Source organism: Geomicrobium halophilum, from assembly GCF_014207655.1.
Classification (GTDB): Bacteria; Bacillota; Bacilli; order Bacillales; family Marinococcaceae; genus Geomicrobium; species Geomicrobium halophilum.
On sequence record NZ_JACHHJ010000005.1, the window covers coordinates 34,511 to 149,853 of the forward strand.

The following is a 115,343-nucleotide window of genomic DNA, read 5'->3' on the forward strand; positions in this document are numbered from 1 at the left end:
GAGGAAGATTCGGCGCAAGCAGGAGAAGATTCGGCGCAAGCAGGAGAAGATTCGGCGCAAGCAGGAGAAGATTCGGCGCAAGCAGGAGAAGATTCGGCGCAAGCAGGAGAAGATTCGGCGAACCACAAGAAGTACGGTGTAACCTTTCTTTTGGCCCCACGTCTAAGAGGGTAAAAGGAGGTGGTCATGGTGCATAGGTGGTACAAAATTTTAGTGCCCTCGGTTCTTGCGCTCGGGCTTTCTGGGTGCGGAACCGGTGAGGGAGATAACGGTGACGCTGCAGTGGACGTTCCTGAGGATGCTGAACCTTCAGCGGATGTGCTTGATGCTCAGCGTTCGTTTGGGGTGGAGCTTTTCCAAAAAGCTTGGGAGGAGGATCGCAATACGCTTCTTTCCCCGGTTAGTGCTTATATGGCGCTTGCCATGACGTTGAATGGCGCCGATGGAGATACACATGCGGAAATGGCTGAAACGCTTGGGGTTACAGAGAATGAGATGGGGGAATTAAATGAAACGATGCAGGTTATGCTCGCTGAAATGACTTCTTCTGAGGATGTAACGTTTGAACTTGCAAACTCCATTTGGGCAGAGGAGGGCCGAGCTGTTGACGAAGATTTTCATCAAGTGATGGAGGAATACTATGATGCTTCTTTTCATGAGGTTGATTTTTCGGATCCAGCCACTGAAGACACAATGAACGATTGGGTGAGCGACGAGACGAATGGCATGATTGATGATCTCGTTGATGGTCTGGACCCTGATATGGTGATGATGTTGGTGAATGCACTATATTTTCAAGGTGATTGGACGCTGCCATTTGATGAAGAAGCCACGTATGAAGAAACGTTTACGACCGCTTCCGGAGAGGAGGAAACGGTTAATATGATGACAGAAACCGAGGATTATGCTTACGGGACCTTTGATGGCTATGAAGCTGTTGAGCTTCCCTATGGTGAAAATGAAGATTTTTCTATGATCGCAGCTTTGCCAGATGAAGATGCAGATCCTGGCGATGTGTTGAACTCGTGGCAAGATCCGGAGTGGTTGGAAGAGCTGGATGAGCAAGAGGTTCAAGTAAATTTTCCATCTTTTGAAATTGAAGAAGACAATGTTCTTCATCCAATTTTACAAGAAATGAGCATGATCGAAGCGTTTGATTCGGAAGCAGCGGAGTTTCCGCATTTATTTGCAGAAGGTGGGGGTGGTTTCTTCATAAGTGGAGTTCAGCAAATGACGAAAATGGAAGTGACTGAGGAAGGGACAGAAGCGGCAGCTGCCACAGGTGTCGGGGTTACTTCTGTATCGAGCTCGACTTCGATGACGTTTGACCGTCCGTTCTTTTTGCTGCTTATGGAAAATGAAACGAAGACGCCACTGTTTATGGGGTATGTAGAGAACCCAGCTGATTGACGTCAGCGGGTGGATCGTTTACGCTGTAAGTAATTAAAAAGGTCAGGAGGTTCACATTTATCCAATGAAGTAATCACGCGTGTTTATCCCATATTTTTAACGAACGGGATACGTGTGTGCTTTTTTGGATATAGAATGTGGACACCTATATCCATATCCTCGTATTCCGTCGCGGGCACAGCTCGGGACTTTTTTTAATGGTACTGGAGGGATGGGGTATGAAGATGTTTATTTTTCAGGCGACGAATCTAGCAAAAGAGTGGAACGGGAATGTTTTGTTTCGAGATGTTGACCTTGAGTTAAAGCAAGGTGAGCATGTGGCTCTTTTTGGGAAAAATGGGACTGGAAAAACAACGTTATTGAATGGCTTATTAGGAAGGATCGCCTTTGATGAAGGGAACATCCATCGATTGGTTCCTTTGTCTCAATGGGTAATATTGGATCAAGAATTGGAATCAAAATTAACTGTACGGGAGTTTGTGGAGACAGGAGCAGTTGAACGTTCTACGTTAAAGAAGGAACTTAAAAAGATAGAGCTTCGCATGGCTGATCCTGAGCAAGCAATGGATGAAGCAGTGATGGAAGAATATAGCGAGCTACATGATCGGTTTCTACAAGCCGATGGTTATCAACTAGAAACTGATGTTGAAAAATGTTTGCAAGAAGTTACACTTTCTCCCGATATTTGGGACAGTCCAGTCGATCAATTGAGTGGAGGGCAAAAAACACGAACCCAGTTAGCAAGAATTCTTATCCACCATCCAGCATGCTTGATGATGGATGAACCTACGAATCACTTGGATCAAGAAACCATTGAGTGGCTGGAAGAGTGGCTGCAGCGTTATGAGGGAGCGGTGTTATTTGTTTCCCATGATCGTTATTTTTTAGACCGTACTGCAGATGCCATCTTAGAGTTGGGCACAGATGGCTGCAAACGCTATACCGGAGGTTACACAGAATATAAAAAACAGAAAGATCTTGAATGGCAGACACAGGAAACATTGTACCGCAAACAGGAACAGAAACGTCAGGATTTGTTGGAAACCATTCGCAATTATCAGGAATGGTACCAACAGGCGCATCAATCAGCGGGGAAAAATGATTTTGCGAGAGCAAAAGCTAAGAAAAATGTCTCTCGTTTTAAAGCAAAGGAAAGGGAACTTGAACGCCTGGAAAATGATCAGGTTCAAAAACCGCAGAAAGCTCAACGGATGAATATGCAATTAGGCCCGCATTCGTTTTCCGCGAGGACGTTATTACGGTTAGAGGATGTTTCTTTTTCCTATCCTCATTTCCATTTGTTCGAGGAATTAAATGTAACTGTCAATCGTGGAGACCGAATCGCGGTGATTGGCCCCAATGGATCTGGAAAAACCACACTTTTAAAACTTATGATCGGATCGCTTTCGCCGTCTTCAGGGGCAGTCAAAATGAATCCGCAAACAAAGGTTGGGTATTTCGCACAGGAACTGGATCATTTACAAGAAGAGCAAACCATTCTTGATTATTTTTTATCCATTCCAGATGTCGTTCAATCAGAGATTCGAACGCTTCTCGGAAGTTTTCTTTTTTCGAAAGATGCGGTTTATAAAAAGATTGGCGATTTGAGTATGGGGGAGAAATGTCGGATCGCGTTTTTAAAACTGTATTTAAGTGAAGCAAACTTGCTCGTCCTCGATGAACCGACGAATTTCCTTGATATTGATACACGAGAAGTGATGGAAGCAGTTTTGGAAAGCTACAGCGGTGCGTTTGTTCTCGTCTCCCATGATCGCTATTTACTCGAAAATATGGCAAATCGTATTTGGCGTTTGGACGGAGTCGACGTAGAAGATTATCAAGGAAATTACACTGAATATCAGGAGTATCAGGAACAACCTAAATTAAATGCTGAAGATCAGGGGAGGGAAAATGAGCTTCGACAGCTCCAACTAGAGCTGACAGCTTTAATCACCACGGATATGGAAGGTGAAGCAGAGGAAGAAAAGGAAGAAAAGCTCAATCGTATAAAAGAAGTCAGAAGACAGATTCAGAAAATTGAGGGGAGCTTTGAGTAAGTGGAAAGTTGGTTCGCGCGTGAAAAGGACAGCAGCATGTCATGGAATGGCTTTTGAGCTGTCCTTTATAGGCAGGTAAGAAGTATAAATCAACTTTCTTATCTGCATGAGTGCAACTCAGACTTTCACCATAAAGCCAAGTTTTCTAATAGGATCGGGGGACATCCTTCATAATAATTATAATGTTGCTAAAATTTAACGGATATATTAGTATATTAACAATATCAAAGATTTTTAATGAGGTGGGTACATATGAAAAAGTTACTGCCGATCATAGGGGCTAGCTTGTTTCTTGGGGCAACGGCATGTACGGATGACGATGATGTTAGTACAGATACGGATGGAACAGAAGATGCGGCAGGGGAGGAAGAAGCCTCTGACTCTGTTGATGGGGGCAATATGATTTTTGCTATGCCTTCGGATGCGGTTACGCTTGATCCGCAAGCCTCCACTGATCTACCTTCCAATATTATCGCGGATAATGTATATGAGTCATTACTGTATTACGATGAGAATACAGAGATTCAGCCGCGGCTGGCGGAAAGTTATGAGCAATTAGATGAACATACGTGGGAGTTTAATCTTGAAGAGAATGTGACGTTCCATGATGGAGAACCTTTCAACGCATATGCTGTCGTGGCGACTTTTGATCGTCTTCTGGATCCTGAAATGGCCTCCCCGCGTGCCTTGCTTTTTGAACTAGTAGAGGATGTAGAAGCTGTTGGTGAATATACTGTGGAAATCACAACGAGTGACCCGTATGCTCCCTTACCTGCTCATATGGCTCATGTTTCGGCTGGTATTTTAAGTCCGGCAGCGATTGAAGCGGATGCCGAAGGGGAACAAAGTCTAGATACTAATCCTGTAGGGACAGGCCCTTTTGAATTTGAGAGCTGGGAACAAGGCAATGAAGTCGTGCTCAATAACAATACAGATTATTGGGGAGATCCTGCGAATCTCGACTCACTCACCTTTAGCGTTGTCCCTGAACAAGGCACACGGATTGGGATGCTAGAAAACGGAGAAGCACATTTTGTTCAACAAGTTGAGCCGGCAAATATCCCCCAAGTGGAGGCCATAGACGGGGCTCACCTAGTGAGTGAGGAAGGTTTTGGTTTTGATTATATCGGATTCAATACAGAGAATGAACCCTTTGATGATCCTCAGGTAAGGCGGGCTTTATCCATGGCCCTTGATAAAGAAGTCATTGTGGAAGGTCTATATGAAGGTTATGGCACGGTCGCCGATGGGCCGCTGCCTGACATGACGTTCGGGTCCAGTGATAATGTCGATCCTTTACCTTATGATCCTGAACAGGCGCAAGAGTTGTTGGGTGAAGCAGGATATGGAGATGGTTTTTCGGCTACTCTTATGACCAACGATGCTAATCCGATGCGGCTGCAGATTGCTGAGTTAGTCCAAGACGAACTATCTCAACTCGGTGTAGATGTATCCATTGAGCAGATGGAATGGGGAGCTTACCTTGATGCTGTAACGGAAGGCGAAGCGGGAGATATGTATATTCTCGGCTGGTCGGCCCAGACGGGTGACGCGGATTTTGCGCTTCAGCCCAATTTTCACTCGGATAACATCGGCCCTCCGGGAAATCATACTCGTTATGAAAACGAAGAAGTCGATGAACTGTTAGTCGAAGCCAGCCAAGAGATGGACGAAGAGGCTCGTCTTCAGTTATACGAAGAAGTGGAACAAATTCTGATTGATGAGGCACCGATGATTTATACCTTGCATACGGATTATGTGGTTGGTATTTCAGATAGCGTTGAAGGTTTTGTTCAACAGCCGAGCGGTCTTTTCATTCTGGAAAACGTAACGATTTCAGAAGAAGCTGAGGGAACTGGGTACTAAGCACTTATTTCTTTATTATTCACATTCAATCCATTATCCTTGAAACAAACTAGCTGAAAAAAGAAGGTCATATTTCAATGAAGCACATCTATAGTAACATCATTCAGTTTCGAGGAAATCATTATGATTTTGGCTATATGCAAGGAAAAAAACTCAAAGATTCACTTATGGTAAAAAATAGGGAAAATCAATGGAAGGTTCGAAAACCGAGGTTTATCATCGATGCAGCCGAAGTAAAACAGGCAATCCTGCCCTTTGCCCCTGGAGTTTGGGATGAACTGCTTGGCTTGCAGGATGCATTGGAATGGCCGATAGAACGGGTGTTGCAAGAGTTTGGGGGATATCGCTTGAATATTAACCGTTCCGGTTGTTCGATCCTTGCAGGAGAAAATTATTTTATCCGTAATTATGATTATCATCCCAAGACTTACGATGGGCGGTACCTCTTGTACCAACCCACGGATCAAGGTTATGCCATGATTGGTCCGAGTCAACGGATCACTGGACGGATGGATGGTATGAATGAAAAAGGGCTGGTGATGGGTTATAACCTCACCAATCGTAGAAAGCCGGGGGATGGTTTCATTTGCAGTATGATTGGCCGACTGATATTAGAGTCGTGTGCAAATGTAACGGAAGCGGTAGAGATGGTGCGAGAAATTCCCCATCGTCACTCCTTTAGCTACGCTGTATATGATTCCGTTGATGAGATGGTGGTCATTGAATCTTCCCCGCGGGGTGTTGAGGCACGTGCTGCGACCGCTTGTACGAATCATTTTGAAAGATTGAAGCAGGAAAATCGATTTAACCTTGATGATTCAATGCTCCGCTTGGCATTGATGGAGGCGTCTGATGCCGGCAATGCTTACGACGCCTTTCGATTGCTCAACGATACGGATAATGACATTTTTTCTACAAAATATAAGAGCTGGGCAGGGACCATTCATACATCTGCATACATTCCTTCGGAAATGAAAGCCTGGATCGGCTTAGGCGGGGATCAGGACCCGATTGAATTTGATTTTACGAAATGGCTTGAAGGAGAAGATGTTGACAAAGACAGGATTACAGGTGAAGTAGATACGGATCTGCCGTTTGTTCATATGGATGAAAAGGCGGATTGGTTTCAGAGAAGGTAGGTCTTTGGAGGCAAGGACCTATCGTTTTTTATGGTTAGAGCAAACACATACGTTGACAGAATGGGACTCTATATTAAAATAGTACTAGGTTTAAAAAGGAGTGAGCCGGGTTTGATAGACGTTCAAAACTTAAAAAAATCCTATAAATCATTTCAGGCTGTTAACAACAGCAACTTTCATGTTAAAGAAGGAGAAATTTTTGGCTTCCTTGGTCCCAATGGAGCAGGGAAAAGTACGACGATTAACATATTATCCACGATGCTTAAGCCAACGAGCGGTGAGGTGACCATTAATGGATACGATGTGACAAAACACCGAAACCGCGTGCGCGAGAGCATAGGTATTATTTTTCAGGAAAACACGCTAGATGAGAAATTAACAGCAAAAGAAAATTTAATGCTTCATTGTAAATTTTACGGGGTTCCACGGTTGAAACGAAAAGCCCGGATTAATGAAGTGCTGGAAATCGTTGATCTTAAAGATAGCGTCAATAGTCTTGTGGAGAAATTCTCCGGTGGTATGCAACGGCGGTTGGAAATTGCCCGCGGACTGCTCCATTATCCGAAAGTCCTCTTTCTCGATGAGCCATCCGTTGGACTTGATCCGCAAACGAGGGCTCACATCTGGGAATATATTTTAAGGCTAAAAGAAAAAGAGAACATTACGATGTTTTTAACAACCCATTATTTGGATGAAGCTGAGATCAGTGACCGTGTGGCGATTATGGATCACGGGGACATTATCGCGATTGACAAACCGAAAAAATTAAAACAGCAGCTCGGCGGCGATATTATTGAAATGACAACGACGGATAATGAAGCCGCGATCCAAGAGATCAAGGCTAATTTCGATGTCGTCGACGTATCGTTAAAGGACGACGTGATTTACTGTAAAGTAGAAAATAGTGATGCGTTTGTATCGAATTTCATTAAAACACTTCAGACCCCGCTTACTGGGTTGGATATTCGAAAGCCTACGCTGAATGACGTCTTTCTATCGTTTACAGGACGAGAAATCAGGGATTGAGGAGGATGGAATCGTGGAAGGTATTATCGCCATTTGGCAGCGCGATATTATTAAATTTTTTAGAGATCGTGCACGGATGATCGGCTCTTTTTCCATGCCGATTTTATTTTTGGTCGTTTTTGGCGTAGGCATGGGTGGGTCAATGGAATCATTAGTGGCTGCCGGGGTAGGTCCAGAAGAAGATTTTAATTATGTAGAGTTTATCTTTCCGGGTATTGTATCGATGACGTTGCTGATGACTTCGGTTTTTTCTTCCCTCTCAGTGATTCAAGATCGTGATTTTGGCTATATGCGTGAAATTCTTGTTTCACCAGTTTCCCGGGTGAATATCGCCATTGGTAAAATGCTTGGCTCAGCGTCAGTAGCGTTTATACAAGGGGTCATGATGTTTGTGCTTATGCCTTTTCTAGGTATTACCATTGATTTTGTATCATTTTTGCAAGTACTTCCAGTTATGTTTATGATCGCTTGTGCATTTTCCTCACTCGGTCTTTTCGTAGCGAGTTTACTGAATTCGATGCAAGGGTTCCAGCTTGTGGTTAACATTCTAGTAATGCCGATGGTTTTCTTGTCCGGTGCCTTGTTTCCTTTGAACAATATGCCGGGCTGGGTTGATTTTCTTGTGACGCTCAACCCTGTTACTTATGGTGTTGATCTCATGAAACATATTATGATTGATGTGGAGAACTTGAGTGCGATGGTGCAAGAAGAAATGGGACTGAACCTTACATTCTTTGGACAACCCGTGACCATGATGGGTGAAATCATCTTTTTGTTAGGATTTACAACGCTATTAATCCTGCTTGCGACCCTTAGTTTTAGACGGGCAAACGACTAGATAAGGTATGAAACTAGCTTTTTAGCTGGATCAGAACCGTGATGAATCATGGCAATCAGCACAATTGTTATTAAGCTAAAGGACGCTCTTCTCGAATAAGAAGACGTCCTTTTTGAATTGGTTCAGATTAAGTCATAGGTTTATCTGTTCTCGATAGGGTGAGATATGTGAAAGGACTGTTTTTCCCATTCGTAGATACACGCTCCCTCTTATATCCCTTCATATACAAGACGCTCATTTTTGCTTGTCCCCTTTTTATACTAACTCTAACGATAGGCTCCAGTTGTTGAATATTCTCTGTTTTGGTTAAATTGACATTCCTTATTTTGATCTTTCCCTGCATGGATGGTATAATTTCCACGTATCATGATAATGATTCTCATTTTCACAAAGGGGGTATTCGATGCGTTATGCAGTTGATAAATGGAACAACCGTACTTTTCTATTTCCGGGTTTGTTTATACTTATGATTCTTGCTGGCTGTGGGGAGGAAGAAGCAGCTAACGAAGAAGGAACTCAGGAAAATAACGAATCCGGCGAAGAGGATAATGTTATCGAAGTAGAACATGCCTTGGGAACTGCTGAAATAGAAGGTGAGCCTGAGCGGATCGTGACTTTATATCAAGGGGCTACTGATACGGCTGCTGCGCTTGATATTGAGCCAGTCGGAGCTGTGGAATCCTGGTTAGAGCAGCCGATGTATGAATACTTACGAGATGATCTTGAAGACGTTGAGATTGTCGGGGATGAAATTCAGCCGAATCTGGAAGAAATTGCAGCATTGGAACCGGATCTCATAGTTGGTACTTTATCACGGCATGAAGAGGTCTATGATCAGCTTGATGAAATTGCTCCCACTGTCATGACTGATCCTATTAATGATTTTAAGCACACCCTTGATATTATGGGAGAAGCAACTGATCAGGAGGATACCGCAAAACAGCTGCTCCAGGATTGGGATGAAAGGGTTGCTGATTTTCAATCACAAGTTGAGGATGAAGTCGGTGAGGAATGGCCGTTGTCTACTTCTGTATTGAACATTCGCTCGGACGAGGTTCGTATGTTCATGGGAGGATTTCCAGGAAGTATCCTTGATGAAGCCGGATTTGCCCATACGGATGTTCAACAGGAAGCGATTAATGATGAGGAAGATTTTTTAGCATTTACCAATAGGGAGTCCATTCCAGAAATGGATGCTGAGGTCTTCTTTATCTTTACGCAGGGCAACCAAGAAGAGGATGAACTCGAGGAAGCAATGGAAAACTGGACCAGTCATCCATTATGGGATGAGTTGGATGCCGTTGAGAATGATGAAGTGTACATGGTCAATGAAGTGACCTGGAATATGGGTGGGGGCTATATTGCTGCCAATCATATGCTCGATGATTTATATGAAGTGTTCGACCTTGAGCCAGAGGAACCTGGAGAGTAACCAGGTGGATAGGAAACCAGAATTTTAATTTTGTCGGAAAGAGGGGAGAGGGGTGACACATTTATTTTCATCTTCACAAGGGAAAGCCCTTGGACTCGTCATCAGCTGCTGCCTTCTCCTCGTCTCGTTTTTTCTAAGCGTGCGCTTGGGGCAGGTTTCTGTGCCGGGAACCATGATGATCGATGCCATGTTTCGCTTTGATGAAAATTCAGCAGATCATGTTATCATCTATGAACGGTTTTCGCGGGCGGTCACGGCTGCTCTCATCGGTAGCAGCCTTGCTGTTTCCGGTGGGCTTTTGCAGTCTCTAACAAGAAATCCACTCGCTTCTCCCGGGATTTTCGGGATTAATGCCGGCGCATTGTTTTTTGTCGTTTTTTCAGTGGTATTTTTGTCGCTTTCTTCATTGCCGACACTTATATGGATTGCCTTTGGGGGGGCAGGAATTGCAGCTGCTCTCGTTCTTTTTTTAGGATTGATGGGAGCAGACGGCCTTTCACCCATTCGGGTGGTCCTTGCAGGAACGGCTGTTACGGCTCTTTTTACTTCGTTGACCCAGGGAATGCTTGTCGTTAATGAAGCTAATCTGGATCAAATGCTATTGTGGATGGCGGGAACGGTGTCTGGCCGTACGATTGATGTGCTGTTGCCGGTATTGCCTCTAATGATTGGTGCGCTATTCTGTTCTTTTTTATTAGCGAAGCCAGTGAATATTCTTGTATCCGGAGATGACATTGCTAAAGGTCTGGGTCAGAAGACAGTGGTGGTTAAACTTATCCTTGTACTCATTGCCGTATTGCTGGCTGGCGGTTCGGTGGCGATCGGGGGAATGATTGGTTTTATTGGGTTAATTGTCCCTCATATTGCGCGGACACTTGTCGGAAATGATCATTACTGGCTTCTTCCTTATTGTGTCTCTCTTGGAGCAGGCTTACTGATATTGGCGGACATCATCGCCCGGTTCATTATCAGCCCCCAGGAAATGCCGATCGGGATAATGACAGCACTGATAGGCGCTCCTTTCTTTATTTATATTGCGAGAAAGGGGTTTCGAGGAGAATGAGCAAGTATATAACCATTCGCAATCGTTTTGCTTCGTTTAGGGTAGAAAAAAAGCCTCTAGCCGTTATCGCTGTTCTTTGCATTATTCTTTTCCTGTCGATGGTGCTCGGTTTATCGATCGGGAGTACTTGGGTTTCTCCATTTGCTGTTCTTCAACACTTGTTTGGAGCAGGAAGCGGGGCCGATGCCTTTATTATAGATGTCCTTCGTCTTCCCCGAATGGTACTTGCACTGTTGGTCGGGGCCTCGTTAGGCATCGCGGGATTGATTTTGCAGGAAATGGTTCGTAATCCCCTGGCTTCCCCAGATATTATTGGGATCACCAGTGGGGCTTCTGTAGCCGCCGTCGCGTTTATTGCCTTATTCACCGGTATCATTTCTATCAGTGTTTTGCCGTTGGTAGCGATGATGGGGGCAGGGTTGGTTTCACTCCTGATTTATCTTTTGGCATGGAAGAAAGGCGTGACCCCGATTCGTCTTGTCTTAATCGGCATCGGGATGGCTGCGGCGATGGACGCGCTTACCACAATGATGATTGTGTTTAGTCCTATTCGCACAGCCAGCCAGGCATACACGTGGTTAACCGGCAGTGTTTATGGAACCACCTGGGAAGATGTGGCTGCGATGGCACCGTGGGTACTTTTGCTCATGCCTTTGGCTTTCTTATGTATGCGCGCCATCCATGTTCAGCAATTGGGAGATGGAATTGCCGTCGGTTTGGGTGCAAAGATCCAGTGGCAGCGATTTCTTATGATTTTGATCAGCGTTGGGCTGGCAGGTGTGGCTGTCGCTTTTGCTGGCGGTGTCGGATTTGTCGGATTAATGGCTCCCCATATCGGAAGGTTTTTCGTTGGGCGTTCATTCGCTGCTCTTGTTCCTGTGTCTGCCTTAATTGGAGGGTGGATGGTAGTGGTGGCGGATGTTATTGCCCGTACAGCGTTTCTTCCTTTGGACTTGCCGGTAGGAGTTCTAATTTCCGGTATCGGCGCGCCATTCTTTCTCTACTTGCTTTACCGGAATCGTCATTTATAAAAAAGGAGCTTGATGAAGATGACTTTTTTGCAAGCGCATGATCTTACGCTGGGATACCAGGACGCGGTCGTTATCGATGATCTTGACCTTACACTGCCGACAGGGGAAATTACAGTCTTTGTTGGGGCGAACGGGTGTGGAAAGTCGACTTTGCTTCGTTCCCTGGCACGGTTATTAAAGCCAAAAGCCGGAGAGGTCATGCTGGAAAATCAATCGATGAATGAGATGGCAACGAAGGACATTGCCAAGCAATTGGCGATCCTTCCCCAAGGTCCGGTAGCTCCTGAAGGCTTGACGGTATGGCAGCTGGTGAAGCAAGGAAGGTATCCTCACCAAAGCCTGTTGCAGCAATGGAGTAAGCAAGATGAGGCATTCGTGAAACAGGCGCTTAAAGCAACTCAGACGGAACAATTGGCTGATCGAACCGTCCATTCTCTTTCGGGAGGTCAGCGTCAGCGTGTATGGATTGCCATGACATTGGCCCAGAATACCGATATTCTGCTATTGGATGAACCGACCACCTATCTGGATATGGCTCATCAGATCGAGATCTTAGACTTATGTTTTGACCTTAATGAAACTGAAGGGCGTACGGTTGTCATGGTCCTTCATGACTTGAATATGGCCGCCCGCTACGCGCATAAAATCGTAGCAGTCAAAGATAAAACCATTTATACTGAAGGTCGGCCTGAAGACGTCATCACATCCGATATGGTGAAATACGTTTTCGGTATGGAAAGCAAAATCATCGACGACCCTTTATTTGGATCTCCTATGTGCGTTCCTTATGGCAAAGGCCGGAAAAAGAAAAAACCGGCAGCAGAAAAAGAAATCGCTTACGTCAACTGAAAGCATATAAGCGCAGCTCCCGTCTCTCTAAAAAGGACGGGAGCTTTTTAACGGAAAAGCGAAAAGCGGGAGGTGCCGCTCCGAAAAATACGGTACCGTAAATATCAGTGGTCACGCCGCTCAAATAACTCTCCCATCACTGTTCGCCAATCTCCTCCCACCAAAGTTGGGCTTCTCTTTTCGTAACCAGTTCTCATTCCATATATCCATTACACTCCTGATGAAGGGGTTTTGGCCCAGGATTATAGGCATTTGGAAGGAAAAATAGATATTGAAAAGATAAACAATTGACATTGATAATCATTATCAATTAAATTGGAGGTGACACAGCGGATACGAAAAATATTAGATGAAGCGTCATCTTAGTTTGTATGCTTCGCTGTGCTTGGGGGTGTTGGGCTAATGCGAGGGATTGATATGCATGAAAAAAAGGTAAATGAGCGTTCACCTCGTGTTTTCGCTGTCATGGCGGGGAGCTTTTCCTGGTAATGACCAATAGTGCTTTTTAATGCCTTGCTACCATCGCTTGGTGCTTTTTATTAGAACTCTACAGCCAGGGCAAGTTTGTTGAGTACGTTGTATCTTTTGTGACCGCTTGGGAAGAAAAAAGTTGATCTGAATCGGTGGCCGATGCTTCAAGGTGTAAGGAATGGCACTACAGAAGCACAATGGCAGACGATCCAGGAACTATGGGTTTTGCTAGGTGTATTTATGTTGAAAACACTTCCGCTCGCTTTAATGTTAACAAGACGACGATTAAATATGGGTGGTAAACATGCAGGAATTGAAAATTAGAAGCAAAGAAGAAGCGGATCACCATACTTGTAAAACATTATTAAATTGTTATCTAAGAGAATGTGGAGGGGCTAGGGCACTAGCGGTTGACCATGTGGACAACCGTTATCGAGTAGATTTTCCAGCCAGCCATTCTGAAGTTTTTGGCCAGCTTGCATATTATTCAGCGATCGGAGAGCACGAATACGTCAACTATTTTATAGGAGGGGAAGATGTTGGTTACAAGGATATCCTTTCTCTCATTATTCGGGAGTTGTGCGTGATTAAACCTGCCGCTTCCCCGGATCAAAAAATGAGATTCATGGAGAAAGTAAGTAACAGCTTCCATAAATTGTCATTGTTTATTGAGGAAGCGGAACCGCTTCCGGTGAAGGATTATATCAGCTCTGAGCAGTCGCTGATTTACGGACATCCGTTTCACCCATTTCCAAAAAACCGGGAAGGACTTCAGGACAAAGAAATTTATCGATACAGCCCGGAATGCCGTTCGTTTTTCCAGCTTGGTTACGTAGCTGTCCGACACGATTTCTTTCTGGAAGATTGGATCAGTGGGGGAGAGGTTTCCTGGGGCGAAGAAATTGATCGTGAAGCGAAGAAACAGTTAGGTTCGCGATATCAAGAATATCGAATTTTGCCGATGCATCCATGGCAATATCAGCATGTAAAAACGCTCAAACCTATCCGGCAGTATCAAGAAAAACAGGCGCTTGTTTTTCTGGGAATTCTCGGTCCACAAGCTTTTCCTACATCTTCTGTCCGCACGGTTTATCTTCCAGAAAAAAAATGCAATTTGAAACTTCCGCTAAATTTACAAATTACCAACATTAAGAGAAATAATACGTCTATTCAAATGCAACGAACCCTGGAAGCGAGTCGTTACTTAATCGACAGCCAATGTTTTAGCAATGAATCAAATACTGAGGTTTCTTATGAGACAGGGACAATGTCATGCGCGTTTGATGAGCATCTCTCAGAGTTGTTCACTCTGGCCTATCGTCCGGTCGGTTTTGATCCCTCGTCTACGTTTGTGGTTTCAAGCCTTGTGGAGAAAGATCCTATCAGTCGTCTCCCCCGTTTGCAGCATCTGGTTCCGGTCCAGCGGCTGAAAGAGTGGTTGTATCGCTATCTGGACATCTCATTATTGCCGCTAATGCGGGAGGCAAATGCTAAAGGAATTCATTTTGAATCCCACTTACAAAACAGTTTAGTGACGCTTAACGAGGGGATGCCGGAGAAGTTTATCATGAGAGATTTGGAAGGCGTGAGTGTGGAGAGGGAAAAAGCGCCAGTTGGAACCGAAAGAGCAGATACGCTCTTTTACACTAAAGAAGAGGCAAAGCAGCGGACCTGTTATTACTTTTTAATCAACCATCTGGGAACGTTGATTCATACGGTCGCAAGAGTCATGGAAGTGCAAGAAGAGAACGTTTGGAAGATCGTAGATGAAGTGTTGGGCCGGGAAGGCCGACGTACAGGGAATACGTTTATCGAAGAAATACGATCTGTAAAGACTTTTTTGGCAAAAAAGAATATGGTCAGCTGTTTCTTTGAAAATGGGGACACCCCTCAATATGTACCTGTCGCAAATCTTATGAACCAAAAAAGGGGGCAGTAGGATGCCGAGCCAAATCCCTATATTTGCACCGAAACGATCAACTATTGCTGAAGTGAAAGATCGGATCATGCGCCAGACGGTGGAAGCATTCATGTTTGAGGGTATTTTGGAAACCGAACAAAAAGGGGCCAACTGGGAAATCAAAGGAAAAACGAAAACTGGAAACGATGTGATCTACACATTTAACGCAGAACGAAAGTGGTCCTTCAATCGCGTGAAAGTTAAGCCTTATTCATTTTTACGTGAAGCATCGTCTTGTACCGATCTCCATCTTTTTTTGGAAGAAGTCGTGCAAAATAACATCGAAGGAGCCCAAGTTGATTCATTTATTCAAGAAGTGCTTGAAACTTTTGCTAAAGATGCTCAGTCCAAGCAACAACAGAGGGAACCCCTTCCTTTTTACGAAGTCACTTATGATGAACTGGAAAGCGAACTGATCGAGGGCCATTCCTACCACCCTTCCTATAAATCGAGAATGGGATTTTCATTAGCGGATAATGCCAGCTACGGTCCGGAATTTAACAGGCCTCTATCTATATGCTGGCTTGCTATTGAGCCCAATCAGGCTGCGATCGCTCAATCGGCAGAAAATGAAATAGCCAGGGTGATCCATGAACACCTTTCATTGGAAGAACAGGAACGTTTTCGGCAGGTACTGCTTAACAAAGAAGCAGAAAAGAGATCGATGATATGGATGCCGGTACATCCGTGGCAGTGGGAACATCATCTTCAAAATAAATTGACAGAGCCACTGGCTGAAGGAAAGGTTATTTTTTTGGGGTACTCGAAACCAGTGTATCGGGCGCAGCAGTCGATTCGGTCGCTGGGTCATCGAACTAATCCCAAAGCGGCTTATGTAAAGCTTCCCCTTAGTATTACAAATACTTCTTCGAGCCGGATTTTGGCAAGCCATACGATTCAGAATGCGCCGAAGATCAGCGATTGGCTACAAGCACTCGTGGACGAGGATGAATTTTTGCAGAAGAAGTCATTTGCTCTTCTTCGGGAAACCGTCGGGGCTTCCTATCAAGGAGAAGAGGGATCTGACATTCCGTCTGAGCGACTGTACGGCACGTTAGGGGTCATCTATCGAGAGAATATCTCGAATTATGTGAACAAAGAGGAAACTGCTTTTCCCCTCAATGCCGTTACGCACATGCAAAAAAACCAAATACCCATGATCCAGCCAATTATTGACCACTATGGAGCAGAGGCATGGTGTGAAGCGCTCGTTGAAACGGTCCTTACTCCCTTGATCCATTTGCTCCTGATACATGGGGTTGCCCTTGAAGCTCACGCGCAAAACATTATTCTTGTTCTTGAAAAAGGATGGCCGAGGCGGATCCTCGTGAAAGACTTGCATGACGGAGTGCGCTTTGTGCCCGAGGAGCTTCTTGAACCAGAGCGGATGCCTTTCCTTTGCTCCGAGCCGGAAGCCCATCGCTCTGTTAACCGTTATTCATTTATCAAAGCAGAAACGAGTGCGGAAGTCCGAGATTATTTATACGATGCCTTGTTTTTTATTTGCATGACCGAGCTTGCTTTCTTCTTTGAACGTTATAGCATCAGTGAAGAACGATTTTGGCAGCTATGCAGGCGTGTTATCCTCCTTCATCAACGTGAGTTTCCGGAATATCAAGGGCGCTTTGAACAGTTTGATTTGTTCGCCGCTGACATTAATATTGAGGAAATGACAAAACGTCGCCTCTATGGGGATGGGGCATTACATTTTCGAATCGTAAGCAATCCTCTTCGGGAAGCAGGGGAAGTACATGATGAGATCTAATCGCTTGAAGCAAAAGATCGAAAGCGGGCAGGACGTCTACGGTTTGTTTATCTCCACTCCCCATCCGATGATGGTAGAGCTGGTAGGGCATGCCGATTTTGACTTTGTCATCATTGATGATGAGCATGCCCCTCTAAGCAAAGAAATGATAGAACAAATGATTCGGGCGGCTGAAATTACAGGAATCACTTCACTCGTGCGGATTTCGGACATTCATCGTCATGATATTTTGAAAGTGCTGGATGCCGGAGCTCAGGGGATTGTTATTCCTCATGTGGAAAGCCGCGAACAAATGGATCTTGCGGTCATGCACGCTTTTTATCATCCGATTGGACAACGAAGCCTGAATAGCGGAAGAGCAGGCACATTTGCCAAGTATTCATTAACAGAATACATCAAAAAAGCGAACGAAGAAATCCTCCTTGTTCCTATGATTGAAAGCAAAAAAGGGATCGAGGCCAGGGAAGATATCCTTTCATGCCCTCGTACAAGCTTTGTTCTGGAAGGGGCCGCTGATCTTTCCCAGTCCCTTTCTGTCCCTTGGGAAGTTGATCACCCTATCATCCAGACACAACTCCAATCGTTGTTGCAGACCGCCTGCCAACTTCGGGTCCCCTATGCGGTCGTTTCCCGGAACCAGGAGCAGCACTTAGAGTGGGCTGAGAAAGGAGCCAAGATTTTTGTTCTCGGAGATGAAAGAGGAACAGCCTTTCGTGCCTATCAAGAAAAATTGGCTAACTATCGGAGTTTAACAAGGAGTTGATGGGTTTGCAGGTGAATATCAGAAGATGGGTCAAAGAACTTAAAAAACAAAAGGATGAACCAGTATGTGCCTATATGCATGACCTCCCCTCCTTAGAATCACACATCAAATCGATGGCAAGCATTCTTCCGCAGAAAACTCGGTTGTTTTATGCCATCAAAGCCAATCCAGATCCCAAAATACTCGAAACGTTATTGCCGCACGTCGATGGATTTGAGGTTGCTTCGCTGGGAGAGTTGCAAAGGGTTCGTCATGTATCGGCGGAAATTCCTGTGCTGTTTGGAGGACCGGGAAAAAAAGAGTATGAACTGGAACAGGCGCTCCAGACAGGCATTTCCTATATTCACGTTGAGAGTCTGCTGGAGCTGCAAAAGTTAATTCACGTAGCCACCCGTATGGATATTGATACTAACATCCTTTTGCGTGTCAATCTTCACGATCATACATTGCCGGTCACGAACGTTACGATGGCTGGGAAACCGAGCCCTTTTGGGATGGATGAATGGAACATTGAAGAGGCGTTAGCAATTCTACAGGACTCTGAAAATACACATGTACATTTTCAGGGGTTTCACTTTCACTCTCTCTCCAATAACATGCATGCTGACCGGCATATGGAAATGATCCTTCTGTATATGGAAAAGGTGGAAGAATGGAAGCAAAAATTCAATGTAGAAGTTCGTGTGGTCAATGTCGGCGGAGGGTTTGGTGTTTCTTATGATGACAAGCCAAGCTTTGATTGGGAACGGTTTACAACCTTGTTTAAACGGAGCGGTATGCATCATAGGTTAGGAAAAACCAAATTGTTCTTTGAACCTGGACGTTATATTGTTGCTGATTGTGCGTACTATGCGGCTGAAGTGATAGACCTTAAACCATCGATGAACCAAAACTTTGCGATTTTGCGTGGGGGAACCCATCATCAGCGCCTCCCAGCTTCCTGGGGGCATGATCATCCGTTTTCGATTATCTCGATCGACGATCAGCAATGGAAATACGATTTTGAGCGTCCTGGCATCAACAATGGTTCTGTCACCCTTGTGGGGGAGCTGTGTTCTCCGAAAGACCGGTTCCATTCCGAGGCCAAAATCAAACAATTACGTGTTGGTGATATTGTTGTGTTTGAAAAATCAGGGGCTTACAGCTGGACCATCTCCCATCATGATTTTCTCGGCCACCCCTATCCAGATTTTTTGTATAAGGAAGAAGGGATGAAAGATGAACCAAGTACTGTATCACTCACCAGCAATGAGCGCTGAAAGAATCGTGTTCAAAGATCTGGTGAATGCCTTCATTGCAGAGGAGATCATTCCCGTCAACGCCGAAAATCTCCTTTCATTTCGAAATGCTTCGAAAGAAATTCAAGTGTTGTTTTGCCCGGAGGAAGATGCTCTGATTTATACAGGAGCATTATGTCTGCAGCTGGAAAAAAGCAAACGTCAAGGTGTGCAATGGAAAGCTGGGACCCCTGTCTATGGAAGGCAGAAGGATCAGTGGGTGTGGCTTGAAACGGCTGTTGAACTTGCGAATTTTGTGCTACGACCGAGTGGGGGAACAGGAGTTGAAAACTTTATTAGGAGCGTGGAAACATCGGTTGAGCAGTTAGCCCTTAGTTTACAGCAATTGGAGAGAGAACAATCACTTCCGCCACGTACGGCCTACGAATGGTTTATGGAAAGTGAGAAAATCGCTTCGCTCAGAGACCGACCCTTTCATCCAGTCTCCAAGGCAAAAGTGGGTTTTGATATAGAGAATTATCAGCGATACATGGCTGAATTCAAAGAGGCCATTCCCCTTTGCTGGATAGGCATTGCCAATGATTGTGTGGTTAACGGTGACGTTGAGGGAAAGCCGACGTGTCTTGATCTGTTACCTGAACAGGAACGGTCGGTAATTGAAGAGGAAATTACGAACAGGGGTGTGGATCGTGAGCAATATACGATTATCCCTGTTCATCCATGGCAGATGAGTCAAGTAATCGAACCTTATTTTCAAGAGGAAATGGCCAAGCAAACGATTCTTCCGTTAATGACACGAGGGGGAAATTATCTGGCCACCTCTTCTGTTCGTTCGATGGCTCCATCTGAGCGTTCACGGAACATGTTGAAACTCCCTATTGGCGTGGCTTCATTGGGAGCTGCCCGATACTTGCCGGTTGTCAAACTGATGAACGGCATTTCGGGAGAACAGTTGCTACGCCAGGCGATCGCTTGTGACGATCGATTAAAAGAAATCGTGTACGTATGTAAAGAAAACGCATGGTGGGGATACCTTCCCCCCTCGTTGGGTCTCTTTGATGATCATCCGCGTCACTTGGCCGCACAACTACGTGAGTATCCCCAAGAATTGCTCACGGATGATTACAAGATCATTGCTATGTCATCGCTAGGTGCTGGGGAAGCGAGCTTCGCCTTTGTTCAACAATTACTAGGGAAGCAGTGCTCGAAGGCCACCATTCTTCAGTTTTATCAAGATATTGCTGCGTTGTTCTATGAAGTTGCTATGCGCCTGTTTAAAGTCGGAGTGGTGCCGGAGATTCACGGTCAAAATTGTTGTCTGGTGTTCGATGGCATTCGACCGGTGGCCATTCTTTTTAGGGATCATGATTCGGTTCGGCTCCATCCCCCCTATACACAACAGCATGAACTTGACAATCCCGAATACCTCATTCGGCCAGGGTATTCTAACAGTTTATATAACGACACGATAGAAGAACTGCTATTTTATGTGCAAACCTTGGGCACCCAGGTGAATATGGCTTCTATTATGGAGACCCTTTCGGAGAATTTTCATATACCTGAAAAGCAATTCTGGGAGATCACAGAACAAGAATGGAAGCAGGCGCTTCAGGCTATTGATCTTTCAAATTCGGAGAAGAAACAGATTCACCACCTTTTGTTTACATCTGAAAAATGGCCGGTGAAGATGGTCGTGCGCCCATTACTGGATATAGGGAGTGTACCTGGAGCGATGCCATCTGGAAAAAGCGAAGGCGTTAACCCGTTTTGTATAAAGGAGAGATCTTTTTATGGTAGCGGTTCTTGAACGGAAGCGTAAAGATTCTAGTGAGGAGATGGAATTGCTGCGGTTTACAGATTTCGGTTTTGTAAGAAACTATACTTGTACACTCTCCAAGGTAAAAAAACGGCTGGGGAGGTTATGTCCATAAAATTGTCCAATGGGGGTGGGTGAGCGTTGAATATAGCGTTGCAAGAGGCAAATGATATCTCTGGTAATAAAAACCATGCTTGTTGGGGGTTTCGGGTCCACCAAGCCGAAGAGGCAGGTTTGGCGGGAGTGATGGTTACGGGAGCCGTTACAGATATGGACGAGTTGAAAAAAAGCAACGTGCCTGTATTTTACGAATCTGTTTCCCCCATTACGGCAAGTCCCTTGGGTCTGGAAGCAGAAATTCATGGGCCGGTCAGTGCTGGAGGGGTTATATTTGATTGCTGATCAGGATGGTATTTATCGTCATCATCCGTTAAACTATAAATAGGTAATTGAGAAAGCTTATCAAAAAGAAAAGAGTGGAGAAAGGCATAGAAACCAGATCAGCTTATAGAGGTGGAGGGTAGGTTCTTGTACCTCTAATCTTCAATTTAGGAATGATAGCATTGAATATCGAACAACTCGAATCGTTTGGTGTAAAGCGTAAGAACCAGCACACGTCAGGGATACCGATCGTTGACCTGCTGACGGAAGAAGTCTGTCATTCGTTTCTCCAGCAATACATGGAGGATATCAAAGCCCCGAATAAAAAGGTGGCTGCGTCTTTATTTATGAAGCAGTATGCTCGGTTTACTGTGGCCTCCACCTTGTACAGCATGGGAGCCTATAATTGCGCGCTTTCACTTCCTATGCAAGCCTGTATGTTCAGCAGTGAACGAAAGCTGTGTGTTCAGGAAGAGGCCTGTCCCTTTAAGCAATGGGAACAGTGGGACAGGGAAGCCTGGAGGGAAAACTTGCTGCGTGAGTTGTTTTCCTACCATATTACACCTATGGTCTCTGTATTTAAAGATACCACCCGGGTATCTAGCAATATCCTTTGGGAAAATGTAGCCGTTCGTGTGAACTCCGTGTATCGAAAAGCATTGGCAAACGAGCCTAGTCCAGAAAAACAGTGGCAACTTACCAGCGATTTTTATTATCTTAAGCAGGCAGACGGCAGCCTCTTCCAATGGGAGCGCAACCCCATCCGTTCCTATTTAAAAATTGATCCAGATAGCACCAATACTCATTATCGGCAAACTTGTTGCTTATATCATCGTCTGGAAGAGGATCCAGAAGGCATTGGCTATTGTAATAATTGCCCGATTGGAAAAAAATCCGGCAAGCGTTAATAACTCCACGCTAAAATTGTAGAGAAAGAAAAGGGTGCTGTTATATTGGGGTTGCTGAATAACTTCTCTATTTTGAATGAATAGGGGAACCTCTTAACGAGTGAAAATTGGGAATGGAATGCATCTATCGGAATTTCCTAACCATACTGCATTTGCCATGTTTGATGTAGACGTATACTACTTATGAAAAAGTAGGGTCAGTGTTCGTGGTTAAGCGTTAGTTTGTATATGGATTTCTCCCTTTTGTAACACTCGTTGATACATGGACTTTAGCTTGACATCTATAACATGCACCTTTACAGTAGTAAGGTACTAAAAAGAGGGAGGGTTTTTAAAAATGTATTCAATCAGACTACGTTTTCGCACTTTGAACTCGTAATTAAATACGTTCAAAGGCTCTGTTTTACACTTTCAGAGTAAACGGGATTGGTCTGTCCATTTTTAAAACTCATGAACCAATATAGAATGAGGTTTAAAGAAAGGTGGATTTTCTACCTTTCTTTAGTTATGTTTAAACACAATCATAAGTTCAATGATCTGATGTTTAAAGGTTCTTTAGAAGGGCTCGCCAGAAATATGCCAAAGGATCGTTTACTTCAAGCTGCAGACAAGCCTCTGCAGCTTTTTTGCGCTGAAAAAGTCTTGCGTAGAATTTACTGAAAGTTAGGTTCCAAATGAATTGGACAAGATAAGGCAGAGGGATGAGTATGCAAGACAAACAAAATAAAACGATCGGAGGAGTATTCTCATGAATAAACAAGATATAAAAAAACTTGCAAAAGATAAAGGATTAGATGTTGTTGAAGAAACGATGAAAATAAATGAATCAGGGCTTGATTTTCTTGTGTCTCATGCAAAAGACGAAGAAGGAGTGAAATGGATCTTACGTATTCCACGTCGGCCAGATTCGATGGCGAAAGCAAATCAAGAGAAATATGTGTTAGATGCCGTGAATGGGAATACGCATATCCAAGCTCCTGACTGGAGTATTTTCACAAATGAACTGATCGCATATAAGCAGCTAGATGGTGTACCTGCCGGTACAGTTGATCCTGAAATACAAAATTATGTGTGGAGTTTTGATTTCGAAAGCAGTCCAGCTGCCTATCATCAATCATTAGGTCGTTTATTGGCTCAACTCCATCAAGTTCCTACCAGCTATGTAAAAGGTGCTGGAATTGCAATGTATAACAGTGACGAAGCAAGAAAGTCTATGAAATCTAGAATGGAAAATGTGAAAGATACCTATGGTGTAAATCAGGAACTTTGGAATCGTTGGCAAGCGTGGATTTCTAATGATGCGCTTTGGCCAAAGCACACAGGGTTAAGCCATGGTGATGTGCACCCTGGACATATTCTTATCAATACAGGATGTGAAGTAACAGGATTAATCGATTGGACTGAAGTGGCTGTTACTGATGTATCTCGTGATTTTACTGCTCACTATTTAGTCTTTGGGGAGGCAGGTTTAGAGAAAGTAATAGATGCCTACGAGAATGCAGGCGGTAAAACTTGGTCACACATGAAAGAACACATCATTGAATTACATGCCGCAGGTGCCATTGTTGTTGCTGAATTTGCTCAGTCATCTGGACTAAAAGAGATGGAAGATATGGCAAAACAAATGCTTGGAGTAAGTGATCATCAATAAAAATAGAGATCAGCGAGGAAGCTTGGGAACCGCGCTTCCTTTGTTTACATCCTAGTTTGGAGAGAAAGAATAAAAAAACAAAAATACAAGCGAAAGAACCAAAGGTGTTACGTGAACAATCTATTCAGCTATGATCCGAATGTTTGTTATGGCTTTTTACAACATTGTTTATCTCTTATGCAGAAGGAATGGATACTGTTGCTGGTTTAACAGTTTCCTTCCCCGTTATCATTCGGACTTTCATATAATCTAACAGGTCGGAGGATGCTTGATCGTTCTGTTCAATGGCTGCCCTTAATAGTCCCAATGGTTGTTTTATAACTCCTTGAAACAGTCGATCTTGAAAAAACGTGCATGGTCCTGGATGAAATCTTAGACATGCTTTTCTTTCTTTTTCATGTTGATCCCCCTTCTAAAATTTTTGCATTCTATTTTCAATTATGGGTTGTTTTTGCAAGGAATAATGTTCTTTGTGTACTGAGAAGGGAGGAAGGTATGGATGCAACGAATTTATATTGATCCAGGACATGGAGGAAGGGATACGGGAGCCATAGGATATGGACTTGTTGAGAAAGAAATCGCCCTTGATATCGGGTTAAAGATGAGCATTTATTTGCGGGACAATTTTGTAGGAATGTACCGTCGGATGTCACGGACGGATGACACGTTTGTTGACCTTCAAACTCGGACGAATGATGCCAACAGTTGGGGGGCTGATGTGTTTGTATCGATTCATGTGAATGCCTTTGATGGGAGTGCTCGAGGGTTTGAAACGTTTATTCATGATAGCAACCCAACATGGGCAAGAGCACTGCAAAGCATTATGCACCCATTGATTTTCGAAGGTGTGCAAAACTTCGATGCTTTGACCCCAAACCGTGGCCAGAAGATGGCTAACTTTCATGTGCTACGTGAATCCCAGGCGAATACGATCCTAACCGAGAATTTATTTATTGACCATGATTCAGACGCAGCATTGTTAAGGGACCCAAATTTTATTTCAGCCCTTGCAGCTGAACATGCAGAGGGCGTCGCCAACTTTTTAGGTTTAACACGCACGAGCTAATGGTTTTTAACAAATGTACAAGTCGTTCCTTAAGCAAAATGCTCACTCTAAGAAGGAGTGAGCATTTTTTTCGATACCATATCATTATCTTTACGAAGAGCGCTTTTCATGAACAACGATCCTGAAAGCGACCACCTTCTATAGTTTGTGTGTTTACTTAGAATAGTTTATACTCAAAGTTGTACCGACCGTACGGTACAACTTTTGGGGTGGAGGAGGTATTTATTTTGAACCAAGAAAAAGCAAACGTTCTAATTATAGGGAGTGGGGTCGCTGGTCTTACTACAGCTTTATTTTTAAATAAAGCTGGAATTAAATGTGAAGTGTTTGAAGGTTCCCCTTCTGAAAAGGAAACAGGGGCTGGGTTTGTATTAGCTCCTAATGGCGTTAATGTACTTGACTCACTAGGTTTAACCACGGAACTTAATAAGTACAGCTATCCAATTGGAAAAGAGAGTACCTATAATACGGACAATGAAGAAATAATGAGTATCGTTGCGTCAGGAAATAAGTTGTTTAATAATCAACTTGTAACTATTCAACGTCATAAATTAATAAAAATATTATTGGATAAAGCTAATGCAGTGGGAATACCGGTTCATTATAATAAGAAGTTAGTTGATTTAAATCAAGAGCATCGAGGAGTAAAAGCGTTTTTTGCTGACGGTTCATCAGAACAAGGAGCTCTTTTAGTAGGGGCAGACGGGATTCACTCAAAAACCCGAGAAATCACTTATCCAACGATTAAACCAATTTACTCTGGTTTTTATGGGATTCACGGAATTTCTTCATCCAGCTTAATTAATATGGAAATGGATACTGAAGCGAAAACCTATATTGACTTTGATAATTATATTGGTGTCTTTATAAGTAAAAGCTCATCAAGCCCAACAAATGATCTTCTTTGGCAATTTATTGGTAAATCAGAGCGTAAAATTCCTGCTACAAGTCTTGAACTCGCTGATAGAAGCTATATTAAAGACTGGCTACTGAAACAAACGAAGGATTGGAATAATCCATTTAGGGAAATTTTAAGAAATACTGAGGTGATTCTGCCACGAAGTATTTATGAATTAGAGAACATGAACCATTGGTATCATGGAAGAGTTGTTTTTGTTGGTGATGCATTGCATGCGACAAACCCTCTACCTGGAATAGGAGCTTCATGGGCGTTAGAAGATGGGATGTATCTGGCGAAAATGTTAAAAGAACACGGCTATAGAGATGCTTTTCACTACTATGAGAATGATCGAAAACCGATGGTTGAGCTATTTAAAAATGCAAGTGACAATGGACTAAATGAGTTGCTTGAATCAATTGAGACCATGAGAACAGTATATGGTAATCAAATTGATTGGTAGTTTACGCTGAATTATAACCTTTCTATTATTTTATGAACGAAGGAAGTCAGTTTTTTCTGAGGGAGTCAAAAATGAAAGCACGAGATAAAAAAGAAATTATCTTTAAATCTGCAGTGAAAGTTCTTGCAAAACAGGGAGTCAATCATTTTTCCATACAAAATATTTGTAAAGAAGCAGGTATTAGTAAAGGTGGTTTTATTTATCACTTTTCATCCAAGGATGATATGTTAAAGGAACTACACGAATATCTTATAGAAATTTTTAGAGGGTTAATTGAAAATGAACGTAAAAAAAGAGACTCTTATACTCAAGCATATATATATGCTTGTTTGGCTGCTTCAAAAAGAGAGGAAAGTACAGCATTTGCATCCTTGAATAATTATAAAAATCAGCAGGAGATAGTAGCGGCTTGGGAGCCCTTCAATACCGAGGTCTATAATAACTTATCTAAAGAGTTACCCAAAGATTGGGTAACTCTAATTGGTATTACTACAGATGGACTTTGGAAAAATGGAGAATTTTATTCAGAGGAAGAACTAACTTCAGTCCAGTATTTATTGCTGGATATTATTAAAAAATTTAAGTGAAAAGTTAGAGCAACATGGTTCAATCAACGTAAGGAAAAATGAGGTTGGAACTGAATAACAAGGTATGTTTTAAAAAGATATGGCCTCACCGTTTGAGCATTGAGACTTTTGGTGGATGAAAATTTCCATTTAAGGCCTAGTTTCTCCTGGTTCTAACAAAGGGGATTTAAATAGGAAATAACCAAAAAGTCAATCTCAGGAGGAGACCGTATGATTTCAATTGAATCGATTGTGATTGGTCTTGTGCTCATCTTCATTCAACTATATGCACTAAATATTGTGGAGCGTTCCCCCATAGGGGAGCAAAAGCTGCTCTCATTATCAGGCGGTGTGGCCATTTCTTATGTGTTTGTTTATATTTTACCAACACTTCACGAAGAACAAGAAAAACTCGGGGGATCCCTGGCGCTTGATACTGAACTGTATTTTCTTGGTCTCCTTGCCTTACTCGTCTATTTTGTAGTTTATGCATTCGCTGAGACGAAGGGAGCGACACAACAGAAGGAACAAACCGTTTATATGGTACAGATCAGTTTCTTTATGGTCTATACTTTTATCATTTCTTATGTTGTGGTTTCATCTGATGTTCAAAAAGTCGAATCACTCTTCTATGGATTGGCTATAAGTCTTCACTTTATTGGGCTCTCCTATCATCTAGGAAAAAAACACCGTCCATTGCACAATAACAGAGGTCGCTATCTGCTTGGTGGAGCAACGTTAGCTGGCGCCATTACAGGCGGCTTAGCTCCCTCATCTGGTCTATTCGTTGATGCCATGATTGCTTTTAGTTCAGGCGCAATGTTATTTAATGTGATTAGCAAGGAGCTCCCTTTCGAAAAGGAAGCACATTTGCCAACCTTTGTCATTTCATCTCTTCTTTACTCCACCACAATCATTGCGTTAAAAGCTTTTTTCAATTGGTGAGTTTTTCAAGGAGCTACGAAGGATAGCTGCAATGTCACGTTTTATAGATGAGCAATCCTCAAGGTAGTTCAAATTTGAGCATTTCATCGTCGAATGTAATGAAGTCTACATGCAAGACATTTCATGAAGATAAAGTCAACTGCAGATTTTGTGTAGAGCCATAATGATATTCATAGCATACTGAGGGGGAACTAACATGACAAATAAAAATCAAATCAGTAATGAAAAGGAGCTGTCACTAGAACAACGTGAAGAATTACTCAGCGTATTGAAAGCCCGTTTTGAGAAAAACATGAACCGTCATAAAGGCCTTGAATGGGCTAAAGTCCAAGCAAAGCTGAATGCTCATACTGAAAAACTATGGTCGCTCAATGAAATGGAAAGAACGGGCGGTGAACCAGATGTCGTTGGTCATGACCAAAAAAAGGGCGAATACATTTTTTATGATTGTTCAGCGGAAAGTCCTAAAGGTCGCAGAAGTGTTTGTTACGACCGTGAAGGTCTGGAGTCAAGGAAAAAACATAAACCGGAAAATAACGCTATTGATATGGCAACTGCCATGGGGATTGAACTTTTAACGGAAGAACAATATCGAACGTTGCAGAAACTTGAAAGTTTCGATATGAAAACGTCGAGTTGGGTGGAAACCCCATCTGATATTAGAGAACTCGGCGGTGCCCTTTTTTGCGATTTTCGCTTCGGGCACGTCTTCGTGTATCACAACGGTGCCTCCTCTTACTATGGTGCCAGAGGGTTCCGTGGCTCGCTAAGGGTCTAAATTTTGCACAGACAGCTACATTGATTTTGAAAACGAATCACCTAAGGAAAGGCTTTAATTTCATGCTTCAACAATCGTTCTCCGCTTCATGATCTTCATGCTCTTAAACACTCTTTTAAGGAGTAATGGTACAGGAAAAATTTTGGGTGATGGATCCTGATGGAAACGAGTGGAAGTATTTTTATACAAATTGAGTGTTTCATTCGTTCATATCGTAATGCCTAAAAGGGTAGCCGTTGGCTGCCCTTTTACGTTGAAGAGATTGTATGATCAGTAAAAAAACGTTCAGTTCGGGTTGCTTTATAAGGAATATTTTATATAAAATAATGTTTATATAATCAATGATTAATATTATTAAAAGGAGGTAAAAGTTGATAACATCGCCGAAGAAATTATCATATATGGAAGTTGCCAATGGCATCAAAGTAATGAGCGATCCTACGCGGTTGTTAATCCTGAAGTTAGTAGAAAGCAAAGAATACTGTGTATGTCAGCTTGTTGAGATGTTTGATATTAGTCAGCCCGCAATGAGTCAACATCTTGGAAAGTTAAAAAAAGAAGGATTGTTGAAAGAAAGGCGCAGAGGACAATGGCGTTTTTATTCCATCGATGAATCATCATCTCAGATCAGCTTAATAAGAGTGATTCTCAGTCAAATCGATGATGAAGATGAGCAATTTTTAAAGCTTTTAGAGAAAGAAGCACCTATAGATTGTCAGTAAGGGAGGGTTGGGACGTTGACTTCAGTAATTTTGGCTTCGCTCATCTTTGTAATTACGCTTGTCCTAGTGATTTGGCAGCCGAAAAACTTAGATATTGGTTGGTCTGCTTGTGGTGGTGCCGTCATTGCATTACTCTTAGGGGTCGTTTCCTTTGGAGATGTTCTTGAGGTAACAAGTATTGTTTGGAATGCAACCCTTACGTTTATTGCCGTTATTATTATTTCTTTGATATTAGACGAGATAGGCTTTTTTGAATGGTCAGCCCTACATATGACACGTGCTGCCAAAGGAAATGCTGTGCTCATGTTTGTGTACGTTTGTATTTTAGGCTCCATTGTCGCAGCATTCTTTGCAAACGATGGGGCAGCTCTTATTCTAACGCCAATTGTGCTTGCCATGGTTCGGTCGTTGAATTTTAATGAAAAAATGGTCTTTCCGTTCATCATTGCCAGTGGCTTTATTGCAGATTCTACTTCGCTGCCTCTCATTGTAAGTAATTTAGTGAACATTGTATCCGCCGACTTTTTTGGGATAGGTTTTATTGAATATGCCACTCGTATGATTGTCCCGAACTTCTTCTCTTTAGGGGCAAGTATACTCGTTCTATATCTGTATTTTAGAAAGAGCATCCCAAAAAGATACGATTACGAAAAGTTACAGAAACCAGTAACCGCCATAAAAGATGCGAAGATGTTTCGATTATCATGGATTGTCCTAGCAATCCTATTCGTGGGATATCTTATCAGTGAAGTTGTGCAAATTCCTGTATCCATTATGGCTGGAGCGATTGCACTAGTTTTTCTGGCCATTGCAAGCAAGAGTCCGGCTGTGCCTACAGGGTCGGTACTTAAAGGTGCGCCTTGGAACATAGTCTTTTTCTCCATTGGGATGTATGTGGTCGTATTTGGATTGCAAAATGTAGGATTAACGGATGTGCTGGCTACAGGAATTCAATATGTTGCTGAGCAAGGGGTTTTTGCTGCAACGATGGGAATGGGATTCCTGGCAGCCATTCTCTCTTCGATGATGAACAATATGCCAACGGTGATGATTAATGCAATCGCTATTGATACGACTGCAACATCAGGTTTAATAAAAGAAGCGTTGATCTATGCCAATATTGTTGGTTCTGACTTAGGGCCGAAAATCACCCCGATCGGTTCATTAGCGACATTATTATGGCTCCATGTCCTTACACAAAAAGGGGTAAAGATCTCTTGGGGTACATATTTCAAAACAGGAATTGTCATTACGCTGCCTGTATTGTTCATGACTTTATTCGGGCTTTATTTATGGCTATTAGTCATTAGCTAAATAAAAAGGAGAATGATCATGTCTAAAAAAATCATTTATTTTCTTTGCACCGGGAATTCTTTCAGAAGCCAAATGGCAGAAGGATGGGCAAAGCACTATCTTGATGATGAGTGGGAAGTCTATAGCGCAGGTGTCGAAGCACATGGGCTTAATCCTCATGCTGTGGAAGTAATGAGTGAAGTCGATATCGATATTTCAAACCAATCCTCAGAGGTTATTCATATGGATCAATTGCATCAAGCTGATATGATCGTTACGCTATGCGCGGATGCGGCGGATCGCTGTCCAATGACCCCGCCAAGTATCCGGCGCGAACATTGGGGTTTTGATGATCCAGCGAAAGCGAACGGAACAGATGAAGAGAAGTGGAGAGAATTCAGACGTGTGCGTGATGAAATCGGTTCTCGCATTCAATATCTGCATGCGTAGTGACTGACAGGTAGATTCGTTCGAAAGAAGGCCAATGCCATTCGCAAGACTTGAACAAATGAAGAGCGTCCTGATGTCCAGGAACGCTCTTCAACCATGTTTTATTATTCATATACCTCGTAGCTTTGACCCGTCTGTGCCCCTTCGACGCTTTTCTGATAAGCAACCGCTACTTTCTTACCGGGTACAGGAATAAAGCCTCGGAAAAAATGTCCAATTCGACTAGCAGATTCTTCTAGTAAGCCGGGGCTTACGCTGTTAATACGGATATCTCTTGGCATTTCAACTGCCGCTGACGTGACAAATGAACGAATGGCTCCGTTGGCCATAGCAGCTGAAGAGCCTTTCGGGATTGGATCATCCATCATAACGCCAGAGGTAAGGGTGAAGCTTCCTCCATCATTGATATAAGGGATGCCGAGTAATACGAGGTTCATTTGTCCTTTTAATTTACTATTGATGGCCGTTTCATTTTTGTCTGGTGTCAGTTCCGTGAGGGAGGCAAAACCAGCGCTTCCAGAAGCATTGATAACGGCATCAACGTTTCCGATTCTTTCATACATATCGCGAATGCTGCTTTCATCTGTGATATCTACTTGCACATCGGCGCCATTTCGGCCGGCGCGTATGATTTCATGATCAATTTGCAAGCGATCATAGATGTTGCTCCCAATGGTTCCACTTGCTCCTACCAGCAGTATCTTCATCTTTATCATCCTTTCCGTTTACTATATAACCGGAAAGGAAGCCGGTGAAACCAGATATTCGTGAAATCCGCGTACATTATGTAATCATATGGGTGACCGTTCGTGTGATGCTTCACTTTCTATCATTTTTGAACAACCTTTTGAAGGATTCGAAGAGGAAGCCGTTATATCGTCGTAAATCGTCCGTGGCAAAAGCAAAGGATTAAGCGCTTTTGCATATTGATAGGTGTTGTTAATGTAGAACAGAGTGAGTTTGTTCTCTAACCACCCAGCCTTTCCTATGTCAGGTTCTGTCCATGTGGCGATAAATCCATAATTGTCCCTTCTCAATTGAGGAAACCTTCTAATAAAGCTATTCCATTCCAGGGTTTTCACTCGCTGTCCTTGTATGACTGGATATATACGGGTTGATCATGATGACTTCATACCCTCTTTCTTCAAGGAAAAAACCATCGGCAAGTGATAATGGTCCGTAGCTTCCACAATGAAGACATACAAAGTAACCACCTCTTGGCTTCCAATTTTTGGGTGATTACTTCACTACAGAAGTGAACTTTTCATCTTAATTGGGGATTTGCACAGGGCCACCGATCCGATGGTTTGACAAATCCGATCTTTATTTATGCAACAGTAAAGGATAAAATAAAAAACGGAAACCGCTTTGAAGAGCAATTTCCGTTTTCAAGCTATTAAGAATCACTTTCTGTGTCTAACCACTCATCTACGGTGTCCCGATTGTTATCGATCCATTCTTGCGCGGCTTCTGCTGGCTCCATTTCATTTTCAGAGATGTCAAGCATGACTTCGTTCATATCTTCTGCTTCCCAGTAGAAGTTATCGAGGATTTGATAGGCTTCTGGATGATCTTCTTCAAGTCCTTCACGTACCATTGTTCGAATTTCTTCCTCTTCTTCATAAATACCTTCAGGATCTTCTAGGAAACGAAGATCATACGTATTGAATATCCAGTGTGGTTGCCAAGCAGTGACAACAACAGGTTCTTCATTTTCGATCGCTTCACCTAATTGGGCGGTCATGACCGCATCACTGGTTGATCTCAGGGTAATATCAAGATCATAAGCCTCAAGCGCTTCTTCGGTAGAGCTCATAATACCAGCCCCTGCATCAATACCGACAATTTCATCAAAATTGTCCTCAGTCACTTCTTCGATACTTGTCACATCCATATATTCGGGAACAGCAAGTCCGGTTCTGTTACCTTCCAGGTTCGGGCCAAGTTCGACCATGTCGTCACCATACCTCTCATAATCATGTTTCATGTCCGAAGGTAACCAGCCAGCGACAAAGCCGTCCGCATCCCCTTGGGCAACGCTTTGCCACATTTGTGCTTGTTCAATGGATGTTAGGGTGACATCGTAGCCTGCTTCTTCCAATACGTTACCTATGACGTTGGAAGAGGCCACTTCTGATTCCCAAGTCACATATACGAGCTCGATGTCTCCTCCTTCATCTTCAGCTGCACTCGACTCCTCATTGGAGCCTTCGCCGCATGCTCCAAGCACCAATGCACTTAGGGAAATGGGGATGATCCATTTTCCTGATTTAAAATTAAACATTATAATCCTCCTTGATAGGTTTAATTTGTTAAGAATGTTTAATATAAATTAAATTAATTAAGTATGACTATATCATATTTAGCATTGATGTCAACGATGTAGATGTGAATGAGCCGCGTGTTTGATTTTTTGAGGCCATCAAGGTACAATTTATATTAAATAAATTTAAAATTAACCGAACAGAACAGAGGTGAGGGCTGTGGAGAATGAGTCCGAGAGCATACGAGAAGAAAAAGAAACGGAATTAGCAAAGGGTCATGATCTGATTAAGGATAGTATTGCCGATACAATGGATATTTACGGAGTGACCCGTTCTGTTGGACGTATTTATGCTACTTTGTATCTCAATGGCGGGCCCATGACCCTTGATGAGTTACGGGATGAGTTAGGGATGAGCAAAGGGAGCATCAGCCTTGGTGTCCGTAAGTTAATGGATGATAAAATTATCCATCGCGTATATAAAAAAGGTCACCGTAAAGATTTGTATCAGGCTGAGCATGATTTTTTTTCAGTTCTTCGTTTCTTTCTTTACGCGCCGCTGGCAACGGGAAGTGAGTGTAAATGTGCATGGCGTTCGCCAGGCACAGCCGCGTTATCAGGCATTGATCGATGACCCGGATACGCCTGAAGATGTTCGAGAAGAAGCAAAGCAAAAACTGGATAAAATCACAGATTCATTAAAATACTACGCTTTCTTGGAGTTACTCGTCGATAAGTTTCAGTCCGGAGAATTATTCGACATGCTCCTTGATGAAGAAGGACGTACGAAATAAAAATCAGCGTCAGAGGCTATGACGCTGATTTTTATTTTTTTAATCACCATATCGTTGACAGGTAAAAAGAGCCGTGGTAAATTTATATTTGTTCAAAACGTTTAATAAAAATTAAACAAAATATAAATGAGGAGGGTGATCATTTGCGTTTACAGATGTATGTCGATGGGCAATGGGTTGATTCCATCACAAATGAGAAACGTGAGATTATTAATCCTTTTAACCAGGAAGTAATCGCGACTGTCGCGGAAGGGAACGAAGAGGATGCCAAGCGGGCAGTTGCTGTTGCCCGTCGTACCTTTGACGAAGGATCGTGGGCAGCGACACCGGCAAATGAACGCGGGGAGATTGTTCATAAGATTGGCATGCTTATTCGCGAATCACGCGAAGAATTAGCAGAGCTTGAAACCCTCGATACCGGTAAAACGTTGAGTGAAAGTCTGGATGATATGGACGATATCGCCAATGTCTTTATCTATTTTGCTGGTTTGGCCGATAAAGAGGGCGGTGAAATGATTGATAGCCCGCTTCCGGATTCTACAAGTAAGGTTGTGCGCGAACCGGTTGGCGTATGCGGGCAAATCACACCTTGGAATTATCCATTGTTACAGGCAGCCTGGAAGTTGGCGCCAGCTTTGGCGGCGGGGAACACGTTGGTCATGAAACCAAGTGAGATTACACCTCTTACGACCGTTAAAGTGTTTGAACTCTTTGAGCAAGCAGGCGTACCAACAGGAGTTGCAAACTTAGTGCTTGGGCCAGGGCATAATGTAGGTGCTCACCTATCTGAGAGTACGGACGTCGACTTGATTTCTTTTACGGGCGGAATTGACACCGGGAAGAAAATTATGCAATCGGCAAGCACCAATGTGAAAAAACTCGCTTTGGAACTAGGCGGTAAGAATCCAAACATCGTTTTTGCTGACGCGGACTTCGAGACAGCAGTGGATCAAGCACTTAATGCAGTATTTTTCCACGCTGGTCAAGTTTGTTCAGCGGGGGCTCGTCTGCTTGTAGAAAGTTCCATCCATGATAAATTCGTTGACGCGGTTGTTGAACGCGCAAAAAATATTAAGCTTGGCGATGGTTTCGCAGAAGATACGCAATCCGGACCGCTCATTTCCGCTGAGCACCGGGATAAAGTAGAAAAATATGTAGCCATTGGACAAGAAGAAGGTGCGCAGCTGGTTCTTGGGGGTCAAAGACCTGAAGAGGCACAACTGCAGCAAGGGTTCTTTTATCAGCCGACCATTTTTACAAACTGTACGGAAGATATGCGTATCGTTCAGGAAGAAGTGTTCGGGCCGGTGCTTACCATTGAAACCTTTGATTCTGAAGAAGATGCCATTAGAAAAGCAAACAATACCATCTACGGTTTAGCCGGTGCGACCTTTACTGAGGACATTGGAAAAGCTGAACGCGTAGCTGGACAGCTTCGAATGGGTACCGTGTGGATTAATGATTTCCATCCTTATTTTGCCCAAGCTCCTTGGGGCGGTTATAAGCAATCAGGGATTGGACGCGAACTTGGACGTCCAGGACTTGAAGAGTATACCGAGACGAAGCATGTGTTTAGAAATATCAATCCAGAGCCATTGCACTGGTTTAAATAAAAGGAGAGTTGAATATGAGCATGAATATGAAAGTCGAATCCATGTTAGGCTATCATACGTTTGAAGTACCAACGGCGATTAAACACGGCATCGGTGCGATTAAACACCTTGGAGATGAAGTGAAAAACCTTGGTGCCGATAAAATTTTGCTTGTTACAGATCCTGGCATCTATAATGCAGGCGTGACAAAACCCGTTGAAGAAAGTCTAGAAAAAGCAGGGGTTGAGGTCGTTCTTTTTAATAAAGTAGAGCCTAACCCTCCCGTGCGCCTCATCGGTGAAGGATCTTCCCTTTATGAACAGGAAGGATGCAATGGTTTGGTTGCCGTCGGGGGTGGAAGCTCGATGGATACTGCGAAAACGATTGGGCTTGAAGTGACCCACGAAGGTACAGTCCTTGATTACGAAGACGCTGAAGGGAAAAAAGAAATGGAAAACCGCGTTCCACCATTTGCAACGATCCCGACGACGGCGGGTACGGGATCAGAAGTTACGCAATGGGCGGTTATTACCGACGAAGACCGTCAAACGAAATTCAACACCGGCGGACCGTTGATTGCGGCTCACTTAACGATCATCGATCCAGAACTTCACGTATCCATGCCGCCGCATGTAACAGCCATGACTGGCATTGATGCGATTGCCCACGCGGTCGAGTGTTATACCATGAAATTCGCCCAGCCGGTCACAGATGCTGTAGCCCTCTTGGCGATCGAATATGCGGCGAAGTATATCCGTCGTGCTTACGCAGATGCCGAAGATTTAGAAGCACGCTATGGTATGGCTCAGTCAGCAATGCTCGCGGGTCTGTCTTACGGCAGTGAATCAGCTGGTGCAGCTCACGCCATGAGCCAAACGCTTGGCGGTATTATTCCTGTAGCCCACGGTCAATGTGTAGCCGCGATGATGGGGCCGGTGATGGAATATAACTGGAAAGGCGCTCCGGAACGTTTTGCACGCATCGCACAGGCATTTGGCATTAACACCACTGAGATGGATACAGAAGAAGCAGCCAAAGCGGCTGTTCAGTATATGTATGACCTTGCTGATGACCTCGATATTCCAACATTGGAGGATCAAGGTGTAGATCCACAATTAACCGAGCGTCTCGCAAAAGTAGCGATGGATGACCCACAAACTGTTGGAAATCCACGTGACCTAACGGTTCAAGATTATGAGTGGATCTACAAACGCTGCTTCCACCAGGTACCAAGAACAGTTTAATATAAAGTGTATGTTCAAAAAGGATCCAGGTTCAACCCTGGGTTCTTTTTTATTTTCATCATAATTATCAATCATGGTAGAATAAAAACGATGAACGATGATAAAGGTGGAACACATTCGCGATGCAATCAACATTCACTCTTCGGACGGCTTCGGCTTCAGATAAAGAACGTTTGGCGACATTACGTATGAAGGTGATGGCTCCGGATTTTGAGCGTCACGGTCTTGAGTCTGAGCGAGTTCAAGAATATTTTAATAAAAAATTTGACCCTTCCCTCACGTACATTATTGAATCAGAGGATATATTTGTCGGCTGTATTTCCGTTAAGCCGGAGGATAATGGGCACCATATTGAACATTTTTACATTAAGCCCGAGTATCAAGGCAAAGGCTTTGGCTCAAATGTGTTAAAGCATATCATGGATGAAAATTATGCCAAAGGCGAGGTATTATCTCTTGCTGTATTTAAAGGAAGCGCGTCCAAGGCATTTTATGAAAAATATGGATTTGAAGTCGTTGACGAAGAATCTTTTGTCGATTGGCTGCGGTTTACGTATAAATAGGAGATGCTGGAGGTTTGAGGCACGATGAATAAAGAGGGGAAAATCATTATGGCCATCGTTGTGGTTATGGCAGTCGTTCTGTGTGTGGGGCTAATTTATACATTTCTCGCTGGAAGTGCGGCAAATGGGTGATGAAAAAAGGCAGTGGCCAATACTCCACTGTCTTTTTTCATATCCAAAAGGGGATGTAAATAAAAATCCCGAGCGCAAGGACGACGATGAAAAGCAGAATGCTTTTCCAGCGTGCGCGTTTCCAGAATAATAACGAGACGATGATGGCTTGCAGAAAAATCAGGGTTGATCCAATCATCATCGTAAAGGGGGAAAGTAAGAAGCCTCCTAAAATATTGATGAGGATACCGGCGGGCATAAGGGCAACTAAAAGGATTTTTGCTGGGCTTTGCTTAATCCCTTGCACGATGTCTCTTCGCTCTTCTTCGTTAAATTTATCAAATTCCACCAGCGCGAACCAACCAGTGATGATCAGAAGCGCTCCAGTGACAGTCATTGATCTCATATAACATTTCACTCCTCAAACGTTCTATATGATTAATTTATCCATTTCGAACGATTGAAAAACATAAACATAAGAAACCTTGTACCCCAGCATTTTGCTGAAGCACAAGGTAATGTGCTGCTCGATCATTCACGTTCCTCTTTGTACGCTCTTGAATATTGATCCGCGGCAATCATCGCGTCAACAACGTCCTCAGCCGGAGGTGCCGCCGGCATATTATGGCTACTTTCACCTTCTTGCATCGCGGCTTCGGCTACTTTCAAGAGTTGTTCATGTTCAATGTCTTCAATATGAAGGTCTTCGAATGTGGTTGGTAACCCAAGTTTATCAAGAAGCTCAATATAGCGATTGATTTCTGATTGGTTATAGGCCTCTAACGTGAGCTGAGTGAGAATGCCAAACGCGACCTTTTCCCCGTGACTCATATGGTGAATGTCTCCTTCTAGGACAGTAAAACCATTATGCACAGCATGGGCGAGAGCAAGGCCGCCGCTTTCAAAGCCAAGTCCGCTAAGCAAAGTATTTGCTTCAACGACTTGCTCGAGTGCATGGGTAACGACTTGGCGTTTATTCGCTTCATAGGCAAGCCGCCCATAATCGAATAACGTCTCTTCACATTTTTGGGCGATGGCTAGTCCAGCGATGGTGGATCGTCCCCCGGCCATGGTAGCCCCCCTGCTTTCGTGTGCAGCCTGGGCTTCAACCCATGTAGCAAGCGCGTCAGCGATACCGGAAGCCAAAAATTTCGGTGGTGCTGTGGCAATCACTTTTGAATCCACTAAGATAAGGTCAGGGTTTTTGTTGTAAAAGTTGTATCTTTCGAAAACCCCGTCATCTGAGTAAATCACGGACAGGGCGCTTGTCGGAGCGTCCGTAGATGCAGTTGTCGGTATGATGACACAGGCTGCGTTTTCAGTGAAGTTGCGGACCCCTTTTGCTGTATCCAAGGCTTTCCCGCCACCGACACCGACAATAATGTCAGTTTGATTTTCCTTTGCTTTACCGACGATTCGCTGAATCTCTGTATCGGAAGCTTCTCCTTCGAAGGTAACATCGACGGTTTCGATATCAGCTTCTTTAAGACTGTTGACGACACGGTGTCCCACCATGTCCCATACGAATGAATCGGCAATGACGAGTGCTTTATTTCCAAGTTCCTTACTATATTTCCCGGCTACATCTGTAGCATCTTTCCCCTGTACATACTTACTAGGGCTAATAAAAATCTTTTCATTCATCATTATCGCTCCTCGGAATCATAGGTACTTTGTCATGTTACCCTCCTGTATCAACGATTAAACATTAGATTCTTGCCTAGGACTTTTCTGGACATGTCGCTTGAAGGTCCATAAAGGCTGCTGTTTCACAGGAAAAAAGCACTCTACCGAAGCAGGCTTCAGTGAGTGCTTTTGGATTTGCTATTGCTGAATACTAGTGAGCAAATTATAATTCATATTACCGAGAAAGCGAGATTGATCTAGGCCAAAATCATTCTGTGCGTTCGCATTATGCCCGGGGGGATTGACCCAATCCGGGGGACCTGGTGGATCAACCCAATCTGGAGGGCCACCTCCTCTGTTAGCCTCAACCACTTTCAAGCCTTGGCCCATATCTGAACCGAGAATATAGTTGTTGTACAAAAATACACCCCATACATTCGCAGATTCGGGAACGTAAGATGCCATTTCCTCTGGGTTATAAGGGTCACTTATGTCGACCATACGAATACCATCTGAGTAGTGGGACAAATACAATGTGTTGCCTTTAACCTTCGGATCATGAACGGTGTATGTGCCTGGTAAACGCTCCTCCGGATCAATTTGTTCTAGGGAGTTCTCAGTTCTAAAGTCGCTGATGAGTTTTGGGTTGCTTTCGTCCTTTATGTCATAAATGCGCGTATACCCCCAGCCGCGTTCAAATTCCTCATCGTCCGGATCTGGATCGAAGACTTCACGCGTTTCAATTAAGATGTTTCCACCTCGTGCTAGTGCGGCAGAGTGTGCAGCTCCTTGTACATGACGCTCAAAGCTCGTATGACCGATAATTTCAGGGTCTTCCGGAGTACTAATATCCATGATGACCGTCCCTAGATCCCAGTAAGAGATGTAGGCAGTTTTTCCTGATGGATCGGTTATGACACTGTGGGCAAAGGCCTCTCTCTCTGCTCCCTCTTCATCCGTATAATTCAAACCATCGAAATTATCTGCATCAATCAACTCCCGAGGATCCCAGTTGTAGAGTTCTTGTGGATCAGTCGGGTCACTAACATCCACGATGGAAAAATCATGGAAGTCCCCCTCGGTGTAGTAATCCGCATAGATGTTTGCCGTAAGAAGCAAGGCCCGATCTCCTTGTGTCGTCAAATATAATTCATGTGTACCCGTAAGGACTTCCTCGGGAACTTTATAGTACCCCAGTTCTTTAGGTTCTTCCGGGTTGGTAACGTCGTATAAAACCGTACCGCCTTTCTCCGTTTCATCCTGGGTATATTTCTGTAAGCTGACTACAGCCAAATCACCGCTAAAGTGAGGGGTATCCACACTTTTAACAATCACTTTTTCCTGCCAGGTTCCGGGGATGTCGTTGGCAAATGCGGCTACTTCCTCAGGATTTTTTGGATCGCTCATGTCAAAAACCCTGACCCCTTCATTGGACTCCGCACCGACGTGTGTTCCGAGATAGGCATAATCATTATGTGCATACACGTCAGCAGTCGTGACAGGAACCCCTTCTAGCTCTTCTAATTCAACGGCGGCCACTTCTTCCATTTCAGTTACTTGTCCATTGTTCGGTTCCACGTCGATCTTGGCTGCGCCACCAAAATCAGGAGGTCCTGTCTCTACAGGTTTTGGTGCACCGTTCGCATGACCCTCCGGCCCGAGGTTACAGGCGTAAGCAATCGGGGCGCTGAACGTCAGTGCTAGAGCAGTCCCTATAGCGGTAACCCTTGTAAACGTTTTCTTCACCTATCTTGCTCCCTTCGTCGTATTATCATGGGAAATGTATGAGAGTATATCCCAGTCTTACTGGCTATTATATAGAAAAGTTATATGATTTTGAATAGTTATAAGTTATCTTTTCATGAGCGGAATACTTATGTAATCGTCCTATAAACCTATTATTATGCTAGTTCCTTTGTCCATTTAAAGGTGAAATCACATTGATTTGTCTTTAACCGTGATCAAATGTTGGCTTTAGGAAAAGTCCCCTCCAAGAGGATGTGCAAAAAATCACGGAAAAATAACTTTCACGGTACAAGAAGGATGTTCGAAGCTACGCTTATTCGACCTACTCGGCTCTTATTAAACACGCCTATAAAGTATAAAAAAGATATCTCCAATAAATGGATGTATTTTTGGTATGTTGATGTGCCTGTACCAGGGGTTGAAGCGTTGACGAAGGGGGACCCCCATGCTATAATTTATCTATAATGAAAATCATTCTCACATAAATAATAATGATTATAATTTATACATAAACCGTTTGTCTGTCTTTTGCTATTTTATCACTTGGGGGATTCGTTTCATGAGTTTTGTCCAATTGGAGCATCTTACGAAATCGTTTAATCGTGGCTTGGTCTCTGCAGTCAACAATGTTAATCTTCATCTGGAAAAGGGGGAGATATTAAGCTTACTTGGACCCAGCGGCTGTGGAAAAACCACGACTCTCCGCATGATCGCTGGTTTTGAACAACCGACGACTGGAACGATTACCATCGGAGGTGAGACCGTATACTCTCCCGATGTTTCTATACCGCCTGAAAAACGTGGAATTGGGATGGTCTTTCAGGATTATGCCCTTTTTCCTCATTTAAATATTGAGAAGAACGTGATGTTTGGACTAAATAAATGGAAAGTCCGGGAACGGAAGAAACGGGCCCAAGAAGTGCTGGAGCTTGTCGGGCTTGAGGATTGCGCCAAACGTTTTCCGGATGAACTCTCTGGAGGCCAGCAGCAGCGGATCGCCTTGGCTCGTGCCCTAGCGCCCAAGCCTCATGTGGTACTGATGGACGAACCGTTTAGTAACCTAGATGCGAGCCTGAAAGAAAAGATGCGCTATGATGTTACTTCGATCCTCCGAAAAGCCAAAACCACTGGCGTGATTGTTACCCATGACCAAAAAGATGCTTTTGCTGTATCTGACCGCGTCGTTGTCATGAATGAAGGGGTGGTTCAGCAAGTAGCCGAGCCCAGGGAGATGTACAAATGCCCCACCAATTGTTTTGTTGCGCAATTTGTGGGAAAAACAAACCTGCTGAATGGAACGATGTGTGCTGATTTAAAGCATGTAAATACCCACATTGGGAAAGTTTGCTTGCCTGAACGAAAAGATACAATGATTGAAAATGTGAAAGTTTCCATTCGTCCAGAGGGGTGTCTTTTGGCAGATGAAGGTCGCTATTCGGGCAACGTGGAACATGTGACTTACAGTGGAGAATATCAAGAGCTAACTGTACGCCTGCAAGGGGCGGAGGCTAATAATGAACCAATGCTCCTCTATGCCCCGATTGACCAGCAGGTAGTCATCGGATCGGTCGTATCGTTTGATATCAAGCCGGAGCTCGTTGCTCTCGTCGATTAGATACAATTTTCCCTTCCCCTTACCACGAGTGGGGGGGAGGATTCGTTTGGGACGGAAAATCTAGCAATTATAAAGGTAATATATTAATTGAGAATGAAGAGAATGAATATTATTATTCTCAGAAATTCGAAGCTGGGTAGTAATGAGAGTGCCCGCCACGAATGATGAGAAAGTCGTGTATAATGAGGAGGAGAATTAGTATGAAGAGGTATTCATGGTTGTCAGCCGCCTTTCTATCCGTAGCGGTTATTGGAGCAGGCTGTGGGCAAGAAGATGGAGAAGAGGCCGGCAGTGAAGGATCTGCACAAGTGGAAGGTGAAGAAGATGGGGAACTGGTCGTATATTCGGCTCGAAATGAGACATTCGTTAATCAATTCCTAGATAAGTTTGAAGAGGAAACGGGAATTGAGGTTCAAGCCTTGCATGCGGATGACACAGCCGTGAACCGAATCCAGGAAGAAGCTAACAATGTCCAAGCAGATGTTTTTATCTCGAATGATGTTGGAGCTTTGGAGCATTTACGACTGCAGGGTCTTCTGGATGGATACGAAGCGGATAACATCGAGAGCATCGATGAAGATTTCCGTGCTGAGGACGATTCCTGGGTTGCCTTGTCTGCGCGAACCCGCGTGTTAATGTATAATGAAGATCTTGTCAATGAAGAAGATGTTCCTGATTCCATTGCTGAATTAGCGGACCCTGAATATGCGGGTCAGTTTGCTGTGACACGCGGAGCAAACGGCAGTATGATTGGACATGTTTCGGCCCTCCGCCAAGAATGGGGAGATGACCAAACCGTTGAATGGCTGAGTGAAGTGGGTGATAACGCTGGTATTATCACCGATGGTCACGGGGACATTCGTGAAGCTGTTGGTACAGGAGAAGTGGAATTCGGCCTTGTCAATAACTATTATTATCACCAGCAGCTGGAAGAGCCACAAAATAATAACGTCGGCGTCGTCTATCCGGACCAAGGCGACGATGAAATGGGTGCCGTGTTAAATGCCGCTGGCATTGGCTTGATTAATGACGGACCCAATCGTGAAAATGCAGAGACGTTTATGGATTGGGCGCTTGAAGAAGAGAATCAGCAGGAGTTCTCTTATGAATCCTTAGAGGTTCCGATTAATCCTGATATTGAGCCTGTTGATGATGCAGCTTCCATCGATGAGTATAAGACGCATGATATGCCTCTTCGTGAACTAGGTGAAGTATGGGATGATACATTGGAAGTCATTGAAGAGTCTGGTATGGATTTAGAAGTGCGTTAAAAAGTTGACAAGGAGCTAAATCGAACCGAATGTTGGGTTCCGGCGTGAAGTGGGAGTTTCTATACCAATAGTATTGTATTATCGGAGAGTTATAATCATGAGCCAACGCGATAGAGAGACCGAAGGTTCTGCTCAACCCACCCAAATCGATAACGAAACGAAGGCGAAGCCTAACTCCAATTTCTCGGGTTTTAATCATTATGGGGATCATAAACCTCTATACGGAATCAGAGGCATAAGAAAATATTGGTTCAAATTATGGGGAGGCCGCCCTCCAGGTCCACTCCTTCTGTTTTTAGGAATTCTTACTGCTATTATTATGGGCGTACCGCTTCTTTACGTCGTGGTGCGCTCTTTTTCAGCCGGTGCCGAGCGCTGGATGAACATTTTGGATGAGCGGATTCCTGGTCTTTTATGGAATACCCTTTCATTAACCGTTATGGTGACGGTTTTTGCAGTAATTCTTGGGGTTTCCCTCGCCTGGATCGTGCATCGAACCGACCTTCCGTTTAAGAAAGCCTGGCAGTGGCTCTTGGCTCTGCCCCTTGTGATCCCGCCTTATATAGGCGCAGCTGTTTACATTATTATTTTAGGGCCCGTTGGATGGGCTTCGGAATTTTGGGGAGAAGGCGGAGCACTGGAGGGATGGTTTGGAGGATATCCCATTGACATTTACTCCTTTGGAGGAGTTTTCTTTGTTTTAACCCTGTTTACATTTCCGTATGTCTTCTTAATTACAATGGCAAGTTTGCGGAAAATGAATCGTAACTACGAGGAAGTGGCACGATCTCAAGGGTTGACGACGTCACAAATTTTCTGGAAAGTAAACGTGCCTTTTTTGCGCCCGGCGATCGGGGCAGGTGCAATTCTGGTAGCGCTCTATGTCCTTGCCGATTTTGGGGCCATCGCAATTTTAAGGTACACAACTTTCACAGCGGCTATCTATTATCAAATTGGAAGTTTTGATAATTTATCTGCTACCGTTTTAAGTGTCATTTTGATCGCCATTACACTCGTTGTCCTTTGGTTGGAAGGCAAAACACGAAAGAAAAATGCATATTACCAGACGTCTAATTCATACAAGGAGCCTGAAGCCCTTCGTTTAGGGAAATGGAAAATCCCCGCGATCTTGTATGTATTTACAGTCTTTTTCCTATCCGTGCTCGTGCCCATACTTGTGCTTATTTATTGGACATATATTGGGATAGGGGAAGGGGCGATTGATAGTGACTTTTGGGAATACACGTGGAATAGCATTCGTGTAGCTGGCTATGCGGCTGTGGCTTGTATGCTGTTGGCGATCCCGGTGATCTACTTGAAATATCGCTATCCGTCTCCGATAACTTCTGTGATTGAGAAGTTAAGCTATTCTGGTTATGCTCTACCTGGGGTGATTGTGGCACTCGCGATTATTTTTATTTTTAATGAACACATCCCGTGGTTGTATAACACGCATTATCTGATTGCGTTCGCCTTTGTCATCCGCTTTCTTCCCCAAGCCATGCAGTCAGGAGAAGCTTCGCTCAGTCTTGTTTCACCAAGAATTGATGAAGCGGCAAGAAGCCTTGGACACCCACCGTGGAAAGTGATGTTTAAAGTGGTGCTTCCTTCAATCAGGCCTGGAATTCTTGCAGGAGGCGCACTCGTCTTTGTAAGCGCGATTAAAGAGCTGCCCGCGACCCTGCTTTTACGTCCGCCTGGATTTGATACTTTAGCGGTTAGAATCTGGTATGAAACCAATGAGTCCTTCTACCACTATGCAGCACCCGCTGCGCTCGTCATCATTTTAATTTCCCTTATTCCACTGCGGTTTTTATTAAAAAAATACTAGCCATTAAGGGTCAAAGCAGGGGGCATTCTCTGCTTTTTTTCGATTCTTTATCCATCACAGGGCATACTGTGTATGTAGACGATTAACAAAAGCTGGAATCCATTTTTTCCCATACCTTCGTGTTTTTCTAAAAGTGCCAAAATATCGTTCTATCCGTTTTTATTACGTGAAGTTCCATCTGGAAAAGTTGTGGATCAATTAGCAACCTTGAATTTGGAAGAAAAAAATAAGATCCATGGTCTTAATGCTTTACGCTTTTTAAATTTGGATAAAGCTCAATATAAGTAGTCTTTGAAAGACAAAGGGGGAGGATTACTTTGGCTTTTGTAATAATGGATACGTGTCGTGATGAAAAGGCAGGAGAATGTGTTAGCATTTGCCCGGTCGATTGTATAGAAGAGGGCGCTGACCAATTCTATATTGATCCAAATACGTGTATTGATTGTGGTGCTTGTGTTGCTGCTTGCCCAGTCAGTGCAATCGTTGATGAAAATGATTTGCCAGCCGAACAAGAAGAACAGTTAGAAAAAGCCGAAAGCTTTTTTGTATAGAATCATGGAGTAACATAAGTTCTTGCTCCTTTTCATAGATATGTTTGGGAATGTTGGTGTGTAAGCAGCATTCCCATTTTTCGGGTATGATGCAGACATATTCTTTTAAGTGACTCCGTTTTTTCCGATTAGCCAGACGGTGCTTCCATCATTGGTACTGTTCCACCTGCTATGCTGCACCTATGCTCCCTAAAGCTTTTCCGAGAATCTATCCTCCTCAAAACGAATATCCCTTAGATCTTTAAAAACAAGCAATGCCGACGTGGGCATTGCTGACTAATCATCTGCAAATTTAAAGTGAAAAAAGCGTTCATTCTCTAATCGCTCTACAAGGTCACGGTCTCCGCTGCGATACTTTTCCTCTCTTTCAGGGTTATTTGCCCCGAATTGGGAGTAATGTGCGCGTAACGCATCGAGTTTTTGTTCTGTAAATTCTTTTACAGAATAGACAATGTCTGGATTTTCTAGTGTAATGCCTAGCGCATAAAATGTCGGTCGTTTTTCTTTCGGGATATCCGCGAGCGCTTCAGTTACGGCTTCTCCAGTGGCGTCATGATCTGGATGCACGGAATAACCAGGGTAGAATGATATGACCAGGGAAGGGTTCAATTCTTCGATCAGATCCTCCACCACACTTTTTAATACGCCTGGGGCTAGAAATTCGAGCGTTTTATCACGAAAGCCCATCATGCGAAGGTCGTTTAATCCAATGGCATCCGCTGCTTCTTGTAGTTCTTTTTTCCGGATATCCGGCAAAGATTCGCGTGTAGCAATCGGGGGGTTCCCAACATTTCTTGCCATTTCTCCTAGCGTCAGGCAAGCGTAGGTGACAGGAGTACCATTGGCAATATGAGCGGCCATCGTACCGGAAACACCGAAAGCTTCATCGTCAGGGTGCGGAAAAATGACGAGCACTTGACGTTCTTCCTTCATGTGATCCCCTCCTTACTTTCTAAATGGTTGATTTGATAGTTCCAGTGCTACAGCTATTTTTCCATCCTGGTTAAGCCCCGCAAGGATCAGTTCACCATCTTCATTTAACTCGAAATGAGTAAGCCCCTCGCCATATACCCAGCCGATCTCCAATTCTAGGCCGACGCGATAAGGTCCAGGGCCTGTAATTTTCCCTTGTTTATAGTTGATATGGGCGTTTCGTATATAAGCACTTGCTGAGAAAAATGACTGGTCAAAATGGGAAGCGTAAGCTCCATTGGTGGTCTCTAAATGTAAATAAATATCTTTCTGAGCAAAAGTATCAATAAGTTCTTGCACACGCGTAACGGTAATGGGTTCCACGATGTATTCCTCCATTTAGATTTTGAAACTGGATTTGATAGTGACCCGTGTTTATTTATTATATAGCTAATCCTGTTACGCCTTCAAGAAAGTAGGTTTACGGATAGCCCTGCACGATATAAAGCTTACAGTTGGGCACCGGAACCCTATGATCAATAGACTTATATGCTATAGTAGAAGGATAGTTGAAGTAAGTGAGGGTTATACATTGGACATATGGGTTTATCCAGTGATTTTTATAGTTGGGTTCGTCGCAGGGGTTATCAACACGGTTTCAGCAGGCGGATCGTTGCTCACGCTACCGATGCTGATTTTTCTCGGCCTTCCGTCGGCGGAAGCGAATGGAACGAACCGGGTGGCAATTGTTCTTCAAAGTATAACGGCAATCTATGCTTTCCATCGGAAAGGGCAGCTTGAGAAAAAGGTGAGTGCCATCGTCACATTACCCGCAGTTCTTGGTTCGATTCTTGGTGCTTCTGCGGCTGTTGCTATCAGTGATGAGATCTTTCAGGTTATTCTCGCTGTGACCATGATCGTGACGATTATATTTATTGTATGGGATCCATCACAAAGACCAGGTTCTGAATCAGCACTATCTATGCCGAGGAAAATACTTGGCATCCTTTTATTTTTTGCGATTGGATTCTATGGTGGTTTTATTCAGGTTGGTGCCGGTTTTTATATTGTGTTCACATCTTTGCTCGTTTTTCATCTATCTTTTATCCATGCTAACAGTGTCAAAATAATGGTGGCAGGAGCTTATGTATTTGTTTCTCTCATCGTTTTTGGTGTAAACGGGGAAGTGAACTGGCTGCTTGGATTATTGCTGGCTGTAGGGAATGCAAGCGGGGCATGGCTTGGAAGCAACATTATTACCGGAGGAAAAACGGGAGCGGTGAAATGGGTTCTTTTGTTAACGGTGTTTGTGATGGCAGCAAGGCTGATTTATGAAGCCATTTATACTTAGGAGGAAAAAATAAGTTTTTTCTGGAATCTATTAGGGTAATATACCAAATGTGGTTGTATTTGCACATGAAAAATAATCTTTAGGAGGTATGTGCTTTGTTTAAGCGAGTCGACAAGTTGCAAATTGACCTACCGAGACCAGACCAACCAGACCCAGAAGCAGCAGGGGTTGTTCAGGAGTTACTAGGCGGAAGATTTGGTGAGATGTCGACGTTAAACAATTACATGTTTCAATCGTTTAACTTCAGGAGCAAGAAAAAGTTGCGGCCATTTTATGAACTGATTGCGAACATCACAGCTGAAGAAATCGGACATGTGGAATTAGTGTCAAATACGATCAACCTTAATCTTGATGGTTCCGTTGGCAACGGAAGCACAAATCCAGATGAAACACCACTTGCTCCAGTGATGGGGTATGAGAATAAGTTTAATTTCATTCTAGGCGGTCAAAACGCTTTACCAACTGATTCAAGCGGCAAAGCTTGGACAGGGGACAATGTATTTTCCAGCGGTAATCTCGTTAATGACTTGCTGCATAACTTCTATCTTGAGTGTGGCGCGCGTACCCACAAGATGCGTGTCTATCAGATGACAGATAATGAGACAGCACGAGAATTAGCCGGTTATTTACTCGTACGCGGAGGCGTGCACGCTGTCGCTTATGCAAAAGCGCTTGAAGAAATTACAGGCGTGAATATGATGAAAATGCTGCCTGTTCCTGATTTGGACAACTCCAAATTCCACCACGCGAGAAAATATGAGGAAAAAGGTACACACCGCAAACTCTATCGCTTCAGCGATGATGACTATAACTTACTCAACCGTATCTGGAATGGACCGACACCAGTTGGCCCGGAAGGAGAGCTGGAAGTCGTCGATGGCATTCCAGAAGGTGGAGAAATCCCGGATCTTGAGCATGTTCCAGAAGAATATGCCCCAGGCTTTGATGAAGAGCAATTCCGAGAGCTATCGAAACGTCTCCAGTATGAAGCCGGGATGTAATAGAGTAGGAGAAGGGCTGCCTTTTTTAGGGCAGTCTTTTATTATGTCTAATAAGCGTATTCATAGAGAGATATTAAAATCAAAATATTCTGATTTATACGGATTTTATTGTATTCATTGACTTCAATATGAAAGCGATTTATATTACTTATAAGAAGCACTTATGTTCAATGTTTGCACAAATGTGCAAAAGGTGGTGGGAACTTTTGAATTGGAATGAAGAAAGAAATCTGATTATGGTATCAAAAATGTACTATGAAGAAGCATTAACTCAAAACGAAATTTCCAAACAATTGGGTATTTACCGAACAACAATTACAAGAATGCTTCAAAAAGCACGTGAGGAAGGAATCGTGCGAATTGAAGTTGTTGAATCGAATCGAGTCAAAGTCGATTTAGAACGCAGGCTTAAAGAAAAGTTTGGGAGTATACAAGAGTTTATCGTCGTTCCTGTAAATGCAGAATCCACAAGGTCATCAAGGTTAAAAGCAGTTGGGAACGTCGCTATATCCTTGCTTGATTCAATTTTAAAGGAGGGGGACAACGTTGGCTTGGCATGGGGGGAGACCATGGGGACGATGGCCAATTTGATTGAAAGAAAACGGAAAATTGATGCTGATTTTGTACCAATCGTTGGTGGACCGGGGAAAATGCGTGTGGAACATCATGTAAATACTATCGCTTACAACTTTGCAAAAGCATATCATTCAAGAGCCCATTATATTGATTCCGCAGCGATTGTCCAATCTAAGGAAACAAGAGATGAAATTATGGGTTCAGAATATATGCGCGATGTATTGAAGTTGTGGGACAAACTCACGGTAGCGATCATCGGAATAGGGGCTCCGATACGTTCTTCAAACTTAGTATGGGCTGGGTTTCTTGAAAATGGAGAAGATCAAATGTTGGAAAAGGACAAGGCTGTTGGGGATATTGGTTCCCGTTTTTACAATATTGATGGGCTGGAAACGACCGCATCTCTACAAGAACGTACAATAGCGATAGAGTTGGATCGCCTAAAAGAAAATCGTGCCACCATTGCCGTAGCAGAATCTGAAGAAAAACTTGAATCGATTGTTGGTGCTATAAATGGTGGATATATTTCACATTTAGTGATTGACGAACCAACAGCAGAAGCACTAATCAGGAGGGAGGGATAACTCCATGACTCTAATATTCATTGGTCTAGCTCTAGGCATAGCCTTTCTGATTCAAAGCGCATTAGGATTTTGGCAAATCAAGAATTTTAATCAACGTTATGCTGTAATGCGTTCAGAAGGGAAAGTTGCGATTGGACGATCACGTGGACTTTTTCGTAGTGGAGTCGTTTTACTTTTATCAGTTGATAATTCTGCCAAAATTATACGTGCTGAAAAAATGCAGGGGTTAACGATATTTGCAAGGTTTAAACCGGTATATCATTTGGAAAATCAATATTTACTAAAAACGGAAGAAGACGTGGAAAGGAAATTAGACCGTTTTTCAAAAAAAGCACTTAATGATGCAAGACATGTTTACCGTGTTGTGAAAGCAGGGGGAGAAGTGCCAAAACCAAAGAGTCCATTCGAAAAACTTTTCTCAGGAGTTACGAGATTATTTACAGGAAAACGTGAGGTGAATGATTGATGGATTGGTTAGTTGCTTTGGCTGAAGGGTTTATTGGTCTTTTTGAAGAGGGCGGGGAGCAATTTGTAAACCTTGTTACGGATATCATCCCTTTGCTTATTATGCTGCTTGTAGCTATGAATGCTGTAATACAGTTCGTGGGACAAGAACGTATTGAAAAACTTGCAGCAAAGTCATCAAAAAATATATTTACACGCTATTTAATTTTGCCACACGTTGGAACTTTTTTCTTCCTGAACCCAATGACATTATCACTCGGGCGCTTTTTACCAGAGCGACACAAACCAGGGTATTATGCTTCCGCCAGTTTCTCTACCCATACGATGAACGGGTTGTTTCCGCACGTAAACCCGGCTGAATTATTTATTTTTTTAGGTATAGCGAACGGGATCACCTCACTCGGAGGTTCAACCGCAGAACTCGCGATGCGATACTTCCTAGTTGGTCTAGTAATGAATATGTTTAGAGGACTTGTAACAGACTGGATGGTTTCATACGTTGAGAAACAGCAAAAGGTGAAACTAAAGTCAACTGTAGCTAAATCTTCGATGGGGGGATCTCCGAATGGGTAATTATAAAGCGGTTCGTATTGAAAGAGGGTCTGGGGGTTTTGGTGGGCCGCTTACGATTCACCCCACAGACAAAAAGAATAAAATAGTAAATATTACTGGAGGTCAAATTTCTGAAGCAGCTTCCCTGATCGCGGAAATGACAGGGGCAGAGCTGATTAATGGATTTAATACATCTGTCCCCGAAGATGAAATGGCTTGCGTTGTCATTGACTGTGGCGGGACTTTACGCGCTGGCTTGTACCCTAAGAAACGTATTCCCACAGTAAATGTTATGCCAACCGGTCAAAGTGGGCCAATGGCAAAATACATTGTGGAAGACATTTATGTATCAGGTGTTAAACCAGATAATGTGCAATATACGGAAGACGAGAGTCCTAAAAATATTAGTGATGAAGATGAGGTCGATCATACAGATGCTCCTGAGGAAATCGATGAAAATGTAGAATCTGGATCTACACCGAAATATGATTCTTCAAAGAAAATCAGTGAGACTAAGAGTCAAGAAAATGTTATGTCTCGAATTGGAAAAGCAATGGGTAACATTGTAAATGTCTTTTATCAGGCTGGCCGCGATTCCATTGATACGGTTATAAAGACAATACTTCCTTTTATGGCTTTTGTTTCGTTATTGATTGGGTTGATTCAGGCCTCCGGAATTGGTGACATCATTGCTAATGTTCTATCGCCATTAGGAGGGACAGTTTGGGGGTTGATTATTCTATCACTCATTGTTTCTTTTCCCTTACTTTCGCCATTTCTTGGGCCTGGGGCGGTTATAGGTCAGGTGATTGGATCTTTAATTGGTGTGGAGATCGCCAATGGAAATATTCCACCACAGTTCGCTTTGCCAGCTGTTTTTGCTATTAATTCTCAAGCAGCAGCAGATTTTGTGCCTGTGGGTCTAGGGTTAGCAGAAGCAGAACCAGAGACGGTTGAAGTTGGGGTACCGGCTGTTTTGTATGGAAGATTTTTAACAGGAGCACCAACAGTATTTGTTGCATGGCTAGCTAGTTTTGGAATGTACGATAACTTATAATTATCTATTTACAATGAGAGGAGTTAGTTGACATGCAGGTGTATAACACAGTAATTACAAACCGAGGTGCAAGCGCATCAGAATTTTTGTCAGAAGGTATGATTGTCCTTTTTAAAAATAATGCGCCCGATGAACTCGCTGAATTCAGTATTCTTCATGAGGAAAATAACCTGGACGGTGAGATTGAAACAGGTAATACAATAGCTATTGGTGACCACTTTTTTAAAATTACAGCTGTTGGGAGTGCTGTCGAAAAAAATTTATATTCACTTGGTCATATCACGATTCATGCAGATGGTTCAAAGGAAGCTGAACTACCGGGCACGCTCTATGTAGAAGAAGGTGACCTTCCTGACCTCCAGGTAGGAGATAGCATCACGATTACTAAATAAAGAAATAACAATAGGAGTAGGAGTGATAGGGGATGACTGCGCAAACAGCTATTGTAGCAGGAGGAGCACAGAACTTAGGGGAACATTTGAGTCTACGGTTAAGTGAAGAAGGATACAATGTAGTGGTGGCCGATTTACAAGGATGTAAAGCTGAAACCGTGGCCCAAAAAATCTCTAATTCTACGGGGAACAAGACACTTGGTTTAGAAACAAACATGACAGATGAAGATGAAGTCAAAGCACTTATGGTTCGTACTAAAGAAGAGTTTGGAACTGTTGACTTGCTTGTTTATAACGCGGGAGTTGCTCGGAGTACCAAAATTGATAATTTTAATCTTTCCGATTGGCAAATGACCCTAGATGTGAATTTAACAGGTTATTTTCTGTGCGCAAGGGAAGCTAGTAAAGTGATGATCGGGCAAGGAAGCGGAAATATTGTTCAAATCAACTCTAAATCCGGTAAGGTGGGGAGTAAGCATAATTCTGGTTATTCTGCATCAAAGTTTGGCGGTATAGGTCTTACCCAAAGCCTAGCTTTAGACTTGGCCGAGCATAATATACGTGTAAATTCTATACTACCAGGTAACTTGTTAGAGTCGCCGATGTTTCAGAGCTTAATACCATCATATGCCAATAAGCTTGGCATTGACGAGGATGAAGTTGAACAAGTTTATAAGGATAAAGTACCTATGAAACGCGGGTGCACTTATGACGATGTATCAAATGCAGTCATTTTCTATGCTTCTGAGAAAGCTTCCTATATGACTGGACAGTCCATCAATGTAACTGGTGGGCAAGTAATGCATTAAAAAGTGGGGATTATTAATGAGGGTGGCACTATTAATTGATTCTGCAGACGCTGAAAAGTATAAAGACCTATCTGCTTGGCTGCCAATTGATGGGGTAACGACAAATCCATCGATCTTAGCCTCCAATCAAAACGTTTCTGCTGAGGAACAAATTAAGAAGTTAGATCAAATTCTTAATGATAAGCAAACACTTCATGTACAGGTGGTATCTGAGAACGCAGAAGCAATGGTTGTTGAAGGTAAGCGTATTTATTCAGCTTTTGATAGAGAAGTCATTATTAAGGTACCTGTGTCTAAAGAAGGCTTTAAAGCAATTAAATCCTTTTATGAAAAAGGGATTCGTACCACAGCGACTGGAATTTTCACAATTCAACAAGCATTTCTTGCAAGTAAAGCGGGAGCATCATTCGTAGCTCCCTACGTCAATCGAATTGATGACCAGCATGGAGACAGCCGCGAAGTTCTTGAGCGCATTATGCATCTTTTTCACCTGTATCAGATGCCTACACGCGTGATAGCAGCTAGTTTCAAAAACGTTCGTCAAGCAGAAGAGGCAATGCTTGCAGGTGTACATGAATTAACCATTGCTCCAGATATTTTTGAGAAATTGATCATGCATCAAGGAACAACAGATAGTATAAAACAATTCACTCAGCACTTTGAAGGAGCCTTTGGCCAGGATAAAGTAATGTTTAATTAGGATACATCGGTTAGGTCATTCCTTGTGACCTGGCCGTTGTTTTTCCTTTCTGGCTTGCATACTCTCACGTCCTCGCCCAATATCTTTGCAAAATGTTCCTTTCATATAATACTTCTGATTCAAATACACCCCCATTATTCACTATCGACTTTTGTGAAGACATATTATTTGATCACAAAAGAGCAATGCTTGCTTTACGTTCATGCGATTTAATTTCTTGATGGCTAATGACAGAATGATATTTGCCATGCCTTTTCCCCTTTCGCTGGGGCGGATTCCGTATCCAATGTGTCAGCCAAAATCGAGAAGATAGGAATTTAAGTGATGACGAATGTTCAGACTCCCAGCAAGTGGTGTTGGTCCTTGATCAACCAATAAGTAGAAATTGCCACTAGTTTCTGAGGCAAATTCTTGCTTTCCTCATAGTCCTCCAGCGTTTTGAGCATCATTTCGAATGGGTGGGTATCCAAATGCAAAACGAAAGGTACCAACTTCTCCTCATTAGATTTCCACTCATTTAGCATTGATAAGTACGAATATTGAAATTCAAAGGAAGGCTTGATCAGTGAATATCTTGTGTTCATTGTCATCGAATCCCTCCTATCGGTTTAGTCTTGCATACCTCGATTGTAATTGGCTCTTCCAGCTTTTAAGAACTGATGTTTAGTATTCATTTATGTCGGTAATAAATAAAACAATGGAATTTTATGTCTGGAGGAGGCAGGGTTATATGAGCTCGACGACAAAGCAGCTCCCGAAGGAGAAGGGGATTGATCATACGCTTGCCTTGTTAAACGAAGGGTATCGATTTGTTCTCAATCGGCGCGAAAAGAAAGATTCGGATATTGTGCAGACACGTCTTTTAGGGCAGAAAGTCATTTTGATTAGTGGCGAGGACGCGGCTGAGTTATTTTACGATGAAGATCTTTTTAAACGAAAAAATGTGGCGCCGAAAAGAGTTGAGAAGTCGCTGTTTGGTGAGAATGGTGTTCAAGGGCTGGATGATGAGGAACATAAACATCGAAAGCTGATGTTTTTATCGTTAATGACACCAGAAAGGTTAAAAGATATTGAAAAGATTACGATGAAACATTGGAAAGCCAAGCTTCCGGACTGGAAAATGAAGAACCAAGTTGTATTGTTCGATGAAGCTGAGGAAGTGATGTGTCGGAGTGCTTGTGAGTGGGCTGGGGTTCCGATCGAAGAAGAGATGGTTGAACAGCGAGCGCAAGAATTCGGTTTCATGATCGACGCTTTTGGTGGCGTTGGTGAGCGGTATCAACGCGGGAAAAAGGCTCGTCAGAGTTCAGAGAAATGGATTGAAGGAATCATTAAGCAAATTCGCTCTAAAAAACTCCAGCCACCAGAAAATACGGCAGCTTACGTTATCGCCAATCATCGAGATCGAAAAGGGAAGCTGTTGAATACGCACACGGCTGCAGTAGAACTGATTAATATATTACGACCGATTGTGGCCATTGGCAGATATGTTGTTTTCGGTGCTCTGGCTATGCATGATTATCCGGAAGAAACGGAGAAGCTGCGTGCTGGAGATGGAAACTATAATCGTATGTTCGTTCAAGAAATCCGCAGGTATTATCCTTTTACACCTCTTCTAGGTGCTAATGCCCGAAAGGACTTCACATGGAAAGGATACCCTTTTAAGAAAAACACGCTTGTCATGCTCGATGTATACGGCATTAATCATCACCCTGATCTATGGGACAGACCTAATGAATTCAGGCCGGAAAGATTCAAAGAATGGGAAGGAAGCCCGTTTGCTTTTGTCCCTCAAGGCGGCGGCGATCATTATATGGGCCATCGCTGCGCAGGAGAATGGATCACCATCATGCTCATGCAAGTAAGCCTGGAGTTTCTCATTAACCATGTGGAGTACGAGGTTCCGGAACAAGAGTTGGAATATAGTATGGAACGAATGCCTACGATTCCGAAAAGCCGATTTATTATGAATCAAATTCAGTCGACAGCTGAATAAGGTTACAGAGAAGGCAGGCCGAAATAGGTCCTGTCTTTTTTGAGCTCCTCAGGGAGGCTCATTTCTACACTATCAAAAAGGAAGCGTTTGAAATACAATAGCATTATTGAAGCATGCTAAATCAAGAAAGTAAGAGGGTGTAGTTATGGGGAAAGTTTTTATATTTGATATGGATGGGGTCATTATTGATAGTGAGCCTATTCATCAAAAAATTGAACAAGAAACAGCCGCGCAGCTTGGCGTTCAATTGGAACCGGAAAGGCTGGAGTCCTATACAGGAATGCGGCCAAAGGATATGTGGGCATCGATTATAAACGAAGAAAAACTAAAGGTAGAACTTGAAAGTGTATTACCCGAAGTGGAGCAGAGGAAGGTCGAGGCGATAGGAGGGAGTGACCTTGTGCCAATCCCTGGAGTTGTCCCCTTATTAAGGGAATTAAAGCGTAATCAGTACCTGATCGCAGTGGCTTCATCTTCAGCGTATCCATTGATTGATGCGGTTTTAAGAAAGTTCTCTATCCATCATTACTTCGATTGTATTGTAAGTGGGGATGATATTGAGAGCGGAAAGCCGGCGCCCGATATTTATCTTGAAGCAGCAGAACAGCTGAACGTTCATCCGTCCCAATGCACGGCCCTGGAAGACTCTACAAATGGTGTTTCTTCGGCAAACACTGCCGGTATGACGACCATCGGGTATAAAAGCCCTGAAGCTGGTGAACAGGATGTAAGCCATGCAGATCACGTTGTTGATCACATAAATAAAGTTCAGTCGTTGCTATCTTTGTAGCTTTTATATCGAGATAAGGAGCTACCCCATAAAAGATTTTTGATTTCTTAGGCCGCAGCGCCGAATTAATGTGCGGAAGCGCCGAATTCCTAGGCCGCAGCGCCGAATTAATGTGCGGAAGCGCCGAATTCCTAGGCCGCAGCGCCGAATTAATGTACAGAAGCGCCGAATTCCTAGACCGCAGCGCCGAATTAATGTGCGGAAGCGCCGAATTCCTAGGCCGCAGCGCCGAATTAATGTACGGAAGCGCCGAATTCCTAGGCCGCAGCGCCGAATTAATGTACGGAAGCATTCCTAGGTCACAGCGCCGAATAAATCATTACTAGCTAGGAAAAAGCATAAAAAGTGAGGCCATAGCCTAAATATAGGCCATTGGCCGCTGCGTCACACCTAAGCTGTACATTCAATAAAAAATCCGTTGCAATCGTTACAACGGATTTTTTAAGGGCGATTTTTTGTTTTTAAATGCGTGTTCAAAAAGGAGGACAAAACGAGCTGATGAGTTTGAGAAGACGCAGCTGCGAGCATCCTGCTTACACCACGAAAGCATTCACTTCTCACGAAGGAAAAGGGGGTTGCTTTTTCGAGGAGCAAAGCCCCAGCTGGCCGCTTCGTAAGCGTTCCTTCGCACGACGAAAAAGCGGTTTTCCTTTTCGAAGATACGGTTTTCATACATGAGACGCGCAGAAGCAAGTCGACGAAGAAATACGACCGCTATTTTTCCTGGACTTTTTGAACATCCTCTTTAATAATTTTTAATTCCCGTTACAATGCTTGAGGCGGCCTGATTACGAAATGAGTCCGTTCTAAGCAGGCTGGCATCTTGACCATTTGTAACAAAACCTAATTCCACTAATGCCGAAGGCATGGTTGTGGTTCGTAAAACATAGAAGTTACTTTCAATAATTCCTCGATCAATCGTTTCCACTCCATCAGTGATTTGCATTTGAAGCGTATTTGCCAAGTTTCTACTTTCTTGACTTCCAGAACTGTAATAGGTTTCGATGCCTCGAGCAAAGTTTGATGTCGATGCATTGGCGTGAATACTAACAAAAAGATCAGCCCCTGACTGATTTGCGACGGTTGCACGCTCTGCTAAGCTCGTAGTTGCATCCGTAGAACGAGTAAGGGTGACATCAATACCTTCGTTTTTTAATTGCGCCTCTACTCGTTGAGCAACGTCCAAGGTGATCTCCTTTTCTTGGAGATTATGGCCTAAAGCACCTGGATCAACCCCTCCATGGCCAGGATCCAAAACAATATGCTGTATGTGCCCGGCGCCTGGACTTCCCTCCATATCATTGGAAGGGTTTGATCCATTTCCAGCACTTTCAGATCCTTCCGAAGTTATAAAATCTGTACTTATGTACCCGAGTTGACCTTTATAAGTGATTTGTCCCCAACCATCATCGACTGCAATGTACTCCACACGTTCATTTGGCTCTAAACTACCAATAATGTTCGCGGTCTCACTGGGATTTTCCCTCACGTTTAAGGATGATTGACTGTTCACCTCGCCCATTTGATGAGCCTTAGCATCCGACATGCTAGTAATGAAACTGACGATAAATGTGAAAAATAAAATCATAAATAAATTTGGGAATTTCTTTGTCATTATTTCCTCCATATGCCATTTCAGCGATTATATTAAAATATATATAATAATTTACATTTATGGATAAATTTAGTCAACCTATAAGGTGGAAAATTCTTTCAACAGGACTTTTGACGGAAAAACTTTAATCGGGGTTGTGAGCCGTACGCTAACGGAGAATCGAACGTACAAAACGGCCAAACATGTCCCCTTCTCAAACACCTTCCCTTGTTTTGTCGCGATTTATGTTATATCGTAATATTTTGGGTATCTTTTAACTAACAGAGGAACTATCCCTAACGATCTGATCCATGAATGGGGGGTAACCAGTTTAGATCGACGAGATTGGAGGGTTTGTTTTGTCTCTTGAAGACCTAACCATTGACATAGGTTTAATGTCATTGCTTTTACTTATCGGTATTTTAATACGCGCAAAAGTAAGGATGATTCAGAAGCTATTTATTCCTGCGAGTTTTATTGCAGGATTGTTGGGGTTAACTTTTGGTCCTAATGGCTTTGGGCTTCTTCCTTTTTCTAACTTTATAGGTGACTACCCGACCATTTTAATCGCCGTTGTTTTTGCGGCAATTCCCCTAGGGGCTGCAAAAATCAACTGGAAAGAAAAATTTGGCCGTGTACGTAACATGTGGCTCTATTCCATGACGATCACATTGTTAATGTGGCCGGCAGGGATTGTGGCGACGTACCTCTTTATCGGTCATATTTGGGATCTTCCACCTGGATTTGGTTTTGCACTTGGAGCAGGATTTGTCGGGGGTCATGGGACAGCTGCAGCCGTTGGTGAAATCTTTAGTGCCCAAGGGTGGCAGGAAATTACGGACATTGGATATACTGCGGCGACAGTGGGTCTGCTGGCGGCAGTTCTCGGCGGTCTTATCATTATCAAAAGAAATACACGTCGGAAACAGACAAATTTTATTTCTGATTTTCAAGATCTTCCTTCCGATTTACGGACAGGACTGATCAGAAAAGAAGATCGTGAATCTGCTGGTCATGACACCGTTTCCAGCAACAACGTTGATCCGTTATTTTTTCATGTTGCGATCATTGGGGCAGTCGTTGTGGTGAGCTATTTTCTCCAACAAATGTTGAATGCCAATTTTCCTGAATTGTCGTTTCCATTGTTAAGTTTAGCTTTTATCATCGGCTTGATTGCACAATTTTTTCTTAGAAAAAGCAAGGCCAATTATTACGTTGATAAGAGAACTATTAATCGTGTTGGGGGAACAGCCACTGATTTAATCGTAGTTTTCGGGATTACGTCCATCGATTTAGCCATCGTTTCTGAATACATGATTCCGCTTATTGTCTTATTTATCTTTGGTGTCATATGGGCATACCTTATTTTACATTTTGTTGCAGTGCGCGTTTTTCATCAAGACTGGTTTGAGAATGGGATTTTTGGTTTTGGCTGGTCGACAGGCACAGTAGCCATGGGGGTTGCTCTGTTGCGGATTGTTGATCCTGATTCAAAAAGTACGACATTGGATGATTATGCGCTCGGGTATATAGGAATGGTACCTGTGGAAGTTGCCATTATCACATTTGGTCCTGTTCTGATTATTTCTGGTTTTAGTTTCCCATTTATGCTAAGCCTCCTTCTTATTTGGGTGTTGCTTATCGTTTTTGCTTCGAAAATGGGCTGGTTGGTTTCGAAAGATAAAATTGAAGAGAGAAATTAAGCTGGGGTGATAGTATGTGTGGTATTTTTGCCATGACGGGAAAGTTAGACGCTGATCGAATGAACCGTGTACTACAATCCATGAGCCATCGTGGCCCAGACGAGGGGGACGATACGTTATTGGACTCTTTTCATTTAGGACATCAGCGGTTGTCCGTTGTAGGCGTGGACGAAGGGAAGCAACCGATTGCAAACGAAAACAAGAAAAAGTGGATTGTTGCGAATGGGGAGATTTACAATTACAGGGCTTTGCAAAAACAACTTCCTGACACCGTTCATTTTTTAACTAAATCGGATAGTGAAGTCCCACTGAAATGGTATGAAGAAGAAGGTCCCCAAGCGGTTCAACGTTTGGACGGCATGTTTGCGTTCGTTATCGTCGATGCAGAAGAGGAAACCTTTATGGCTGCCCGCGATACACTTGGCATTAAGCCTTTGTATTACGGCAAAGATCATCAAGGAAACATGATCTTCGCCTCCGAGCTAAAGACCCTATATGTAGTAACGGAAGATGTACATGAATTCCCTCCTGGCCATTATTACACGCCAGAGGAGGGGTTTGTTGCTTACAGACATATCCGGCAACCAGAAAGGGAAAACATCTATCCTGAACATGAAGTGCCGCAAATGATGAAAGGCATTCGTGATCATTTAGGTCAAGCCGTTGAGAAAAGACTAATGGCAGACGTGGAAGTGGGGGTCTTGCTTAGCGGTGGGTTAGATAGCAGTTTAATTGCGTTGCTTGCGCATGAGCGCCGCAAAAAGGGGAGACCGCTGAAATCATTTTGCGTTGGCAGTGAAGACAGTGAAGATGTGAAACGGGCGCGGCAAGTGGCTGAAGAAATTGGAACGGAGCATTACGAATACATTTATACAGAACAGGAGCTCATTGATCATTTGCCGGAAGTGATCTATCACTTGGAATCTTTTGATTCCTCGCTCGTCCGCAGCGCCATTCCCACCTTTTTTGTGTCAAAATTGGCAGCCAAACACGTAAAAGTGATTCTTTCCGGAGAAGGAGCAGATGAATTATTCTCCGGCTACCACTATCTGAAAGGGATCCAGGATACACCGAGTTTGAATAAAGAATTGGTACGGATCATTAATACATTGCATAACATCAACTTGCAACGAGCGGATCGAATGAGCATGGCCCATTCATTGGAGCTCCGTGTGCCGTTTCTGGATTTAGATCTGATGGAATATGCGCTGAAGATTCCAGCTGAATTAAAATTGACGGACAATGATGTTGAAAAATGGATTTTGAGAAAAGCCTACGATGGTAGACTTGCAGACAATATTATTTGGAGAGATAAAGCAGAGTTTTCTGAGGGGAGCGGAGCTCTTGATATTCTTGAAAATTACGCAGAAGATCAATTCAGCCAAGAACAAGTAGAACAGGCTAATGCAGAAAACGAATGGGTGCGCTCCAAACAGGAGCTATTGTACTATACGATCTTCAAGAAATATTTTCCTGAAAAATCGATCTTATCCACAGTTGGACACTGGGCCACCACCTAACGAAAAACGAGTATGGGGTATGCGGGAAGCCCCTCATGCTCGTTTTTAAACGGCCACCAGTTATTTTACCTAAAAGCGTTGTTACAGCCCCCCATCCTGGAAATGATCTCGTCTATCGGTTCAGAGAAATCTGTTCTGGCATCTCTTCTTCTGATTCAGTACTGAAGTCCTCTAGAGAGACGCACCATTTCTCTAAGCGCCCCCCTATCCCGATTTCTAAGGCTGAAGGGTCAAAAGCAAGGTCGCTCACAACTTTTTGGGGGGCTTTGCAATTGTTCTTGGCGTTCAGCAACCTCGTCCAGCGCTTCCCTGTTTTTGAATGAATGTTTGATGAACTGTTATACTTTTCTCGGCTACTTGCTTAATGAAGAGGGGTGGATGGGGTATGCGTTTGGGTATCTTGGATCAAATCCCGAAATCAAAAGGGAGAAGCGCAGAGGAAACTGTTGCAGAGACGCTTGCCACTGTGCAATATGCCGAAAAGTTAGGGTATGAACGCTATTGGTTTGCAGAGCACCATGCGACAAAGGGGATGTTATCAAGTTCTCCGGAAATGATGATGGCTGCAGCAGCAAGTCGTACGGGCTCTATTCACGTAGGCAGTGGCGGGATTTTGCTTCCTCAATATAGTGCTTATAAAGTAGCGGCACAGCTGCTTCAACTTCAAGCGCTCTTTCCCGGAAGGATTGATGCAGGGGTTGGTCGTTCCCCGGGAGGTGCCGAGAGGGTTCGGTCGGCACTTGCCGATGGAAAAGAGAATCAACCCGCCGAGTATCCAGATAAACTTGAAGATCTTGCCCGCTACATCAATGGTGAGCAAGTGAAAGGAGTTCGGGCGACGCCGCGAACAGAAGAAGCTCCAGCCCTTTATTCATTGGGGCTTGGGGAAAATAGCGCGGAGCTTGCTGCTAGCCTTGGCGTCGGCTACGTTTATGGCCATTTTATTAACCCGGCACGGGGGCAAGCCGCCCATGACATCTATCAACAACAATTTACCTCGGGAGTCATGCGTTCCCCCCATGCGTTAACAGCGATTTTTATTGTATGCGGAGAGTCTGACGAGCACGCAGAAAATCTGGCCATTAGCCAAGATGTTTGGCTGTTACGAACGGAGAAAGGATTGGACAGCCGTGTCCCGAGTGTACAAGAAGCGAAATTTGCCAAACGTACGAAACAAGATCAAAAGAAAATCAAAGAGAACCGCAAGCGGATGATTATCGGCGGTCCTCATACTGCGAAAGAAGAATTGAAGAGACTTGCAGAACGATATCAAAACGATGATTGGTTGCTCCTCACAAACATCTACGATGTTGAAGAGAAAAGACGATCATTTGAAAGGATCGCTTCTCTATTTTGAGGATTCTGCCCACCGTTTCATTTCAGCGGGCTGGTTAAAGGAAAACTCCGGGTGATGGTTTTCAGGGTTCACAGCTCCCCAGCCCGCAAGGGCGAAGTCTATTCCGGCAGTGTGAGCGCATTGTTCGTCATAAATCGTATCGCCAATGTAAAGTGCTTCCTCCGCTTTACTTTCGGATTTATTAAGGAAGTGGATAAGCGGCTCAGCATCAGGCTTATGTTTTCTTGTATCATCGGAACAAACATAGTGAGTGAAAAATCGCGTTAAACCAAATGGCTTAAAATCATGTTGATATTCATGCTGGGTTTTTGAAGTAACAACGCCTAGGGTCAGGCCTTTTTCCTGTAGTTTTTCAAGCAGTTCTTCGATACCTGGGAATACGCGCATGAAATGGGCATGATGTTTTATTTTCTCACTCCACCGCGCGCGTACTTCTTTCTCGGTCACTTCATCTGGAAGCTGGAGTTTCTTCACTGCTGTGTCACCTGGGATGCCAAGGATGAAAGAAAGATCCTCCCTATCGTAGTGTTGTTGCGTCACCTCCTGCAAGGCTAGTTGAAGCGATCGAATCATCGTTTCCTCCGTATCGATGAGCGTACCATCGATATCAAAAATGATGGTTTTATACATAATTGAACTTCCTTTCCAGAACCAATGGTTAATCTAAAGGTACCATATGGCCGAGGGGTACATGAACATTGATTTTTCGGCGGGACGGCCAAGAATTCGGCGGAAGTCGAAGAGTGGGAAAATGTTTTATGATAAAATGAATTAATATTCTGTGAAAAAGGGAGGGGAATTTATGAGTCAACATATGCAAACGTTGAAACAGTTAGAGGAGAATAGCCGGGGATCACTCATTGATGTGCTAAATATTACATTCGTAGAGGCAACGGAAGACCGTCTTGTGTTGCGCATGCCTGTAGAGCCGAAAACCCATCAACCCGCTGGAATTCTGCATGGAGGCGCTTCGGTCGTACTTGCAGAAACGGCAGCATCTACGGCGACGGCGATGAATATTGATCTTGATAAAAAGGTTCCGGTAGGTTTGGAAATCAACGCCAATCATGTTCGAAGTAAACGTGACGGGGTCGTAACCGCTACTGCAACGCCTTTACACCGAGGAAGGTCAACGATGATATGGGAAATTAAAATCAATGATGAGAACGATCAATTGGTCTGCGTGTCGCGATGTACGATGGCTGTATTAGATCGATAACGGAGGAAAATGCCAGTTTTCCTATAACCGTTCGCTAGCGTTATAAACCAGCCGCATTCCGTCCGAAGAATGCGGCTTTCCTTGTTAAAAATTTGGTTTTTCCCTTAGCATTGTTGCCTGTTCAAAGGCGTAGCCGATCTCAAATAATGTCTGTTCGGAATAAGCGCGACCAGTGATTGTAATTCCGAAAGGTCTGCCGTCCTCATGGTAACCGGAAGGAAGGGCGATGGAAGGCAAGCCAGCTTGCGCAGCTACATCCTGATTGCAGGAGCTAGGAAAAAGAATCGCATCGAGTTTTTGGTCATTGAGGACACTTCCGATGCTTTCAGGGTCGTCAAGACCAAGGTCTTGCAGTTTTGCAGTAATATAATTGGAGTTGCTGAGGACACTCTCGACAGACGTTCTAACTTTAAGCCGATCATGGCCGTATTTATGCAGCTGAGGATAATCTTCATAGGACTTTAGAAAATCATCAAAGGAATGAAAACCGGTAGAGGGTTCCGCTTTGGCAAAGAAATGATTTAAGGAATGTTTACACTCAAAACTGACGGTATTAGTGTCCGCCGCTTTACGAGTGACAGCCGGAATTTTAACCGGGTCGACGAGTGTAGCTCCAAGGTCTTTTAACGTTGTGATCGCTTCTTCATACCGATGTAAATCAATTTGATCAGAAAACCCTTCGTGGGGATCCCGAAATACACCGATTCGTTTTCCTTGGACACCATTTTTGATAAGTGAATCTAAATAATTTGGTGTATGTGCAGGGCGAGCTTTTGTAGCCTCATCATTTTCGTCTATCTCCGCGATAACATTTAATATGGACGCTGCATCCGTCACTGTTCGGGTCAAAGGTCCGGCAACGTCTTGTGTATAGGATAAGGGGATAATGCCGGTTCGGCTAACGAGGCCAAACGTAGGTTTCACCGTTACGAGCGAATTACGTGTAGCAGGGTTGAGCAGTGACCCCGACGTTTCCGTTCCTATGCTTCCGAGGGTAAAATTAGCAGCAGTAGCTGCGGCGCTACCCGAGCTGGAGCCGCCGACTTCAAATTTTTCAGGCCCATATGGACATTGAACATAACCCCCTCTAGAACTATAATTCTCAGGCATATCAGTTCCGATACGGTGGGCAAGCTCTGTCATATTCGTTTTTCCAAGAATAATGGCTCCTGCTGATCGGAGCTTTTGGACGAGAAACGCATCATACTTGGAGTGCCAATCTTTAAGGGCAATGGCCCCCGCGCTTGTCGCCATTTTATCCCTGGTTTCGAGATTTTCTTTTATAAGAATCGGTATGCCGTGCAAGGCTCCTTTTCTCCCTCTCTGCTTTCGTTCTTCATCAATCGCTTCTGCAATGTATATAGCGTCAGGATTAATGTCCAGAACCCCGTTAATATAGGGGCCATCTTGGTCCCAGAGAGCGATGCGATTGAAGTAATAAAGCACGAGTTCCTTCGCTGTGAGTGTTCCATCATCATAAGCTTGATGAATCTCTGCGATCGTCGTTTCTTCATGCCAGTAATCGGCCATTAACGTTGAAGTCATAAGCTTCCTCCATATCATAAAAATAAGCAGGGTAGGTATTGGATCAAACAAGTTTATGGATATTGTGCCATTTCCAAGGGTTTCCCATTCATTTAGGGAAGTTCAGTGATCGCAGTGCCTTTTCTAGAAATTAAGCAGAGCGATTCCTAGCGGGAGTGCCAGTCCTACAACAATGGTAAGCCCTAAAACAACCCCAAATATGATCCAGTGCACCTTACTCAAGTCGCCTTTGACCCGATGCATCAAGACAATTTCCATAAATCCCATGACAATGATTCCTGATAGAAGCTTAAACAGTCGTGCAAATGTTACAGGCATTTGTGGCAATAGCAAAATTCCTGACATAATAACAAGAAGATAAGATACACGTAACAATTGATGAAGGACTACTGCAATTTTTGCTCGCCGCTTAAAGTACAAATAGTGGACGAGTATAAAAAGCAATAATGTCGATGTGATAGAGAGTAGATGTGGCAGTGTAATCATAGGATTCCTCTCAATGATCTTATATATCATGTCAAGTTTAACATCCTTTCTAACTCTCTGCGATTATCTTTAGGCATATAGTTGAATAGTTGTCATATAAAACAAATATGGTATAATAATAGTTATTATTTTCATGCAATTATTGCGATGCAGAAAAGGGGGAGAATGATGAAAAAGAATTTTTGGTTATCAGGAGTGATGGGGGTGTCCCTGCTTGCGGTCGCGGCTTGTGGTGCCGATGAAACGGAAGGTGACGCAGGTGAGGAAGATGTGAACGGCGACGATACTGGAGATGTTGAAGAAGATGCCGATGCCGGTGAAGAGGACGAAGACACAGCTGATGTGGAAAATGGCGATGAGAATGGAGCTTCCTCTGTAGCAGGGGAAACCTACACCGTCGCAACGGATAATAACTTCGTGCCTTTCGCTTTTACTGATTTAGATACGGATGAACTTACCGGCTTTGATATTGAGTTAATGACAGCGATTTCAGAGGAGGCAGGTTTTGATGTTGAGTTTGAAACGGTAGATTTTGCAGCTGCATTATCGGGGATTCAGGCTGGTACCTATGATGCAGCCATCAACGCGATGTCTATTACGGAAGAACGGAAAGAAACCGTTGATTTTTCAGACCCGTACTACTTTGATGCAGGTATCATCGTAGCGGTTGCTGATGGGAACGATGAAATACAATCCCTTGAAGATGCTGATGAACAAGGAGCAACGGTAGGAACCCGTCAAGGTTCAACAAGTCAGGAGTATCTCGAAGATAATACCGATGATGTTAACATCGAGGCATTTCCAGAAATTACCGAAGCTTATCAAGCCGTGATTTCAGGGCATGTAGATGCTGTTCTATATGATGAGCCCAATGTGCTCTATTATACAGAGGAACAAGCACAGGGCCAGATGGTCACTGTAGGGGATACACTTTTGGCGGATGACTATGGGATCGGTATGCCGCAGGATCATGAACTATTAGAGCCGATCAATGAAGCACTGGACACGTTGAAAGAAGATGGAACTTACGATGATATTTATGAAGAGTACTTTGGGGAGCGACCTGAAGGCACATAAATGGACAGTTGCTCATGCAGCTATCGTTTGCATGAGCAACTCTAAACCATCTGTTTAACTAACGTGGCGGAGGCGTTATTAAGTCATTAGAAAAGGGGATTGATATGAATCTAAATCCTGAAGCATTTGTTGACATCATCCCTTATCTTGTCACTGGGTTATGGTATACATTAATTATTACGCTCGTTGGTGTAGCATTGGGATGTGTGCTTGGGACCATTTTTGGGTTAATGAGGTTGTCAAAAAATGGATTCATTAAAGCCATTGCATCCATCTATGTAGAGGTTCTCAGAGGCACACCATTGCTCGCGCAAATCTTTTTTTTTCATTTTGGTATTCCTAATCTTTTAGGTTTTAACCTTGATGCATTGGTGAGTGCAATCGTTGTGATTGCAATTAATTCAGGTGCTTACATCGCGGAAATTGTGCGAGGCGGTGTACAGTCTGTGGATCAAGGTCAAATCGAAGCAGGGCGATCCCTTGGTTTAAATTCAAGACAAACGATGCGCTATATCATTTGGCCGCAAGCATTGAAAATTATGATCCCTCCTTTCGGTAATCAATTCATCATCAGTTTGAAAGATACTTCTTTATTGTCATCAATCGCAGTGGCTGAGCTGATGTATCAAGCGCAAACCTATTCAAGTATTACTTTTGATGCCTTTGAAGCCTATTTTATGGTCTGTTTATTTTATTTAATGATTACCATTCCGGCATCGCTGTTACTGCGTTATACAGAACGGAGGCTTGAGCGTTCATGATTAAAGTGACTGACTTACATAAATCTTTCGGGGACAACGAAGTATTAACAGGAATTACGACAGATATTGACGCCCAAGAAGTCGTCTGTGTCATCGGACCCTCCGGTTCAGGAAAAAGTACATTTTTACGCTGTTTGAATCGCCTTGAGGATATCACTTCCGGTGAGGTCGTGATCGACGGAGTAAATATTGCTGATCCGAAAACAAACATTAATAAAGTACGCCAAGATGTTGGTATGGTTTTTCAGCATTTTAATCTATTTCCGCATAAGTCAGTGTTAGAAAATGTTACGCTCGCACCGTTAAAAGTGAAACACGAAACGAAGGAAGAAGCACGTTCGCATTCCTTAGATCTACTGGGAAAAGTTGGGCTCTCTGACAAAGCGGATGATTATCCTTCAAGTTTATCAGGTGGTCAAAAACAGCGCGTAGCCATTGCTCGCTCATTATCCATGAATCCAAAAATCATGCTTTTTGATGAACCGACGTCTGCACTTGACCCCGAGCTTGTCGGTGATGTGCTGGCTGTAATGAAAGACCTTGCCAATGAGGGCATGACAATGGTCGTCGTCACTCATGAAATGGGCTTTGCAAAAGAAGTAGGCGACCGCGTCTTCTTCATGGATGAAGGGAAAATGGTGGAAGAAGGCACACCGGAGCAAGTATTCGAACAAACAAGCCACGAACGGACGAAATCATTTTTGAGTAAAATTCTATAAGTGCGTGTTTAAAAAGAGCTGAGAAGTTTTAGAAAAAAAGGTTCGCTTATCGCCAAAAGGGCGAAAACTAACATTTTCTTATGCTCTGGAGTGCAAAAAAGCCTGTCTCGAGCATCCTGCTTGACCACGAAAGCATTTACTTTTCCGAGGAGTGGAGTGCCAGCTGGCTGCTTCGTAAGCGTGACCTCGGACGAAGAAAAAGTGATGTTCTTTTTCGAGGAAACTTTCCCGGACTTTTTGAACATCTTCCATAAAAAACGTCCGCATCCGATATAGGTGCGGACGTTTTGTTGCGGGGCGAGCTGAAATACAGGGGAGGTACACTCAAACCCGGAGCAGCTACGTCCAAATGGGATCTACCCAACCTGGAACGAGAAAGTCCCAACTTGGCTCAAGACCTACCAAACTAGGGCCGAGAAGTTCCCAACCTGGCCCAGAACCTACCAAACCAGGGCCGAGAAGTTCCCAACTTGGAACGGACCTACCTCCTGGAGCGAGAAGTTCCCAACTTGGCCTAGGACCTACCAAACCTGAGGCGAGAGGTTCAAACATGAAACGGGGTCTTCTTACCCGAGGCTGGGGTTTCCCGACTGGAGCGAGAATGCACTGAAATCCGGGCATGAGCCACTGTTTTGGCCGAATTGTAGCCAAAACAGCTATCCCGCAAACAGTCCGCCGTAATCTGCGAGCTTATCGCGCCAGATCGTGTGAAAGTGAAGGTTATCAGGATGCGTAACAGCCTCTCGGGAGGAAAATTCAATCCAAGCTCTTGGCCCGTCGATTCTTACGTAGGACCCTTCTTCGTGGTAATCTGGTGAGCCCGACCAGCCGATATACGTTTCCTTTAGGGCTTCATCGGCTAAATAAGCGTCAAGTAAAGCATCAGCCTTGTCTGTTTGTGCATCGTCAACCCACGCCCTGATTGCGGTTTGAACAAGATCTTGCTGCGAGGACGTTAAATCTGTATAAAGAATACCTTGGTTATCCGGAAAATTTCCATCTTCTCCTGCTCCGACAACTACATCGTCAAAGGTTTCAGAGATTTCACTGGCTTTGAGCTGATCTTTATCCAGTTCGTCAATGATGCTATAAATGCTGCTTCTTCGGGTTTTAAGTGGTTCATAGGTAATATTGTCCCACCAGGTAAACGAATCCGGCTCTGTTCCGGTGAACTGGGGGGTCGCACTTTTTTCCTCCCCGTTGAATACAAGGTTTTCCGCAAGGTGGTGACCGCTAAATTGAATCATCCATGGCTCTTTATCAGAGGGTGTTCCGAGGATGGCGATAAAGTATAGGCCAGGACCATACTCCTCGTCACCGGTATCCGTGAGCAGGAAAGCGTCTGCTTTCATAATTTCCGTTAACGTTTTATATCCTTCTTCGCTTAACGACGCTTTCATCAGCTGTAAGGCTGCTCTTACGCTTTCTTCGGGTAAATCCCCAATGGCTGTACCGTTGCGATTTTCGTAGTTAGCAGGGAGGTTTGTCCAATGGGTCGCGTTTTCTTCCGTTAAATCATATTTTACGGCCTCCCGTTCTTCCTGACTAAGCGTATCTAAAAATGCTTCCGCGAGTGCTGCTTCATTTTCCTCCACTTGACCATGGAGCGATTCATTGAGAAGTTCAATAATGGAAGCTGTTGATTCTGATTGTGTTTTCGAGATTGTTACCGCCTGGGCATTGATGGGAAAAGAAATGGCGATCAACACGCCAACGATTAATAGCCATTTTCCTTTACAAACCAAATGTTTCATTTCCATCCTCCATTTACAAAAATTTCATCTTAACGTAGCGTGCCCGATCCATGAATAAGCATGCGGATTTTGCCAAAAAAATGATCCGAAGCTATAATTAAGATAGGGGGGATGGTTAATGGTACATCAATCGATGAAAGATGTTATAAGATTCAATAACGGGGTCGTGATGCCTCAACATGGTTTTGGAATATACCTCATTAACGATCCTTCAGTTATCGAAAAGGCTCTGGATGCGGGCTACCGATCGTTTGACACAGCACAAATGTATGGAAATGAAGCGTTGCTCGGGGAGACACTGAATGAGAGTGATGTCAAAAGAGAAGAGCTATTTATAACAACGAAAATTGCGAACGAGAACCAAGGGTACGACAGCACCTTAGCTAGTTTTGAACAGTCCCTTGCAGATTTAGGTATATCGCAAGTGGACCTGTTGCTCGTTCATTGGCCGAGTCACCAGCATATGTTCGAAACCTGGAAAGCGTTTGAACGACTCTATGAGGAAAATGTTGCTCGAGCCATCGGGGTTTGTAATTTTAATCGTGAGCATATAGAGAAACTCACGACGAAGGCAAATGTGAAACCGGTCATTAATCAAATCGAATGTCACCCTTACCTTACACAATATCCACTCAAAGACTATTTAGACGAACAGGAGATTGTTACAGAGGCCTGGAGCCCACTTGGTCGGGGAATGGTCCTCTCAGACATTCAACTTGAAAAAATTGCGGAAAAATATAACAAAACCGTTGCACAGGTCATTCTCCGCTGGCATTTACAACAAGATACGGTAATTATTCCTAAGTCGGCGACAGCAAGCCGGATCGAGGCAAACACAGCAATCTATGATTTCCAGTTAACGGAAGAGGATATGGCCGTTATTGACCGTTTAAATAAAGAAGAACGCAGAGGCCCTAATCCTGACCAGGTTTTTATGGAAATTTAAATGAAAATAGAGCGAGCGGGCTTTGGCCTAGCCGCTCTTTTTTTATTTCTTTTTATATATGAAACTTGATATGATCAGTGATAGGAAAAAGAAAAGGATGTGAGCTCATGGCTTTTTGGAAAAAAGCAGAAAATCGGAAAAACCATCGTGAACAGGCCAGCGAATATTTAGTGGAAGATGAGCAGCTATTACAAACGTATGGTTTGATGATTGATTTTGTGGCCCTTACAAACCGACGGGTGATTTTTGTGAATAAATCGTTTGTTTCAAAACGCTCGGAAGTTGTGAGCATCCCCTATACAAAAATTGAGGAAATCGCTTTGTTAAAAGATCGGAAACTAGCGATCTCAAATCCTGTACGAATTAGTACACGATCGAACAATCATCATCTGAATCTCATAAAAGGGAATGATGCCACCGGATTTTATAAGCAATTGTCGCGGCAAATTCTTACTATTGATCAATAGGAAGGGGCAGTCCATGCAGTTTTTAAATGATCGGTATAGAGATGAAATTTTTGAAGCTGCCTTTGAAAATGCCTACCATTGTCTCGTTGTCGTGGATCATCAAGGGTTGATCACCTATATGAATCAAAGTTATTGCCGCTTTCTAGAGGTCGATCAGGAGAAAGTGTTAGGTATGCATGTTGCAGACGTAATTGAAAACTCGAGAATGCACATCGTTGTTCAAACTGGCGAAGAGGAGATTGCCGACCTGCAATACATTCGTGGCAATCACATGATTGCGAATCGAATTCCCGTTCGTTCAAATGGAGAAGTGGTAGGAGCAGTTGGAACGGTCCTCTTTCGCGATACAAAAGAATGGATGAACATGAACAGTCATATTAAAGATTTATTATCAGAACTTGAACATTATCGCAGCCAGCTCAAACATCAACATGGCATTACCTATTCTCTCCACGATATTGTAGGAAGTTCTCCGGCTATTAATGAAGTAAAACGTAAAATTAAAAAGGTGGCACCTGGAGATGTATCCGTATTATTAAGGGGAGAAAGCGGAACAGGAAAAGAACTATTCGCACACAGTATCCATCATTTGAGTGAGCGGAATTCCCAACCTTTTGTAGCAATTAATTGTGCAACAATTCCAGAGCATTTATTTGAATCAGAACTATTTGGTTATCAAGAGGGAGCCTTTACAGGCGCTAAGAAGGGAGGAAAGGTTGGGAAATTTCAACTTGCTCACGGGGGAACGCTTTTTTTAGATGAAATTGGTGATATGCCGTTAAATGCCCAAGTCAAGATTTTGAGGGTGTTGCAAGAAGGAGAAATTGAAGCTATAGGGGCAACTGAATCCAAGAAGGTAGATGTAAGAATTATAGCTGCAACAAACCAGCCATTAGAAAAGCTCATCGAGGAACATCGTTTTCGAGAAGACTTGTTTTATCGTATTAATGTGATTCCTATCCACGTTCCTGCTCTTAAAGAACGACCGGATGATATCCGTGTTTTGGCCAAATACCTTCTCCATAAAATAACAAAGCGTTCTGGTAAAAGGGTCATTGATATTCATGCAGAGGTGATTGACTTTTTTATGCAGTATTCATGGCCTGGCAACGTTAGAGAGTTGGAAAATGTAATAGAATCCGCGGTTCACCTTACAAATACAGAGGTCATTACCATGGAAGATCTGCCTGAACACATTCAGCCGGATACCTATTTGCTAAACGAAAATCATCGTTTAAAGGAAATAATGGAAAAGACAGAAAAACAAGCTATTGAAAATGCATTGAGAAAAGTAGATGGAGATAAAATAAGAGCTAAACACTTGTTAGGGATCGGAAAATCTGCCTTGTATGAAAAAATAAAGAAATATGGTTTATAACCATCGTCCAGAAATCCGGAATGCACCTCCGAATTTCTGGACTTTTTTACCCCCTTCTCATGTAAGGGTTTACATAAACTGAACGCCCCTTTTTCCGTTTTTGAGGAAAAAGGGGTTTGTTCTTGGGGTCAAACAGCGGGGCTGGGGCTATGTTTGCCCAAAAATAACGTTGGCACGTTTCCTGCAAATATATTGGTAGGGATTCAATGGATGGATCAGTTTGGAGAAAAAATTGCCTAAAACATGGACACTGGAGGTTTTTAAGATGGTAACGAATAAAGTTGTTTTTATCACAGGTGCTGCAAGTGGTATTGGGTATGAGATTGGAGCCAGTTTTGTAAGAAACGGGGCAAAGGTCGTATTTTCGGATCGAGATGAAGCGAAAGTACAAGAAGCTGCTGAAAGCTTGAAGAAAGAAGGATATAACTGTTTAGCAGTAAAATGTGATGTCACACAAGAAGATGAATTTAAACAGGCTGTAGATACGACCGTAAATCATTACGGCAGCCTCGACGTTTTGATTAATAACGCAGGAATGCAGCATGTGGCTTCCATTGAAGAGTTTCCAACAGAAAAGTTCGAAATGATTACACAAGTGATGCTTGTAGCCCCATTTATGGCGACAAAGCATGTACTACCGATCATGAAAAACCAAGGATCAGGACGAATCATCAATATGTCTTCCATTAATGGGCTCATCGGATTTGCTGGCAAAGCGGCCTACAATAGTGCCAAACATGGTGTCATTGGATTAACAAAAGTAGCTGCTTTGGAAGCAGCTGAAGATGGGGTTACGGTGAATGCACTTTGCCCGGGTTATGTCGATACGCCTCTTGTTCGTAATCAGCTGGAAGATTTGGCAAATAATCGCGGGGTTTCCTTTGATAAAGCCCTCGAAGAAGTCATTTACCCCCTTGTTCCGCAAAAACGATTATTAGACGTCCAAGAAGTCGCCGACTATACGATTTTTTTAGCAAGCGATCAAGCAAAAGGGGTCACCGGCCAAGCTGTTGTGATTGACGGGGGATATACAACTCAATAAGTAACTTGAGATATAGATGAGGAGGGCTTCACTTGATTGGAATTATACTTGGTCTCATCGTTTTGATGGTCCTGGCTTATTTAGGATGGTCCATTATTTGGGTAGCTCCTATTGCTGCTGGTGTGGTCGCCCTTACCGGGGGATTGGACTTACTAGATGCTTATACAGGTACGTATATGGAAGGTTTCGTGGGTTTTGCTAAAGATTGGTTTCCTGTATTTATGCTAGGGGCCATCTTTGGAAAGCTTATGGAAGATACAGGTATGGCTAGATCAGTTGCCGTGGCTTTTACAAGGGTTATTGGTACGAAGCGGGCAATATTGGGTGTGTTGGTTTCTTGCGCGGTTCTGACGTATGGTGGTGTTAGCCTATTTGTCGTTGTGTTTGCGGCTTATCCACTTGCGTTAACATTATTTCGAGAGGCAAATATTAGCAGACGGCTCATTCCACCTACGATTGCATTAGGTGCCTTCACGTTTACAATGACGGGCCTTCCCGGAACTCCGCAAATTCAAAACCTTATCCCAATGGGGTATTTTGAAACGACGGCTATGGCTGCCCCTATTATGGGGATTGCTGCTTCAACTGTGATGGCCTTCGGTGGTTATTTTTATCTACGGTGGCGAGAAAAAGCCATGACAAACAAGGGGGAATTTTTCACCGAGCCAAAGGATAAAAAGATGGTCGATACTGAAGAAGAAGATGCACCAAACTTTATACTGTCTCTGTTACCTCTGATTACCGTATTAATCACTTTAAATTTATTAGGGTGGGATATCATAGTAGCATTAATTTCCGGTATTCTATTAATCATGTTGTTGAATTTATCGAAATTTAGAGGCTTTGTAACAGCTATCAACGGCGGTGCGACTGGGTCAGTTACCGCAATCGTTAATACAAGTGCAGCGGTAGGTTTCGGGGCTGTCGTTCAAGCAGTACCTGGATTTAACCAACTGACGAATTATTTAACAAGCATAGAAGGGAATCCCTTAATTTCGCAAGCAGTGGCAGTAAATCTACTGGCGGGGGCAACAGGATCAGCATCTGGCGGTCTGGGTATAGCATTAGATTCGCTAGGACCCACCTATTATGAAATTGCTATGCAAACCGGTATTAATCCGGAAGCCTTTCACCGTGTTGCCTCACTTGCTTCCGGGGGATTAGATGCACTCCCTCACAATGGAGCTGTTCTAACTTTGCTTACGGTAACTGCCATGACGCATAAAGATTGTTATAAAGACATTTTTGTGGTTGCTGTGCTTATTCCTATTCTATCTATAGTAGTTGCAATTTTATTTGCTGCAATAGGGATTTATTAAAGGAAGAAATTTGCCTTAGGAGAGAGAACTTCCTCCAAGAATAAGCTGATATGTTAACGTGCAGGCTCTTTTCTTGGAGGATTTTTTATCATGAATTGACCAAGGTCATAGGTTTTTTAGTTATCATTCTCTAATGCAGTGTTTAAGCGATTTGGATAATCTGTGAAAATACCAGTCACGCCCCAATCAATCAATCGTTCCATATCCTCTTTTTCATTAATGGTATATGGATGGATGAGAAGGTTGTGATTTAGAGTTTTTTGTACAAAATCTTTGTTAAAAACTTCAGTTTCATCATCAATAAAGTTTGGACCAATACCAATTGCGTATTCACGTATATTCTCAAAATCCTCTGTCGTCATGTTTTCTGGATTTGGAGTAATATCATTTGACTCTTTCGTCTTACCAGTTTCTTTGTTCACTTCATATGATAGCAATTGAACGAGTGGAATGTCGTCATTTAAGTTATGAATTTCTTTAAGGCTTTCTGGGCTGAATGACTGGATAATAACGTTATCATTTAGGTCATACTCTTCCACGGTATTAACCAATGGTTTTTCCATGCCTTCATTAATCGTTGGTGATTTCGTTTCAATGTAATAATTTTCGTCTTGGCCATATTCATCAAAAACTTCTTCAAGCGTCAAGACTTCTAAATATTCATGGGAATCTTCTGATTGTTGCGGGTACTTTTGGTTAAACCAAGATCCTGCATCTAGCTCTTTTAGTTCCTCCAGTGTATGATCGCCAATTTCTCCTTCTCCATTGGTTGTCCGATCAATTTCATCATCGTGAAACACTACGAGCTCGTTGTCGGCAGTTATTTGAACATCCAATTCTAAATAATCTGAGTCCATTTCAACTGCTTTATCATAAGAGGCGATCGTATGTTCAGGTGCATGACCGCTTGCTCCGCGGTGAGCGATATTCAGAAATTCTTCGTGGGTTCCTGTTTTTGTCCCATCGTTATTTTCACCGTTTGTCACGTCTTCTTTCAATGTACTTTTCGCTCCCTTATCACTTCCGGCGTTAGCCTCATGAGCAGGAGGGGTGATTTTCAATTCATCGCCCGCATAAATCTTATCAGGATTGTTAATATCGTTATCACTTGTTAAGGTTTCTACAGTGGTCTGATGGTTTTGAGCCAATTCCGATAACGTATCACCCCATACGATATCATGGAGGATTGGGTACCCACTCGTAGTATCTTTTTGACCTTCGGAACTGGTGCTTTCGAATTCTATACCAGCTTGGTCAGCAATGATTTTAGATAGATCAGTATTATCGATTACCCCGTTAAATTGATCTGATCCTGTACCAGAAGCAAATATCGGAACCATGTTCCCTGAATGTCCTGAGGTGCTAGTACTTTTCTCGGTAATTTCACGATTAAAAACATCGACGTTATAATGTTCTGCGATCACTAGGCCTAATTCAACAGCCTGATCCCATTCATCCTTAGGGGTGCCATCATCTTCATAAAGGTGGTTATTTAGTCTTTCCATATCCTCATTACTTAGTTCAAAACCAGCATGTTCAGATACGATAGACTGAATGCTTTCTTCCGTAAAACGTTCATTTTCCTCATCATAATTAAACTCTTCGATCATATATTCAGGTGAAGCGGAGACCTCTCGAAGGGCTTCAACATCCATAACTTCAGTCATCGACATACCCATGGTTTCATGATCGGAAGTGACAACGAGTAGCGTATCATCACGTTCCTCTGCCCATTCTTTCACGTATTCAACAGTGTCATCAAATTCGACCATTTCTTTCCATACACTAGTAGCATCAGCATAATGGGCGGCATGGTCAATCCTTGCACCCTCAATCATTAAAAAGAAACCATCTTCATCATGTTCTAATGTATCTAAAGCAACTTCTGACATTTCACTTAATGAGGGTTGATCTTCCTCTATAAGGTCTATATCAGTTTCCAAGGCCATATGTTCATCAGCAAACAGCCCTAAAAGTTGATCCGTATGGTCTATGTTCATTAACTCTTCTCGGGTTTCGACAAATTGATAACCATCGTCTTCGAATGCTTCTGTTAAATCAACTCCATCCTGTGCTTCGGGTAAAAAGTACTCTAGGCCGCCACCTAATAAAACGTCATATTGATTTTCATATTGTTGTCTTGCAATATCTTCATGTTGGTCACGATCTTTAACATGAGCGGTAAATGCGGCTGGGGTAGCATCTGTAATCGAATGATTGACAACAGCACCAGTTTTCTTTCCATCTTCTTGAAACGCTTGCATTATAGATTGTACGGGCTCTCCATCTGGAGTCATACCCACCATCCCGTTATTAGTTTTTTGAGAGTTTGCTATTGCTGTTCCTGCTGCGGCAGAGTCAGTGACATGGTTGTCATGTGAATAGGTTTGCATGAGTCCTATGTCTTCCAATTGTTCCATGTGGAATTGATCTTCTTTTCCGTGTTCTAATGCTCGAGCAATTTCCAACTGACCCATTCCAAGCCCATCGCCAATCATCATAATGACATTTTCGATATTTTCTGTCTCTTCTCCACCTTCATAGTCCTCTTGATTGCCATCGTTTCCTGAGTCTGCTAAAGTGACTCCTTGGATACTTAATAAAGGGAATAAAAACACTGCTGATCCACCTATTAATAGTTTTTTTAACAAAGAAAATCACCTTCTTCTCCTATTTTTTATGGGATATTTAAGGATAGATACATATCCTTTTCTAGGACTGTCAAACCTATAATAGATAATCTGCGATCAAAAAATATACATGACTATTACAAAAAATTCGTAAAAAATGATAGGTATTGATAACCCAAGCTAGTTAAAGTCTTCGCTACATTTCAATGCTCCCTCCTTCGCTGACTAGTCCTTCATTAGCCATGAAATAAAAAGAGACAGCTTTTTACAGGTGGGTGCATAATTCACCCAACCTATAGAAAGCTGTTTCTCATTTACTCAGCAGCTTAATGATTAACTTGACATTTATTATATATACTATATTATCTTGTGTAAACCCTTACAGGGATAAAGTAGAGTAAATCACTGAAATAATAGAAAAAGAGAAGAGTCGGGACATGCATTAATAATTCATTATGATAAGGGGTTCTAGGCTATCGTGATTTTCATATAAATAAATCAATCACTGGGCCAGTGTAACGGCAGGGTTTATGGTTTTATAAATGTAGATTTATGAAGGGGGTTGAAATGAAACTAATATTAAAATTATTAATGGGTATTATTGCTGGTATTGTAATTGGATTATTTGTAAATGAAACGGCTATGGGATATATTATGTCGTTTCAAATGATTTTTGGGCAGGTTCTTAGTTATATCGTTCCTTTCATCATCTTATTTTTTATCACGAGCGGTGTGAGCCGTATGGGAAAAGATTCCGGGAAGCTGCTCGGTTTAACCGCCGGGATTGCATACGGGTCTACGATCGTAGCAGGTGTCCTAGCTTTCATTATAGCGTCACTGATCATTCCGGTGTTCATTGACGGGTCCGCACCTGCGATCGATGAAGGCAATGGTTTCTCCCCGATTTTTGAGTTAGAAATCGATCCGGCGATGGCGATCATTACAGCTCTTATAACAGCATTTATCTTTGGGATCGGGATTGCAAGAATGAATACGCCGACATTAAAATCCTTCTTTGATGAAGGAAAAATAATTATTGAAAAATTCATTTGGGTTGTGATTATACCGATTTTGCCGTTTTATATCGCGAGTATCTTTGTAGAATTATCAGCTGAGGGTACCGTTTGGGAGACGCTAGCTTCTTTTGGCCTCGTGTTGCTCTTGGCGTTAGCCACCCATTGGCTCTACCTGATCGGTGCCTACTCGATTGCGGGCGGCCTTACTGGACGAAACCCTTTTAGCTTGTTAAAAACGATGTTGCCTGCTTATTTTACGGGTATAGGCACGATGTCGAGTGCTGCAACGATTCCGGTTACTACCGAGCAAACAAAGAAAAATAACGTTGATCCTGCCATGGCAGACTCAATCGTACCCTTAGGTGCGAATATTCATCTCGCTGGTAGTACGATCACGATCACGATGGCCTCCATGACAGTGATGATGCTATTTGGAGGGTTAGACTCACCCACTTTCGGAGCCATCTTCCCATTTATACTGGGCCTTGGGGTAATTATGATCGCAGCCCCTGGTGTACCAGGAGGAGCTATAATTGCAGCATCCGGGCTCTTAACCTCGATGCTAGGCTTTAATGAAGCGGCTATTGGTCTAATGATCGCGCTGTATATGGCTCAAGATAGCTTGGGCACCGGCTGTAACGTTACCGGCGATGGAGCGATTGCACTCTCTGTGAACCATTTTATTTCCAAGAATAAGTAAAGATAAGGCAAAAATGTGTAACCTAGGGAGTTGCACATTTTTGCTTAGGTGTGTCCGGCATGTGCACAACCTTTAGGTTAGAATCCTCGTCTTCTTGCCAAGCTTGGGATGAATGGACGAGCAAGGAACGAGCGCTTGTTCAAGAGCTCACCGGCTACCATTCGAAACTTGCCCTATGCTATGCGTGGAAATAAGCGTTCATTGACTGGTATGATTCTAAGTCTTGATGACAAAAAAGCCACATAGACGCTTCAAGAATAGTACAAACAAGGGCATACGATCCAGGGGTACATGAGTCAACCATAGATTTTGGTTTTGCGCCAAAAAGTTGCCGATTTCAGAAAGAATAAAGAATTTATGGGGGTCTATAAGCTTGGTAAGGAATACCCCTACCAGCCGTTTCGTACGATAGAAACACAGAATCTCGAACTGTAGTATCAAAACCGGAGAGCAATTCACCCGCTGGAGTCTATTGGTTTACGGGACCTCCTTTTGGTGATGATCGATTGGAGTAGAAATAAGAGGGGGAGGTAGACGAAAAGCGTATAAAAAGTCAAGCTGGTTGTAAAGGATGTGAGGTTCTCAATTTCTAAACGAGTTGTAAAGAAGAAAGCGCTACCGAAAATCAGAAGCGAGAGCCCCCGTACCGCATGGCGTTGGGAAATGCGTATCGTCTGTTTGGCGACACGACTCGCTGCCCATAACCCTAGGGCCATATTTGGCAATAAAGTAAGGATCCAGAGGGAGATCCCAAAGTATTCCATATCCCATAAGTATAGCATCGGCCATATAATCGTGACCAGATGATGTTCATGCAAATAGAGCACGGGAATGATGAAGCAGAACAGATACAGGATCATACTGAAGGTCACCCCTAACTGTGCCCATTTATGTGATCGTGGAGCTTCTTTCATAAAGGGATAAGCCATTAACAAGACTTCAAAACCTAAGAATCCATACGTCATGTCCGGTGTGACTGACCAGAGATCCCTCACGGGATGATTCCCGATCGGAAACAAACTGCCCCATTGCATTTGTCCATAGGGCCAATCGAGGAAAAAAAAGAACGGAGGAGTCACAAGGACCCCTAGCGCGCTGATCCCTACGATCGTTCGAAAACCTGCCGTCGTAAACAGGTAGGTCAAGAATAGGAGCACGAAGAAAAAGACCCCGGAAGCGACTTCCGGAAAGAGCCATGTGCGAAGGAGTTCCGCATAGGGAGCAAGGTTAACCAGTACGTACAGACTGTAATAAAAGATCCAATATAGGCTTAGAAAGCTTCCTAGCCTCTCCCCGAAAACCTGCGTGTGAACATCAACAATGGTATGATGCTGATTTAGCATCTTGTACATGATACCGATCACGACATGAACCATCAATGCCGCGATTATGATTACCATCCAGCCATCGTGACCGGCGAAGGAGACAAGCCTGCGTTGAAAGGAAAAAATAGCTAACCCAATGGTTGTGACCGCCACGATAAAAAACGCGAAAAAGGGTGAGAGTTGTCTTGTCCTCATCCAGTCTGCTCGCATAGCCATACTCCTTAATCCCCTCGATATCTTGGTATCCAATCGCCGTCTTTTGTGAAACATCGGGCGTTTTGAAACGGAAAATTTGGCATCGTCTCTACATCCGTAGATTCTCGTTTAGGTTTTGCCTATGGGCGTTTCTTATTCATCATCCATAGACTTTTTTGAATAAGTTAGATGGAGAGGTGTAGTGGAGGTAATAAGAAATGTTCAAATCACAGAGAAAAATATATTCGTTCGATATTAGATGCTTTAAAAAAGGATGATACGGAAACGTTCAGAACCATGTTTTTATTTTTCAAAACATGGTATTCCTAGTGAATTCGAAAAATTACTCTGTTTTGTATATTTTCAATATGCACAAAAAAGTAATCTATATCTGTATGTTTTCTAGCTGTGGTAAAACCGTCTCATGCCGAAAGGAGTTCTTTCTATTCTTAAGGCCTCGTTGATGTACTTGAAAAGCTCCTCAATATCGCTTGAGGAGCTTCCTTCTTATACCCATCGGGTTAGCCTTCTTAACTTAATACGCGGTTACCATTCCATCTGTTCTCGATTCCGAGCCGCCTGTTAGGGTTCCTGTTTCCGGGTCTCTCCAAATGATTTGTCCTCTTCCGAAATTTCCGATTGAATTTGTCGTTATTTCGATATTATGACCCTTGATTTCAAGTGCATGCGCAAGATGCGAAGGAAAAGTTTTTTCAAGTAAGATTGTCTTGTCTTCCATCCATCTCCACCTCGGCGCATCCAAAGCAGCTTGTGGATTTAAGTTGAAGTCAATCGTATTCATGATCATTTGCATATGTCCTTGCGGTTGCATCATGCCGCCCATTACACCGAAAGGTCCGATTGCTTGATTGTTTTTCGTTAGAAAGCCTGGAATGATCGTATGATACGTTTTCTTTCCGGGCTGCAGGGCGTTCGCGTGAGAAGGATCAAGGGAGAAATCATGACCACGGTTGTGAAGGCTGATGCCTGTTTCAGGTACAACCAGACCAGAGCCAAATCCCATGTAGTTACTTTGAATAAAGGAGACCATATTGCCGTCATTATCCGCCGTTGCGAGATAAACGGTACCTCCCATTTTCGGATTGCCGGCCTCTGGTGTTAAAGCTGAGTCACCAATGAGATTACGGCGTTCTCCCATATACGAATCTGATAATAATTGTTCGACAGAGACATCCATATATCTTCGGTCGGTCACATAAGTCATCGCGTCTGCGAAACTTAGCTTGATCGCTTCCATCTGTTTATGATGCGTCTCGACTGTGTCCCTTTCGTTCAATTGAAAGCCGTTTAACATTTTTAACGCTTGTAACCCAACAATGCCATGTCCGTTAGGAGGAATCTGCCAAACGTTATAGCCTCGATAATCGACGCTAATCGGTTCCACCCATTCCGGTTTGTAAGCCGCTAAGTCATCACTTGTTAAAAATGCATCATATTGACGAGCGAACTGGTCGATTTTATCAGCTAATTCCCCGCGGTAGAAAGACTCTGCGTTCGTATTAGCAATGTCACGAAGTGTTCTGGCCTGATCTGGAGAACGGAAAATCTCCCCGGCTTTTGGCGCTCGCCCGCATGAAGCAAACATATCAAACCAGCTTCTAAACTCTTCGCCTTCCAACGCGCTAAATGTACCATAAGCATCACTCCATAAATGAGCGATAACTGGAGAAACGGGGAAGCCATGTTCTGCATAATGAATAGCCGGTTCGAGAACTTCCGTTAAAGGCAGTTTTCCAAATTCCTTGCTAAGCTCTGCCCAACCAGCAGGCTGACCGGGTACGGTAACTGGAATCCAACCTCTCTCCGGAATTTCATCGTACCCCGCATCTTGCAATGCATCGATGGACAGTGATCTTGGTGCAGGTCCGCTTGCGTTTAAGCCATGCAACTTACCCTTTGTCCATACAAGTGCGAAAGCATCGCCGCCAATACCATTCCCGGTTGGCTCCACGACGGTGAGACATGCTGCAGTCGCAATCGCCGCATCAATGGCATTGCCACCTTTTTTCAAAATATCTAGCCCAGCTTGCGAAGCCAAAGGCTGTGATGTTGCGACCATTCCTTTTTCAGCATACACCGGTTTTCGAGACAGTGGATATGGTTGATATAGAGGGTCCAATATACTCTCTCCTTCCATATTCTAGTGATGAGGAACCGCCTTAGCGATTCTCTAGTACATAAAGAAAATGTTAAGAGAGCATTCACAACATAAATAGTAAGGTCATTATGGATTAATTTCCAAAACATAAAAATCACTATCTGTCATATCAAAAGAAGCCCTTTATATTATTCAGGAGACGAGCCCCCATTCTCTTTTTTGAATTCGCGGGTTAACAGGGTTTAAGGGATGATTTAGATTCTAAATGATTAGATTCGACAAAAAAAGTTTTATCTCATGCGGAAATGGTTATGTAACATAAGGCAGATGTATTAAGGAGGAATAGTGAGGGGAGGCTAAAGGAAGTCGTCAATAAAGCGAAGGGATTCGCACAAAATTATTCTGTATATATATCTTTAAGGGTGGTTAATAGATCCCCTTATTTTTAGGAGGTCGATGACGATGTTATCATTTATCTGGAGCTTGATTATTGGTGGCCTTATTGGCTGGGCAGCTGGAGCCATAACAGGCAAAGGTGTGCCTTTTGGTATTATAGGCAATATTGTAGCAGGATTTATCGGTGCCAATCTTGGAACTTGGTTATTCGGAAATTGGGGTTGGACCCTCGGGGGCTTTGCAGTGTTCCCGGCATTGATTGGCGCGATCATTCTTGTTCTTATTGTTAGTGCTATTACAAACGCAATGAAAAAATAATCCTTAGGAAAACCGTTATTCGGTTATCGTTCACAATGGTAGGGTTTTTTAATTTTCCCTGCCTTTTTTGTTTGTATTCGAGCCCGAAGAGTAGTGCAACCATTGCTCTTGCTCGGTTAAGGACGGAAAATTAAAGGGGGTATCAATAAAATCTGAACTTTCAGCCGATGTAAGCTTGTTCCGCTTATAAATATCTGTGTATGAGCCAATGCAATAAGAAACAATCGTCTTCACCCGATGAGTAATTGTTGTTGAAGGCGGAAAAGAGGGCTACAATAGATCATAAAGTAACAAATTTGAGATACCTCTATTTTTTAAAAGGAGTCTTCATAATGATTGTAGAAACCGATCAAGATATTCAAGGGCTTAAAGATGCGGGGAAAGTGATGGCAGATATTCGTGATGAGTTGATGAATCAGGCGAAACCAGGTGCTACAACCATTGAGCTTGATAGGATCGCAGGCGAAATGTTCAAGGATGCTGGAGCCATTTCCGCGCCCATCAGCACATATGGATTCCCAGGCCATACGTGCATCAGTGTAAATGAAGAAGTTGCTCATGGCATCCCCGGGAAGCGTGAGATTCAAGAAGGGGATTTAGTGAACATTGATGTTTCTGGGGCCTATAACGATTATTGGGTGGACACTGGTCAATCTTTTGTCGTTGGTAAAGGCGATCCATTACTTACAAAGTTAGTGAAGGCAACGGAAACGACGTTCAATGCAGGTCTTGCAAAATTCAAAGCAGGCGCGAAAGTAAGCGGCGTCGGACGGGCTGTTCACAAAACAGCTAGGGAAGAGGGGTTTAGAGTGATCAAAAATCTAACTGGGCATGGTGTTGGTTCTTCCCTCCGAGATGCTCCGGATCATATTTATAATTACTTTAACCCATGGGATCGAACGCTTTTGGAAGATGGTATGGTGATTGCGTTTGAACCGTTCGTCTCCACAAAAGCGGAAGAAATCTACGAAAAAGATGACGGCTGGACGTTAACGACAAAGGATAGCTATGTTGCTCAAATCGAACATACAATTATCGTTACAAAAGATGAACCAATCATTGTGACGTGATTTTAAAGTGAAGGGCTGAAGCCACGAAGAAAAGTCCAAATTCGCTAGTAAAAACCCATCAGAGAATCGGGGGTATGAGAAAGATGCCACACGAAAAAATCGATGTGATTCAGGAAGATATAACAAAACTGGAAGTAGACGCCATTGTAAATGCCGCTAACAAAAAGCTGCTCGGCGGTGGGGGTGTGGATGGAGCTATCCATCGAGCTGGAGGCAAAGAGATTCTTGAAGAGTGTAAAGAAATTGGAGGTTGTGAAACGGGTGAAGCCGTGATTACAACTGCGGGAAAGATGCCTGCAAGGCGTGTCATCCATACGGTCGGACCGGTATGGAATGGAGGAGACAATAACGAAGATCGACTGCTCGAAAATTGCTATAGAAACTCGTTACAGCTTGCTAAAGAATATGGTCTGACCACCGTGGCTTTTCCGAATATCAGTACAGGTGTTTATAGTTTTCCGAAAGAAAGGGCAGCACGGATTGCTGTTGAAACGGTGGAGCAATTTATAAATGAGGCTGAGGAGCCCTCCATAACTAAGGTGATTTTTATCTGTTTTGATCAAGAGAACTTTGATTTGTATTCCGGTTTGCTGAATGAGTAGATGGAGCTATACAAACATTGATGCCCGAGCACTTCGTTAGTGACCGGGCTCATTTTAATTTCTAGTCAAAAACAGGTAAGGGCGGCCATAAGAACATGGACGATACCAAGATAACCAACGATTCTTATTGTCCTTGGCTTTTTGCTCCGACGTTGTCTCGCTCGTCAGTTGTAAGACAAATCTGTGGAGTTCCTTCTAGGTAAGTCCACTTATTGTTTTCTTACTTTTCCCTATAGATATGAAACACTTCCCTCTAAATGCTCTCTTAAAGTGTAAATGTGTTTAAACACTTAAACAGTTTGCAAAAGCATGTCCCCTGCTCATCTCTAGATTCATGACTGGCACAGGAATTGCATTTATAAATAATAGCCAAGGGACATTTTAATATAAGGGGGATGACGATGGAAGTCCAAGAATTGATTGCGCCTTCACAGTACAATATTGCTCATACGGTTGAAAGGTTTGCTGATGATTCTACACGTCCGGCCATTCGTTGGCTGAGTGAAGACGGGCAGAGGCGAACGGTGTCTTACCGAGAATTGGTTGAAAAATCAAACCAATATGCTCAAATTTTACGTCGATCAGGGTTGAATAAAGGCGACAAGGTCCTGATTATTTTACCTCGTATCCCTGAAGCGTATATGACCTATCTTGCATGTCTAAAAGCAGGGTTGGTTGCAATCCCGTGTTCAGAAATGCTGAGAAAAAAAGATTTGGTTTTTCGGATGGAGCACTCTGGTGCGAGAGCAGTCGTTGCTCATCATCAAGCAACGACAGAAGTCAATGGGATTCAGGATGACTATGAAGCGCTCGATCGTAAATTTATCATCGGTCAGAAAGTAAATGGGTGGCAGTCGTTAGAAGAGATGGCAAAAGAAGAAAACAAGAATTATAGCGGAGAATTAACATCAAGAGATGACTTAGCTTTCCTTTCTTACACATCCGGAACGACAGGGAACCCGAAAGGAGTCGCTCATACACATGGGTGGGGATATGCCCATGTCGAGACAGCAGCAAAGAATTGGCTGAATGTAGAAGAGGGCGACCTGGTTTGGGCAACGGCAGCTCCTGGCTGGCAAAAATGGATCTGGAGTCCTTTTCTCTCCACCATCACGCTCGGTGCTACGGCATTTGTTTATCACGGAAGGTTTGAGCCTGAGACGTATTTGCAACTTTTAGAAAAAGAGGGGATTGAAGTCCTATGTTGTACGCCTACGGAATATCGTTTAATGGTTAAAGTTGATCATTTCCAGAATTATCAGCTGCCGAAACTTAAAAGTGCTGTTTCCGCAGGGGAGCCGTTGAATCGCCCTGTAATTGATGCTTTTCAACGAGCATTCAATATCAATGTTCGTGATGGCTATGGACAAACGGAGAATACATTGCTGGTAGGGACATTAGAAGGGATGGAACAAAAACCTGGATCTATGGGGGTTCCAACACCTGGAAACCAAGTAGAGATTATCGACCAAGAGGGAGCAATTTCCCCAATAGGAGAAGTCGGGGATATTGCTGTTCACAAAGATACTCCCGCCCTTTTCAAACGTTATTATCATGATCCTGAGCGGACTCTGTCGGCATATCGCGGGGATTGGTACCTAACCGGGGATCAAGCTTTCCGGGATGAAGATGGCTATTTTTGGTTTGTAGGTAGAAGCGACGACATCATTATCAGTGCAGGGTATACCATTGGTCCGTTTGAAGTAGAGGATGCCCTTGTTAAACACGAAACAGTTAAAGAATGTGCGGTTGTTGGGGTCCCCGATGAAATCAGAGGAAACATCGTCAAAGCCTATGTCGTACTTCGGGAACCGGAGTCTGTTGGCTCTACAGATGATCTCGTTAAAGAATTACAGGATCATACGAAACGATTAACCGCTCCCTATAAATATCCAAGAACAATCGAATTCATTGACGATCTTCCAAAAACCACATCAGGGAAAATACGGCGTGTGACCTTAAGGCAAGAACAATCAACGAGTGAATGATCATAGTTGTAGTTATCGATTGTGAAAAATGAAAAGCTGTTTTATCATGATAACAGAAAACGCTTTCATTAAGAGGTGGATACACATGCCGATCGCTGCCAATGATCACGTTAAGCAATGGATGAATATCCAGCCAATGACCATTTCAAAACACCACACCCTTCGAGAAAGTTTGCTCTTACTTTCGAAAACAGCAGATAAAGAACTGCCGGTCGTCGAGGATGGGCAAATGCTAGGGGTCGTTACCTTGCAGGATTGTGTTGAATATTTAGACAGCAATAACGGTACTTTTTCAATTTTACGAACAGAGTTTCGAGCTGTCAGTGACGATTTTTCCCTTAAAGAAAATACGAACGGCGGTGGTCCCTTCTACGTTCTCCATGAAAAAACAGGTGCTTTAGAAGGGATTGTCGGGCGTGATGAAATCATGGCTTATTATGAACATGTACGTGAGCGTGAAGCAGAAGCACAAAAAACCATTGAATGGCTGAAGCTGAGTTTTGATACAGCATATGAGGGTGTTGCGATCGTTGATGACAAAGGGATTGTTCAACTTTTCAACGAGACGTATAGCCGCTTTGTAGGTGTAACAAGAAAGGAAGCGATTGGCCGTCCCGTTGAAAAGGTTATCGAAAATACACGCTTGCCAGTGGTTTTAAAAACTGGCGTTCCGGAACGGAATCAACCTCATCGTCTACAGGGACAGGAATTGGTCGTTCATCGTTTGCCTATATGGCAGGATGGCAAAGTCATTGGGGCGGTAGGAATGCTTGTCTACGAGGGAACATCTGAAATTCAACAAGTGTTGCAACGGATGGAACTTTTGCATACAGCGGAAAAGCAAAGCGGGAAAGAAACCGTGGAGAAGCCCGTCAAACAGGGACGAGTACATTTTGAAGATATTATTGGGGAAAGCCCGGCGATTGCGAAAGCGAAAAAAATCAGTCGAAAGGCAGCACAGACAAAAGCGACCGTTTTGCTTACGGGGGAAACAGGGGCAGGAAAAGAACCATTTGCCCGTGTAATCCACGATATGGGCACAAGAAGCAACAGCCCTTTTATAGCTCTTAATTGCGCGGCGATCCCTGATAGCCTGTTAGAGTCAGAATTATTCGGATACATGAAAGGTGCGTTCACCGGTACTCGCAATGAAGGGAAGCCGGGAAAAATTGAGCTTGCGAATGGAGGGACATTATTTCTGGATGAAATTGGAGATATGCCCCTGGCTACACAAGCGAAAATTTTGCGAGTGCTGCAAGAAAAAGAAGTCGATCGTGTAGGAGGAACCCAACCGATCCCTGTTGATTTTCGATTAATTGCGGCCACAAATAAGGACTTGCAAAAACAAATCCAAGAGGAAAAGTTTAGGCAAGATTTATTTTACCGGTTACATGTGATGCCGCTCCACATCCCGCCTCTTAGACAGCGAAAACAGGATATCCCATTGATTATTGCCCATCAATTACCGAAATTAAGTGAAATCTATGAAACAAATGAAAAAACCATTGATAAAGAGGTATTGCAGTTGATGTTTCGGTACGACTGGCCGGGGAATGTCCGTGAATTGCTCAATGTTCTCGAACAAATGTTTCATTTGTGTGATGGGGACCACATTCAAGTGAAGGACCTGCCGGAGAGCTTTACAGAGCAGCCCGTGGGTGAAGCGAACGTACTGGGATCCTTAAGTGAATGGCAGGAAAGGAAACACAAACAGGAACAGAAATATGAGCAAAAACATATTGAACATGTGCTGGAGGAAGTGAATGGGAATAAATCAGAAGCTGCAAAACGTTTAGGCATATCACGGGCGACACTATATAATAAGTTGTCTCGTTTTTCATAATGTATAACTGTCTAGACATATATACATCATGAACGCCAGATGCAACCTATGAGTCACTGCCTATGCAACATTCAATAATGGCATGGTTATTGCAAATGAATGAAGGTAAGGGAGGGGCTTTTTATGATTACAAAAACATCTTTGCTTCCTTGGTGGGATTCTGTCGATATTTTCACCCCCGAAGATTTATCCGAAGATGAAGTCATGATTGCAAAGACCACTGAAAAGTTTGTAAAACAAAGTGTTTTAGCTAATATTGAACAATTGGAGCAGCATGATTATCAGTACGAAAAGGAAACGTTCGAAGCAGCCGGGGAATTAGGCCTTCTCGGTATCGAAGTTCCAGAGGCGTATGGGGGGTTCGCGCTCGGCAAACACGTATCCGGTCTTGTTGCCGAGAAAATTGGGAACGGCGGAGGCTCATTCAGCGTTGCGTATAACATCCACGCGGGTGTGGGGACGACTCCTTATATCTATTATGGAAACGAGGAGCAGAAGAAAAAATACCTATCCAAATTGGCAACAGGAGAATGGGTAGGGGCCTACGCGTTAACGGAGCCGACAGCCGGATCTGATGCGCTCAAAGGGAAAACGAAAGCAGTATGGAATGAAGAAAAAAACGCCTGGATTCTCACAGGGGAGAAACAATGGATTACGAACGCGCATTTAGCAAGTGTGTATGTCGTTTTCGCCAATACAGATGTTGGTATGACCGCTTTCATTGTAGAGAAAGGGGCAGAAGGGCTCAGTATTGGACCAGAAGAAACGAAAATGGGGATCAAGGGCACGTCAACCGCAACACTCGTTTTCGACGAGATCGTCGTACCGGATGAGAATGTGCTTGGCGATGTGGGGAAAGGTCATAAAATCGCACTTAATATTCTCAATCTGGCCAGATTGAAACTAGCGTTTAACAATATAGGTACAGCGAAACGTGCCTTGGAACTCGGTGTCTCCTATGGAAAAGAGCGACAGCAATTTCAGCGTGCTCTTGTTGATTTTCCGATGATTCAAGAAAAAATCGCTGATATGAATATCGCAATTTACGGGATCGAAAGTATGGCCTACGAGACGGCGGCACGCCTGGATGACGCGCTAGAGGACGTAGAGGACCTATCCCAAGCGATGACTCCATTTGTCGCTGCATGTGCAACCAGCAAAATTCGGGGCTCAGAGGTTCTCGATCAGACCATTGATGAAGCGCTTCAAATTCATGGTGGTTATGGGTTCATGCAAGAGTATGAAATTGAACGTCTTTACCGAGATGCTCGTATTAATCGCATTTTCGAAGGAACGAATGAGATTAATCGTCTGGCAGTGGCTAAGTCGTTAATGGATCAATTGAATCAAGCTGAACATTCATCAGCAGAAGATCGTACTGACTTATCCCCAAATGCCGCGTTGATTCATGAGGCTGAGTTACGGTTTTTCGATATTTTACAAGTATTTTCCAATATCGAGCGCACAGCATTTCTGGAAATGCAGGAATGTTCCCGTCTGATTGCGAATATTTACAGTGAGATATCGATCATGCGCGCTGCTTATTTAAGAAGTGAAAAATCCGGAGAAGAGCTGAAATCATTAATGACGGATGTGATTTGCCAGGAAGGGTACGAACGGGTAGAAGCAGATGTGATTCAGTTATGGCTCGCCATTGATGAAGAGGAAACAAGTACGAAGCGAATGATTGAAATGGTTCGGAAGAGAAACAACATTCCAATAGGTACAAATCTGTTTTTGAAAAAACGAAAAATCAGTGAATACGTAGTGGATGCTTCTAAATATCACTCGTAATGGGGGATTTAAATGAAGAAGATCGGTTTTATCGGGTTAGGAAATATGGGCATGCCTATGTCCGAAAATCTGCTAGATTCAGGGTTCGATGTTTATGGTTTAGACGTTAATCATGAGGCAGAAACACGTTTCGAAAAACGGGGCGGTCAAATCGGTCGTTCAATGGAGGATTTGGCTAAATTTTGTGATCTTATCATCACAAGTTTACCTTCTTCAGAAGCTTATGAATCTGTGTATCTTGGTGACGAAGGATTAATCAGGAATAGTCACGCGAATAGTTTATTGCTAGATACAAGCACGGTTGCTCCGGAAAGTAATGAAAAAATCGCCCAAGCGGCGAAGCAGCGTTCCATTCAATTTTTACAGGCACCTGTCAGCGGTGGTGTCGTGGGTGCTGTCAACCGGACACTTACTTTTATGGCTGGTGGCCCAAAAGAAACGTTTAATGCTGTTTATCCAATCATGAATGTACTCGGTGAAAACATCTTTCACATTGATGAACGAATTAAAAGCGGCACGCTCACGAAGTTAATTAACAATTTGTTTATTGGTTTTTACACAGCAGCTGTGAGTGAAGCCGTCGCCCTTGCAGATAAGCAAAATATGGACTTGGATGCGCTTTTCGATGTATTAAGCGTAAGTTATGGTCAGAGCCGAATCTATGAGCGTAATTATAAGACATTTATTGCGAATGATGACTATGAACCAGGTTTTACCTTAAAGTTATTACGCAAAGATATGAATTTTGTAAAAGAAATTATCGAAAGGGAAGATATGCATCTTCCTGTAACCGATGTGCTGATGCATATTTATGAAGAAGCAGAAGAAGCAGGACTGGGCGCTAAAGATATGTCTGTTTTATATGAACACATTGGTGAACAAGAAATCTCATTTCAATCCAAAAAGGAGCGAGTCAAATGATTACAGATGTGAAAACGGTACGTAACTGTATTAATGGAGAATGGGTGGATTCAGAAAGCGGCGTGACTGAATCGGTGCCGAATCCGGCAACAGGGGAAGAAATCGCTTCGGTTCCGATTTCAACTGCAGCGGACGTGGACCGTGCGGCAGAAGCTGCGAAAGAAGCCTATGAATCTTGGTCTTTGGTGCCGGTTCCTGACAGAGCTCGCTATATGTTTAAATATTTACAACTTCTTAATGAAAATAGAGAAGAACTTGGGGAGATCATTACATTAGAAAATGGAAAAACATTAAAAGATGCCCACGGGGAAGTTCAGAGAGGAATAGAAGTTGTGGAACTTGCCACCTCCAGCCCTAATTTAATGATGGGGGATGCACTTCCACAAATCGCTCGCGGCATTGACGGTTCGATCTGGAGGTATCCACTTGGTGTGGTTGCTGGGATTACTCCTTTTAATTTTCCCATGATGGTCCCTTTATGGATGTTCCCATTAGCGATTTCTTGTGGAAACACGTTTGTTTTGAAGGCATCCGAACGTACTCCACTGCTTGCACGCAGGCTTGTGGAATTGTTCCATGAAGCAGGCTTTCCGAAAGGGGTTTTGAATCTCGTTAATGGTGCCAAAGACGTAGTGAATCGCATATTAACACAGCCGGATATTGAAGCCATCTCCTTTGTCGGTTCCGAACCTATCGCCAAACTCGTCTATGAAACCGGAACAGCACATGGAAAAAGAGTGCAAGCTTTGGCAGGAGCGAAGAACCACGCCACCGTTATGCCGGATTGTAACCTTGAAAAAACCGTGGAAGGCGTGATTGGTTCTGCCTTTGGTAGTAGCGGTGAGCGGTGTATGGCCTGTTCGGTTGTGGCCGTTGTGGATGAAATTGCTGATGAATTCATGCAAGAACTAACAGCAGCAACGGAAAAATTGCAAGTCGGTGATGGTAGGTATCAGGAGAATTTTGTAGGCCCGCTTATTCGGGAAACCCATAAAGAGCGAGTGCTTGGGTATATCGATCAAGGGGTAAAAGAAGGCGCAGACCTCGTTGTTGACGGTCGTGATAAAGGGGCGGCGAAGGAACAAGGCTACTACGTTGGCGCCACGATCTTTGATAACGTAAACACCGACATGACCATTTGGCAGGATGAGATTTTTGCCCCTGTTCTTAGCGTCGTCCGCGTCAGTGATCTTGACGAAGCTATTGCAGTGACCAATGAATCACGATTTGCAAATGGCGCAGTGATTTACACGTCAAGCGGAAAAGACGCCCAACAATTCAGAGATAAAATTGACGCCGGCATGGTCGGGATCAACGTGAACGTTCCTGCACCGATGGCATTTTTCGCCTTCGCCGGAAACAAAGCGTCATTTTACGGGGACTTAGGTACAAATGGCAAGGATGGCGTCCAGTTTTATACAAGGAAAAAGGTAGTTACGGAACGGTGGTTCTAGTTGGGAAATAAGCTCGCTTCGCCGAGCTTATTCGCCTTTGGGAGGTGAATTCCAGTAGGAACGCCCCAACAAGGGCGGAGGGATTCCAAACATGGCTGGAGAACGCCCCAACATGGGCGGAATACCCAAACACGCACCGTTCATCTTCCGTGCAAACATGAAGGGAGCCCCTCTGTTCCCAAGAGGGGCTCCCTTTTACTTATCTGTAAAAAAACTTTCCACCATATTTTCGGAAACATCCGCTAAATGCTTATACGTATAAGCAGGGCTGTGATTTTTTTTGAAAATAACAGACTCTATTCCTTTATAGAAATCTTCATGTTTCAAAAAACCAGTGGCAATCACAAGATCCATCTGAAGAACGTCTTCGAGGGACTTATTTTCGCTATCGATCAAATGTTTTAATGTTACTTTTTCTGAAACCGGTGATTTGGCTAGCAGCGTTTCCCGGGTTTCTGCTGCGAATGAATGGGTGCTATCGCTCTCTAGTTTTTCCACAATGGTTTCGACGGAATCGTATTGAAAATAATGATTAATGTCGTCTTGTATGGAAGAGAGCATCCCTGCCTCCGGTTTACTATGCTGGACAGTAATCACAGAGGTAAGTTTAGCGGCAGGATCATGTTCTTGTGTCCAGTCAATGGTGATTAGCTCATCGATGACAGGCTTGAGATTAGAAACGTAGTAATCAGCCGCATGAATATACAAAATGTCCGCGGCTTTGATCGTTGATGAAGTCAATGCTAAATAACGGCCCGTATAGCCTGGTGCTTTGTTAAAAAAGTAAGCCCCGCCGACGTCGGGGAAAAAGCCGATGTTCATTTCCGGCATCGCCCATTTTGTGCGTTCGGTTACAATGCGATGACTTGCTCCTTGCGTAAGGCCGACGCCCCCGCCCATGACGATGCCATCCAGGCAGGCGGCGATCGGTTTCGGGTATTCTTGTATCATTAGATCTACTTCATATTCATCTTCGAAAAATCTTCTCGCTTTTTCAAAGTCTTTCGGGCCGTTTCGGGCTTGTGATAGCGTTTTGATATCTCCTCCGGCGCAAAAGCCTTTTTCGCCCGCACCTTCAATCAAGATAACCTGAATATCCGCTCGGTCACGCCATTCATTAAGGTGTTCCTTCATCGCGACAACCATCTCATGGGTGAGGGAATTAAGTGCTTTTGGACGATTTAACGTGATAGTGGCTAAGCCTTTGTCGTTGGTATAAAACTTTACTTCGTCGGTCATGTTATTGCCCCCTGTTTTTCATGCGTCTACATGCATCATTCGACACTTGTCATTTGTTTTCCTTCATTCTAAAAGATGCAAACCTCATGCCAACCAAAAGACTGGCGTATGCCACCATTGAGGACAGTAAGTCGTATATTTGTATAGACAATCAAACAATATTTCTCATAAATTCTAATAATAAACACTTATCTAGCAAATATGATATGATTGAGAAAAGAAACAGGAGGAGGTTTTCAATGAGTACAACGGTTGGCTTTATAGGCATAGGTGTGATGGGGAAGAGTATGGCCAAACATATTTTGGATCAGGGTTATCAGGTGCTCGTTTATACACGTACAAAAGCGAAAGCGGATGATATTGTGGCCAGCGGCGCCAAGTGGAAAGAATCCGTTCCGGAACTTGCGGCGGAAGCGGACGTTGTCATTACGATGATCGGGTATCCGCAAGATGTAGAAGAGGTATATTTTTCAAAAAATGGATTGCTCGCCCATATGAAGGACGGTGCGACTCTTATCGATATGACGACCTCGAAGCCGTCACTTGCGAAGAAAATCGCCGAAGCGGCAAAAGAGAAATCAGGTTCTGCCCTTGACGCGCCTGTATCTGGCGGTGATGTCGGGGCCCGTAATGCGAAGCTGACGATTATGATTGGCGGCGAACAACGGGATTATGAAAAGTGGCTGCCGTTGTTTGAAACGATGGGCGAAAACATCCAATACCAAGGGCCGGCTGGCAGCGGCCAGCACGCGAAAATGTGCAATCAAATTGCCGTTGCAGCGAGTATGATTGGAGCCGCAGAAGCGTTAGGCTATGCAAAGGAAGCTGGCTTGGATCAGGAAAAAGTATTAAAAAGTATTTCCACCGGTGCAGGCGGAAGCTGGACGCTTCAGAATTTAGCACCACGTATGCTTAATGATGACTTTGCGCCCGGATTTTACGTGAAACATTTTATTAAAGACATGGAAATTGCCATTGACGAATCTGAGAACATGGAGAAAAATATTCCCGGCCTAGAATTGGTGAAATCCTTGTATGATCAACTAGCTGAGCAAGGCGAAGAGAACAGTGGAACGCAGTCGATCTATAAATTATGGCAATGAAGCAAGTGGAGTAACAGGAAGCACAAAGGGGTTCATTTGGAATCCCTTTGTGTAGGTGCTTGGTCAGCTTCTCATAAAGTATTCTTCATTAAACGATCATTCCAAAGGTTATAAATGAACCATCAAGCATTATGATACAGGTTTGAATAATAGTTTCGTTACCATTTCACACTTTTCCACTTATAATCGTTATTTCCCATTTTATAGAATGAAGAAAAGGTTATAATGATTCCCCTACTCCCTCTGCCTACTTGAACGATTATGCTTATAATAGAAGAAAAACTCTCCGATTAAACCTAGACCAATCCCAACCATGACCCCTGAAGCTACGTTATTGCAAACAGATCAATACCAATTCCAAGCATCATACAGTCTGCTATTATACAACTAACGTTACCACATTTGACTTGTATTTAACGGAATATTTTTGATATTACTACCTAACCTGTGATAATTTCTGTGACGAACAAATAACGTTTTTACGAAACCTATACTTTTTTCATCAAAATAGATGAGGATCTAATACTTGACAATAAGACCGTCCAGACGGTAAATTAGAGAATATAAAATGAGGTGAAAGTATGTCCAAACGTGATCGTATCTTAAAAGCGGCAGCAAAGACCGTATCCAACGTAGGCATCGGCAATGTGACCCTTGAGCAGGTGGCTGATGAAGCAGGGGTTAGTAAAGGGGGCTTATTGTACCATTTTCCGAGTAAGCAAGCGCTCTTAGAGGGTATGGTTAATTATGTGTTAACGCAAATGAACAACACTCTTCGTGAATATCAAGAGGAGCATAATTTTTCGATCAGTTATGTTTTATCAACGTTAAATGATTTGGATAAAGATGAAGAGATCTCAATGATGGATAAAAGTGCACTCGTTGCCATTGCGAATGATCGTGACTTACTTACAGTTATGCAAAATCATTATACTGAATGGATGGAGCAATTACGTGCGGAAAATAACGAAGAAGCGGCTGTCATTATTCGCTTGATTACGAGCGGTTTATGGCTTGAGTATTTGGTTGGTGTGCACTCGCATGGGACTCAAGATCGCGAATATGTACTAAGAGCGGTGAAAGAGTTAAACGATCGCCAGAAACATAAAGAGTAATTTTTTATATAAAACTGACCGTCTGGACGGTTTAAAAAGAGGTGAATGCCATGATCTATCTCGTACTCTTTTTTGCCATCATCATTGCCAGTGTCGGAGATGCTGCGCTCAAAATGTCCAATGGGTTTCAGCGACTCTGGCCAACGGCCACCGGTATTTTGGTCTATTTTTTCACCTTTTATTTGCTTTCAGTCGTGATGATGGAGCTTCCGATTGGCATTACGTATGCAACGTGGAGCGGTCTCGGTGTGATTTTAACAGCTTTTGTGGGTGTGTTCTTTTTTAAAGAAAAATTGAATGGAAAAGTGCTTATATCAATGGGGGTCATTGTTATTGGTGTTGTTCTCTTGAATGTTTGAGGAGGGAAGCGATATGGGTAAATATAAAAAAGTGATTCTTCTCGCTACCGCGGTCATTTTTGAAGTGTTTGCAACGACAAATTTAAAACTGTCAGAGGGTTTCACGAATCCGTGGAATACTGTGTTTGTAGTTATCGGGATGCTCGGTGGGATTTATTTTTTGTCAAAAACACTTATATACATCCCTTTAGCGATTACTTACGCGGTTTGGGTCGGTGCAGGTACAGGGATTGTGACACTGATTGGATTTATTGCTTTTGATGAAGTGTTAGGACCGGTACGTATCGTAGGATTAATCCTTGTCATACTAGGGGTAGGATCACTTGGTTTCTTTCTGAAAGAAGATCAGGAGCATCAGCATGTACCATTCGAAAGGGAGTTATAGAGATGAGATCATTATCAGGCAAAACCGCATTAATCACGGGAGCAGGACGCGGGATCGGCCGAGCGATTGCCTTTGCTTTGGTTAACGAAGGCGTAAATGTTGGGCTGGTTGGAAAAACACATTCGAACCTTGAAAAAGTAGCCGAAGAACTGAAAGGATCCGGGGTAAAGGTGGTGGCTGCCTCAGCTGATGTTTCAGACGGATCGTCAGTGAAAAGAGCCATTCACCAAGTAAAGGAAAATATTGGTACCATTGATATTTTAATCAATAATGCCGGTATTGGAAAATTTGGCGGTTTTTTGGAACTTACAGAGTCGGATTGGCAAGAGGTTTTGAATGTGAATGTCATGGGGGTTTATCACGCCACGCAGGCTGTACTTCCTGATATGATCGAGCAGCAATCAGGAGACATTATTAATATTTCTTCCACGTCCGGCCTTCGCGGCAGCGAGGGTTCAAGTGCATATAGTGCTTCCAAATTTGCCGTACTAGGTCTTAGTGAAGCACTCATGAAAGAAGTACGGAAAGAGAACGTTCGAGTTCAGGCTCTTACGCCAAGTAAAGTCATCACGGATTTCTTTGGGGGGGGCACCGAGCAAAGTGACGAAGATGTGGAGCGCTTCATGCAAGCGGAAGACTTGGCGGATGTCGTAGTGTCACAGTTGAAACTTCATCCAAGAATGTTCATTAAAAATGCAGAACTATGGGCGACGAATCCGAAGTAAAAAGGGGCTTTCATTGAAGTCCCTTTTTTTAAGTATTAGCTGCTGTTCAATTGGCCGTCCTCGTCCATACGATGCGTCGGTGGATAAAATGTGTGAATGATAGGAATAATGAAGATGAGATAACGGCTGCCTGGGAGGATGTACTAAAGACAATAAAATCTCGATATTTCCCGGGAAATGTCGAGATTTTAAACTTAAACGGCCACCGCTGAAGTATTTAGACATAAATGTCTGCGATTTTTAGGGTTTTTATTTCACTCCCCCGGCGTGGAGTAGTCATTGTCCTTTCACTAGTCCCTATAATTCCGAGCGTCTACGATTTATCGTTCCTGTAGGTGTAATATTGGGATGGTTGGAGGATCCTTCAGGGATTCTTTTTGGGCGATCACCTCATACGATGAGGGCTTCAATATCGGTGGAGTTAAATATAGCAGTCGTCTTGGAGATTGATTGCGGCTACCCATCTACGCAAAAGACGTTTTTACAATGGATCTTTAACGGATGTGACAGTGGAAGAAGGTAGTCGTGCTTAAATGGTTCAGTATTTTCAGGTGTATTTGAGCGATATTAATTAGACGAATCCCCAATTTCTCTTCCCTTGCATAGGCTACATAAGAAACGGCAAGGGAGGGGCAACAATGAGCAATATGGAATGGATGCTGAGTGATCCTTATATGTACCACAGTTTGTTAGAACTTGAAGGCGAGATCGTTGGGGTCCAGACGATTCGGAGCTCTGTAAGGGGGCATCTTAGAAGCGTTCAGCCTGATCATATCGTAGTGGAAATGGGCGGAGTTCCGTTTTATGTTCGAATGCAGCAAATTATTTGGGCATTTCCTGCAAAAAGTGATGATAAGCGAGAGATCGAATAATGTAGCATCTCCCATCATATTATCGAGTGATGACCCAATATGATCGGGGGAATGGGCGAATGATGAAGCGGGTGAATAAACTCCCTATTAAGCTGGAGAGACCGGAACATGGGGATGCCAACGGTGCTTCTGTTGTACAGGATCTTTTAGGCGGAGAATTTGGCGAGATGTCGACGCTGAATAATTACATGTTTCAATCCTTTAATTTTAGAGGGAAGAAAAAATTTAAACCTTTTTATGATCTGATCGCGAGCATAACGGCAGAGGAATTTGGCCATGTAGAACTTGTCGCTAATACCATCAACCTCATGTCGTATGGAAATACCCATCCGGGTGACCCAGATACGGCTCCGTTACAAATAGCAAAAGATGCCCGGTATTCTTATCACTTTACAACCACGGCCCAAACCGCTTTTCCAGGAGATGGGATGGGAAGGCCGTGGGAGGGGGGATATGTGCACGGCAGTGGAGTTTTAGTGGAAGATTTGCTCCATAATTATTTACTGGAAATCGGAGCCCGAACCCATAAAATGCGCGTGTATGAAATGACAACAAACCCGACGGCCAGAGACTTGTGCGGATATCTGCTCGTAAGAGGAGGAACCCATATTATCGCTTATGCAAAAGCGATTGAAATGGCAACGGGTGTTGATGTTGGAAAAATGCTCCCGGTTCCACGGCCCGATAATTATGCATTCGATCATGCACGAAAATATTTGGACCAGGGCCTTTTCAATGTACTCTATACTTGGGGTGAACCAGAGTACAGAGGGATTCGCCAGATATGGAAAGGGGAGAATCCTGAAACGGGAGAGCCTTTAAAAGTGATCGATGGGATGCCTGAAGGTGAACCGATCCCTGACTTCGAAGAAAAACCCGAAATGTTTGCGCCCGGTATTGATAAGGATGATTATGAACGGATCTTAAAACGTTTGAAGGAGAATATGTAATAACAAAAAGATCTGCCTCCTTGGTTGGGGCAGTTCGCCTTGTTTATTCTGTTATTCGCTCTATGTATTTCCCGTAAAGTTGAATGAATATTGTTGGGATCTAGTAAAATAAAAAATCGAGCATGACACAGGTTAAGACTTCTTCTGTAAGAGAGAAATGAAACCTAAATTCCAAAATATCATGGATACATGATGTAAATTTCCCTCCTTCTTCTAAATCCTTTTTACATATCCTAATATTTCTTCGCGAATGGATGCCCAAGCTTTCGTTGACGTATCGGTGAGCATGAAATGCTCAGCATCAGAGAGTTCTACGAATGAAACCTTCTCACCGGCCTCTTGTGCCGCGCGGTGATAATGATCACTGATTCCAATGGGCACGTTAATATCTAGCGCGCCATGAACAAGTAGCTGAGGTACTTCGAACGGAAGCAGTTCCAAGGGAGAGGCCTCTTTATAACGGCCGGGTTGTTCTTCGGGGGAACATTGCAATAAATCTGCAGTAGGGTTATTCGTCTCCGAAGAGTGTTGATCGCGATAATGGTGCACACCATACATCAATTTTAAGTCGTTCACTCCTGCTAAACTGATCGCTCCAGCAATAGAAACAGATTGTCCACTCACCGCGAGTTCACTTTCCTCTGGCAGTTGATGACGCGCTGCCATCCATAATGCCAGATGCCCCCCTGCGGAATGCCCCACAGTAATTACCCGATCTAAATCAATGGAATAGGAATCGGCAAGATAACGGAGGTGATTGCAAGCTAGAGATACATCCGTAAACGTCCCCGGCCACCCGCCGCCAGGTTGCCCGACCCGACGATATTCAATATTCCACGTAGCGAATCCGCAAGCGGTTAGGTCTCTCGCTACCTCTCTGATAATCTCGAGACTGAAAGATTTTCTCCAAAAACCACCATGAATCACAATGGCAACAGGATGAGGCCCATCACCCTTGGGAAGGCGCCATTCACCGAATTGATTTTCATTTGAACCATAAAAGAATTTTTCCATGTTCTCACCCCTTATCGATATTATTGCATATTTTTTAATCACCCGTTGACCTTAACGTAACGTTATCCTTTATCGTTAAGAAGTGAGGGAGGTGGGGTAAATGCTAAGGGTGAAAGAAGTAGCCGATTTGGTAGGGATTAGCGTACGAACGTTGCATCACTATGATGACATTGGGTTGTTGACTCCTGAGAAAACAACCGAGGCGGGCTATCGACTATATTCCAGTGAAAATTTGGAGACGTTGCAGCAAATTCTCTTTTTTCGCGCCCTCGACTTCCCTTTGAAACAAATCAGGGATATTGTGCAAAGTCCTTCGTTTGATCAGGAAGAAGCGTTGCTCATGCACCGGAAAATGCTGTTGGCAAAGCGTCAAAACCTGGATCAGATGATCAAGACGATCGATAAGTCCCTTCAACATGTGAAAGGAGAGGTTGAAATGACCGATAAAGAAAAGTTTGCCGGTTTTGATTTCATTAAAAACAATGCATATGAAAAAGAAGCACGAGAGCGTTGGGGCGATGAAGCAGTGGATCAGTCGAATGAAGCCATCGCTAATATGTCAGATAAAAAACAGGAAGCATTGAACACAGAAATCAATCAGCTTTATAGAGACCTTGCTGCCATTTGCCATAACCCCCCTGATTCGCCAAAGGCGCAGTCTTTGATTCATGAGTGGTACCGACTACTCAACGAAATCGGCGATTATTCAATGGATGCGTTCAAAGGTTTGGGTGAGTTATACGTGAGCGATGAACGTTTTACAAACAATATTGACCAATTTGGAGAAGGCCTTGCAATTTTCATGAGAGAGGCCATGCGCATATACGCAGATCGAAGAAAATAATGAAGGGGAGGGACTGTCCCCGAAAAAGCTCTTGCCCTGTGTACTTTCGCCGAATTCATTGATCGTAGCGCTGAATGATCGTTCCGCTCGTCGAAAAGGGGGGATAAGTGGAGACATTAATAATTCGTTGTGATGCTTGACCATCATAACGAATTTTTTTATAACCCGAGCTTTCCGTAGGATTATTTTCAAAGGTTTTCCACCATGCGTAGCGGATCTTCCTGCCACCTGTAGCACTTCATGAATATTCCTGCGTACCTTCCATTTCAATAGCATGATAGAATAGAAAACGTTGGATTTTTCCTCAAGCAACGATATTTTCATGATTGGACTGAATAAATATGCCTTGGGATGTCGTTTTGATTTTTGTGATTGTCTTTATTGGTGCGTTTGTACAAGGTGCGAGCGGTTTTGGTGTCGGTTTAGTCGTCATGGGTTTTTTGCCCATGTTTCTTACCGTGATCGAAAGTACATTGCTTGCGCTCTCTTTATTGATGGTGACAGCGCTGACCATTCTTTTCAAATATTATAAGTTTGTACATTTTAACGGGATGATTTCCTTTATTATGTCATCTTTTGCTGCCAGAATCCTTTCTTTTTTCATTCTAACAAATTATGGAGAAATGGATTTTTTGCAAATGTGGCTCGGTTTCTTTTTGATTGCCATAGTTATTTATCTATTGGTGAGTAATAAGGTGAAGCCACGGGCGGAAAGGATTCATTTCTTCATTCCGATTTTACTTGGTATTATGAATGGCTTTTTTGGAGGCTTATTCGCGGTGGGCGGTACATTTCTTGTAATTTATTTTCTATTGGTATATAAAAATGATAAATACCGCTATACCGCGAATGTGCAAGCTGTTACCGTGATGACGAGTGCGTTTTCCCTTTTGCTGCATGGTGTGAGTGGAGATTTCACTTCAACATTTCCCCTTTATTTTGCCGTTGGCATTGCCGCCGTTTTATTGGGAGCGAATTTGGGAATGAAGTGGTTTGCGAAGCTGCCAACGCAAATGATTCGTAGATTCGCGATGACCCTTGTATGTTTAGCAGCGCTTAATTTGATCGTATTTTCATAATTACATTTTGTACTAAATGAACTCTCCATCCTGGGAAAGGAAGAAGGTATTGATACAATCGATATTTTGGGGAAAATATCGGTGCAAATAAAGTTATTTTTTCTTAAGCAAGTGCGGCCGATTCTAGAACAGTTATTCCTCATATTAGCTGATCAATTCGTAACAACTAAAATCGTCAATGTGCCCTTTGTTTTTTCATCAAAACATTCAGTTTATAAATGCGATAAATACTTCCAATAGTGATACAAACACCCAATATTATAAAAAAGGCTGCTCGGTCAATTTCATTGAAATTAATGGTGTAATATATGATGACTCCCATTCCAACTATCCCTATAATTATAGGAAAAATCACAGGCATATTATTGATTTGATTCACCCCTTTTTCTTCAGACCTTTCTTACCATAAATAAATAACTCTCATTCAGTGATTCTCTTAACATATAAATGCCCTTTTCAAAAGGAATTGGCGCAACGAGTTATTCAACTTTCGCCCCTCTATTGCTTAATCGCAACGAGAAAAAACAAGCGCCTCGTCCTGTTGTGGAAGTGAGGCACTTGTTCCTATGCTAGGCTTCTTTTTTACGAGTAGAGTTGTATAGCTCATTTTTCTCATAAGCACGCAGGTCAATAAATCGCTTCGTTTCTTTAGCCACCACTCCTGATAAGAGCAATAATCCGACCAGGTTCGGAATCGCCATTAATCCATTGAAGATATCCCCAAAATTCCACACTGTATCTAAAGACAAGGTGGCGCCCGGCAATATTGCTAGTACGAAGATGACGCGATAGAACATGGTAAAATTGACCCCAAATAAATATGTGAAACATTTCTCTCCGAAATAGGCCCAGCCTAAAATCGTTGAGAAGATAAAGAATAATAACGTTACAGCTACGACAATATGACCGAAGCCTGGGAGTAATTCATTAAAGGATTGGGCAGTAAGGGCCGCCCCTTCAACACCGCTTGCATACATATCCGCCATCACGAGGGCAAGACCTGTAATCGTACAGACAATAATGGTATCAATAAATACTTGTGTCATGGAAATGAGCGCCTGACGCGCCGGCACGTCCGTACGTGCAGCAGCAGCTGCAATCCCGCCTGTACCAAGGCCTGCTTCGTTCGAAAAGAGACCGCGAGCAACCCCCATTTGGATGACCGTACCGATAGCACCTCCGGCTACAGCCTGTCCTGTAAAGGCATCGGTAAAGATTAAGCCAAACGCAGCTGGTACCGCCTCAAAATTTAAGACAACAAGCACTACCCCAGCAATAAGGTAGACGATGATCATAAATGGGACGATGACTCCGGTTACGCGCCCGATACTTTTAATACCGCCAATAATAACCAATCCTATGAGAATCATAAATACGACACCAGTCACCCATAACGGGACATTGAAAACATCATTGGCGACATCTGCGGCGGCATTGGCTTGAATCATATTTCCTATGCCGAAGATAGCTGCAAAGACGGCGAATATTGCAAACAGAACCGCGAGCCATTTTTGTCCGAGCCCTTTTTCAATATAATACATCGGCCCACCGGACATTTCCCCCTTGGCATTTTCCTGACGGTATTTGACCCCAAGAATCCCCTCGGAATACTTGGTGGCCATCCCGACAAGTGCGGTGATCCACATCCAGAATACAGCACCCGGGCCGCCTGCAACGACAGCTGTGGCTACACCAACGACATTCCCTGTACCTACGGTGGCCGCTAATGAAGTCATGAGTGCCTGGAAATGGGAGATATCTCCCTTTGATTCTTTGTCTTGCTTAGAAAAAGAGATTTTCATCGCGTAAGGCAACATTCGAAAGGAAAAGAACATTAACCTTATCGTTAAGTATAGGCCTGTACCGACCAATAAAATAATTAAGGGTATTCCCCAAACAAATCCGCTTATTTCACCACTTATGTATTCCAGCCAATCTCCCACAATATTCCTCCCTCGCCTTGATAAAATGATTATCACTAGCATATACCAAATTGACTGAAATGTGAATATCCTCTACAAATGTTTGATAGAATGTGTGTTTTTGAAAAAACGCTTTATGTATCGGGTTATTACAGAAGAAGTCTCCGAATACGCCGTAGTGCCGAAAATATTGGACCAAACGCCGAATAAGTCATTAGACACTGGGAGGGTTCCTTTAATGTTTAGAAACAAACGGAGAACTTAGTTGTCATGCACTTCCTGATTTTGTATAGTGAACATACAAGAGAAGAGATTCATCATGTTAATGTTAAAATGAACTCAATGGTTTTTACTAATTAGTAGGAGTGGAAATCGTGCTCATAGGGATTGCTATTGTTCTTTGTCTGCTTGCTTCTGCCTTTTTTTCAGGAAGTGAGACGGCAATGACAGCTGCCAATCGGATGAAAGTGCAAACGAAAGCTGAAAATAATGACCGTAAATCAGAAAAATTGCTAAAGATTTTGTCTCAGCCCGATACGTTTATTACGGGGATTTTGATTAGCAATAACACTGTAAATATCCTGTTACCTACTCTAGTCACGATGGTGGCGATTGAATATGGGTTCAACGTTGGCGTTGCTACCGCGTTGTTAACAGTCACCTTGATCGTTTTTGCAGAAGTGATTCCGAAGTCCATTGCAGCTACTTTTCCAGACCGGATTACATATATTGTTTTTCCCGTTATTGGTTTTGTTTTATGGATCTTGAAACCCTTAATTTATCTCCTTTCAAAATTGACAGGAACAATCATTAAGACGCTTTCAAGGGAGGAAGTCCAAGAAACATCGATTTCAAAAGAAGAACTACGGACCATGGTTGATATTGCTCATACAGAAGGAGCGTTTGCGAATGAGGAAACCCATCGCATCAAAGGGGTACTTGATTTTTATAACTTGAATGTCCGTGATGTATTAAAAACCCCGCGTGTCGAAATTGTAGGTATTCCTTACGATGCCAGCTATGAGGAAGCCCGTGATATTATCCTTGGAAATCGATTCACGCGATATCCGGTTTATCGGGAGGATATGGATAATATCATCGGGATGTTTCATTCCAAAGGGTTGATTTATTGGTCCGTGGATGAGGATCAGCAGCTTGTACAGATCTCTGACATGTCCCCGTTATATGTGCATGAGTTTCACTCGATTGAACAAGTGTTCCGTCAAATGTCAAAGGATCGAAAACACTTAGCGGTCATCCTTGATGAATACGGAGGGACGGTAGGACTGTTAAGCCACGAGGATATTATCGAGGCGATGATCGGTCAAGAGATAGAGGATGAAACGGACCTAGGAAGTGAACCATTGATTGAGAGTTTAAGTAGCACGACCGTGATTTGTAATGGGAAAATTACACTTCGGCGGTTAAATAACGTTTTTGGCACAGAAATTCCTGAGAAAGAGGATGTACTGGCGGCTTTTATTCTGGATGAACTCGAACATATACCGATGGAAGGCGATAGCTTTACTTACAATCACCTTGAATTTACGATTTTAACTGTCGAAGATGCTACTTTGAAAAGAGTAGAGATTCGAAAACAACCGGTGGAAAAGGAAGAGTAAAAGTAAGAACATCGTTGAATGAAATATATATAAACGGTAAATGTCCATATTTACAGTAGACCCGTAGAACGAGTCCTCGGAAGGGCTCGTTTTTTTGTTGGCATCTGCATTGCAGACAGTATCGCCATGAGGAGAGCCCATCTTATAAGATGATGATATCCAGGGTGTCATAAGCACCTCCCGGTGGAGAGTGCCAATCCTTGATTATAATGGAACAAAAAAGGGAATAAGATAGTGGCTCATGATACGGATAATTCTAAAGAAAAGGGCGGGATGATGATGCCAGAAGCAGAAGAGCAAACCGCTAGGACTTATGTGGATGATGTGTTGACATCAGTTCAGCATCGAAATCCGAATGAGGAGGAGTTTTATCAATCTACCCAAGAGATCATAGAATCTTTAGTTCCTTTTTTAGCTAAACACCCGAAATATATGGAACATGGAATCCTAGAGCGTATAGTAGAACCCGATCGGTTCATCATGTTTCGTGTGCCTTGGGTAGATGATCAAGGGAAGGTTCGTGTAAACCGAGGTTTTCGTGTTCAATTTAACTGCGCCATAGGCCCCTATAAAGGAGGATTGCGTTTTCATCCTTCTGTGAATGCAAGTGTTGTCAAGTTTTTAGGATTTGAGCAGATCTTTAAAAATGCTCTTACCGGACAAGCCATTGGCGGCGGAAAAGGAGGCGCTGATTTCAATCCAAAAGGAAAATCCGATGCTGAAATTATGAGATTTACCCAAAGTTTTATGATGGAATTAGCGAAGTACATTGGCCCTGATGTTGATGTACCTGCTGGGGATATTGGCGTTGGCGGCAGAGAAATTAATTACATGGTCGGTCAGTATAAAAAAATTCGTGGAGCATCTGAAGCTGATGCATTTACAGGCAAACAGGTAGATATCGGAGGAAGTTTGACGCGCACAGAGTCAACGGGCTATGGGACGGTCTACTTTGTCCAACATATGCTCGAAGATCAAAACCGGAAATTAGAGGGGCAAACGGTTGTTGTGTCAGGGGCTGGAAAAGTATCCATCTATGCGATGGAGAAAGCCGTTCAGCTAGGTGCCAAGGTAGTCGCTTGTAATGACTCCGGCGGGTATATATTTGATGAAAAGGGAATTGATGTAGAAACGGTCAAGCAAATCAAGGAAGTTGAGCAAAAGCGTATTTATGAATATGTCAACGAGCATCCCGAAGCCACTTATGTTGAAAATGGGAAAGTATGGGATATCCCTTGCGATATTGCCTTACCGTGTGCGACCCAAAATGAATTGGAGGAGGCCGATGCTAAACAATTAGTTTCCAATGGCGTGAAAGTGGTGGCAGAAGGAGCGAATATGCCTTGTACATTGGAAGCTATCCAAGTATTTCGAGGAAACCAGGTGCAATTTGGTCCGAGCAAGGCTGTGAATGCAGGAGGAGTGGCGGTTTCCGCGTTAGAAATGGCCCAAAACAGCTCCAGAGAATCTTGGTCGTTTGAGGAAGTGGACACCCAATTACAAGCGATTATGAGAGACATTTATCAAAAAAGCGTAACGGCCGGAAGAACGTATCAATGTGAGGATAATTTAATTGATGGTGCCAACATTGCTGGTTTTCAAAAAGTTGCCGATGCCATGATTGCGCAAGGTGTGGTGTAGAAACAAGGTCTTATGTTAAAAGCAAATGAAGGGGGAGTAAGTATGGAGTCAACACGTTCAATGATTTTTGACTTCATTTGAAACATGGATGAAGCGTTTTCAACCTCTCACGGTTTAGACGAGGGCAACAGAAAAATAACATACAATCCAAAATGGAGTTTCCCGCAAGTTATGAAGGGGAAAGGGTATGTAGACTGACATCGAGGTGATGGAACGTGTCTAATCATGCAGGTTTTTGGATTCGACTTGGAGGAGTAATTCTTGACGGTATTATGATTGGCGCCGTCATTTTTGCGGTCATTTTCATTTTTGGCTTGGATACTGCCAACCCCTTCGTTCAATTCGGGGAATCGATAATCACCATATTGTATTACCTATTAGTTCCAGTGCTTTGGTATGGGTACACCCTCGGAAAAAGGGTGGTTGGAGTCCGGATTGTGAAAACGAACGGGGCGAATGTAACGATTGGGACGATGTTACTTAGGCATATTGTTGGTGGCTTGGTTTATTCAATAACCCTTGGCATTGGGGTTATCGTGTCTGCCTTTATGGTAGGATTGCGTGAAGATAAACGAGCGATTCATGATTTTATTGCCGGAACGTATGTAACTCATAATCAACCATAGGAGGAAAAGGGCGATGATGTTATGTTCATTGCTCTTTTTTCATTCGTCATGAAGAAGGACAGAGTGTGCATACACTGAAGGAAACAAGCTTCAGGAAAGGTGTGTGCACCTTCGTGAACCGTCAGCCAATTAAAATGCTTGCCTGGTCATTCTTTGCCATTTATATGGCTGTACTCATTTATATTACAATGCTTGCCTGGAACCATGGTGCCTCTCTTGGCCCCGATGGTCCTGGTGGCAGGAACTATAATTTGATTCCCTTTCGCAGCATTTATCGAATCGGCGTCTTTAGTCCGACGTTTTTCGATCCCTTGAAAATATTGATCGGGAACGTTTTATTGTTCGTTCCTTTAGGCTTCTACTTACCACTGTTATTTAAGGGTCTGCAGTCGATGGGGAAAATCATCCTCGTCGGTGCTTTCGTTTCACTGTTTATTGAGTTATATCAATTCACTTTCACCCTTCGTGTGAGCGATATTGATGATTTAGTTTTGAATACCTTTGGCGTCTTTATTGGCGCTGTATGGTTTTTTTCTTGCCGGAAGATTTCCCGTCGGATCATCATAATTCCGCCTGATGCTCCTTTTCCTTCGCGACGTAGCGGTTCCATAAACGGTAACAGCCATAAACAATAAGAAGGAAACTACCATACAATAAGGCAATATAAAATAAATCGGCAGGGTTTCTGACAATCGTGCTGCCAACGGTCGCAAACAGAATCATCGAAGGGATTTTTCCAACCGATGAAGCAATGGTATACGACCCAAACGTTACCCTGCTTAGTGCTGAGTATATATTGACGATAATCGAAGGGACAATGGGGATCAATCTAGTTAAAAAGATCGTCATAAATGCGTTTCGTTCAAACAGCATGGTCACTTTCGAGAGCGCTTGATATTTGCTGATAAGTTTTAAACCCCAGTCCTGATAACCAAAACGTACGAATGCAAACATAATAATTGAAGCCATTGAAGAGCCAATCCATGTGACGAGACTTCCGAGATAAGACCCATAGATGGCTCCCAATATGCCCCCGATAATCGGATAAGGAATGACGGGAAACAAAGACATAAGCGTTGCCAGCATAGCCGTAATGATCACCGATTCGGTCCCGTGCTCATCAATCCACATTGCGATATTTTCCCCATAGAAAAAGACAATCCCTGCAAGCAGGGCGAGTGTAGCGAATACGAATAGTTTTCTATACATAGGTTCACCTCAGGATGTGCTTTCTATATTCTATCATCTGTTATGAGAAGGTTCATTCTTTATACCGTATAAAAATATGGAAGTAGCCTGATGATATAGGTACCGGCGTTCTTCCAGACTATGGCCTAAAGTATGAAGTTCAAGGCCCGAATACATCGAGGCCGCAGCCTTACTTATGGATTGGATATCTTTAATCACCCATTCATTTTCTTCATTTCCTTTTTTAAGAATGTCTTGAAAGTGTTGGATGTAGTTGTCATTCATTTGGTCAATCTTTTGTGAGATGCTTTGTGATTCATGTTCTTTTGCTAAAAATTCATTGACGGCATGACGAAGGGGATAATCAGCATCCACATAAGCAGAAAAATCTGCAAATGTGTGTAACATTTCACTCGCGGATTCGTCATCGTTTTTATGTTGAGCCCAAAGGGTATCCCATTCGTTTTCGTCTTCTTCAATGATCGTTAAGAATAACTCCTCTTTGTTCGTAAAGTGATGATAAAGGTTTCCTTTGCTGCTTTCGGAAGCTTTGACGATATCCCCAATGGATGTCGCTGTGAAACCTTTACGGATAAATATTTCTCGCGCGGCTGTCATGATTTTATCTTTCATGAAAAAACTCCTTTGTTGACATTATGAAGCCATTCACTTATATTATAGACCGAACGGTCGGTTTTGAAAAGGAAGAAGGTGAGACGTTGCTACAACATGGACAGCCGTTGTCACAGAATCGAATATTCATCTTACTATTGATTGCCGGCATTTTCGCCGTGATCGGCTTTAGTATGTTTTTAACGACGGTATCATGGTATGCCATAAGTGCGATGGGGTCGCCCACCGCGGTTGGCTTGGTTTTAATGGCTGCCACAATTCCTCGTTTGGTTATGATGATGTTTGGCGGCGTCGTTGCGGATAAATATAAGAAAACGACGATCATGTTTATGACCAACCTCATCCAGGCGTTTGTATTATTCAGTTTATATGTGCTTGTTGATAATGAGATTTTGACATTGACCGTTTTACTCGTTATCGCAGGGGTATTTGGAATGTTGGATGCCTTTTTTGGCCCTGCCAGTATGTCACTGATACCTAAAGTTGTCCCGAAAAAGCAGTTGCAGAGGGCAAATTCGATTTTTCAAGGGGCAGATCAAATTTCTTTTATTGTGGGTCCGATTTTTGCGGGGCTTATGATGGAATCTTTAGGTGTAGCTTCCAGTTTTCTTGTAGCTACAATCCTTGTATTTTTATCGGCTGTTTTTATTTTCCCTCCATTTATCAAGGAAGCGGCGGTTGATGAAAGAGTTTCGCAAAACCCTTGGCAAGATATGAAAGAGGGGATGAGTTTTGTTCGAAACTCGAGCTTTTTGCTAACAGGGCTCATTGTCTTGATCTCTTTGAACTTCTTTGTGTTCGGCGCTCTTCATATTGCGATCCCCTTGCTTGTGGATGTATATGGCGGTTCACCGTTAAACTTAAGTTTTATGGAGGCTAGTTTAGGCATAGGGATGCTTATTGGCAGTGTGTTATTGAGTATATATACGATTCAGAAACGACGGGGAGCAGTAACCATTTATGGTTTAATGGCTTCCTTAGGTCTTTTTATATTATTCAGTCTAGTGCCCTCTCTACCCTTTTTAACCGCGATTTTATTTTTTATCGGTTTTTCGATGGTATTTGTTTACGTCCCTTTCTTCACGGTAGCTCAGGAAAATACAGAAAATCGAATCATGGGAAGGGTTATGAGCATTATATTTCTAGCTATGAACGGATTCGACCCTGTATCTTATGGGATTGTCACCGGTTTTGTTTCGATAGGGATTCCTGTACAAATGGTGCTGTTTGGGCTAGGGGTCAGTGGCCTTTTGATTGCACTGACCGTATTTTTTAAAGCGCGAGAATTCCGCGAGGTTTAAAATAGTGGGCAATGAGGAAAACCATGCATAGATCACATGAAGGCAAGGTGAATGGAATGCGACGCTTTGAAGATACATTGTTCGATCAAGAACATATCAGCAATCATATTTTAAAAAATCGCTATATCGTTGGGCCTATGACGAGGGTAAGTTCAGAAGCCGATGGAACGCCAAATGAACGGGTCCATCAGTATTATGAACGTTTTGCTAAAGGTGGATTTGCCGCTGTGATTACGGAGGGTACGTATCCGGATACACAGTATAGTCAGGGCTATGAATATCAGGCAGGCCTGGCGACGGAGAAACATGCGGAGGCATGGGAGCCGATTGTGCGTGACGTGAAAGCTCATGGAGCAAAAATGATCGTTCAGCTCATGCATGCAGGCGGACAATCGCAGGGTAATTATTATACGGATACTTCTGTGGCTCCATCCCCCTTTCAGCCGCCGAGGAATAAGGTTGAGGTGTATGGCGGTAAAGGCGAGTTTCCGGTGGCGAAAGAAATGACAAAAGATGAAATCGAAGATGTTAAAGACAGCTTCGTTCAATCTGCGCGTTATGCACAGGCTGCAGGGTTTGACGGTATTGAACTTCATGGTGCCAACGGGTATTTACTCGATCAGTTTTTATCAGAGAATAGTAATAAACGCACGGATGAATATGGAGGATCGATTGAAAATCGCGTACGCTTGCTTGTGGAATTGATCGAAGACGTTCGTGAGGCAGTTGGTGAACAAATGATCCTAGGGATCCGCATTTCCCAACTGAAAGCGACGAACGGTACGTATAAATGGCCTGGCGGGGAGCAGGATGCAGAAGAGATATTCTCAAAACTTGGAGAAACGGATGTTGATTACATCCACCTTTCCGATGATGATGCAAGCACCCCTGGCTTTGGTGAGGGAACGATGACGATGTCAGAAGCAGCTAAACGGTTCTCAGGAAAACCCATTATTGCTTGTGGAAGTCTCTCCGACCCGGAAAAAGCCTCACGACTTATTTCTGAAGGTCAGTGTGATTTCGTTGCCATTGCCAGGCAAGCCCTGGCGAACCCAGATACACCGAATCGCGTGCTCAACAATAAACCACTGAACACGTTTGATGCCGACAGCATCATGAAGCCGAAAGCGTATGTAAAAGACGATGAGCTGTCCAAGGAATTGATGGAGAATGAATAATGAAGGAATAGAAATCTGATGTGATGGTTCTCACATCAGATTTTTTTAGCAGATAAGAAAGTATAAATCAATTTTCTTATCTGCATAAGTGCAATTAAAGCTTTCGCCATAAAAGCTTGGCGAAAAGCCAAGTTTTCTAATGAAAGCAAAATCAACGCTGGCCTTCATGTTGAGTGAAAATAAAGTGTTGAATTTTAAAAAAAGATCTTTAAAAAATAAAAAAGTCGTTTAAAATTAGAGGTGTTTGGGCGGGTTGTACACCCGCCCTTCAACTACATTACAATTAAAGAGCCAGATAATGGAATAAGATTCGATGCTGAATAAGATGCTGAATAGAAAGGGGTCAATAACATGGGTGTATTTGATTTTCTTTTTAAAAACAAAGAAACATCTCAAAACAATGAAACAGAAAAACAACAAGAGAACGTAACTCCAGAAATTAAAGAGGAATATAAAGGACCAATCCCTATTGGAGAAACTAGTTATTCAGTAACAAGAGAAGAGAAATATGGAATATTTGAATACATTGATTTCAAAATTGCAGGAACCTCTTTTTATCAAAAGACTATAAAAAAAGCTGTACAACAAGAAAAGGAAAATGGCATTTTCTTTGATGAAAAATATGATGGTATGACAAACAAAAATATTTTAGAAGAAACTTATAATGAACCTATTTTTGAATATAGTGATGCGTTATTTTCCAATTGCTCGTTACAATTAGAACCTGATAATGAATATGATTCAAAGGCAATAGCAGTCTATATAGATTCATTTATGGTTGGTCATGTTCCTAAAAAAAACTTCTCAGAGGGTAAAGAATACATATATGATCAATTAACTGGTGGATTAAAAGATAACCAAAAACTAAATTTTAGTGTCAGTCTAAGAGGTGGTAAATATAAAATAAACCGCGATGATGAAAAAGTTGATACTGGGGAATCTGATTATAAATTAGATGGACAAGTAACTATAAAAATCGAATATAACTAGCCTTAAGGCAGAGATTGCCATAAAGGCAAATCATTTTTGAAATACATTATGAAGTCAATACC

At 43.2% G+C, this 115,343-nt stretch carries 107 protein-coding genes; 84 read left to right on the forward strand and 23 right to left on the reverse strand.

Going from position 1 to position 115,343, the window contains the following annotated elements:
• The first annotated feature begins 186 nt into the window (after positions 1-186).
• The 19 genes from HNR44_RS14890 (at position 187) to HNR44_RS14980 (ending at position 23,664) form a co-directional block, all read left to right on the forward strand.
• Complete coding sequence (locus tag HNR44_RS14890; RefSeq protein WP_184405131.1) at positions 187-1,410, forward strand: serpin family protein; 1,224 nt, start codon at positions 187-189, stop codon at positions 1,408-1,410.
• A 218-nt stretch (positions 1,411-1,628) separates the two neighbouring features.
• Entirely contained in the window at positions 1,629-3,467 is a 1,839-nt protein-coding gene (gene abc-f / locus HNR44_RS14895) for a ribosomal protection-like ABC-F family protein (RefSeq protein WP_246407530.1), read from the forward strand.
• 252 nt (positions 3,468-3,719) lie between these two features.
• A complete protein-coding gene (locus HNR44_RS14900) occupies positions 3,720-5,333 on the forward strand; it encodes a glutathione ABC transporter substrate-binding protein (RefSeq protein WP_184405132.1) in 1,614 nt (537 codons plus the stop codon).
• Positions 5,334-5,410: 77 nt separating this feature from the next.
• Positions 5,411-6,472, forward strand: a complete 1,062-nt coding sequence (locus tag HNR44_RS14905; RefSeq protein ID WP_184405133.1) for a C45 family autoproteolytic acyltransferase/hydrolase — start codon at positions 5,411-5,413, stop codon at positions 6,470-6,472.
• A gap of 111 nt (positions 6,473-6,583) precedes the next feature.
• The gene (locus HNR44_RS14910; protein ID WP_246407533.1) at positions 6,584-7,498 is read left to right on the forward strand and encodes an ATP-binding cassette domain-containing protein; all 915 of its coding nucleotides are present in this window, start codon (positions 6,584-6,586) and stop codon (positions 7,496-7,498) included.
• Positions 7,499-7,511: 13 nt separating this feature from the next.
• Positions 7,512-8,336 carry an ABC transporter permease gene (locus HNR44_RS14915; protein WP_184405134.1) on the forward strand — a complete coding sequence of 275 codons (825 nt, stop codon included), beginning with the start codon at positions 7,512-7,514 and terminating at the stop codon, positions 8,334-8,336.
• Between the two features lie 403 nt (positions 8,337-8,739).
• Positions 8,740-9,768 (forward strand): ABC transporter substrate-binding protein, encoded by a 1,029-nt coding sequence (locus HNR44_RS14920; protein WP_184405135.1) that lies wholly within the window; start codon positions 8,740-8,742, stop codon positions 9,766-9,768.
• Positions 9,769-9,820: 52 nt separating this feature from the next.
• Positions 9,821-10,831, forward strand: coding sequence for an iron chelate uptake ABC transporter family permease subunit (locus tag HNR44_RS14925; protein ID WP_184405137.1), 1,011 nt, complete (start codon positions 9,821-9,823; stop codon positions 10,829-10,831).
• Positions 10,828-11,862, forward strand: coding sequence for a FecCD family ABC transporter permease (locus HNR44_RS14930; protein WP_184405138.1), 1,035 nt, complete (start codon positions 10,828-10,830; stop codon positions 11,860-11,862). The genes HNR44_RS14925 and HNR44_RS14930 overlap by 4 nt, the downstream gene beginning before the upstream one ends.
• Before the next feature lie 18 nt (positions 11,863-11,880).
• A complete protein-coding gene (locus tag HNR44_RS14935) occupies positions 11,881-12,711 on the forward strand; it encodes an ABC transporter ATP-binding protein (RefSeq protein WP_184405139.1) in 831 nt (276 codons plus the stop codon).
• 630 nt (positions 12,712-13,341) lie between these two features.
• Entirely contained in the window at positions 13,342-13,506 is a 165-nt protein-coding gene (locus tag HNR44_RS14940) for a hypothetical protein (protein WP_184405140.1), read from the forward strand.
• Positions 13,487-15,121, forward strand: a complete 1,635-nt coding sequence (locus HNR44_RS14945) for an IucA/IucC family protein (protein ID WP_184405141.1) — start codon at positions 13,487-13,489, stop codon at positions 15,119-15,121. The genes HNR44_RS14940 and HNR44_RS14945 overlap by 20 nt, the downstream gene beginning before the upstream one ends.
• A 1-nt stretch (position 15,122) precedes the next feature.
• Positions 15,123-16,907 carry an IucA/IucC family protein gene (locus tag HNR44_RS14950; RefSeq protein ID WP_184405143.1) on the forward strand — a complete coding sequence of 595 codons (1,785 nt, stop codon included), beginning with the start codon at positions 15,123-15,125 and terminating at the stop codon, positions 16,905-16,907.
• The gene (locus HNR44_RS14955; protein WP_184405144.1) at positions 16,894-17,670 is read left to right on the forward strand and encodes an aldolase/citrate lyase family protein; all 777 of its coding nucleotides are present in this window, start codon (positions 16,894-16,896) and stop codon (positions 17,668-17,670) included. Before HNR44_RS14950 ends, HNR44_RS14955 begins: the two co-directional genes overlap by 14 nt.
• Before the next feature lie 11 nt (positions 17,671-17,681).
• The gene (locus HNR44_RS14960; protein ID WP_343069554.1) at positions 17,682-18,929 is read left to right on the forward strand and encodes an alanine racemase; all 1,248 of its coding nucleotides are present in this window, start codon (positions 17,682-17,684) and stop codon (positions 18,927-18,929) included.
• On the forward strand, positions 18,889-20,715 hold the full coding sequence (locus HNR44_RS14965) for an IucA/IucC family protein (RefSeq protein WP_184405147.1): 1,827 nt from the start codon (positions 18,889-18,891) through the stop codon (positions 20,713-20,715). Before HNR44_RS14960 ends, HNR44_RS14965 begins: the two co-directional genes overlap by 41 nt.
• Before the next feature lie 150 nt (positions 20,716-20,865).
• The gene (locus tag HNR44_RS14970) at positions 20,866-21,126 is read left to right on the forward strand and encodes an RraA family protein (protein WP_184405148.1); all 261 of its coding nucleotides are present in this window, start codon (positions 20,866-20,868) and stop codon (positions 21,124-21,126) included.
• Between the two features lie 161 nt (positions 21,127-21,287).
• Complete coding sequence (locus HNR44_RS14975) at positions 21,288-22,013, forward strand: IucA/IucC family C-terminal-domain containing protein (RefSeq protein WP_184405150.1); 726 nt, start codon at positions 21,288-21,290, stop codon at positions 22,011-22,013.
• Positions 22,014-22,761: 748 nt separating this feature from the next.
• Complete coding sequence (locus tag HNR44_RS14980; RefSeq protein WP_184405151.1) at positions 22,762-23,664, forward strand: macrolide 2'-phosphotransferase; 903 nt, start codon at positions 22,762-22,764, stop codon at positions 23,662-23,664.
• 175 nt (positions 23,665-23,839) lie between these two features.
• On the opposite strand, the gene HNR44_RS17865 is transcribed toward HNR44_RS14980, so the two are convergent.
• The gene (locus HNR44_RS17865) at positions 23,840-23,971 is read right to left on the reverse strand and encodes a hypothetical protein (RefSeq protein WP_281381437.1); all 132 of its coding nucleotides are present in this window, start codon (positions 23,969-23,971) and stop codon (positions 23,840-23,842) included.
• A gap of 192 nt (positions 23,972-24,163) precedes the next feature.
• Here HNR44_RS17865 and HNR44_RS14985 point away from each other — a divergent pair, with 192 nt between their 5' ends.
• The 8 genes from HNR44_RS14985 (at position 24,164) to arsC (ending at position 30,845) form a co-directional block, all read left to right on the forward strand.
• A complete protein-coding gene (locus HNR44_RS14985) occupies positions 24,164-24,730 on the forward strand; it encodes an N-acetylmuramoyl-L-alanine amidase family protein (RefSeq protein WP_184405152.1) in 567 nt (188 codons plus the stop codon).
• Positions 24,731-24,957: 227 nt separating this feature from the next.
• Positions 24,958-26,091, forward strand: coding sequence for an FAD-dependent monooxygenase (locus HNR44_RS14990; protein WP_184405153.1), 1,134 nt, complete (start codon positions 24,958-24,960; stop codon positions 26,089-26,091).
• A 71-nt stretch (positions 26,092-26,162) separates the two neighbouring features.
• The gene (locus HNR44_RS14995) at positions 26,163-26,678 is read left to right on the forward strand and encodes a TetR/AcrR family transcriptional regulator (protein WP_184405155.1); all 516 of its coding nucleotides are present in this window, start codon (positions 26,163-26,165) and stop codon (positions 26,676-26,678) included.
• A 210-nt stretch (positions 26,679-26,888) separates the two neighbouring features.
• Positions 26,889-27,602 carry a hypothetical protein gene (locus tag HNR44_RS15000; protein ID WP_184405156.1) on the forward strand — a complete coding sequence of 238 codons (714 nt, stop codon included), beginning with the start codon at positions 26,889-26,891 and terminating at the stop codon, positions 27,600-27,602.
• 196 nt (positions 27,603-27,798) lie between these two features.
• Positions 27,799-28,380 carry a DUF4256 domain-containing protein gene (locus HNR44_RS15005; protein WP_184405157.1) on the forward strand — a complete coding sequence of 194 codons (582 nt, stop codon included), beginning with the start codon at positions 27,799-27,801 and terminating at the stop codon, positions 28,378-28,380.
• A gap of 401 nt (positions 28,381-28,781) precedes the next feature.
• Positions 28,782-29,102: an ArsR/SmtB family transcription factor gene (locus tag HNR44_RS15010; protein ID WP_184405343.1), complete on the forward strand. Its 321-nt coding sequence runs from the start codon at positions 28,782-28,784 to the stop codon at positions 29,100-29,102.
• Between the two features lie 15 nt (positions 29,103-29,117).
• Complete coding sequence (locus HNR44_RS15015) at positions 29,118-30,416, forward strand: arsenic transporter (protein WP_184405159.1); 1,299 nt, start codon at positions 29,118-29,120, stop codon at positions 30,414-30,416.
• Between the two features lie 18 nt (positions 30,417-30,434).
• Positions 30,435-30,845 carry an arsenate reductase (thioredoxin) gene (gene arsC, locus HNR44_RS15020; protein WP_184405160.1) on the forward strand — a complete coding sequence of 137 codons (411 nt, stop codon included), beginning with the start codon at positions 30,435-30,437 and terminating at the stop codon, positions 30,843-30,845.
• Between the two features lie 104 nt (positions 30,846-30,949).
• On the opposite strand, the gene HNR44_RS15025 is transcribed toward arsC, so the two are convergent.
• Both HNR44_RS15025 and HNR44_RS15030 read right to left on the reverse strand, forming a co-directional pair.
• Complete coding sequence (locus HNR44_RS15025; protein WP_184405162.1) at positions 30,950-31,552, reverse strand: short chain dehydrogenase; 603 nt, start codon at positions 31,550-31,552, stop codon at positions 30,950-30,952.
• Between the two features lie 689 nt (positions 31,553-32,241).
• Positions 32,242-33,129, reverse strand: a complete 888-nt coding sequence (locus tag HNR44_RS15030) for a glycine betaine ABC transporter substrate-binding protein (protein WP_184405164.1) — start codon at positions 33,127-33,129, stop codon at positions 32,242-32,244.
• Between the two features lie 199 nt (positions 33,130-33,328).
• Between HNR44_RS15030 and HNR44_RS15035 the strand changes: the two genes are divergently transcribed.
• The 5 genes from HNR44_RS15035 to HNR44_RS15055 all read left to right on the forward strand — a co-directional run bounded on the left by HNR44_RS15035 (position 33,329) and on the right by HNR44_RS15055 (position 37,301).
• Positions 33,329-33,742 carry a GbsR/MarR family transcriptional regulator gene (locus tag HNR44_RS15035; protein ID WP_184405165.1) on the forward strand — a complete coding sequence of 138 codons (414 nt, stop codon included), beginning with the start codon at positions 33,329-33,331 and terminating at the stop codon, positions 33,740-33,742.
• A complete protein-coding gene (locus HNR44_RS15040; RefSeq protein ID WP_184405166.1) occupies positions 33,693-33,902 on the forward strand; it encodes a hypothetical protein in 210 nt (69 codons plus the stop codon). Before HNR44_RS15035 ends, HNR44_RS15040 begins: the two co-directional genes overlap by 50 nt.
• Before the next feature lie 143 nt (positions 33,903-34,045).
• A complete protein-coding gene (betB, locus tag HNR44_RS15045) occupies positions 34,046-35,515 on the forward strand; it encodes a betaine-aldehyde dehydrogenase (protein WP_184405167.1) in 1,470 nt (489 codons plus the stop codon).
• Positions 35,516-35,529: 14 nt separating this feature from the next.
• A complete protein-coding gene (gene gbsB / locus HNR44_RS15050; RefSeq protein WP_184405168.1) occupies positions 35,530-36,738 on the forward strand; it encodes a choline dehydrogenase in 1,209 nt (402 codons plus the stop codon).
• Between the two features lie 122 nt (positions 36,739-36,860).
• Positions 36,861-37,301, forward strand: coding sequence for a GNAT family N-acetyltransferase (locus tag HNR44_RS15055; protein WP_184405170.1), 441 nt, complete (start codon positions 36,861-36,863; stop codon positions 37,299-37,301).
• A 169-nt stretch (positions 37,302-37,470) separates the two neighbouring features.
• Here HNR44_RS15055 and HNR44_RS15060 read toward each other — a convergent pair whose 3' ends face one another.
• The 3 genes from HNR44_RS15060 to HNR44_RS15070 all read right to left on the reverse strand — a co-directional run bounded on the left by HNR44_RS15060 (position 37,471) and on the right by HNR44_RS15070 (position 40,784).
• Positions 37,471-37,818: a hypothetical protein gene (locus HNR44_RS15060; RefSeq protein ID WP_184405171.1), complete on the reverse strand. Its 348-nt coding sequence runs from the start codon at positions 37,816-37,818 to the stop codon at positions 37,471-37,473.
• A 125-nt stretch (positions 37,819-37,943) separates the two neighbouring features.
• Positions 37,944-39,056, reverse strand: coding sequence for a glycerol dehydrogenase (locus HNR44_RS15065; RefSeq protein ID WP_184405344.1), 1,113 nt, complete (start codon positions 39,054-39,056; stop codon positions 37,944-37,946).
• Between the two features lie 180 nt (positions 39,057-39,236).
• Positions 39,237-40,784, reverse strand: coding sequence for an LVIVD repeat-containing protein (locus HNR44_RS15070; protein ID WP_184405173.1), 1,548 nt, complete (start codon positions 40,782-40,784; stop codon positions 39,237-39,239).
• Between the two features lie 559 nt (positions 40,785-41,343).
• Here HNR44_RS15070 and HNR44_RS15075 point away from each other — a divergent pair.
• The 4 genes from HNR44_RS15075 to HNR44_RS15090 all read left to right on the forward strand — a co-directional run bounded on the left by HNR44_RS15075 (position 41,344) and on the right by HNR44_RS15090 (position 46,052).
• On the forward strand, positions 41,344-42,399 hold the full coding sequence (locus HNR44_RS15075) for an ABC transporter ATP-binding protein (RefSeq protein ID WP_184405174.1): 1,056 nt from the start codon (positions 41,344-41,346) through the stop codon (positions 42,397-42,399).
• Positions 42,400-42,599: 200 nt separating this feature from the next.
• Positions 42,600-43,670 carry an extracellular solute-binding protein gene (locus HNR44_RS15080; RefSeq protein WP_246407536.1) on the forward strand — a complete coding sequence of 357 codons (1,071 nt, stop codon included), beginning with the start codon at positions 42,600-42,602 and terminating at the stop codon, positions 43,668-43,670.
• Between the two features lie 97 nt (positions 43,671-43,767).
• Positions 43,768-45,501 carry an ABC transporter permease gene (locus tag HNR44_RS15085; RefSeq protein ID WP_184405176.1) on the forward strand — a complete coding sequence of 578 codons (1,734 nt, stop codon included), beginning with the start codon at positions 43,768-43,770 and terminating at the stop codon, positions 45,499-45,501.
• A gap of 317 nt (positions 45,502-45,818) precedes the next feature.
• Positions 45,819-46,052: a ferredoxin family protein gene (locus HNR44_RS15090; RefSeq protein ID WP_184405177.1), complete on the forward strand. Its 234-nt coding sequence runs from the start codon at positions 45,819-45,821 to the stop codon at positions 46,050-46,052.
• 276 nt (positions 46,053-46,328) lie between these two features.
• Here HNR44_RS15090 and bshB2 read toward each other — a convergent pair whose 3' ends face one another.
• Positions 46,329-46,985, reverse strand: coding sequence for a bacillithiol biosynthesis deacetylase BshB2 (gene bshB2, locus HNR44_RS15095; protein ID WP_184405179.1), 657 nt, complete (start codon positions 46,983-46,985; stop codon positions 46,329-46,331).
• Between the two features lie 12 nt (positions 46,986-46,997).
• Complete coding sequence (locus HNR44_RS15100; RefSeq protein ID WP_184405180.1) at positions 46,998-47,348, reverse strand: DUF1806 family protein; 351 nt, start codon at positions 47,346-47,348, stop codon at positions 46,998-47,000.
• Between the two features lie 208 nt (positions 47,349-47,556).
• Here HNR44_RS15100 and HNR44_RS15105 point away from each other — a divergent pair, with 208 nt between their 5' ends.
• The 9 genes from HNR44_RS15105 (at position 47,557) to HNR44_RS15145 (ending at position 54,451) form a co-directional block, all read left to right on the forward strand.
• Positions 47,557-48,315: a sulfite exporter TauE/SafE family protein gene (locus HNR44_RS15105; RefSeq protein WP_184405181.1), complete on the forward strand. Its 759-nt coding sequence runs from the start codon at positions 47,557-47,559 to the stop codon at positions 48,313-48,315.
• A gap of 95 nt (positions 48,316-48,410) precedes the next feature.
• The gene (locus HNR44_RS15110) at positions 48,411-49,316 is read left to right on the forward strand and encodes a manganese catalase family protein (protein ID WP_184405182.1); all 906 of its coding nucleotides are present in this window, start codon (positions 48,411-48,413) and stop codon (positions 49,314-49,316) included.
• Positions 49,317-49,522: 206 nt separating this feature from the next.
• Positions 49,523-50,476, forward strand: a complete 954-nt coding sequence (locus HNR44_RS15115) for a sugar-binding transcriptional regulator (protein WP_184405183.1) — start codon at positions 49,523-49,525, stop codon at positions 50,474-50,476.
• 4 nt (positions 50,477-50,480) lie between these two features.
• Positions 50,481-50,942 (forward strand): transcriptional regulator GutM, encoded by a 462-nt coding sequence (locus HNR44_RS15120; RefSeq protein ID WP_184405184.1) that lies wholly within the window; start codon positions 50,481-50,483, stop codon positions 50,940-50,942.
• Entirely contained in the window at positions 50,942-51,514 is a 573-nt protein-coding gene (gene srlA, locus HNR44_RS15125; RefSeq protein WP_184405186.1) for a PTS glucitol/sorbitol transporter subunit IIC, read from the forward strand. Before HNR44_RS15120 ends, srlA begins: the two co-directional genes overlap by 1 nt.
• Positions 51,507-52,550, forward strand: a complete 1,044-nt coding sequence (srlE, locus tag HNR44_RS15130) for a PTS glucitol/sorbitol transporter subunit IIB (RefSeq protein WP_184405187.1) — start codon at positions 51,507-51,509, stop codon at positions 52,548-52,550. Before srlA ends, srlE begins: the two co-directional genes overlap by 8 nt.
• Before the next feature lie 32 nt (positions 52,551-52,582).
• On the forward strand, positions 52,583-52,942 hold the full coding sequence (locus HNR44_RS15135) for a PTS glucitol/sorbitol transporter subunit IIA (RefSeq protein WP_184405188.1): 360 nt from the start codon (positions 52,583-52,585) through the stop codon (positions 52,940-52,942).
• Between the two features lie 32 nt (positions 52,943-52,974).
• Positions 52,975-53,751, forward strand: coding sequence for a sorbitol-6-phosphate dehydrogenase (gene srlD / locus HNR44_RS15140; protein WP_184405189.1), 777 nt, complete (start codon positions 52,975-52,977; stop codon positions 53,749-53,751).
• A 16-nt stretch (positions 53,752-53,767) separates the two neighbouring features.
• Positions 53,768-54,451, forward strand: coding sequence for a transaldolase family protein (locus HNR44_RS15145; RefSeq protein WP_184405190.1), 684 nt, complete (start codon positions 53,768-53,770; stop codon positions 54,449-54,451).
• 335 nt (positions 54,452-54,786) lie between these two features.
• Here the strand turns inward: HNR44_RS15145 and HNR44_RS15150 are convergent, their stop codons facing one another.
• Entirely contained in the window at positions 54,787-55,041 is a 255-nt protein-coding gene (locus HNR44_RS15150) for a hypothetical protein (RefSeq protein ID WP_184405191.1), read from the reverse strand.
• Positions 55,042-55,181: 140 nt separating this feature from the next.
• On the opposite strand from HNR44_RS15150, the gene cypC reads away from it, so the two are divergent.
• Positions 55,182-56,447, forward strand: coding sequence for a CYP152 family fatty-acid peroxygenase CypC (cypC, locus tag HNR44_RS15155; protein WP_184405193.1), 1,266 nt, complete (start codon positions 55,182-55,184; stop codon positions 56,445-56,447).
• A gap of 145 nt (positions 56,448-56,592) precedes the next feature.
• Positions 56,593-57,237, forward strand: coding sequence for an HAD family hydrolase (locus tag HNR44_RS15160; RefSeq protein ID WP_184405195.1), 645 nt, complete (start codon positions 56,593-56,595; stop codon positions 57,235-57,237).
• Positions 57,238-57,982: 745 nt separating this feature from the next.
• Here the strand turns inward: HNR44_RS15160 and HNR44_RS15165 are convergent.
• Complete coding sequence (locus tag HNR44_RS15165; protein ID WP_184405196.1) at positions 57,983-58,852, reverse strand: N-acetylmuramoyl-L-alanine amidase family protein; 870 nt, start codon at positions 58,850-58,852, stop codon at positions 57,983-57,985.
• Positions 58,853-59,190: 338 nt separating this feature from the next.
• On the opposite strand from HNR44_RS15165, the gene HNR44_RS15170 reads away from it, so the two are divergent.
• The 3 genes from HNR44_RS15170 to HNR44_RS15180 all read left to right on the forward strand — a co-directional run bounded on the left by HNR44_RS15170 (position 59,191) and on the right by HNR44_RS15180 (position 63,411).
• On the forward strand, positions 59,191-60,534 hold the full coding sequence (locus HNR44_RS15170) for a sodium/glutamate symporter (RefSeq protein ID WP_184405198.1): 1,344 nt from the start codon (positions 59,191-59,193) through the stop codon (positions 60,532-60,534).
• A 14-nt stretch (positions 60,535-60,548) separates the two neighbouring features.
• Positions 60,549-62,054, forward strand: a complete 1,506-nt coding sequence (asnB, locus tag HNR44_RS15175) for an asparagine synthase B (protein ID WP_184405200.1) — start codon at positions 60,549-60,551, stop codon at positions 62,052-62,054.
• A 385-nt stretch (positions 62,055-62,439) separates the two neighbouring features.
• On the forward strand, positions 62,440-63,411 hold the full coding sequence (locus HNR44_RS15180) for an MsnO8 family LLM class oxidoreductase (RefSeq protein WP_184405201.1): 972 nt from the start codon (positions 62,440-62,442) through the stop codon (positions 63,409-63,411).
• Here the strand turns inward: HNR44_RS15180 and HNR44_RS15185 are convergent.
• A complete protein-coding gene (locus HNR44_RS15185) occupies positions 63,403-64,041 on the reverse strand; it encodes an HAD family hydrolase (RefSeq protein ID WP_184405202.1) in 639 nt (212 codons plus the stop codon). The genes HNR44_RS15180 and HNR44_RS15185 overlap by 9 nt on opposite strands.
• 172 nt (positions 64,042-64,213) lie before the next feature.
• On the opposite strand from HNR44_RS15185, the gene HNR44_RS15190 reads away from it, so the two are divergent.
• A complete protein-coding gene (locus HNR44_RS15190) occupies positions 64,214-64,630 on the forward strand; it encodes a hotdog fold thioesterase (protein WP_184405203.1) in 417 nt (138 codons plus the stop codon).
• Positions 64,631-64,714: 84 nt separating this feature from the next.
• Here HNR44_RS15190 and HNR44_RS15195 read toward each other — a convergent pair whose 3' ends face one another.
• Both HNR44_RS15195 and HNR44_RS15200 read right to left on the reverse strand, forming a co-directional pair.
• Positions 64,715-66,175: an amidase family protein gene (locus HNR44_RS15195; RefSeq protein WP_184405204.1), complete on the reverse strand. Its 1,461-nt coding sequence runs from the start codon at positions 66,173-66,175 to the stop codon at positions 64,715-64,717.
• Positions 66,176-66,298: 123 nt separating this feature from the next.
• On the reverse strand, positions 66,299-66,661 hold the full coding sequence (locus tag HNR44_RS15200) for a DUF1516 family protein (protein ID WP_184405205.1): 363 nt from the start codon (positions 66,659-66,661) through the stop codon (positions 66,299-66,301).
• Positions 66,662-66,826: 165 nt separating this feature from the next.
• Between HNR44_RS15200 and HNR44_RS15205 the strand changes: the two genes are divergently transcribed.
• The 3 genes from HNR44_RS15205 (at position 66,827) to HNR44_RS15215 (ending at position 69,218) form a co-directional block, all read left to right on the forward strand.
• Positions 66,827-67,738 carry a transporter substrate-binding domain-containing protein gene (locus HNR44_RS15205; protein WP_246407539.1) on the forward strand — a complete coding sequence of 304 codons (912 nt, stop codon included), beginning with the start codon at positions 66,827-66,829 and terminating at the stop codon, positions 67,736-67,738.
• 104 nt (positions 67,739-67,842) lie between these two features.
• On the forward strand, positions 67,843-68,499 hold the full coding sequence (locus tag HNR44_RS15210) for an amino acid ABC transporter permease (RefSeq protein WP_184405206.1): 657 nt from the start codon (positions 67,843-67,845) through the stop codon (positions 68,497-68,499).
• Positions 68,496-69,218: an amino acid ABC transporter ATP-binding protein gene (locus HNR44_RS15215; RefSeq protein WP_184405207.1), complete on the forward strand. Its 723-nt coding sequence runs from the start codon at positions 68,496-68,498 to the stop codon at positions 69,216-69,218. The genes HNR44_RS15210 and HNR44_RS15215 overlap by 4 nt, the downstream gene beginning before the upstream one ends.
• A gap of 339 nt (positions 69,219-69,557) precedes the next feature.
• Here the strand turns inward: HNR44_RS15215 and HNR44_RS15220 are convergent, their stop codons facing one another.
• Entirely contained in the window at positions 69,558-69,770 is a 213-nt protein-coding gene (locus HNR44_RS15220; protein WP_184405208.1) for a hypothetical protein, read from the reverse strand.
• Between the two features lie 104 nt (positions 69,771-69,874).
• Complete coding sequence (locus HNR44_RS15225; RefSeq protein WP_184405209.1) at positions 69,875-70,972, reverse strand: DUF3500 domain-containing protein; 1,098 nt, start codon at positions 70,970-70,972, stop codon at positions 69,875-69,877.
• A gap of 118 nt (positions 70,973-71,090) precedes the next feature.
• Here HNR44_RS15225 and HNR44_RS15230 point away from each other — a divergent pair, with 118 nt between their 5' ends.
• The 5 genes from HNR44_RS15230 to HNR44_RS15250 all read left to right on the forward strand — a co-directional run bounded on the left by HNR44_RS15230 (position 71,091) and on the right by HNR44_RS15250 (position 76,124).
• Positions 71,091-71,918 carry an aldo/keto reductase gene (locus tag HNR44_RS15230; RefSeq protein ID WP_246407542.1) on the forward strand — a complete coding sequence of 276 codons (828 nt, stop codon included), beginning with the start codon at positions 71,091-71,093 and terminating at the stop codon, positions 71,916-71,918.
• A 107-nt stretch (positions 71,919-72,025) separates the two neighbouring features.
• The gene (locus HNR44_RS15235) at positions 72,026-72,385 is read left to right on the forward strand and encodes a PH domain-containing protein (RefSeq protein ID WP_184405210.1); all 360 of its coding nucleotides are present in this window, start codon (positions 72,026-72,028) and stop codon (positions 72,383-72,385) included.
• A 13-nt stretch (positions 72,386-72,398) separates the two neighbouring features.
• Complete coding sequence (locus tag HNR44_RS15240; RefSeq protein ID WP_184405211.1) at positions 72,399-73,763, forward strand: sigma-54 interaction domain-containing protein; 1,365 nt, start codon at positions 72,399-72,401, stop codon at positions 73,761-73,763.
• Positions 73,764-74,028: 265 nt separating this feature from the next.
• Positions 74,029-74,805, forward strand: coding sequence for a 3-hydroxybutyrate dehydrogenase (locus HNR44_RS15245; RefSeq protein WP_184405212.1), 777 nt, complete (start codon positions 74,029-74,031; stop codon positions 74,803-74,805).
• A gap of 32 nt (positions 74,806-74,837) precedes the next feature.
• Positions 74,838-76,124: a GntP family permease gene (locus tag HNR44_RS15250; protein ID WP_184405213.1), complete on the forward strand. Its 1,287-nt coding sequence runs from the start codon at positions 74,838-74,840 to the stop codon at positions 76,122-76,124.
• 116 nt (positions 76,125-76,240) lie between these two features.
• Here the strand turns inward: HNR44_RS15250 and HNR44_RS15255 are convergent, their stop codons facing one another.
• The gene (locus HNR44_RS15255) at positions 76,241-78,775 is read right to left on the reverse strand and encodes an alkaline phosphatase (RefSeq protein WP_184405214.1); all 2,535 of its coding nucleotides are present in this window, start codon (positions 78,773-78,775) and stop codon (positions 76,241-76,243) included.
• Positions 78,776-79,321: 546 nt separating this feature from the next.
• Here HNR44_RS15255 and HNR44_RS15260 point away from each other — a divergent pair.
• Positions 79,322-80,470, forward strand: a complete 1,149-nt coding sequence (locus HNR44_RS15260) for a dicarboxylate/amino acid:cation symporter (protein ID WP_184405215.1) — start codon at positions 79,322-79,324, stop codon at positions 80,468-80,470.
• Positions 80,471-80,925: 455 nt separating this feature from the next.
• On the opposite strand, the gene HNR44_RS15265 is transcribed toward HNR44_RS15260, so the two are convergent.
• Together HNR44_RS15265 and ggt are read right to left on the reverse strand one after the other, a co-directional pair.
• Entirely contained in the window at positions 80,926-82,011 is a 1,086-nt protein-coding gene (locus tag HNR44_RS15265; RefSeq protein ID WP_184405216.1) for a GerAB/ArcD/ProY family transporter, read from the reverse strand.
• Positions 82,012-82,525: 514 nt separating this feature from the next.
• Positions 82,526-84,070: a gamma-glutamyltransferase gene (ggt, locus tag HNR44_RS15270; RefSeq protein WP_246407575.1), complete on the reverse strand. Its 1,545-nt coding sequence runs from the start codon at positions 84,068-84,070 to the stop codon at positions 82,526-82,528.
• Positions 84,071-84,571: 501 nt separating this feature from the next.
• On the opposite strand from ggt, the gene HNR44_RS15275 reads away from it, so the two are divergent.
• The 8 genes from HNR44_RS15275 to HNR44_RS15310 all read left to right on the forward strand — a co-directional run bounded on the left by HNR44_RS15275 (position 84,572) and on the right by HNR44_RS15310 (position 94,495).
• On the forward strand, positions 84,572-84,823 hold the full coding sequence (locus HNR44_RS15275; protein WP_184405218.1) for a GlsB/YeaQ/YmgE family stress response membrane protein: 252 nt from the start codon (positions 84,572-84,574) through the stop codon (positions 84,821-84,823).
• 332 nt (positions 84,824-85,155) lie between these two features.
• Positions 85,156-85,893 (forward strand): type I methionyl aminopeptidase, encoded by a 738-nt coding sequence (gene map / locus HNR44_RS15280; protein WP_184405219.1) that lies wholly within the window; start codon positions 85,156-85,158, stop codon positions 85,891-85,893.
• Between the two features lie 83 nt (positions 85,894-85,976).
• Positions 85,977-86,495 carry an O-acetyl-ADP-ribose deacetylase gene (locus HNR44_RS15285; protein WP_184405220.1) on the forward strand — a complete coding sequence of 173 codons (519 nt, stop codon included), beginning with the start codon at positions 85,977-85,979 and terminating at the stop codon, positions 86,493-86,495.
• Positions 86,496-86,896: 401 nt separating this feature from the next.
• Positions 86,897-88,483 carry an acyl-CoA synthetase MbcS gene (gene mbcS, locus HNR44_RS15290; protein WP_184405221.1) on the forward strand — a complete coding sequence of 529 codons (1,587 nt, stop codon included), beginning with the start codon at positions 86,897-86,899 and terminating at the stop codon, positions 88,481-88,483.
• An 85-nt stretch (positions 88,484-88,568) separates the two neighbouring features.
• Positions 88,569-90,326: a sigma 54-interacting transcriptional regulator gene (locus HNR44_RS15295; RefSeq protein WP_184405222.1), complete on the forward strand. Its 1,758-nt coding sequence runs from the start codon at positions 88,569-88,571 to the stop codon at positions 90,324-90,326.
• Between the two features lie 123 nt (positions 90,327-90,449).
• Positions 90,450-92,120, forward strand: coding sequence for an acyl-CoA dehydrogenase family protein (locus HNR44_RS15300; RefSeq protein ID WP_184405223.1), 1,671 nt, complete (start codon positions 90,450-90,452; stop codon positions 92,118-92,120).
• A gap of 12 nt (positions 92,121-92,132) precedes the next feature.
• Positions 92,133-93,041, forward strand: a complete 909-nt coding sequence (locus HNR44_RS15305) for an NAD(P)-dependent oxidoreductase (protein ID WP_184405224.1) — start codon at positions 92,133-92,135, stop codon at positions 93,039-93,041.
• Positions 93,038-94,495: a CoA-acylating methylmalonate-semialdehyde dehydrogenase gene (locus HNR44_RS15310; RefSeq protein WP_184405225.1), complete on the forward strand. Its 1,458-nt coding sequence runs from the start codon at positions 93,038-93,040 to the stop codon at positions 94,493-94,495. The genes HNR44_RS15305 and HNR44_RS15310 overlap by 4 nt, the downstream gene beginning before the upstream one ends.
• Before the next feature lie 195 nt (positions 94,496-94,690).
• Here the strand turns inward: HNR44_RS15310 and HNR44_RS15315 are convergent, their stop codons facing one another.
• The gene (locus HNR44_RS15315; RefSeq protein WP_184405226.1) at positions 94,691-95,734 is read right to left on the reverse strand and encodes an enoyl-CoA hydratase/isomerase family protein; all 1,044 of its coding nucleotides are present in this window, start codon (positions 95,732-95,734) and stop codon (positions 94,691-94,693) included.
• Positions 95,735-95,973: 239 nt separating this feature from the next.
• Here HNR44_RS15315 and HNR44_RS15320 point away from each other — a divergent pair, with 239 nt between their 5' ends.
• The 7 genes from HNR44_RS15320 (at position 95,974) to HNR44_RS15350 (ending at position 101,243) form a co-directional block, all read left to right on the forward strand.
• Positions 95,974-96,837, forward strand: coding sequence for an NAD(P)-dependent oxidoreductase (locus tag HNR44_RS15320; RefSeq protein WP_184405227.1), 864 nt, complete (start codon positions 95,974-95,976; stop codon positions 96,835-96,837).
• Positions 96,838-97,418: 581 nt separating this feature from the next.
• Entirely contained in the window at positions 97,419-97,952 is a 534-nt protein-coding gene (locus tag HNR44_RS15325; RefSeq protein ID WP_184405228.1) for a TetR/AcrR family transcriptional regulator, read from the forward strand.
• A gap of 50 nt (positions 97,953-98,002) precedes the next feature.
• Complete coding sequence (locus tag HNR44_RS15330; RefSeq protein WP_184405229.1) at positions 98,003-98,311, forward strand: DMT family transporter; 309 nt, start codon at positions 98,003-98,005, stop codon at positions 98,309-98,311.
• 13 nt (positions 98,312-98,324) lie between these two features.
• The gene (locus HNR44_RS15335; protein WP_184405230.1) at positions 98,325-98,696 is read left to right on the forward strand and encodes a DMT family transporter; all 372 of its coding nucleotides are present in this window, start codon (positions 98,325-98,327) and stop codon (positions 98,694-98,696) included.
• Positions 98,697-98,698: 2 nt separating this feature from the next.
• The gene (locus HNR44_RS15340) at positions 98,699-99,421 is read left to right on the forward strand and encodes a 3-ketoacyl-ACP reductase (RefSeq protein ID WP_184405231.1); all 723 of its coding nucleotides are present in this window, start codon (positions 98,699-98,701) and stop codon (positions 99,419-99,421) included.
• 638 nt (positions 99,422-100,059) lie between these two features.
• Positions 100,060-100,293 carry a YuzF family protein gene (locus HNR44_RS15345; protein WP_184405232.1) on the forward strand — a complete coding sequence of 78 codons (234 nt, stop codon included), beginning with the start codon at positions 100,060-100,062 and terminating at the stop codon, positions 100,291-100,293.
• A 59-nt stretch (positions 100,294-100,352) separates the two neighbouring features.
• The gene (locus tag HNR44_RS15350) at positions 100,353-101,243 is read left to right on the forward strand and encodes a manganese catalase family protein (RefSeq protein WP_184405233.1); all 891 of its coding nucleotides are present in this window, start codon (positions 100,353-100,355) and stop codon (positions 101,241-101,243) included.
• Positions 101,244-101,456: 213 nt separating this feature from the next.
• On the opposite strand, the gene HNR44_RS15355 is transcribed toward HNR44_RS15350, so the two are convergent.
• Positions 101,457-102,257 carry an alpha/beta hydrolase family protein gene (locus HNR44_RS15355; RefSeq protein WP_184405234.1) on the reverse strand — a complete coding sequence of 267 codons (801 nt, stop codon included), beginning with the start codon at positions 102,255-102,257 and terminating at the stop codon, positions 101,457-101,459.
• A gap of 100 nt (positions 102,258-102,357) precedes the next feature.
• On the opposite strand from HNR44_RS15355, the gene HNR44_RS15360 reads away from it, so the two are divergent.
• Complete coding sequence (locus tag HNR44_RS15360) at positions 102,358-103,101, forward strand: MerR family transcriptional regulator (protein WP_184405235.1); 744 nt, start codon at positions 102,358-102,360, stop codon at positions 103,099-103,101.
• A gap of 341 nt (positions 103,102-103,442) precedes the next feature.
• The gene (locus tag HNR44_RS15365; RefSeq protein WP_184405236.1) at positions 103,443-104,180 is read left to right on the forward strand and encodes a sulfite exporter TauE/SafE family protein; all 738 of its coding nucleotides are present in this window, start codon (positions 103,443-103,445) and stop codon (positions 104,178-104,180) included.
• Between the two features lie 569 nt (positions 104,181-104,749).
• Here the strand turns inward: HNR44_RS15365 and HNR44_RS15370 are convergent.
• Positions 104,750-106,123 (reverse strand): alanine/glycine:cation symporter family protein, encoded by a 1,374-nt coding sequence (locus HNR44_RS15370; protein ID WP_343069541.1) that lies wholly within the window; start codon positions 106,121-106,123, stop codon positions 104,750-104,752.
• 359 nt (positions 106,124-106,482) lie between these two features.
• On the opposite strand from HNR44_RS15370, the gene HNR44_RS15375 reads away from it, so the two are divergent.
• The 4 genes from HNR44_RS15375 (at position 106,483) to HNR44_RS15390 (ending at position 110,626) form a co-directional block, all read left to right on the forward strand.
• Positions 106,483-107,724: a CNNM domain-containing protein gene (locus tag HNR44_RS15375; protein WP_184405348.1), complete on the forward strand. Its 1,242-nt coding sequence runs from the start codon at positions 106,483-106,485 to the stop codon at positions 107,722-107,724.
• A gap of 273 nt (positions 107,725-107,997) precedes the next feature.
• Positions 107,998-109,365 carry an NADP-specific glutamate dehydrogenase gene (gene gdhA, locus HNR44_RS15380; protein WP_425489462.1) on the forward strand — a complete coding sequence of 456 codons (1,368 nt, stop codon included), beginning with the start codon at positions 107,998-108,000 and terminating at the stop codon, positions 109,363-109,365.
• Positions 109,366-109,580: 215 nt separating this feature from the next.
• Positions 109,581-109,991, forward strand: a complete 411-nt coding sequence (locus tag HNR44_RS15385; protein WP_184405238.1) for an RDD family protein — start codon at positions 109,581-109,583, stop codon at positions 109,989-109,991.
• A gap of 113 nt (positions 109,992-110,104) precedes the next feature.
• Positions 110,105-110,626 (forward strand): VanZ family protein, encoded by a 522-nt coding sequence (locus HNR44_RS15390; RefSeq protein WP_343069542.1) that lies wholly within the window; start codon positions 110,105-110,107, stop codon positions 110,624-110,626.
• Here the strand turns inward: HNR44_RS15390 and HNR44_RS15395 are convergent.
• Positions 110,553-111,200, reverse strand: a complete 648-nt coding sequence (locus HNR44_RS15395) for a TVP38/TMEM64 family protein (RefSeq protein WP_184405239.1) — start codon at positions 111,198-111,200, stop codon at positions 110,553-110,555. The genes HNR44_RS15390 and HNR44_RS15395 overlap by 74 nt on opposite strands.
• Before the next feature lie 33 nt (positions 111,201-111,233).
• Positions 111,234-111,812 carry a TetR/AcrR family transcriptional regulator gene (locus tag HNR44_RS15400; RefSeq protein ID WP_184405240.1) on the reverse strand — a complete coding sequence of 193 codons (579 nt, stop codon included), beginning with the start codon at positions 111,810-111,812 and terminating at the stop codon, positions 111,234-111,236.
• Between the two features lie 86 nt (positions 111,813-111,898).
• Between HNR44_RS15400 and HNR44_RS15405 the strand changes: the two genes are divergently transcribed.
• The 3 genes from HNR44_RS15405 (at position 111,899) to HNR44_RS15415 (ending at position 115,281) form a co-directional block, all read left to right on the forward strand.
• The gene (locus HNR44_RS15405) at positions 111,899-113,113 is read left to right on the forward strand and encodes an MFS transporter (protein ID WP_246407547.1); all 1,215 of its coding nucleotides are present in this window, start codon (positions 111,899-111,901) and stop codon (positions 113,111-113,113) included.
• A gap of 23 nt (positions 113,114-113,136) precedes the next feature.
• On the forward strand, positions 113,137-114,291 hold the full coding sequence (locus HNR44_RS15410; RefSeq protein WP_246407550.1) for an NADH:flavin oxidoreductase: 1,155 nt from the start codon (positions 113,137-113,139) through the stop codon (positions 114,289-114,291).
• Between the two features lie 351 nt (positions 114,292-114,642).
• Complete coding sequence (locus HNR44_RS15415) at positions 114,643-115,281, forward strand: HIRAN domain-containing protein (RefSeq protein ID WP_184405242.1); 639 nt, start codon at positions 114,643-114,645, stop codon at positions 115,279-115,281.
• Positions 115,282-115,343: the final 62 nt, after the last annotated feature.

Bases quoted from the DNA above. Each gene is read 5' to 3' on its own strand.
- HNR44_RS14890 (WP_184405131.1), top strand. From the start codon at position 187: ATGGTGCATAGGTGGTACAAAATTTTAGTGCCCTCGGTTCTTGCGCTC.
- abc-f (WP_246407530.1), top strand. From the start codon at position 1,629: ATGAAGATGTTTATTTTTCAGGCGACGAATCTAGCAAAAGAGTGGAAC.
- HNR44_RS14900 (WP_184405132.1), top strand. From the start codon at position 3,720: ATGAAAAAGTTACTGCCGATCATAGGGGCTAGCTTGTTTCTTGGGGCA.
- HNR44_RS14905 (WP_184405133.1), top strand. From the start codon at position 5,411: ATGAAGCACATCTATAGTAACATCATTCAGTTTCGAGGAAATCATTAT.
- HNR44_RS14920 (WP_184405135.1), top strand. From the start codon at position 8,740: ATGCGTTATGCAGTTGATAAATGGAACAACCGTACTTTTCTATTTCCG.
- HNR44_RS14930 (WP_184405138.1), top strand. From the start codon at position 10,828: ATGAGCAAGTATATAACCATTCGCAATCGTTTTGCTTCGTTTAGGGTA.
- HNR44_RS14935 (WP_184405139.1), top strand. From the start codon at position 11,881: ATGACTTTTTTGCAAGCGCATGATCTTACGCTGGGATACCAGGACGCG.
- HNR44_RS14940 (WP_184405140.1), top strand. From the start codon at position 13,342: ATGCTTCAAGGTGTAAGGAATGGCACTACAGAAGCACAATGGCAGACG.
- HNR44_RS14945 (WP_184405141.1), top strand. From the start codon at position 13,487: ATGCAGGAATTGAAAATTAGAAGCAAAGAAGAAGCGGATCACCATACT.
- HNR44_RS14950 (WP_184405143.1), top strand. From the start codon at position 15,123: ATGCCGAGCCAAATCCCTATATTTGCACCGAAACGATCAACTATTGCT.
- HNR44_RS14955 (WP_184405144.1), top strand. From the start codon at position 16,894: ATGATGAGATCTAATCGCTTGAAGCAAAAGATCGAAAGCGGGCAGGAC.
- HNR44_RS14965 (WP_184405147.1), top strand. From the start codon at position 18,889: ATGAACCAAGTACTGTATCACTCACCAGCAATGAGCGCTGAAAGAATC.
- HNR44_RS14980 (WP_184405151.1), top strand. From the start codon at position 22,762: ATGAATAAACAAGATATAAAAAAACTTGCAAAAGATAAAGGATTAGAT.
- HNR44_RS14985 (WP_184405152.1), top strand. From the start codon at position 24,164: ATGCAACGAATTTATATTGATCCAGGACATGGAGGAAGGGATACGGGA.
- HNR44_RS14995 (WP_184405155.1), top strand. From the start codon at position 26,163: ATGAAAGCACGAGATAAAAAAGAAATTATCTTTAAATCTGCAGTGAAA.
- HNR44_RS15000 (WP_184405156.1), top strand. From the start codon at position 26,889: ATGATTTCAATTGAATCGATTGTGATTGGTCTTGTGCTCATCTTCATT.
- HNR44_RS15005 (WP_184405157.1), top strand. From the start codon at position 27,799: ATGACAAATAAAAATCAAATCAGTAATGAAAAGGAGCTGTCACTAGAA.
- HNR44_RS15010 (WP_184405343.1), top strand. From the start codon at position 28,782: ATGGAAGTTGCCAATGGCATCAAAGTAATGAGCGATCCTACGCGGTTG.
- arsC (WP_184405160.1), top strand. From the start codon at position 30,435: ATGTCTAAAAAAATCATTTATTTTCTTTGCACCGGGAATTCTTTCAGA.
- HNR44_RS15025 (WP_184405162.1), bottom strand. From the start codon at position 31,552: ATGAAGATACTGCTGGTAGGAGCAAGTGGAACCATTGGGAGCAACATC.
- HNR44_RS15030 (WP_184405164.1), bottom strand. From the start codon at position 33,129: ATGTTTAATTTTAAATCAGGAAAATGGATCATCCCCATTTCCCTAAGT.
- gbsB (WP_184405168.1), top strand. From the start codon at position 35,530: ATGAGCATGAATATGAAAGTCGAATCCATGTTAGGCTATCATACGTTT.
- HNR44_RS15055 (WP_184405170.1), top strand. From the start codon at position 36,861: ATGCAATCAACATTCACTCTTCGGACGGCTTCGGCTTCAGATAAAGAA.
- HNR44_RS15060 (WP_184405171.1), bottom strand. From the start codon at position 37,818: ATGAGATCAATGACTGTCACTGGAGCGCTTCTGATCATCACTGGTTGG.
- HNR44_RS15065 (WP_184405344.1), bottom strand. From the start codon at position 39,056: ATGAATGAAAAGATTTTTATTAGCCCTAGTAAGTATGTACAGGGGAAA.
- HNR44_RS15075 (WP_184405174.1), top strand. From the start codon at position 41,344: ATGAGTTTTGTCCAATTGGAGCATCTTACGAAATCGTTTAATCGTGGC.
- HNR44_RS15080 (WP_246407536.1), top strand. From the start codon at position 42,600: ATGAAGAGGTATTCATGGTTGTCAGCCGCCTTTCTATCCGTAGCGGTT.
- HNR44_RS15085 (WP_184405176.1), top strand. From the start codon at position 43,768: ATGAGCCAACGCGATAGAGAGACCGAAGGTTCTGCTCAACCCACCCAA.
- bshB2 (WP_184405179.1), bottom strand. From the start codon at position 46,985: ATGAAGGAAGAACGTCAAGTGCTCGTCATTTTTCCGCACCCTGACGAT.
- HNR44_RS15120 (WP_184405184.1), top strand. From the start codon at position 50,481: ATGACTCTAATATTCATTGGTCTAGCTCTAGGCATAGCCTTTCTGATT.
- srlA (WP_184405186.1), top strand. From the start codon at position 50,942: ATGGATTGGTTAGTTGCTTTGGCTGAAGGGTTTATTGGTCTTTTTGAA.
- srlE (WP_184405187.1), top strand. From the start codon at position 51,507: ATGGGTAATTATAAAGCGGTTCGTATTGAAAGAGGGTCTGGGGGTTTT.
- HNR44_RS15135 (WP_184405188.1), top strand. From the start codon at position 52,583: ATGCAGGTGTATAACACAGTAATTACAAACCGAGGTGCAAGCGCATCA.
- srlD (WP_184405189.1), top strand. From the start codon at position 52,975: ATGACTGCGCAAACAGCTATTGTAGCAGGAGGAGCACAGAACTTAGGG.
- HNR44_RS15145 (WP_184405190.1), top strand. From the start codon at position 53,768: ATGAGGGTGGCACTATTAATTGATTCTGCAGACGCTGAAAAGTATAAA.
- HNR44_RS15150 (WP_184405191.1), bottom strand. From the start codon at position 55,041: ATGACAATGAACACAAGATATTCACTGATCAAGCCTTCCTTTGAATTT.
- cypC (WP_184405193.1), top strand. From the start codon at position 55,182: ATGAGCTCGACGACAAAGCAGCTCCCGAAGGAGAAGGGGATTGATCAT.
- HNR44_RS15160 (WP_184405195.1), top strand. From the start codon at position 56,593: ATGGGGAAAGTTTTTATATTTGATATGGATGGGGTCATTATTGATAGT.
- HNR44_RS15165 (WP_184405196.1), bottom strand. From the start codon at position 58,852: ATGACAAAGAAATTCCCAAATTTATTTATGATTTTATTTTTCACATTT.
- asnB (WP_184405200.1), top strand. From the start codon at position 60,549: ATGTGTGGTATTTTTGCCATGACGGGAAAGTTAGACGCTGATCGAATG.
- HNR44_RS15180 (WP_184405201.1), top strand. From the start codon at position 62,440: ATGCGTTTGGGTATCTTGGATCAAATCCCGAAATCAAAAGGGAGAAGC.
- HNR44_RS15185 (WP_184405202.1), bottom strand. From the start codon at position 64,041: ATGTATAAAACCATCATTTTTGATATCGATGGTACGCTCATCGATACG.
- HNR44_RS15190 (WP_184405203.1), top strand. From the start codon at position 64,214: ATGAGTCAACATATGCAAACGTTGAAACAGTTAGAGGAGAATAGCCGG.
- HNR44_RS15195 (WP_184405204.1), bottom strand. From the start codon at position 66,175: ATGACTTCAACGTTAATGGCCGATTACTGGCATGAAGAAACGACGATC.
- HNR44_RS15200 (WP_184405205.1), bottom strand. From the start codon at position 66,661: ATGATTACACTGCCACATCTACTCTCTATCACATCGACATTATTGCTT.
- HNR44_RS15205 (WP_246407539.1), top strand. From the start codon at position 66,827: ATGATGAAAAAGAATTTTTGGTTATCAGGAGTGATGGGGGTGTCCCTG.
- HNR44_RS15210 (WP_184405206.1), top strand. From the start codon at position 67,843: ATGAATCTAAATCCTGAAGCATTTGTTGACATCATCCCTTATCTTGTC.
- HNR44_RS15215 (WP_184405207.1), top strand. From the start codon at position 68,496: ATGATTAAAGTGACTGACTTACATAAATCTTTCGGGGACAACGAAGTA.
- HNR44_RS15220 (WP_184405208.1), bottom strand. From the start codon at position 69,770: ATGTTTGAACCTCTCGCCTCAGGTTTGGTAGGTCCTAGGCCAAGTTGG.
- HNR44_RS15225 (WP_184405209.1), bottom strand. From the start codon at position 70,972: ATGAAACATTTGGTTTGTAAAGGAAAATGGCTATTAATCGTTGGCGTG.
- HNR44_RS15230 (WP_246407542.1), top strand. From the start codon at position 71,091: ATGGTACATCAATCGATGAAAGATGTTATAAGATTCAATAACGGGGTC.
- HNR44_RS15235 (WP_184405210.1), top strand. From the start codon at position 72,026: ATGGCTTTTTGGAAAAAAGCAGAAAATCGGAAAAACCATCGTGAACAG.
- HNR44_RS15240 (WP_184405211.1), top strand. From the start codon at position 72,399: ATGCAGTTTTTAAATGATCGGTATAGAGATGAAATTTTTGAAGCTGCC.
- HNR44_RS15245 (WP_184405212.1), top strand. From the start codon at position 74,029: ATGGTAACGAATAAAGTTGTTTTTATCACAGGTGCTGCAAGTGGTATT.
- HNR44_RS15260 (WP_184405215.1), top strand. From the start codon at position 79,322: ATGAAACTAATATTAAAATTATTAATGGGTATTATTGCTGGTATTGTA.
- HNR44_RS15265 (WP_184405216.1), bottom strand. From the start codon at position 82,011: ATGGCTATGCGAGCAGACTGGATGAGGACAAGACAACTCTCACCCTTT.
- ggt (WP_246407575.1), bottom strand. From the start codon at position 84,070: ATGGTCGCAACATCACAGCCTTTGGCTTCGCAAGCTGGGCTAGATATT.
- HNR44_RS15275 (WP_184405218.1), top strand. From the start codon at position 84,572: ATGTTATCATTTATCTGGAGCTTGATTATTGGTGGCCTTATTGGCTGG.
- map (WP_184405219.1), top strand. From the start codon at position 85,156: ATGATTGTAGAAACCGATCAAGATATTCAAGGGCTTAAAGATGCGGGG.
- HNR44_RS15285 (WP_184405220.1), top strand. From the start codon at position 85,977: ATGCCACACGAAAAAATCGATGTGATTCAGGAAGATATAACAAAACTG.
- mbcS (WP_184405221.1), top strand. From the start codon at position 86,897: ATGGAAGTCCAAGAATTGATTGCGCCTTCACAGTACAATATTGCTCAT.
- HNR44_RS15295 (WP_184405222.1), top strand. From the start codon at position 88,569: ATGCCGATCGCTGCCAATGATCACGTTAAGCAATGGATGAATATCCAG.
- HNR44_RS15300 (WP_184405223.1), top strand. From the start codon at position 90,450: ATGATTACAAAAACATCTTTGCTTCCTTGGTGGGATTCTGTCGATATT.
- HNR44_RS15305 (WP_184405224.1), top strand. From the start codon at position 92,133: ATGAAGAAGATCGGTTTTATCGGGTTAGGAAATATGGGCATGCCTATG.
- HNR44_RS15310 (WP_184405225.1), top strand. From the start codon at position 93,038: ATGATTACAGATGTGAAAACGGTACGTAACTGTATTAATGGAGAATGG.
- HNR44_RS15315 (WP_184405226.1), bottom strand. From the start codon at position 95,734: ATGACCGACGAAGTAAAGTTTTATACCAACGACAAAGGCTTAGCCACT.
- HNR44_RS15320 (WP_184405227.1), top strand. From the start codon at position 95,974: ATGAGTACAACGGTTGGCTTTATAGGCATAGGTGTGATGGGGAAGAGT.
- HNR44_RS15325 (WP_184405228.1), top strand. From the start codon at position 97,419: ATGTCCAAACGTGATCGTATCTTAAAAGCGGCAGCAAAGACCGTATCC.
- HNR44_RS15330 (WP_184405229.1), top strand. From the start codon at position 98,003: ATGATCTATCTCGTACTCTTTTTTGCCATCATCATTGCCAGTGTCGGA.
- HNR44_RS15335 (WP_184405230.1), top strand. From the start codon at position 98,325: ATGGGTAAATATAAAAAAGTGATTCTTCTCGCTACCGCGGTCATTTTT.
- HNR44_RS15340 (WP_184405231.1), top strand. From the start codon at position 98,699: ATGAGATCATTATCAGGCAAAACCGCATTAATCACGGGAGCAGGACGC.
- HNR44_RS15345 (WP_184405232.1), top strand. From the start codon at position 100,060: ATGAGCAATATGGAATGGATGCTGAGTGATCCTTATATGTACCACAGT.
- HNR44_RS15350 (WP_184405233.1), top strand. From the start codon at position 100,353: ATGATGAAGCGGGTGAATAAACTCCCTATTAAGCTGGAGAGACCGGAA.
- HNR44_RS15355 (WP_184405234.1), bottom strand. From the start codon at position 102,257: ATGGAAAAATTCTTTTATGGTTCAAATGAAAATCAATTCGGTGAATGG.
- HNR44_RS15360 (WP_184405235.1), top strand. From the start codon at position 102,358: ATGCTAAGGGTGAAAGAAGTAGCCGATTTGGTAGGGATTAGCGTACGA.
- HNR44_RS15365 (WP_184405236.1), top strand. From the start codon at position 103,443: ATGCCTTGGGATGTCGTTTTGATTTTTGTGATTGTCTTTATTGGTGCG.
- gdhA (WP_425489462.1), top strand. From the start codon at position 107,998: ATGATGATGCCAGAAGCAGAAGAGCAAACCGCTAGGACTTATGTGGAT.
- HNR44_RS15395 (WP_184405239.1), bottom strand. From the start codon at position 111,200: ATGTATAGAAAACTATTCGTATTCGCTACACTCGCCCTGCTTGCAGGG.
- HNR44_RS15400 (WP_184405240.1), bottom strand. From the start codon at position 111,812: ATGAAAGATAAAATCATGACAGCCGCGCGAGAAATATTTATCCGTAAA.
- HNR44_RS15410 (WP_246407550.1), top strand. From the start codon at position 113,137: ATGCATAGATCACATGAAGGCAAGGTGAATGGAATGCGACGCTTTGAA.
- HNR44_RS15415 (WP_184405242.1), top strand. From the start codon at position 114,643: ATGGGTGTATTTGATTTTCTTTTTAAAAACAAAGAAACATCTCAAAAC.